Origin of the sequence: Corynebacterium sp. HMSC072D12, assembly GCF_001813925.1 — a bacterium.
Classification (GTDB): domain Bacteria; phylum Actinomycetota; class Actinomycetes; order Mycobacteriales; family Mycobacteriaceae; genus Corynebacterium; species Corynebacterium aurimucosum.
The window spans coordinates 55882-170705 of record NZ_KV814415.1 but is presented as its reverse complement, the minus strand read 5'-3'; the positions used below and the strand labels follow the sequence as shown (position 1 = coordinate 170705).

Sequence of the window (114824 nt, the reverse complement as noted above, 5' to 3'; positions counted from 1 at the left end):
GAGCGCTCCGCTAGCTCCGAAGCCCGAAGGATGGCTGCGTTGAGCAGCGAAATGTCTACCGCGGAAATACCGGGACAGAACGCATCAACGATGGAGGCGAAGCCGTCATGAGAGCGTTGCACTTCCTCGTCAGCAAAAGCTCGGGGGAAGTGTTGAGCGGCAGTCATCAAATGACCGTGAGCCCCATGAACAAAGAGCTCGAGTGTGGCGTCCACATAGGCGCGGAGGCGTTTCGTGGGTTCAGGGGGAGCCACCTTCATGGCGGCCTCGAGCTGTTCATTCCACAACTGTGTGGCCTGGATGAGAAGCTGCACCAGTAAATCGTGTTGAGAAGACACATATCGATAGACACTGGGGCGAGCAAGCCCAACCTCCGCAGCTACCTCGGCCAAGGTCGGTACCGCACCACGGTTGTTGATGATCAACCTTTCGGCAGCCTCCAACACCGCGCGGTGCTGGACGGCGCGGTGCTCGGCTACTGTCGTTTCAGTGATCTTTGGCATGCGCGTAATTCTACGTTAAGCTGCGCATTCTTTTCCTACTCTGACGCTGGGGCTGAGGCAGGCGTCAAGCGGCCGTCGACCATCTCATAGACCTTGTCGCAGTGCTCAAGGACTTCATAGTCGTGAGTGACCATAATGCCAGCGACGTTAAAGTCGTGGCATTCTTTTGCCAACAGCGCCACGATCTCTTGGGAGCGTGCGCGATCAAGGGCGGCAGTGGGTTCGTCGACAAGCAGCACTTGGGGATCGCCCACGAGCGCGCGGGCGATGCCGACACGCTGGCGCTCACCGCCGGACAAGCTTCCTGGACGGTGCTTCGACCGATGCTTCATACCGACCTTGTCGAGCAGCTCAGCACTGGAGTAGCGCCCAGTCTTGCCGATGACCTTGGCGGCCAGCTCGATTTGTCCCTCCGCGGTCAGCGCGGAGGGAAGGTTACCTGTGGACTGGAAGACGAAGCCGATGTGGTTGCGACGAATCTCGGCCAGTTGGGCGCCGCTCAGCGGCACGATATCTTCACCTGCGACTAGGACCTTGCCGGAATCGGGTGTTGTCAGCGCGCCCGCAACGGCGAGCAGTGTGGACTTTCCAGAGCCGGATGGGCCAACCACGGCTACGAATTCACCGGGATCGATGCTGAGATTGACGGAATCGAGTGCCTTAACTTGCGAGTCGCCATCGGTGTAGCTGACGGTGACGTCGTGTAGTTCTAAAGCTGGGCTCATCGGTTTTCTCCTAGGGCAGCGAGGGGGTTGGTTCGGGTAACGCGGACGACGGCGATGAAGGCACCGAGCAATCCAGCGACGAAGAGGATGAGGCCGCCACTGATGACAGAGCTGAATTCGGTGGCATAAGGCATCGCGGTCTGCTCCAAGAGGCTGCCTAAGCCGACGGCCACCAGCGCGCCCGCCAGGATGGACAAGACAAGGATGACTACAGCTTGGCCGAGGCTATCGCGCAACAGGAAGCCCTTGGTGGCGCCCATCGCGCGAAGAGTGGCGATATTGCCTGCCCGCTGGATGGTCCAGACGAGGAAGAAAGCACCAGTGACGAGCGCGGCGATGACGTAGAGGAACCACGTAATCATGGACAGGGTCATCATCTCAGCGGTGTAGCCGGGGGAGGAGTCGAAGCTTTCCTTGAGGGTGCGCACATCGAGTCCGGACTGCTCTGTGAGGGCTTCGGTGTCGGGTTTGTCTGTAGTGCGGGCGACGATAACGGAAGCCTCTTCATAGGCGTCCGGGTTGACGGCTTCACCGTGGCGCCCGCCGGCATGGATCTCCTGCCAGATATCCAAAGGCAGGTAGGCCACGTCCACGTGACCGAAGGTGCGCTGGTTATCGCTAAAGCCGATGACATTGAGAGGGATATCCAGGCGGTCAAGGGTGATCGTGTCACCGACTTCGATGCCCTCATCCTGCAGGGTGGAGGAGACGATGATGTCGTGCTTGGTGTTGCTGGGTTGGCCGTCGACCCGCGTGGTGTCGATGGCGGGGAGCCCAGCTGGAGCGAGGAAGGAATCGGGTTTTACTCCCAAGAGGGTCAAATCCACTGCCGTGCCCTCTTGGTTATGGGCATTGGCAATGGTCAGGCCCAAAGGGGCGGCCTGGTCTACGCCATCGAGGTGGGCGAAGGATTCGGCTGCGGAGGCATCAATTACGGAGCGGGTGAAGGCGGAGTCCTTTTGGGTGCCGTCGGCGAAGGCGACGACGTCGCTGTCCATGGCCTTCAGTCCGGAGACTCCGTCGTTGACCAAACCTGCGGTGAGGCCGGAGATGATGACGACGAGCATGGACATCAGGGCGAGGACAACGCCCATGAGGAGGAAGCGGGTACGCGCGAAGAGCATCTCGCGCCAAGCTAGATACATGGTGGATCTTCCTAGTGGGTGGGAATCTGTTGGAATGCCATCCCCGTCAAATGTGAGATAGCAACAATATGTTTCTAACATAGGAACGTGGCGTTTCTAAAAATGCTGTCGCGAGAAACGGCTTCCTGGGCAGTTTCCCTAAATTCCCCACTTTCCCCCACTGGCCCCGTGTAGGCCGGTGAGGCGGTGGAGTGTGAGGTGCTTGGCTGCGGGATAATGCACGTATAAACCGCAGGATCGTGTGAATGTGGGGGAGAAATCTCCCTAAAGGGGTGGAAGATGCAGGTGTGAATAAGGGTGTGAAGTGCGCACTTAGGGGGCGTGTCAAGAGTGTGCTGGGAAAACTTCCCACCGAAAAAACTCCTGTCTAGCTGCATGTTTTCTGTGACACGCGGGGAAGAGGGGAGTGAAAGGTGTGGGCGGTGGGGGAAAGTGGGGTAGAGTGGGGCGCAGCGGAGGAGAGAGTTGTTCTCTTGTCGCGAGAGGAATCCGGAGTTTTCGAGTGGCAGGAAGGTGGACCCGGGGATGTTTCTCGGTACCTACACTCCCAAGCTCGATGACAAAGGGCGGCTCACGCTTCCAGCGAAGTTTCGTGAAGAACTGGCCGGTGGCCTCATGGTTACCAAGGGTCAGGACCATTCGCTTGCGGTATACCCGCGGGAGGAATTCGCGGCACGAGCTAGGAAGGCGGCGGCTGTGTCACGCACCAACCCGGACGCGCGTGCGTTCATCCGTAACTTGGCAGCGAGTGCGGACGAGCAGCGCCCCGATGGGCACGGGCGTATCACGCTGTCAGCAGGCCACCGTGAGTACGCAAACCTGACAAAGGAATGCGTGGTCGTGGGGTCGGTCGACTTCCTCGAAATCTGGGATGCAGCCGCGTGGGCTGAATACCAGGCGCAAACTGAAGATGCTTACTCGGCGGCAGACGCCGATGACGTACTTGCTGGGCTGCTCTAAAGCTTTCCCGGCGAACCAAGAGTGCGTGTACGGACTCTGCCCGAGGAGGATGAGCTGGTGTACTTCCCCGACATCAGAACCCTTCCTCGGACAGGGCCCTATACGCACTCGCTTTTTATCGAGAACATCAGACCGCAGCATTAAGCGCCTGAACGGAAAGGGGGACAGCAACTGTGGAGCACGACGGCACCATAAACTACGACGTGAGCGAGAACCACGGCCATGTCCCCGTCATGCGTGCTCGCATGGCCCAGTTGCTTGCCCCTGCTGTCGAGGCGGCAGGGGAGAATGCCGTCATCGTTGACGGTACCTTGGGCGCGGGTGGTCACAGCGAATATTTTCTCACCGCCTTTCCCTCCGTGCGCATCATTGGCGTGGACCGTGACTCTGCTTCGTTGAGCAGTGCTTCTCGACGTCTCCGCCCCTTCGCCGACCGTTTCGTGGGCGTCAACGCGCGTTTCGATGAGGTGGGCAGTGCTATCGCGGATGGGGAAGACGAGATCTTTTCCATCGCGCGGGAGCACGGCATAGCCGGGGCGCTATTTGATCTGGGTGTGTCCTCCATGCAGCTGGATCAGGTCGATCGCGGTTTTGCGTACAAGACTGACGCCCCGCTGGATATGCGCATGGACCCTCGCCAGGGAACGACCGCCGCCGACATTCTCAATACTTATAGTCACGGCGACTTGGCTCGCATCTTAAAGACCTATGGCGATGAGCGTTTCGCCGGCAAAATCGCATCCGCGGTTCTGCGGGAAAGGGAAAAGGAGCCTTTTAGCAACTCCGCGCGCTTAGTCGACTTGTTGTACGCCACCATCCCCGCAGCAACGCGCCGCACTGGTGGCCACCCGGCGAAGCGAACCTTTCAGGCACTGCGCGTTGAGGTTAACCGTGAGCTTGAGGCTATTGAGCAGGTTATCCCTGTGATTACGGATGCCTTGTCCATTGGCGGACGTGCGGTGTTTATGAGCTACCAGTCGCTCGAAGATCGCATTGTCAAGCATGCTTTCACCAAGCTCAGCACCTCGACCACTCCAGCGGGCCTGCCCATGGATTTGCCCGGGACCGCGGCGCATTATTCCGTGGTGACGCGTGGTGCGGAGAAGGCGAGCCAGGAAGAGATTGCGGAGAACCCGCGTGCGGCATCCGTCCGTGTACGCGCGCTCGAACGCCTTGAGGGGACACCGTCTTTTCATGAACCGGGAGGTAGGCCATGACGCTGAGAGACCGTACCGCACAGGCAACGCACCGCCGCGACCACGAGAGGACCCACACCATGGGCGCAAGCCGCGATTTCACCACTGGAGCCGATGCCACGGGCCAGGGAACCGCGCTGCTTGAACGGGGGCGTCGTACCACCCCGCTGCCGAGCCGCACCCCGCACCGCGGCACCGTTCCTACTCGCCGCGTTGGCTCCGGCCTGCGGGGAAGCCGCCTTGGCTCGAAGCAGGTCGTAAGCAATCGTGGGCGTCGTGTCTCACAGCCCACGCGGGTTAACGGCCTCTTCGCGCGCCTGTCCTTCACCGCCATTGCTCTGCTGATTACGGGTGTGGCCGCAGCCATGTGGCTGTCGGGCTTGTCTACGTCCCAGACCTTCAAGATTCAGGAGCTCACCGCCCAAGAATCCACGCTGGATAACCAGCTGGAAACCCTGAACCGAGACTTGGAAAACGTTCGTTCGGCCTCGGATGTCGCTCGCCGCGCCCACGAAGCCAAGATGGGCATTCCGGTCCAGCCGGGCGTTGTGGAGGTTGGCGCAGACGGCAACATCGAGCACAAGCGCGAGGCAACCCCGGATATGGAATCAGTCATCGATGTCAACGGTGAGCCGGTCCGCCCGGGGCAGGCTTCCAGTGACCCGAATGCGACGGCCAACATGTCCGACAACCTCAACGCCCGCCCGACGCTCAGCGAGCGCAACCGCGAAGGCGGAGGTGCCGCTACCACGGACGCGCATTCGGAGGATAGCCCCGAAGGCGGCCAGCCAGGGGAGGCGAGCGTTGAGCTGCCGGATATTCCGGCCCAGGCTCCCTATGCGGCGCGGGGATAGAATCCCCCTCCCGCTTCGCGCGTGCCTGCGTGGGCAGGCGGCGATAATAGGGCACAATTCGGGATGAGACTGTCTCTACCCCGCGCCAAGCGTGGGGCAAGACATTCAGCTGTTTACTTACCTACCCTCGCTGCAGACAGAAAGGTGACGTGTGACCCCACCACACTCCGGTGGCCGGCGCCCGAGGCGGGCTCCCGCCGCCCGTGCCGCTCAGCCACGCGGCGCCTCTCACCAACCACGGCAGCGCTACGACGCCGACCGCGTCGTTCCCGCGACCCGCTCCCGGAATCCACGTACCGGCAAGCCTTTCCTGAGTCAGCAAAAGACGATGCGCCAGCGCGTTCACGTCATTGCGGCGGTGATGCTCGTCATCATGCTGGCCTGGATGGGGCGCCTCGCCTGGGTGCAGATTGTATGGGGTCCAGACCTGGCAGCGAAGGCAGCAGCGCAGCGAACCCGCGTGTACGTCGACACCGCCGGACGGGGTGAGATCCTTGCACGCGATGGCCAACGTTTGGCCTACACCATGCGTGCTCGGTCATTGACCGTCTCACCGACTCGCCTGCGCGATGAGCTTCGTGAGCAGGAAGAGCAGAAGGCCACCGGGGAGGCCGAGTTTGAGTCCTTGGCTCCCGACGCGAAGAATTCCTACCTAGACAACAAAGTGACCGAGCGGCTCACCGAAATGTCGGAGGGGATTCCGAGCAAGCTGAAGGAGGCCGGAATCGATGCCGGCGACGTGGAACCGGAGCAGATTATGGACAAGCTCCGTGCCGACACCCAGTATGAGGTCCTCGTGCGCAATGTCGACCCAGATGTCGCGGTAGCTATTTCCGAGGAATACCACGGCCTTGCCGCCGATGAGCAGCAAATCCGCCAGTACCCCAACGGTGCTATCGCGGAGAACGTTATCGGCAAGGTGTCCATGGACGGCCAAGGCCAGTTTGGTTTCGAAGCCTCCGGTGATACCACCCTCACGGGTATTGATGGCAGCTCCACCGAAGACGTTTCGGCTAATGGCCAGGTGATTCCCGGTAGCCTCCGTGATCAGGTGCCCACCACTGACGGCAAAAATGTCACGTTGACGCTGGATCTTGATTTGCAGACCTACGTGCAGCAGAAGCTGGAAAAGGCAAAGGCTAACTCGAAGGCGAAAAGCGCTGAGGCGGTCGTGCTGGATGCCGCTACCGGACAGGTCTTAGCCATGGCGAATACTGGTACGGTTGATCCGAATAAGGACATCGAAAAGCAGCTCCAGAAGGACAAAACCTTCGACAACCTGGCGGTCTCGCACCCCTTCGAGCCCGGCTCGGTGGCGAAGATTATTACTGCCGCCGCGACCATCGAGGAGGGTCTGACTGACCCGGATGAAGTTCTGCAGGTGCCCGGCTCCATCGACATGGCCGGCGTGACTGTTAATGATGCTTGGCCGCACGGCGTTGAGCCTTATACCACGACAGGCGTCTTCGGTAAGTCCTCGAACGTCGGAACGCTGATGTTGGCGGATCGACTTGGCCAAGATAAATACGCCGACTACCTGAAGAAGTTCGGACTCGGGCAGACCTCCGGAATCGAGCTGCCCAACGAGTCCCCGGGGCTGGTTCCCGATCGTTCGCAGTGGTCCGGCGGTACCTTCGCTAACCTGCCCATCGGCCAGGGCCAGTCATGGACTGCCCTGCAGCTGGCGTCTGTTTACCAGGCCCTCGCCAACGACGGCGAGCGCATCGAGCCGCGCATCATTGATTCGATCACCGCGCCGGACGGGACGAAGGAAGAGCTGGAGGAGCCCGAGACCACCCGCGTGGTCAGCGCCGAAACCGCACGCACCGTCGTCGACATGTTCCGAGCGGTCTTCCAGGATGATCCGCAGGGCCTGAACAACGGTACCGCCGGCAACGCCAACATCGAGGGCTATCAGCTCTCCGGCAAGACCGGTACCGCGCAGAAAGTCGATGAGGACACTGGGGCTTATTCCAATTCCAAATACTGGATCACGTTTGCGGGCATTGCGCCTGCCGATGATCCCCGCTTCGTCGTCGCCGTCATGCTCGATGAGCCGGAATCCGGTGTCAACGACGATGGATCCGGCGGCCAATCAGCGGCCCCTGTTTTCAGCGATATCGCATCCTGGCTCCTTGACCGCGACAATATCCCGCCCTCCCCGCCAGCACCGCAACTGACTTTGCGCGCCGAGTAGTCAGCTCTCACACCGAAAAGCACATATCGAAAACCTAGAGACAGAGAAACAGAGAAGAGGAATCACCGTGACCAGCAGCACCACCCTGAAGCGCCTAGCAGAGATTTCTGGGGGCACAGTGATCGGGGATGCCTCGACTACCGTTAGGTCCTGTGGGCTGAACTCGGCAGCACTGCCGCCCGGTGGCCTGTTCGCGGCGCTTCCGGGCACACGGGTTCACGGCGCGCGCTTTGCCGCCGATACTAAGGCCGCAGCCATTCTCACTGACGCCGAAGGCCAGCGTATCCTCGACGACGCCGGAGAGAAGCGGCCGCTTCTTGTGGTGGAGGATATCCGCGCCATCCTCGGAGCCGTGTCCGCTGAGATTTATGGTCACCCCACGCAGAAACTCACCATCCTTGGAGTGACGGGCACCTCGGGTAAAACCACCACGAGTTACCTCCTCGAAGCAGGCCTCTTGCACGCGGGCTATTCAGTGGGTCTCATTGGTACGACGGGTACCCGCATTAACCGGGAGCCGGTCCCGACTTCCTTGACCACTCCGGAGGCGCCGACCTTGCAGGAGCTTTTTGCGCGCATGGTGTCTGAGGGAGTTACGCACGTGGTGATGGAGGTCTCCTCCCACGCGCTATCGCTAGGACGAGTCCAGGGAACGCGCTTCGACGTGGGTGGCTTTACGAACCTGAGCCAGGATCACCTGGACTTCCACCCGACGATGGAAGACTACTTTGAGGCCAAGGCCCTGCTTTTCGACGGCCCCCACGCCGCCGACCGCTCCGTCATCTGCGTCGATGACGAATGGGGACAGCGTATGGCGCAGCGCGCCGCAGCACGCCCGGTGATCCGGGTATCAACGACCTCGCAAGGAAGCGATGCCGATATCACTGGCCGTCAGCTCAGCACTGAGGTCACCGGTGCACAGCAGGTGGAACTAACGCTTGCCTCCGGTGAGCATGCCGGAACGTTTGAATTCCGCCTGCCTATGCCGGGTACCTTCAACATCGCCAATGCGGCTCTCGCCACAGGGATGGCCGCCGCTATTGGAATCGAGCCGCACGTCTTCCTCGAGGGTGTAGAGAAGGTGGCAGTCCCTGGGCGCATGGAGCGTGTTGACCGCGGCCAAGACTTTGTGGCTGTGGTGGATTACGCGCACAAGCCGGCTGCAATCGCGGCCGTTCTGGAGACCCTGCGCACGCAGTTGGAAGGCAGCACGGGCCGCATCGGCATCGTCGTCGGCGCGGGAGGTGACCGCGATTCCTCCAAGCGTCCGCTCATGGGAGCGGCCGCCGCGAAGGGCGCGGACCTTGTCGTCGTCACCGATGACAACCCCCGCACCGAAGACCCAGCATCGATCCGTGCAGCCGTGCTTGCGGGCGCCCAGGAGGCAAACCCAGCGGCTGATATCCGCGAGGTAGGCTCACGCGCCAAGGCCATTGATGAAGTCGTGGCGTGGGCGCAGCCGGGTGATGCCGTCATCGTCGTTGGCAAGGGGCACGAGGTAGGCCAGCTCATTGGCGATACCGTCCATCACTTCGATGACCGCGAAGAGATGGCTCGAGCTCTTGAAGCCGTGACTACTGCGACTACCCTGAGTACCGAAGAATCCAAGGAGCAAGCATGATTGCGTTAAGCCTCGCTGAGATCGCTGAGATCACGGGCGGCCGCCTGGATAGCGTCGATGATCCAAACACCCAGGTGACTGGTTTTGTCGAATTCGATTCTCGCAAGGTCACCCCAGGCAGCCTCTTTGTAGCGCTGCCCGGAGCCCGCGTGGATGGCCATGACTACGCCACCACCGCAATTGATAAAGGCGCCGTTGCCGTTTTGGCGGCGCGGCCGGTGGGTGTTCCGGCGATAGTCGTCGAACCCCACGGGCGCGTCGAGGGTGACGGTGCCAACGCGGATATTTACGCCAACGATACAGATGGGTCTGCGGCCGCCGTTGTCGCAGCGTTGTCTGCGATTGCTCGTGCAGTAACGCAGCGCCTTGCCGCAGAGCAGGAACTCACTATTGTCGGTGTTACCGGTTCGGCCGGCAAGACGTCTACCAAGGACCTCATTGCCACCATCTTCCGCGAGGTGGGGGAGACTGTCGCTCCGCCCGGCTCCTTCAATAATGAAATCGGGTTGCCCTATACGGCTCTGCGGTGCGATGAGCACACGCGCTACCTGGTGGCGGAGATGTCGGCCCGCGGCATCGGGCACATCCGTCACCTCACCGAAATCACCGCGCCGCGCGTTGGCGTGGTCCTGAACGTTGGTAGCGCGCACCTCGGCGAATTTGGCTCGCGCGAGAATATCGCTCAGGCCAAGGGAGAGTTGGTGGAGGCGCTGCCGAACGCGGAGGCAGGCGGCGTAGCCGTCCTTAACGCCGATGATCCTTTCGTCGCTGCCATGGCTCCACGCACGGAGGCCAAAGTGGTGTACTACTCCACGGAAAATCGTCGCGGAGGTGCCCCGGCAGCACAGTACTATGCCACCGACATCGTGCTCGATGACGTTGCTCGTCCCTCCTTTACCCTGCACAGCTCGGATGCCGAACCCGTTGCTGTGAAGCTCCAAGTCTTTGGCTCCCATCAGGTGTCTAATGCACTGGCCGCGGCCGCCGCAGCCATCGAGCTGGGGGTGTCGGCAGACACGGTGGCGGCTGCCCTGTCCGGCCACCGCCTCGCTTCCGAACACCGCATGGACGTGCGCACCCGCCGCGATGGCGTCACCGTCATCGATGACTCCTATAATGCCAACCCCGATTCGATGCGAGCGGCCATTGCCGCTTTGGCTTATACCGCAGCAGCGCGCCCCGACGCCCGTTCCATCGCGGTGCTGGGGGAGATGGGAGAACTCGGCAGCGATGCAGAGCAATCGCACCGCCAGCTCGGTGAGTTTTTGGCCAAATACCACGTCGAGCACCTCATCGCGGTAGGGGAGAATCCCAACTGCCGGGCGATGGCCGAGGCCGCTGCGCAGCAAGGTATAAATACAGTGGTGTGCGCCGATGCCGCGGCCGCCGCACAGGCGGTGGACGGCATACTGCGCGTGGCCCCAGCAGGGGTCGATGATTGGGCTAGCCGTAACGTTAAAGATGTGGTCTTGATTAAGGCCTCCAATGCCCAACGTCTCTGGTTGGTCGCGGAACAGCTGAACCACAGCTAGCCGCTAGAAAGGACTTCAAGCTCGTGACTCAGATCATCATCGCTGGTGCGGTTAGCTTCCTCGTGGCGATCTTTACCACCCCGGTTCTTATCCGCTACTTCTCCGATACCGGCCGCGGACAAGAGATCCGCGAGGATGGCCCCAAGTCTCACTTGCGCAAGCGCGGTACGCCGACGATGGGTGGCCTTGCCATCCTCGCGGGCATCTTGGTGGCCTATGTTGTGGCTGGCCTCTATGGCCTGCTAACAGGGCATGAGGCCTTTACCGCCTCCGGCTTGCTGGTCCTCGGACTGACCTTAGGCTTGGGCGCGGTGGGCTTCGCGGATGACTTCATCAAACTCTTCCGCCACCGCAACCTCGGGCTCAATAAGACCGCCAAGCTAGTCAGCCAGCTCGTGCTGGCGCTGCTCTTCGGCTTCTTGGTTCTGCGTTTCCCCAACGATGCGGGGCTGACCCCAGGCTCCACCAAGCTATCCTTCATCCGCGACTTGAATACTTTCGACCTAGCTGTCGGCGGCACGGTCATCGGAACCATCGTGTTCTTGATCTTCATGTACATCCTCATTGCGGCGTGGTCGAACGCGGTGAACCTCACCGACGGCCTCGACGGCCTCGCGGCGGGTGTTACCGCGATTGTCATGGGCTCTTATTCGCTGATGACCTTCTGGCAGTTCCGCTATTCCTGCGCCACTAACTTTGCCGCCGGGTGTTACCAGGTGCGTGATCCGCTCGACCTCGCTGTGCTTGCGGCCGCAGGACTGGGCGGCTGCCTGGGCTTCCTCTGGTGGAATGCCGCGCCCGCCAAAATCTTCATGGGTGACACCGGGTCCTTGGCACTTGGTGGTTTGGTCGCGGGTATTTCCGTTACCAGCCGTACCGAGCTACTCATGATCATCATCGGTGCCCTGTTCGTCATCGAAACGGTCTCCGTTGTTATCCAAATCGTGGTCTTCCATTCCACAGGAAAGCGCTTCTTCCGTATGGCGCCGATCCACCACCACTTTGAGAACGGTGGTTGGGCGGAAACGGCCGTCGTTGTCCGCTTCTGGCTTCTGGCTGCCATGGCGGCGATGGCCGGCGTGGCAATCTTCTACGGTGATTGGCTCACCGCCTCCGGCATAGGAGTAGGGGCATGACGCGCCCAGACTTCCTCTCCGGCCGCGTCCTCATCGCCGGCGCTGGCGTCTCTGGCCGCGGGTGCGCGGCAGTCCTTTCCCGCTTGGGCGTGGACTTAACGGTGGCCGATGGCAACGCGGACTCCCGCAGCCGTATCGCTGCAGAGTTGGGCGTTGCCACCGTGGACACTTCCGCGGTGGACCTGGCTGAGTACTCGCTCGTCGTCACCTCGCCGGGGTGGCGGCCAGATTCACCGCTGCTCGCCGCTGCAGCCTCCCGCGGCCTTGAGGTGATCGGCGATGTGGAGTTGGCCTACCGCCTCGACCAAGCAGAAGTTTTTGGTGCCCCGCGCCGTTGGCTCGCGATCACCGGCACCAACGGCAAAACCACGACCACCGGCATGCTCGCTGCCATCATGGCTGCTGACGAGCAACGCTCCGGACAGCGCGCCCAAGCCGTAGGCAATATCGGCGTGTCATCTTTTGATGCCTTGGCCGCTGAGCCCCGTGTGGACATCCTCGTAGCGGAGCTTTCATCCTTCCAATTGCACTGGTCCTCCCAGCTACGCCCAGAAGTCGGAGCTCTGCTTAACCTCGCGGACGACCACCTGGATTGGCATGGCTCCTTCGAGGCCTATGCCGCAGACAAGGCCAAGATTCTGCGCGGAGAGCATGCCGTCTACGGCAAGGAAGATGAGCACGTTCGAGCGCTCGCTGCTTCTCTTCCCGGCGCAACCGCTTTCAGCCATGCCGAGCCCGCTGCAGGTGAAGTAGGCGTGAGCACCGGCAGCCTCCTCGTCAACGAGGTGGCAGGGATGAAGTCCGTCGTGGTAGACGATGCCACCACCATCCAACCCGCCGGTCTGGCCGGAGTGCTGGATGCCGCTGCCGCGTCGGCGGTCGCGGCTGTCGCCGGTGCTCAGCCGGAATCCATTGCCGAAGGACTTGGCTCCTACGTGGTGGCTGGCCACCGCGGGGAGATTGTTCACCGCCATGCTGGCGTGAGCTACATCGACAATTCCAAGGCGACGAACCCACATGCCGCGGAGGTCGCTATGCGCGGCTTGGACTCCGTGGTGTGGGTGGCCGGCGGCCAGCTAAAAGGCGCTGATGTCTCGGAACTGTTGCGCACCCATGCCGCGCGGCTGAAGGCGGCGGTTCTGGTGGGCGTCGACAAGCATGAGCTTGCCCAAGCCCTCGTGAAGGCAGCGCCACATGTGCCCGTCGTCATCGTGGATAGTCACGATCCGGAAGCCGCAATGGAACAGGCAGTGTCCGCCGCCGTGCAACACGCCGACGCCGGCGATACCGTGCTTTTAGCACCCGCTGCGGCATCGTTGGACATGTACACCGGTATGGGCCAGCGCGGCGATATCTTTGCCGCCGCTGCCCGCCGCCTCGCCCGCTAGCGCTAGGAGCACCCGTGACCGCCACCAGCACCCAGAAGCCACAACGCACGCTGGGATACCACCTGCGTGACCTCCGCGAGCGCCTCCGCGCCTACCCCGGGCTTGACTATTTAATGCTGCGCATCGCCATATTTTCGCTCATCGGCATCGGCGTGCTCATGGCCTTCTCCTCGTCGATGGCGACGTCGCTGTCGGAGACCGATAGCCCGTGGTCTGCTGCACTGCGCCAGTGCGTGCTCGTTATCGCCGGCCTCATCGTGTTTTGGATTGGCCTGCGCATGTCGCCCCGCACGCTCCGGGCACTCGTGCCGTGGTTTCTGGGGCTATCCATCCTGCTTCTTATCCTCGTCCTCGTGCCCGGCATTGGTACCGGTCGTGTGGAGGTCGGTTCACAGTCCTGGATCATGCTGCCTGGTGGCGTGGCTTTCCAGCCCTCCGAGTTCGCCCGTGTGGCCGTGGGCATGTACGGCGCTTCAGCGCTGGCGGATAAGACGCACCGTTCGATGCGCCTGACGGACCCTTTCATGATGTACTCCATCATCGCCGGCATCATGTTCGTGCTGATTGTGGCCCAAGGCGATCTCGGCATGGGTGTCTCTTTCGCCCTCATCGTCGTGTTCACTCTGGTCTTCGCCGGTGTGGACTGGCGTGTTCCGACCGTCGTCGGTGTCTTCGGCGCCATCGGCATGGTCACCGTCTTCTTGGCCGGCGGCTTCCGTTCGCACCGCTTCCACACTTATTTCGATGCGCTGCGCGGCAATATCGAGGACACACAAGGAACCGGTTTCCAGGCTTACCAGGGCTTCCTTTCGCTTGCCGACGGCGGCTTCTGGGGCGTTGGCCTCGGCCAGTCACGCGCCAAGTGGTTCTACCTCCCAGAGGCGAAGAATGACTTCGTCTTCGCCATCATTGGGGAGGAATTGGGCCTATGGGGCGGTGCCTTGGTCATCGGGCTGTTCGCCGTACTGGGCTACTTCGGGCTGCGGGCGGCAACACGCGCCCAGGACCAATTCCAGTCCCTGCTGGCCGCCACGTTGGCGGTGGGTGTTGTCGTGCAGGCATTCATTAACATTGGCTACGTGATCGGCGTGCTGCCGGTGACGGGTATTCAGCTGCCGATGATTTCTGCGGGTGGTACGGCCGCGGTGATCACGATTGGCTCGATGGGCCTGCTGTGCAATGTGGCGCGCCACGAGCCGCTGCAGGTTTCCGCCATGCAGAACTTTGGGCGCCCGCTATTCGACCGTATCTTCTTTATCCCCGAACCTACGCCGCCCAATGAGCGTCGCGGCGGGGCACACCGGGCCCCGCGTGAACGAGGGGAGGGCACGCGCGCCCAGCGCGCGCACCGCGACCGCTCCCAGCGCCATGTTGAGCGCAGCCGCGAGGAAAGATTTGGGCGTGCAGTAACGGGACGCTCGTCGCGCTCGCAGACGCCGCAGGGGGAACAACGGCGGGAGTATCGCCGGGAGCATCGGCGCGGCGAGCGACGGTAAGAAAGCGCGGCGCTGGTAGCGTGTAGTGCATGAATGACACGCCGATTTCCGTCGTCATCGCAGGTGGCGGCACCGCCGGACACATCGAACCAGCGCTCGCGGTGGGGGAGGAGCTGCGCCAGCGCCATGGCGCGCGGGTGACCGCTCTAGGAACCCCACGAGGTTTGGAAAGCGATATCGTGCCGGCGCGTGGCGTCGATTTGCGCATGATTACGCCGGTCCCAGTCCCACGCAAGATCAACGCCGATGCCGCGAAGCTGCCGTGGCGGGTCCTCAAGTCTGTCCGGGAAACCCGCGCGGTTCTGAAGGACGTCGGGGCCAATGTGGTTTTTGGTACTGGAGGATACGTCGCTGCGCCGGCCTATCTGGCGGCGAAGTCTCTGGGTATCCCGTTCTTCGTGCTCGAGACGAATGCTCTGGCTGGCATGGCCAACAAGCTGGGGGTGCGCCTCGGGGGCACGGGCATCAACGCGCAGGAAGGCTCAGGTATGCCCGGCGAGGTCCTGGGAATTCCCGTGCGGCCGGGAATGGGTGAGGATCCCGACGGCGCAAAGGCGGCGGATGCGCGCCAGAACTGGAACCTCGACGCGTATCGCCCGACAATCGTGGTGACCGGCGGTTCACAGGGAGCAGTGAGCATCAACACTGCCGTGGCCGGCGCGCTCGATGACCTGTGCCGAGACTTCCAAGTGCTGCACGCCTATGGCAAAAAGAACGAGGCACCGGCTGAGCACGAGCACTACACCGCGGTGCCCTATATCGATGACATGGCTGGCGCTCTGGCCGTTGCTGACCTCATGATCTGCCGTTCCGGAGCGATGACGGTGGCAGAGGTCTCCGCGGCCGGTCTGCCCGCACTCTATGTGCCGCTGCCGCACGGCAATGGCGAGCAGGCTCTGAACTCGCGCGCGCTGGTGGAATCCGGCGCCGCGGTCCAAGTTCCGGACGCCGAATTGACCTCGGAGCGCCTCGTTGCCGAAGTTCGCGCTATCCTTGACCACCCCGAAACTTTGACGGCCATGCGTACTGCCGCTGACGCCAGCACAGCCGGCGAGGTTGCAGCTATCATCGCTGACCGCATCGCGCAGCGTGTCGCCGCCGAGAACCGCGGCTAGACGCACAGTACAGGTTAATGAAAGAAGGATTTTTCACCATGACTGATACCCTTGCCACCACGGACCTGTCCCGCGTCCACTTCGTCGGTATCGGCGGCTCCGGCATGTCCGGTCTCGCACGCATTCTGGTTAGTCGGGGCGCGGTCGTCACCGGCTCGGACGTTAAGAAATCGACGGCTGTCGACGTCCTCCGCGCGATGGGTGCGCACATCGCCATCGGCCATGCCGCTGAAAATCTTGACCTGGCTGGTGATAAGCCAACCGTGGTCGTGACTTCCTTCGCCGCCATCCCACACGACAATCCCGAGCTCACTGCTGCGCGCGAGGCCGGAATCCCGGTCATACGCCGTTCAGATCTGCTGGCTGAGCTGATGTACGGCCACCGCCAGGTCCTGCTGGCTGGTACTCATGGAAAAACTTCGACTACCTCCATGGCGGTGTCCGCGCTGCAGCAGGCGGGCCTCGACCCCTCCTTCGCCATCGGTGGCCAGCTCAACCGTGCCGGAACCAACGCGCACGGCGGCACGGGTGATGCTTTCGTTGCAGAAGCCGATGAATCCGATGCTTCACTACTGCGCTACAGCCCCTACGTGGCGGTGATTACCAATATCGAGCCGGATCACCTGGATTATTTCGGCACCGCGGAAAGCTACTTTCAGGTCTTCGATGATTTTGCAGACCGCGTTGTTGAGGGCGGCTACTTGGTAGTTTGCCTTGAAGACGCTCAGGCGGCCGCTACCGGCGAACGCGCAGCACAGCGTGGTATTCAGGTGCTGGGTTACGGCGCACGCAGTGTGGTAGGCGAAGAGTCTTCCGTGCCCCTCGCAGCGGAGATTCTGGAGGAAACCGTCTCCGCCGCCGGCGCGCACGTCCGCGTTCGCTTGGCCCTGCCGGGGCAGGCGCCGCAGGAGTTGTCTTATGACTTGCACGTCCCCGGGCATCACATGGTGCTCAATTCGGCGGCCGCGCTGTTGGCCGGCACGCTGGCCGGCGGAGACCCAGCGGAACTGGCCGCGGGGCTGACCGACTTTACGGGCGTGCGCCGCCGCTTCGAGTACCGCGGCAGCGAGCGCGGAATCCGCGTCTTCGACGATTATGCGCACCACCCTACGGAGGTATCCGCGGTACTTAACGCGGCCCGTGCGAAGGCGGATGCGGAGGATGAGGGGGCGCGTGTTATCGCCTGCTTCCAGCCGCATCTGTACTCCCGGACAATGAAGTTCGACGCAGAGTTTGCTCAGGCCTTGGCGCTTGCCGACGCCGCCGTCGTCCTCGACATCTACGGAGCCCGCGAGCAACCGGTTGAAGGAATTACCTCCCGCATCATCACCGATAAGATGCCGGAGGACATGCCGGTCATCTTCGAACCCGATTTCTCCGAAGCCGCTGGCGATGTCATTTCCCTGGCACAGCCCGGTGATATCGTCCTCACGATTGGTGCGGGCACGGTTACCTACGTAGCCGGTGAGATTTTGTCCGAGCTGGGACGCAACGATGAGGCGGAAGAGCCGAAGGAACCGAATGTCTAAAAAGACTGGGGCGCTCGCGGTGGGCGTGGTGCTACTTGTAGCGGTCATCGCTGCAGCCGCAGTGTGGCTTTTTCCTATCCTCACGGTGAAATCCTTCGAGGTGGTGGGAAACGATCACGTTGCTGCTGAGGATGTGGAGCAAGCTAGTGGTGTCGCCAAGGGCTCGAACCTTGCGCGCTTGGATGCTCGCGAGGCCGCGCAGGGCGTGGCGTCGCTCCCGTGGGTAGAAAGCGCGACGGTATCGCGGGCATTCCCGTCGACGGTGCACATTGAGATCACCGAACATGAGGCAGTGGCCTTTGTTCGCAATGGTGGCACGACGGTGTTGGTAGATAATCACGGTAAGGAATTTGTGGAAGATGAAGCACCACCCGAGGCCGTGGAGCTGACCGGTAGCACAGACTCCGGCTCCCCAGAGATGCAGGCGGCCGTCGAGGCCGTTGCAGCCCTCCCCGCGCCGATTCGGGAGAAGGTGACGACCCTCGAGATCGCAGACAGGTATTCGCTGACTTTCCACACAAAGGATGAGAAAACCATCTTTTGGGGGGCATCCGAAGACAATAAAAACAAGGCGATTGCTTTCGAAGATGTGCTCAAGCTTGAGGGCGAATCCTGGAACATTTCTAACCCGTCGCTGGTGACTCGCCGCTAGGGGCGTCGCGAGTGGGACGGGTGGGGCGCTTGTTAAGAAAACCGCATGTCAGCAACCCTAAAGTAGAGGTTGAGGGTACCGACACGCGGCAAAATGTGCGCCGAAATTACCCCATTGTCGTTAAAGATGGATGTAACCGCCTCTCACGAAAAGAGGCGCCTCCTCGTTTACATTAAAACCTTATTCGAAAGGCAAGAGACCCTCGTATGATCTCATCTAGCAACAATCTCGCGGACATCAAGGTCGTCGGCGTCGGCGGCGGCGGTGTCAACGCTGTCAACCGCATGATCGAAGAAGGGCTCAAGGGAGTCCAGTTCGTGGCGATCAACACCGATTCCCAGGCGCTGATTTTCTCGGATGCGGATACCAAGCTCGACATCGGACGCGAAGCTACCCGCGGCCTCGGCGCCGGCGCTAACCCGGAGGTAGGAAAGACCTCCGCGGAGGATCACAAGACCGAAATCGAAGACGCCCTCCAAGGCTCCGACATGGTCTTCGTCACCGCTGGCGAGGGCGGCGGAACCGGTACCGGCGCAGCCCCTGTCGTTGCCTCCATCGCAAAGAAGATGGGCGCTCTGACCGTCGGTGTCGTTACCCGCCCGTTCAAGTTCGAGGGCGCGCGCCGCACCCGTCAGGCCATGGCCGGCATCGAAGAGCTGCGCGAGGTCTGCGATACCCTCATCGTTATTCCGAATGATCGTCTCATGCAGCTGGGCGGCGAGGAGCTGTCTATCGTCGAAGCCTTCCGCGCCGCCGACGAAGTCCTGCACAATGGTGTGCAGGGTATTACCAACCTCATCACCATCCCGGGCATGATCAACGTCGACTTTGCGGACGTTCGCTCCGTCATGTCCGACGCCGGTTCCGCCCTCATGGGCATCGGTTTTGCTCGCGGGGATAACCGCGCGCTCAACGCTGCTGAGCAGGCCATTAACTCCCCGCTGCTGGAGTCCACCATGGAGGGCGCCAAGGGCGTTCTGCTGTCTATCGCTGGTGGCTCCGACCTGGGCCTCCACGAAGTCAACGCGGCTGCCTCCATGGTGGAGGAGCGCGCCGACGAGGACGCCAACATCATCTTCGGCACCATCATCGATGACAACCTTGGAGACGAAGTTCGCGTTACCATTATCGCCACCGGCTTCGACGCGCAGGCCAATATGACCTCCCAGCCGGCGCAGTCTGGCCAGGCACAGCAGCAAGGTTCGGAGGCTACCCCGGCCGCACGCCCGGGTTCCCTCTTCGAGAACCGTGCTGAAGCACAGCCTGAGAGCCCCGCCGCGCCGCGCACCGAGGCCCCGCGCGAAGAGTACACCCGTGCCGAGCCGCAGCGAGCTGAGTCCCAGCGCATCGGCCGCGAGGAGTACACCCCGCGCCACTCCTACGAGCGCGAGCAGCCGGCTGAGCCAGCCCCGTCGAGCGGACTGTTTACCACCTCGGATCGCTTCCGTGGCGAAGAGTACCGCCGTGGTGCCGATGACGAGTACCGCCTCTCGCGCCCCGCTGAGCGCAACAGCCGTGACTTCGATGACGATGGCGACGACGATCTCGACGTGCCGTCCTTCATGCGCTAGTCCCAGCCAGCTACTCTGGAGTGCATGCCAGTAAACGAGGAAGCACACGCAGCACGACGCCCCGTCCGCATGGTGTTTACAACCCGTGCCGGCGGGGCGTCGTCGTCCCCCTATGACTCTTTCAACTTAGGCGATCACGTCGGCGATGACCCCGCCGCTGTGGCCGCCAATCGCGAGAGACTTCTCCGAGCAACGGGATTAGAGGACATCGTGTGGATGGAGCAGCTGCACACCAATACCGTGACGGTCGTGGGCGCCGAACACCGCGGCGCGAAGGAGCCCGTGCCGGCCACCGATGCGGTGGTGACCACCGAAAAACGCCTGGGGTTGGGCGTGCTCGTGGCTGATTGCACGCCGGTGCTGCTTGTCGACGTCTCCGCGGGCGTCATCGGTGCCGCCCACGCCGGGCGCCTGGGCGCGCGCAATGGAATCGTTCGGAACACGGTCAACGCGATGATTGAGCTGGGGGCTACCCCTTCGTCGATCCAGGTGCTTATGGGGCCGGCCGCTTCTGGGCGTAACTATGCGGTTCCGGAGCAGATGGCGGAGGACGTCGAGAAGCACCTGCCCGGCTCCAAGACCCGCACGGCGTCGGGTACCTGGGGCGTCGACGTGCGCGCCGGTGTGATCCGCCAGCTGATGGGCATGGGAGTCACGGCCATTGAGTCGGACCCACGCTGCACGATTGAGGACACAGATTTCTTTTCATATCGCCGCGAGGGCGTTACTGGACGCCAAGCCGGCGTGATTTGGTTGGAGGATTAATGACTAATAACAACACCGCGCGCCGCGAAGAATTGCGGGCCGGCCTGGCGCGCACCCGTTCGGATATTCACCGCTTTGCTGAGGCCGCTGGCCGCCCCGCCCCGCAGCTGCTGCCTGTGACGAAGTTTCACCCGGCCGAAGACATCGCGCTGCTAGCGGAGCTAGGGGTAACGGATGTGGCAGAAAATCGCGAGCAGGAGGCCCGCGCCAAGGCGGAGGTCTTGCCCGAGATGCGGTTCCACATGATCGGCCAAGTACAGACCAAGAAAGCGAACCACGTGGCCCGGTGGGCGCATAGTGTTCACTCGCTTGACTCAGAAAAACTCGCCAGAGCACTCGACCGCGGCGTGGCTCTTGCCCAGGAGCGCGGCCAGCGTGAGGACACGCTTCCGGTCTATATTCAGGTCTCCGCCGACGGTGATACCGCGCGTGGTGGCTGCCCGCTAGAGGGGGTATCCGCTCTGGTGGATCTGGTCGAAGATCTGGAGAACCTGCAGCTGTGTGGCTTCATGGTGGTTCCACCGCTGGAGAGCGATCCGGCGGAGGTTTTCACCCAGGTGAGGGCGCTGACGGATGAGGTGGCGGCCAAGCTTGGGCGAGACCTGAAAATGTCCGCCGGAATGAGCGCTGACATGGAGCCGGCGATTGCATCTGGAACAGATGTCGTGCGTGTCGGAACCGGAATTATGGGAGAGCGCCCGCTAGGTTAATTGTCATTGTAAAAGTGCATTACAAGACAGCAAATGAACAGCACACTAGGTCAGAGGGAGACCCAGAATGTCACTGATTGATAGGACTAAAGAGTTCTTCGGGCTAGGCCCGATGGACATGGACGCCGACGATGCTTACTACGCAGACGAGCGCGCTTATAGCGCTCCGGCGTATGCACCTTCCTACGAAAAGCAGGAAGAGGAATTTGTCCCGACTATCGTGGCGCTGTCGCTCGTTTCCTTCGACGATGCAGCGAAGGTTGGCGGCCCCTTCCGTGACGGTGACGCAGTGGTCTTCGAGCTCACTGACGCTGATCGCGGCTCCGCAAAGCGCTTCGTTGACTTCGCTGCTGGCCTCTGTTTTGCACTGGAAGGCCGCATGAAGAACCTGACGAAGGGCGTGGACACCAGCCGTAAGGTTTTCGCTATCGTGCCGAAGGGCGCCGATATCTCCACTGTTGAGCTCGAACGCGCAGCGCACCTGCGCTAAAAACTTCGCGCTTTAACCGCTTCAGCGCCTATTTTCCCCTGTGTTGGCTAAAGGGGAGGGGGCGATGGGGCGTTTGTTGGTTTTCTCGCTATTTCCCTAGCGGTCTAAGCGGAGCGGTATTCTCGGCGGCGGTGCGGCTGCCGCGGTGCCATCTCTGTTCGCCGAGGGCGAACCCTCGGGCAGGGGAGTACCGTCCGCGGGGGTGGTTCGGATAGGCTCGGGCACTGTGAATGCTTTAGGTTCAATTCTGCTCGTCGCCGTGAGTCTTTACTCGTGGATTTTGTTGGCGCGCATCGTCATCGAGATGATTCAGTCTTTCTCGCGCCAATTCAATCCGCCCCGCTGGTTCATGATGGTTGCCGAGGTGCTCTTCGTCGTCACTGACCCGCCAGTTAAGGCGCTGCGTAAGGTTATTCCGCCGCTGCAGCTAGGAGGCATTGCGCTCGACGTTTCCATCATCGTTTTGTTCCTGCTTTTGTCCATCCTTTCGCAACTTATTGGCTGGCTATTTTTCAGCCCCAATGGGCTTGCAATGTAATAAACGGGTGTATTAAACCCTCCTGTTAACGTTGAGACTCGTGCCAGCGTTAGATAATGTGTTGATTCGGATACAATGAGTTACCACAATCCGTATTATTAACCGCATATGTACCCGGCCTCTGGACCCTCTAGAGGTTTGACCGATTCGTAAGGGGAAGAGAAGTCAATGCCACTGTCACCAGCTGATGTACACAACGTCGCTTTCAGCAAGCCGCCAATTGGCAAGCGTGGCTACAACGAGGATGAGGTCGATCAGTTCCTCGACCTCGTTGAGGATGCTCTTGCTCAGCTGCAGGATGAGAACGATGATCTCCACGCCCAGGTTGAGGAACTGAAGTCTCAGGCTCCGGCTCCCGCTGCTGGCGGCGCTTCTGCCGCAAAGGTCGATGAGGCCGCCGTACGTAAGGAAGTCGAGTCCAAGCTGCGCGCCGAGTACGAAGCAAAGCTGGCTGACTCCAAGAACGAGATTGCCAAGGCCAAGGAAGAGACCAAGCGTGCGCAGGAGCAGGCGAAGGCCGCCCAGGCACAGTCCGCCCAGGCACCGGCTGCTCAGGCACAGGACAACTCCGCGGAGCTTAAGACTGCTCGCGAAGAAGCTGCTGCCGCCAAGCGCGAGCTCGAGGCCTCCAAGAAGGAGCTGGAGCGCACCAAGAAGGAGCTGGAGTCCGCAAAGAAGAACTCGGCTGCTTCCACCACTGCCTCCTCCGCCGCTGCTGTGGCTGGTGCAGGTGCCGCTCAGTCCACCGAACAGGGCCTCGCCACCCCGGATACCCACATGCAGGCCGCCCGCGTGCTGGGTCTGGCTCAGGAGATGGCGGACCGTCTTACCAGCGAGGCTAAGGCTGATTCCGAGTCCATGCTCGCTGAGGCTCGTACGGCTGCAGAGAAGCAGCTTGCCGACGCCGACTCGCACTCCAAGGCCCAGCTTGCTGACGCCCAGAAGCGCTACGATGCACAGCTGCAGGAAGCCGATACCCGCTCCAAGAAGCTGGTGGCGGATGCCGAGAACAAGGCAAAGCAGACTGAGTCTGACGCAACGTCCCGCGCCGAGGCACAGATTCGCCAGGCTGAGGAGAAGGCAGCTGCCCTGCAGGCAGATGCCGAGAAGAAGCACACCGAGGTCATGAACACGGTCAAGCAGCAGCAGACCGCTCTGGAGGCTCGCATTTCCGAGCTGCGTACCTTCGAGCGCGAGTACCGTACCCGCCTCAAGACCCTGCTGCAGTCTCAGCTTGAGGAGCTGGAGTCCCGCGGCACCGCTGCTCCCAACGGTGAAACCGGCAAGTCCAACAATTAATCAGTGAATGAACGGCGTCCCTGCGGGGGCGCCGTTATTCTTTTATGTAGGTATACGTTCGTAGGTATACATTCTTTGTAAAGCACAGAGCCCTTAATCATTGGTGGGGAAGGAGAGCACGCATGCTTATCGGCGCATTGCTGTTGGCCTTTGTCGCTTTCTTGGCCTTCGTGAACTACATCCTCACTGCCGCTGAGTGGTCTTTGTACCTACTCTTCGCTTCCGCCGGGGTGGGCATTGTTCTTTTCATCGCAGACACCGTGATTAAACTCCGCCGCAAGCACGACGAGTAGCCCGGTCCCGCAGAAAACCTGTAGCGCGCGTATCTCGGACACGACGAGTAGCCCTCGGTCCAGTGATAATTCTGGGTGGAGGGCTGCTTGTGCGAAGACTCCTAGTTGTGTAGCTCCTAGTCGTTTCTTTCCGGGGTGCCGAATAGCCCGGGAGGCGCTTGCAACGGCGTGGGCGGTGGGGGAGGGCCGTGTGTCCTTTTCGCTTTACCCCCGACCCGAGCCATGCGGCCGCGACCCGGCGGCGCATTCGGATCATCCTGGTTCACCCCGTTGTGATAGGGGCAGAGCATCACCAGGTTTTCTTGGTTGGTGTACCCGCCGTTCTTCCACGCGATGAGATGGTGAACCTGGCATTCATCGGCCGGTTTCATGCACTTATCCCACGCGCAGACTGGGAACTCGGCCATAGCCATAATGCGTTGCTTGATGCTGGCCGAGCGCTCCTCGTAGTAGAGGTTGACCGGCCCGTGATAGGGGTGGAAAAGGGTCGCGAGTGCGCCTTCTTTATCGATCTCATCGGCGATGACCTTGTTGAGGTATTCCGCGCCGGTCATCGTGGCACCGTTGGTCATGTGAAGGGTGATTTCCTCGCCGTCACCGTCGAGAATCTTTGTCATGGCCTCCAGTGGTACGAGGATATTAGTCTGCAGGCCGCGGCGCGGGGCAGCACCTTTGAAGAAGGCCTCGCGGATGGACTTGAGGGGGCGTTCGCGGTCGATGGCGTCGCTAAGCTCTGCAATCAGGTGCGAGGGACCTGTTATTGCCATCGTCCACGGTGCATTGCGGCGGCGATAAACAGTCACGCCCTCTTTCGGCGTGGGTGGTGCCGAGTGTTCCTTGAGCTTCTTTTTCGCCAGTGTTTCCATCGCGAGGGTATCGGCGCTCGTCCGGCAGAGTTCTAGACGCAGTTTCCAGCTCAACGCTTGTGTTTTGGCTTTGCGGGCATAGCGGTCGATGATCTCCAAGGTAGGCAAAGAATGCCTGCGTTGGCGCGCTGCCTTCACTGCGTCACGTTGCATCCGCGTCATGGCGGTCTTGCCAAAGAAGCTCGTATGCAGCCGTACCAACTCCGCCGCGGTTTTGTCTGGGGAACCGGCGGCGATGAGGTCTGCTTCAGACATGCCTTCGCACTCGGCGACGACATCGATGCCGGCCCCGAGTGCGTTGAGGAAAGTCTGTAGCGCGTTCATATTTGTGGAGCTTAAAACACCTTATGACCTGTGCGCATTAGAAAAAATGTTCCTGTGGAAAACCTTATCCCAGGTGCCTCTTTTATGTACTGGCGTTTCTATTTTGAGGCTTTCGGGAACCTGGGCCGGTGAAAACTTGACCGCCTCGCTATACTTTTAGGCGTATGCAGTGAGCCGGCTATCACCGGGGAGCATTCCGGAAGAACGTGCTGTGCTGTCAGCCTGTACTGTCAGCGGAGCATTATTAGAACCGGGCGGGTAGGGACCGTCATCTCCTTCACATCAACGAAGCGGGGCGCCTCGGTGCCCAAGCGGGGTGGTACCGCGAGCCGCAAGGCGCGTCCCCGCCACAGCGAACGAGTGAAGGAATTTTTAGATGAGTAATAACCCCGCGAACGTCGGCAGTGTTTATCCCAAAGTCGATATGACTGCTGGGTCTTCCCGTTTCCCCGATATGGAGCAGGAAGTCCAGAAGTACTGGAAGGGCGACGACACCTTTAAAGCCAGCCTCGAGCAAACCGAGGGCTGCCCCGAGTACGTCTTTTATGATGGCCCTCCGTTTGCCAACGGCCTGCCGCACTACGGTCACCTGTTGACCGGTTACGTCAAGGACATCGTCCCGCGCTACCGCACCATGGCCGGCAACCACGTCCCGCGCGTCTTCGGCTGGGACACCCACGGTCTGCCGGCGGAGCTGGAGGCAGAAAAACAGCTCGGCATCACCGATAAGGCCCAGATCGAGGAGATGGGCTTGGAGAAGTTCAACGAGTACTGCGCCAAGTCCGTCCTCGAGTACACCGATGAGTGGGAAGAGTACGTTAACCGCCAGGCCCGCTGGGTGGACTTCGAGAACGGTTACAAGACCATGGACTTGAACTACATGGAGTCCGTGATGTGGGCGTTTAAGGAGCTCTATGACAAGGGCCTGATCTACCAGGGCTTTAGGGTACTGCCGTACTCCTGGGCTGAGCATACTTCGCTGTCGAACCAGGAGACGCGCCTGGATGATTCCTACAAGATGCGCCAGGATCCGACCCTGACGGTGACCTTCCCGGTAGCTGGCGCTGTGGAGGGAAGCGCAGCGCAGAAGACGTTGGCGGATAACGCCGAGCTTGCCGATGCCTCCTTCCTCGCCTGGACCACCACCCCCTGGACCCTGCCGTCCAACCTGGCGCTGGCGGTCCACCCGGAGGTCGACTACGTCTTGTTCAAGGCCACCGAGGGCAACTTTGCTGGCCGCACCTTCATCATGGCCGAAGCGCTCACCGGCACCCTGGCCAAGGAGCTGGGTGAGGCGGAAGTTCTCAAGACGTTCAAGGGCGCTGAGCTAGAGGGCTTCAAGTACCAGCCCATCTTCGATTTCTTCCCGGATGTCGAGAACGCCTACCAGCTGCTGCTCGCAGATTACGTCACCACCGAGGACGGTACCGGCGTGGTTCACCAGGCTCCGGCCTTCGGCGAGGACGATATGCTCACCTGCCAGAAGTACGGCGTGGGCCTGGTCATCCCGGTGGATGAGGACGGTAAGTTCACCTCGCAGGTGCCACCCTACGAGGGCCAGCTGGTCTTCGACGCTAACAAGCCCATCATCAAGGACCTGAAGGAAGCTGGCCGCGTGGTGCGCCACGTAACCATCGAGCACTCCTACCCGCACTCCTGGCGCTCCGGCGAGCCGCTCATCTACATGGCTCTGCCAGCATGGTTCGTCAAGGTGACCGAGTTCCGTGACCGCATGGTGGAGCTCAACCACAACGAGATCGAGTGGCTGCCGGAGCACATCCGCGACGGCCAGTTCGGCAAGTGGCTGGAGGGCGCTCGTGATTGGAACATCTCCCGTACCCGCTACTGGGGCGCTCCGATCCCGGCGTGGATCTCCGATGACCCGGAGTACCCGCGCGTGGATGTCTACGGCTCTCTGGATGAGCTGGAGCGTGACTTCGGCGTGCGTCCTACCAGCCTGCACCGCCCGCACATCGATGAGCTGACCCGCCCGAACCCGGATGATCCGACGGGCAAGTCCACGATGCGCCGCGTGCCGGATGTGTTGGATTGCTGGTTTGAGTCCGGTTCCATGCCCTTCGCACAAAAGCACTATCCGTTTGAGAACAAGGAGTGGTTTGAGAGCCACTCGCCGTCGGACTTCATCGTGGAGTACTCCGGCCAGACCCGCGGCTGGTTCTACGTCATGCATGCGCTGTCCACCGCGCTCTTTGACCGCCCGGCCTACAAGAAGGTTGTGGCCCACGGCATCGTTCTGGGCAATGACGGCCTGAAGATGTCCAAGTCCAAGGGCAATTACCCGAACGTCAACGAGGTCTTTGACCGCGATGGTTCGGATGCCATGCGCTGGTTCCTCATGTCCTCGCCGATCTTGCGCGGTGGCAACCTCATCGTCACCGAGCAGGGCATCCGTGAGGGCGTGCGCCAGGCCATCCTGCCGATCTGGAATGCCTACACCTTCCTGCAGCTCTACGCTTCCCAGGACGCGACGTTCGATGTCAGCTCCACCAACGTTCTGGACCGCTACATCTTGGCCAAGACGCATGACTTGGTGAAGAACACGAATGATGCGCTGGCGAATACCGATATTGCTACGGCAACCGAGGAGGTTCGTCTCTTCGCGGATGCCTTGACCAACTGGTACGTGCGCCGCTCCCGCGACCGCTTCTGGGAGGGCGAGGAGACCCACCCGGAGGCCTTCAACACCCTGTACACGGTCCTGGAGACGGTCTCTCGCGTGGTGGCTCCGTTGCTGCCGCACGTGGCTGAGGTCATCTACCGCGGCCTGACCGGTGAGCGCTCTGTGCACTTGGCTTCCTACCCGAAGGCCGAGGACTACCCGGCTGACGCGGACCTGGTGGCCGCCATGGATGCCACCCGCGCGGTGGCTTCGGCGGCGTCGTCTGTGCGCAAGTCCAATAAGCTGCGCAACCGCCTGCCGCTGCCGAAGCTGACCGTGGCGATGCCGGATTCGGCTCGCTTGGCCGACTTTAAGGACATCATCCGCGATGAGGTCAACGTTAAGGACGTTGAGCTGACCGATGACGTCGATGAGGTTGGCACCTTCGAGGTGGTCTGCAACGCCAAGGTGGCAGGCCCGCGCTTGGGCAAGGACGTACAGCGCGCCATCAAGAACCTGAAGGCGGGCAACTACGAGCGTGACGGCGAGGAGGTTATCGTTGACGGCGATATCCGCTTGACCCCGGATGAGTACACGGAACGTCTCAAGGCTGCGAACCCGGAGTCCACGGCGCGCGTGGACGGCGTGGATGGCTTGGTGGTATTGGATACCAACGTCACCGAAGAGCTGGAGGCTGAGGGCTGGGCGGCGGATGTCATCCGTGGCCTGCAGGATGCCCGCAAGGCCGAGGACTTCGTGGTCACCGACCGCATCACCGTGGTCCTGTCTGTCCCCGCGGAGAAGGAGGAATGGGCCAACCGGCACCGCGAGCATATCGCGGCGGAGGTGCTCGCTGTCGACTTCGCTGTGACGACCGAGGCTCTCGCGCCTAGTGCTGGCCAGAACGTCCATGATGTTCTTAAGGGCGTGACCGCCACGGTGGCTAAGGCCTAAGGCGACAACAGCGACGTAAACGGTTGCAGAAAAGCTCCGCTTCCCGGATGCGGGAGGCGGAGCTTTTAGCGTCTGTGCACAGGAAGCGCAGGGCAGCCTAAGGAAGGACGCCGTGGTTACGGGATGTTCGGGAGGTTGCCCTGAGCGTAGGGGTGTCTCGGGAAGATGCAGTGATTGTGGGGGGTCTGCGCTAGCGGCGGGTGCCGGGCAGGTGCGCGCGCCAGGCAAGGATAACGTTGATGAGGCAGACCAGCGCCAAGAAGCTGCCGATACTGAACAACGCGGTGAAACCTATGTAGGGTGCAAGCGCGCTGAAGGCCATGGGGATGAAGAAGCCGGTGTAGGAAATGGAGTAGTACACGGCGGTCAGGCCGGCGAGCTCGCGCTCGCCCGCGATGCGCTGGACTTCAGACAAGCCGGCGACGAGAGCTAGGCCGTATCCCGCACCCATCGTCGCAGCGGCTGCGATGCCGAGCGGGAGGGAGAGCGAATGAGCGGCGAAGGCCCCGAGGATGGCGCCGACGGTGATGACGAACATGGCCAGCGCCGAGGCGCGTGCAGACTGATGGGTATCCACCAGACGGCCCAACATCTGGACGGCGACACCGCAGCCGAGGGTGATGACAGTCATCAGGCCGGAGAAAGCGATAGGGGCATCACCTGCCGAATCGGACAAGAGCTGTGGCAGCAGCGCATAGGCTGCTCCCGCGCAACCGAATACCCACGGGGCCACGGGGACGACGACGCGCAGGAAACGCTTGTGAGCAACGGCCGGGATATGCAGCATCTCCAGCATGTCGCGCACCCGCAGCTCCAAGACTGTGGTCTTGACGTCGCCTCGGCTGGGCTGGCGGGTCTCCGGGGTATGCAGGATCCACACGGCGGTCAGTAACGTAAGCAACATGTGGAGGATATAAGCCGTGTGGGTCGGCCATGGGCCCCACTGAGCCAGTACCGAAGCGATACCTGCGCCCACGAGGAAGCCTGCGGTCAAGCACAAGGACGCTTTGCGGGCGCCTGTCGCCGGGTCCCCGCCAGCACGCGTGATGAGCTCTGTAATCCACGTTGAGCCCACGGCCATGACCAAACCCAAAGCCATGCCGCACAGGACGCGCCCCAGCGCAATGATGAGTGGCTCGTTGGGGGCGATGGACAGCAAGAAAGAGCCTGCCAATGACAGCGGTGCCGCGGGGAGCAGCAGGGGGCGGCGGCCAAGCAGGTCGGATAGTGGGCCACCAATCAGCAGGGCGGGGATAATACCTACGACATAGGCGGCGAGAAGCCCATTGACCGTAACCTGGGAAAAATTGGAGGTCTCGCGATACATCACCAGCAGCGGGGTGAACTCGTTTCCGCCCCACGCCACGGCAATCATTGAGCCAGCGACGGGGTACCACGCACGCTTTGGTAGCGGCGCTTCGAGGGAGCGGATGGGCGACCCTGTGCAGGCAGAGCTTTCAGTGCCTTCAGAGCTTTCGGTAGTGGTGTCGGCTTCTGTACAGGCGTCGGTTTGGGTAGCGGGCGCCTCGACAGCAGAGCTCGAATGCGCGGATACAGTCACAGTTGCTTCCTTGAGGAGTTGAGGTGGGAATGGAGTTCGGTCAGGTAGGAGTCGATGTCGCCGGTGCGGAGGGCGTCGGCAAGCACTGCGTGCTGGGCCACGAAGGCGCGGGCCTTCTCAACGCTGCGGCCGATGGCGGTGGCGGTAAAACGCTGTTGGCGCTCGCGCAGCGTGTGGCCGAGGTGCGCCAGCAGGCGGTTGCCGCCGTTGTCCATGATGGTTTGGTGAAACTTAGCGTCTAGTTGGGTATAGGTGCCCAGATCGCCAGCGTCGAGGGCGGCATTTTGTTCCTCGATGGTGGCATCGAGGACATCGGCAATGAGTTCACGTTCCTCGGGGGATAGCCCGCAGATGTGGCGCGCAGAGTTCTCGTCCACGAGGAGGCGGGCCTCGTAGACTTCTCGGATCTCGCGGGGGCTAATCGGCACGACCAACGCGCCACGTTTGGGATAGAGCTTCAAAAAGCCTTCCACCTCCAAGCGGAGGAAAGCCTCGCGCACCGGGGTTCGGCTCATCCCTAGCTCGGCGGCTAGGGCGGCTTCGGAGAGCATGTCCGAGTCATCGACCTCGTCATCGATGATGCGGCGCTTGAGGTGCTCATAGGCCCTTTCAGCGGCAGGTACCTTGTCTTTTTGCATGTATACATGATGCATGCAAGCGGGGTTTGGTGTCTAGCGCCAAGCGCCAATCGTGGGGCATAGATCACTTATGCCGCGCATGAGAGCTAGTTCTCTTTGCCTGCCTAGGGCTTCCTTGTGGATGCGAATATATGTTTTAGACTTGTAGTTATGCAGCGCTGGGTTCTTCACATCGACATGGATGCGTTCTATGCCTCGGTGGAACAGCTGACTCGGCCCACCCTGCGCGGTCGTCCGGTGCTGGTGGGAGGGACGTCCGGCCGCGGGGTCGTCGCGGGTGCTTCCTATGAGGCGCGCGCTTATGGCGCGCATTCCGCCATGCCCATGTTCCGCGCGCAGCAGCTCGTGGGTTTTCGTGCCGTGGTGGTGCAACCTCGCCGAGCAGTCTATTCGGTGGCTTCGCGCCGGGTATTTGAGATCATTGCGGAGCACGCTGGGGTCATCGAGCAGCTTTCCATCGACGAGGCCTTCATGGAACCTGAGGCACTAGTCGGTGCCTCAGCCGACGAGGTTCGTGAGTGGGCAGAGAACCTGCGCCGCGTGATTCGAGCGGAGACGGGCCTTCCCAGCTCTATTGGTGCGGGTGCGGGAAAGCAGAGCGCGAAGATCGCCTCGGGGGAGGCCAAACCGGACGGCACCTTCGTTGTTCCACGAGAGCGCTTCGAGGAGCTCATTCACCCGCTGCCGGTGGGAAAGCTGTGGGGTGCGGGGCCGGTCACCCAGCAGAAGCTTGCCGCCATCGGAGTGGAGACTATCGGCCAGCTGGCCGCAATGAGCCGCAAGGAAGTCGAGATTTCGCTCGGCGGTGTGGTGGGTGTGCAGTTGTGGGAGCTTGCCCAAGGGATTGATGAGCGTCCAGTTGCCCCGCGCGCGATTGCCAAACAAATCTCCACCGAGTTCACCTATCCCACCGATCTGCGCACGGCGGCAGAGGTAGATGCGGCGCTGATTCGCGCGGCGCATGGCGCTCATTCCCGTTTGTTGAAGGATGGTCGCGGCGCGCGCACGGTGACGGTGAAGCTGCGGATGGCGGACTTTCACATCGAGTCACGCTCAGCCACCTTGCCCTATGCGACAGATGATCTGAAGGTGCTCGAAGCCAAAGCGCTGAGTTTAGCGCGCTACCCAGAAGAACTCGGTCCTATCAGGCTGGTGGGCGTGAGCTACTCAGGGTTGGAGGAGGCCCGCCAAGACGTGCTCTTTCCGGAACTAGACCGTGAGATCGTGCGCCAGGACCCAGACACGGACTATGAAACCGGGGTCAGCGATTATCTGCCGGGCAGCACGTCCACCCCAGTCGATGTCTCCTCCACTGCAGATTCCGAGGAATCGCCGAGCCGCAAATGGCGTGCTACTCAGGACGTTTATCACCCCGACTTCGGCCACGGTTGGATTCAGGGTGCGGGCCACGGAGTGGTCAGCGTGCGCTTTGAAACCCGCGCTACGGGCCCGGGGTTTGTGCGCTCCTTCGCCGCTGAGGATGAAGAGCTCCGCCCAGCCGATCCGCTGGACTCCTTGGCCTGGGAGGACGTCCTGCCGGACAATGATGCCGAGCTTGACGGTGACGTCGCCCCCGAGGGGGCGGTAGAGGCCCCACCACGCGAGGACAATTAGCCCGCGGTATAGGCCGTGCTGGTTGGTGCCTTACTAAACATCTCTGCCACCGGCGTGCCTGTAGCAAGTGCCGCAGCAAGCATAATGCGGGCCTGCCCGGCGCGGAATCCGCCGGCGGCCACCGCGCCCATCTCGCCCAAGGTGGCGCCACCGCCAGCGCCGCCATAGGCCAGCTTGGTATTCCCGTAGGGAGTTCGGGTGCTGATCACCACGGGCACGCCCGCCTGCAGCGCGCGGGTCACCCCGGCACCCATCTCCGCGCCCATGTTTCCCGAACCCATCGCCTCGATGACGAGGCCGGAGGCGTGTTTAAGGGAGGCGTCGACAAGCTCGGCTGATGCCCCTGGGTAGGCCGCGATGATCTCAACGGGGTGATTGGCCAAGGGCGCTAGGGGGAGGGGCGCTAAGGTGGAGACTCCCACCGGCAATTCCTCAAAGCCGTTGAGCTGCGAAGTATGCCACTTGCGCGCACCGCGCCCAGGGATAGTCTTGCCGCCGAACTGCACCCACACGCCCGGCTTGCCGGAGCGCAGAAGCCCATAGGCCTCGCGCAGGTTGCGCGGGCCATCACCGGCCGGGTGGTCGAAGGCGCGCTGGGCGCCGGTGAGCACGATAGGGCCATCGCCTAAGTCAAAAAGGGACAAGGCCAGCGCGGTTTCCTCCATGGAATCGGTGCCGTGCGTGATGAGGACGCCGTCGATGTCTGGGCGGGAGAGCTGTTCGCGAACGCACAACAGGAGCTCATCGAGGTCGGCCAACGTAATTGAGCTGGAATCTAGCGCGCGGAATTCCACCACCTCAATGTCGTGCGTGCCGCCGTCAGTGCCCAGAGAAGCGGCCAGTTGCTGGCCGCTAACGGTGGGGACTAGGGAACCGTCACGGACCGTCGTACAAGCGATGGTGCCACCGGTGGCGATGAGGGCAAAGGTCATGCCAGCAGGCTACTACAGCCACGCACCTGCGCGGGAAACCCAGGGCTGGGTTCACGGACGCTAAAGTAAAAAGGATAAACCACGATCCCCTACGTGAGGAGTATTTGTGAAATCCTTCAAGCTGAGCGCCGCCGTCTTGGCTCTGGGCGCCGCGACTGTCCTGTCCGCCTGCTCGTCTTCTGAGGATGCAGCGAGCGAGAGCAGCACCGCCGCCAAGCCTTCGGGCGAAACCTCCGCCTCGCAGGTTGTCTCCACCGAGATGCCCACTGTGGAGCAGCTCAACGAGATTCTGTCCAAGGCCGCGGACCCGAACCTTCCCCAGGAAGAGAAGGTGCAGCTGGTCCAGGGTAGCGAGACGGCGCCGGAGCTTTTCGACGTCATGTCGCAGTCCCAGGCCGAATCCGGTGCCACCTTCGAGGTCGTGGCCCCGGTCATTCCGGGCCTCGTGCCGGATTCCGCGCTGGCGACCGTCCACATCAATACCCCGGATGGTCAGCAGCAGACCGCCGACCAGGTGGAGTTCATCAACGAGAGTGGTACATGGAAGCTGTCTAAGACCTGGGCTTGTGTTTTGGTCACCAACATCGTCCCGCCGGAAGAGGTTCCGGAGATGTGCGCCGATTCCGTGCCGGAAGACGCAGCGGCGCCTGCCGACGCCCCCGCTGAAGGCGAGGAAGCGCCAGCCGAGCAGGCCCCTGCCGAGGTGCCTGCAGAGGACGCTGAGGCTCCCGCTGAGGCCCCAGCTCAGTAAGCTCGGCCGACAAAAACCTCAGCGCCCACCACCCACTGGCTTTTCTGCCAGTCAGGTGGTGGGCGCTGTGTTGTCTGGAAACCCGTGACGCGGCTGCCGCGTGCAGCGGCATAGGCGCTGAGCGCGCTAGCTAGTCGGTTGTGAACTCCATTTCGGTGGCGCTGGTCTGCACCACGCGAAGATCGGAGCCTTCCGCACCATAAGAAATGGCGGTGGTCACAGAGACATCGCCGGCGGTGGGAAGCGGCTTGGTCAGATCAACTGTGACCGAGCCTTCCGAGGTGGAGGTGTGATCGAGCACCTTGAGTTCTTTGCCCTGCAGTTCCTCGGGGGCGTCGGCACCGTCAAAGGACAGCGCGCCCAGGGAAGGACGCTGCTCCACCTTGACGCTGAGGGTGGCGGTATCCCCGTCCAGCTTGTCCAAGGTATATGTCGTGGTTTGCAGCAGCGTGGATTCGCCAGTGACGCGCGATTCCACCATCCATGTCGCGCCGGGGCCGATTTCCTCATCTGGGAAGACGATGGGCAGGGAGGTCAGGCTGGAGATAGCGCGCTCGACTGTGCTGCGGGCCTGATCGGTTGCTGCCTGCGGGGCCGCTAGGCGCAGAGAATTCATCTGTCCGGTATCCGTACCACGCCACCCAAACTGGAAACCCTCGGCGGAGGAGACATCCGTGCCGTCAGCCTCGGGCTTGCCCACGGTGACGAAGGCGTTGCGGCTCGCCGGAAGCTGGCCTTCGACGTTCTCGGTGGCAGCTTCCACCGAAGCCTGCAGCGGAAGAGTGACCGTATCCTCGGTCGCCGGCGAAGGGGCAGCGCTGCCATCTTTGCGCAGCTGCTGGTCGAAACCCGTGGCGACCTTGTAGGTCAGCTCCTGAGAAGCATCGAGATCCTGATAAGCCAGAACGCGGCTGGCACCGTCACCGGGCTCCAAGAGGGTGACGCGCGGGGCGTCGAGGGCCAAGCCGACCGGTTCTTCGACTGGCTTGGACGGCTGGGAATAGGAACAGCCGGCGAGCGCGCCGCTTACTCCTAGGACGGTGGCGGACAGGACTGCTAGAGCTCTCACACGAAACACGCATTCCAAATTACCGGATGAGCCTGTTTAGAATGGAACGGGTGAAAGCAAGGAGTTATATCGGAGTGATGGTTGCGGTGGTGCTCGGTGTGGCTGCCGTCGACCAAGCCGTGAAGGCGCTGATGCTGTCCATCCTCACCGAAGGGGAAGCCTTACCGGTGTTCGGTGACTGGTTCCGCTTCTACCTTTTGTTTAACCCCGGCGCGGCCTTCTCCATGGGAGGGGAGGGCTCGACGTGGCTGTTTACCACAATCCAATTGGCCTTCATCGTTGGCGTGGCCATCGCCGCTCCGCGTATCCACGACAAGTGGCAGGCCATCGGGCTGGCAATGATCGCTGGCGGCGCGCTGGGCAATTTCATCGACCGCCTGGTCCGTGAGCCAGGGTTCTGGTTCGGCCACGTCGTGGATTATATCTCCGTGGGCAGCTTCGCAGTGTTCAATATCGCGGACGCGGCAATCACCTGTGGCGTGGTGGTTTTCATCATCGCGATGTTCTACTCAGAGATGAATGAGAAGTCGGAAGAGCAGGAAGCGGGGGAGTGTAATGCGCGAAAGCCGTAGGTTGCCGGTACCCGAGGGCCTCGATGGCATGCGCGTGGACGCTGCCTTGGCCAAGCTCCTGGGTATTTCCCGCGCCCGAGTGGCCCAGTTGTGCACGGCGGGTGACGTGGAAATCGACGGCGAGGCAGTGGGCAAGTCCGAGCGCTTAAACGCCGGCGGGTGGATCGACGTCATGATGCCGGCGCCTGAGGAACCACTTGTCCCCAAGGAGGAGCTGGTGGAGGGCATGGATGTCCTCTATGTCGACGAGGACGTCATCTGTGTGTTCAAACCGGTGGGGGTGGCCGCGCACCCGACGTTGGGCTGGGATGGCCCCACCGTCATTGGCGGGCTGCGGGCGGCGGGCTATGCGCTTGCCGACGCCGGCCCTACCGAACGCAAGGGCATTGTCCACCGCCTCGACGTGGGAACCTCCGGCGTCATGGTGGTGGCCGCCAGTGAGCGTGCCTACTCCCAACTCAAGAACGCCTTCCGCGAGCGCACCGTGAAGAAGACCTATCACGCCGTGGTCCAAGGCTTGCCGGATCCCATCGTGGGGACCATTGATGCACCCATTGGCCGTCATCCTTCGGCGGGCTGGAAATTTGGGGTCGTCGATGACGGCAAACCGGCGGTGACACATTACAAGCTGCTGGAGGCCTTCCGCGAGGCTAGCCTCCTCGAAGTTCATTTGGAGACCGGCCGAACCCACCAGATCCGCGTCCACATGTCCGCCACCGGGCATCCCTGTGTGGGTGATCCGATGTATGGCTGTGACCCGAACCTGGCCAAGCGCGTGGGGCTTAACCGCCAGTGGCTGCATGCGGTAAAGCTCGGATTTACCCACCCGGGTACTGGCAGGTGGTTTGAATGCACCGCACCTTATCCCGAGGACCTGAAGCACGCCGTGGAGGTTTTGCGCGGATGAGCCCGCAGCGGAGCACGCGCCAGCGCATCTATCGGCGCCGCCGGGCCGCGGCGCTGGTGCTGTTGGCGGTGCTGGCGCTGGTGGTGGTTCTCGCTTTCGGCCTCCTTGGCACCCAGCCCCGCGCGGCGCTGCAAGGAGACCAGCTGGGGCCGGATGGAACCGAGACTGCTGCTGAATATCGCGAACGCGCGGAGGCCTCACTAGCGCAGGCGGACGAGCCAGCCTATGCCCTGGTGGGTTTTAGCGAGGCGCTGAGCGCACAGGAGGTCTCCGATGCGCTGAGACCAATCCAGCGCATGGATGCCATCGTGATCGGGCTGGCCGCCCCCATTGCAGTTCCCGAACCTGTCACTGGCGCCACGCGCGTCGACGTCCTCGATACCGTCCTGTCCCGCGTGTCCGACCATGCCCGTGACATGGGGGAGGAGGCACCATCGGAGGTCGACGCCGTCGTGGTGTATTCCGATGGGAGTCAGTTGCGCGCCCTCGCCTCCGACCCGCGGGTCGATACCGTGGAGGTCGCGCCCGAGGATGCCGCATGGGGCTCCTTCGGCGTGCGCCCGCCCGCCAACGTCGGACAGAATGAGAACCGCTAGAACAGCTACCGATAGAACAACCAAGGAGAAGACATGCGCCTATTTCCCAACACCTCCGAGTGGCCGCCGAACTACCGCTTTGCCTACCTCTTGATGTGGGCGGGCGCGTTCATCGCCTCTGGGGCCGCCATCGCGCAAGGGATCTGGGGAGCAGACAAGCTCGCCTTCGGCATTCTCATCGTGGTGGCCATCTACTGCATCGCCATGGCCATCCTCATGCCGCGGTGGGCGCTCAACGCGCGCGAGGAATCCGCCCGGCGTGCCCGGGCTCGGGAGGCGCGCGACGAGCTGAAGCGCCGCTAGTCCCGGCTGGGGGTTGTTTTCTCTGCGGGGTGGAGGCGGGCGCGGCGTCGAGAAGCGCGGCCCATGCGCACCAAGTCCGCCAGGTAAATGATGACCGCTACCCAGATGATGGCGAAGCCGATCCAGCGTTCCGTGGACATGTGTTCCTGGGTGACAAACAGCGCCCACAGCATCTGCATGATGGGGGTCATGTACTGCAGCATGCCGAGGGTAGACAGACGCAGGTGCTTAGCGCCCTGGGCGAAACACAGCAGCGGCAGGGCGGTGACGAGGCCGGAGGTAACCAGCAGTGCGATGTGCCCGGGCCCTTCGGTAGTGAAGGTGGATTCGCCCTGTGCCTGGAGGTAGCCCAGGTAGATCAGCGCGAAGGGGAGCATGACCAAGGTTTCCGCGGCCACAGAGCCCATCGAGGAAACCGTGATGCGTTTCTTGAGCAAACCATAGATTCCGAAGCTGAAGGCCAAAGCCAGCGAATAATAGGGGGCCTGACCGGTCATGAAGGTCAGCCACAACACTGCGATGAAGGCGATGCTGACCGACGCCACCTGCGCCTTCGTCAGCTTCTCCTTGAGGAAAATAATGCCGAGGGCCACGGAGACGAGAGGGTTGATGAAATAGCCCAGTGCGGCATCGGCCACGTGATCGCTGTTGATGGCGATGACATAGGTGCCCCAGTTGATGGTGATGGCCACGCCACAGGCAAACATCCACCCCCAAGTGCGCAGGCTGAACGCTTTCAGCTCGCGCCAGCCACCTGTCACCAGCAACACTGCGGTGACGAGAACGGCGGTCCACACGATGCGGTGGGCCAAAATCTCAAACGGGCTGGCGGGGCGCAGCAGCGGGAAGAACGCTGGGAAGAAACCCCACATGAGATAGGCAGCAATGGTGTAGAACATTTAAGAAAATGTACCTTAACGAGGACCTACGAGCGAAGTTTGACGTCCCCGCTAAGATGAGCCGCATGGCCAAAAACTCCTCCTTCGTCCACCTGCACAACCACACCGAGTTCTCCATGCTGGATGGCATGGCCAAGGTGGACATGTTGGCTGATGAAGTGCTACGCCAAGGCATGCCCGCGGTCGGCATGACCGACCACGGCAACATGTACGGCTCCAACGCCTTCTACCAAAGGATGACGAGCGCCGGCGTGAAGCCCATCATCGGCATCGAGGCTTACCTGGCGCCCGAGTCGCGCTTCAACAAAAAGCGCGTGTTGTGGGGAACACCGGATCAGAAGCGCGATGACGTCTCTGCCTCCGGTGCCTACCTCCACCAGACCATGCTGGCGGAGAATGAAACCGGGCTGCGCAACCTGTTCAAGCTGTCCTCTTTGGCCTCCTACGAGGGTCAGCTAGGTAAGTGGCCGCGCATGGACGCCGAGCTGATTGCCGAGCATGCTGAAGGCATCATCGCGACCACCGGGTGCCCTTCCGGCGATGTGCAGACCCGCCTGCGCTTGGGGCAGTTCAATGAGGCGCTCGAAGCTGCTGCCATGTGGCAGGACATTTATGGCAAGGACAACTTCTTCCTAGAGCTCATGGACCATGGGCTGGACATCGAAAAGCGCACGCGTGACGGTCTGCTGGAGATCGGCCGCAAGCTGGATCTGCCGCCGTTGGTGACCAATGACTGCCACTACGTGCTGGAATCCCAGGCGCCCTCCCACGAGGCCATGCTCTGCGTGCAGACGGGCAAGACGTTTATGGACCCGGACCGTTTCAAGTTCGACGGCACCGGCTACTACATTAAGACTGCTGCGCAGATGCGTGAGCTGTGGGACCACATGGTGCCGGAGGCCTGCGATAACACCCTGTGGATTGCCGAGCGCGTGCAGGACTATGGCGCGATTTGGGAGGAGCACACCCATGACCGCATGCCGATTGCCGACGTCCCCGAGGGCTACACCCCAACCTCCTGGCTAACTCACGAGGTGATGGAGGGACTGAAGGATCGCTTCAACGGTGGGGATGTGCCGCAGGAGTACATCGACCGTGCTGAGTACGAGATCAGCGTCATCGATATGAAGGGCTACCCTTCCTACTTCCTCATCGTGGCCGAGCTCATCAAGCACGCGCGCTCCATCGGCATTCGCGTTGGTCCGGGCCGTGGTTCGGCGGCCGGTGCGCTCGTGGCCTACGCGCTGACGATTACCAACATTGACCCCATCGAGCATGGCCTGCTCTTCGAGCGATTCTTGAACCCGGAGCGTCCGTCCGCACCGGATATCGATATCGACTTCGATGATCGCCGCCGCGGCGAGATGATTACCTACGCCGCCGAGCGGTGGGGCGAGGACAAGGTTGCCCAGGTGATCACCTTCGGTACCGTGAAGACCAAGCAGGCCATTAAGGACTCCGCCAAGGTGCACTTTGGCCAGCCGGGCTTCCAGATGGCGGACCGCATCAACGGCGCCCTGCCACCCGCGATCATGGCCAAGGACATCCCGCTCGCCGGCATCACGGACCCAGAGCACGAGCGCTATTCGGAGGCGGCCGAGGTCCGGCAGATGATTGAGACTGACCCGGACGTCAAGAAGATCTATGAGACCGCCCGCGGCCTCGAGGGCGTGGTCCGTCAGGCCGGCGTGCATGCCTGCGCGGTGATTATGGCCTCGGTCCGGCTCATGGACCACATCCCGATGTGGAAGCGCCCAGCCGACGGCGCCTACATCACCGGCTGGGACTACCCGGCCTGTGAGGCCATCGGCCTGCTGAAGATGGACTTCTTGGGACTGCGCAACCTCACCGTGATCGGTGACTGCCTGGAAAACATCAAGAAAAACCGCGGCGAGGAAGTCCACCTAGAAGACCTCCATGCCGACGACCCGAATGCCTCAAAGGTCTATGACCTGCTGTCGCGCGGCGATACGTTGGGCGTGTTCCAGCTCGACTCGGGCGGCATGCAGGAGCTGCTCAAGCGCATGAAGCCAACGGGCTTTAAGGACATCGTGGCGTCACTGGCGCTCTACCGCCCGGGCCCGATGGGTGTGAACGCGCACTGGGATTATGCGGACCGCAAGAACGGCCGCAAGGAAATTACCCCAATTCACCCCGAGCTGGAGGAGCCGCTCAAGGAAATCCTCGATGAGACTTACGGTCTTATCGTGTACCAAGAGCAGATCATGCGTATCTCGCAGAAAGTGGCAAACTACACCGCCGGCGAGGCAGATGGCTTCCGTAAAGCCATGGGTAAGAAGAAGCCAGAAGTGCTGGCCCAGCAGTATGACAAGTTCTGGGGCGGCATGAAGGACAATGGCTACTCCAAGGAAGCAATGGATGCTCTGTGGGGCACCATTGAGCCCTTCGCCTCCTACGCGTTCAACAAGTCCCATGCCGCGGGTTATGGTTTGGTGTCCTTCTGGACGGCCTACCTCAAGGCCTACTATGCGCCGGAATACATGGCCGCACTGTTGACCTCGGTGGGTGATAAGAAGGACAAGTCCGCTATCTACCTGGCTGACTGCCGCCACCTGGGCATCCGCGTGCTCTCACCGGACGTTAATGAGTCGGTGGAGACCTTCCAGGCTGTCGGCGAAGATATTCGTTTCGGCATGGGCGCTATCCGCAACGTCGGCGGGGAAGTGGTGGATTCCATCGTGAAGACCCGCCGGGAGAAAGGGGCTTTCACATCCTTCTCCGACTATCTGGACAAGATTGAGCTGGCGGCCTGTTCGAAGCGTGTCACCGAATCCCTCATTAAGGCTGGTGCTTTCGATTCCCTGGAACACCCACGCAAGGGCCTCATGCTTATTCATGAAGACGCCGTGGATTCGGTGCAGACGACCAAAAAGGCAGCCGACAAGGGGCAATTCGACCTCTTCGCTGGCTTCGGAGGCGGGGATGAACAGGGTGACTCTGTTTCTGCTTTTGCCATCGATATCCCGGAGGAGAACTGGGACCGTAAACACGAGCTGGCTCTGGAAAGGGAGATGCTCGGCCTGTACGTGTCTGGCCACCCGCTTGATGGTTTCGAGGAAGCACTGAATGCGCAGACGGATACCCCAATTACCAAGATCCTCAACGGCGAAGTGGGCAATGGCCAGGAGCTCGTGATTGGCGGCATTATCTCGGGCGTTGACAGGCGCTTTTCCAAGCGCGATGGCTCGCCCTGGGCCATCGTGAGCATCGAAGACCATAACGGCGCCCAGGTGGATATCCTCGTGTTCAACCAGGTGTACTCGCTGGTAGCCCCGCAGATCGCTGAAGACAACATCATCCTGGCCAAGGTCCAGGTGAAGATCCGCGATGAGCGCATGTCCCTGTTCTGCTCCGATATCCGCGTTCCCGATTTGGGGCCGGGTAACGGTGCCGGTCTGCCGCTGCGCCTGACCATGCGCACGGATCAGTGCACCATGGACAACATTGCGCGGCTGAAGCAGGTCTTGGTCAACAACAAGGGTGAGTCTGAGGTGTACCTCACGCTTGTCGACGGCGAAGAGTCCACCATGATGGTCCTCGGCGAACATCTGCGCGTGGAGCGCTCCAGCAACCTCATGGGTGATCTCAAAGCGACGATGGGCGCCGGAATTCTCGGCTGAGGTAACACCCCGCATTCGTGTGCTGAATAAAAGTACAGAATGAGGCGGGCTGTGCTTCGCCCGTGGGTTACGCTAGACAGCACAGTCTAGTTGAAAGGGAGGCCGTTTCCTCATGGTCAATAAGATCCGTACCACTCACGTCGGCTCGTTGCCGCGCACGCAGGAGCTGTTGGACGCTAACCTCGAGCGCTCCGCCGGCACCATCTCCGATGAGAAGTTCCACGAGATTCTGGAGCGCTCGGTCGCTGACGTGGTCAAGCGCCAGGTTGATCTCGGCATCGACATCATTAACGAAGGCGAATACGGCCACATCACCTCTGGCGCTGTGGACTATGGCGCCTGGTGGAACTACTCCTTTACCCGCCTGGGTGGTCTGACCATGACGGACAAGGACCGCTGGGAGATCGGTGACAAGATCCGCTCCGAACCGGGCAAGATTCGCCTCTCCTCGATGAAGGATCGCCGCGACCGCGCCCTGTTCGCGGAGGCCTATAACGACCCGGATTCCGGTATCTTTACCGGCCGCAAGAAGGTTGCAAACCCGGAGTTCACCGGGCCGGTTACCTACATCGGCCAGGAGCAGGTCGAGGCTGACGTGAAGCTGCTTGCCGATGCCCTCCCCGAAGGCACCGAAGGCTTCGTCGCCGCACTGTCCCCGGGCGCTGCGGCCCGCCTGCCCAACAAGTACTACGAGGATGAGTCCGATCTCGTGCGTGCGTGTGGCGAGGCGCTCAAGGTGGAGTACAAGGCCATCACCGATGCCGGCTTGACGGTGCAATTCGACGCCCCAGACCTGGCCGAAGCCTGGGACTCGGTGGTTCCGGAGCCGACGGTCGAGGATTTCCAGGCCTTCTTGCGCGAGCGCATTGAGATCCTCAACGAGTCCATCAAGGATATCCCGCGTGAGCAGACCCGCCTGCACATCTGCTGGGGCTCCTGGCATGGCCCGCACGTGACGGATATTCCTTTCGAGGACATCATTGAGGAGATCTTGCAAGCCAAGGTCGGCGGCTTCTCCTTCGAGGGCGCCTCGCCGCGTCACGCGCACGAGTGGCGCGTGTGGAAGGACCACAAGCTGCCGGAGGGCACTGTGATCTACCCGGGTGTGGTTTCGCACTCCACGAATGCTGTGGAGCATCCGCGCTTGGTGGCCGACCGCATCATCCAGTTTGCTGAACTGGTGGGCCCGGAAAACGTGATTGCATCGACGGACTGCGGCCTCGGCGGCCGTTTGCACCGCCAGATTGCGTGGGCCAAGCTGGAGTCCCTCGTGGAAGGTGCCCAGATTGCTACCGAGGAGCTGTTCTAAGCAAGGAGTAGCTCCCCCCCTCAGCCAGCAGCTGAATACCACGCGCGAACCCTAACAACAACGCGCGAACCGTATAGGTTCGCGCGTTTCTTTTCGTTGGGGCAGCGGCTATTTCGCAGCCGCCTTCTCGTCTTCCTTCTTCTGGGAGTTATCCCAGTAGAAGCCCTGGCTCTTCAGGAACGCACGCAGGCCGTCGAGGACGGATGGGTCGAATTGCGCGACCACGGTCAACGCATTAATCGCGACGGCGACCAGCGCGATCGTGCCGCCGACCCAGGCAAAGACCTCCTCGGCCGTGTCATTGGGGCGCGCAGACTGCACCCAGTCGGGCATCTCGTCCCATTCCTTCTCCAGCGCCGCGTCCTTTTCTGCCTGGACGCAATCTGGTTCTGCGGGCATACCGGAGGAACCATAACCGTTAAGGATGCCGAGCCCGAGCTCCTGCGGACCCATGAAGGAAGAGCCCGCGGTGCCATCAGCCACCGCCTTTTCGTGCTCCTCTTGCGCCTTGCGTACCTGGTTCGCACACTCCTCGGAAAGATCAGAGGTGTCGATGCGTCCGACGTTCATCGAGCTTCCACCGTTTGGACCCTCGGAGCTTCCGCCCGTGGAGCTTTGGCTCAGGGAGGACGAGGAGGACTGGCTGCTCTCAGCTGATTCGGCGGCTGAGGCCAGCGGGGTGACCAATGCCATCGTCGTGGCACACACTGCGATTAGTGAGGTGGAAAGGCGCATAATCAGGGGTTCTCCTTGGGAAGGGTGCGAAAGGAAGTACGAGAAAAAAGGGGGAGGGTTGTCTCAAACCCACTTCAATGTAGCAGCCTTCCCCTTAGTGAAGATAGGTTTTATAGGAACTTCTCCAGCTGCTCGCGCAGCGGTGCTGGAGCAAAGCTGAGAACTGTTTCGCGGACACCCGGGGCGTTCAGCAGGCCTACCGCGGCAGCGACAGCGGCGATGACTCCGATGAGAGACCCGACGGCGATGGTCGCGGTGGAGGAGTGGGAACTCTGGCTGCTCTTGTCTTCGTTATCGTGGTCGTCGGCATCGTCTTGGTTGTCCTCGTCGGCATTGAGCAGGTCCTCAACGTTGTAGACGGTGGTGGTTCCGGAAACCTCGTTGCCTACGATGAGCAGGTGCTCACCGTTAGGGGAGTCTGCCTTGTCGACGAAGGCAAAGCCCTCCGGGCCCAAGTCGCCGGCAGCAGCGAACTCATCAGTGGAGAAGTCGCGGTTGTTGACATAGGTGACGAAGGAAGCGGTGGCGGGGTCGGTGACGTCGTAGACGAAAATGCCGCCAACGCGCTCGGCGCCAATGAAGGCATAAGTGCGCTCCCCAACGGTGCCGATGGTCAGGGCCTCTGGTTCTGGGCCCTTGTTATCAGAGCGATCGTCGAACTCTGCCTCTTCGTTATCGGCGTTGTGGTGGAAGATACCCGGCTCGTTGAGCTCAGCGGTGATCTTTTCGAACTCGGCGCCGGAATCGAAGACAACGTTGCCCTCTGAGTCGTAGATGCTGAAGGAACGAGAACCGTAGGCATAAAGCTCATCGAAACAGCCCTTTTCTTCGTTCCAGCCGGAGGCGTTGCTCAGCTTCAGGTTGCCAGCGTGCTTTTTGCCGGCGAGTTCCTCCACGTTGACGTCGCCCAGCGCGCCCTCACATACCTTGCCATCCTCAACCAGATCCTTGAGTTCCACTTCATCGGTGTAGACGCCGGAGCCACCGTCCTTTTCCTTCACACCCCACTCGCGGGCATCGCCTTCGTTCGCAGTGGCAAAGTAGGTCTGGCCACCAGCGGTGAAGGCGCCGATGGAATCTGGCATGGACAGGCCCTTGACCGGGAGCGTGCGCAGCTCGGCCGCGTCATCCTTGTTCGAGGGGTCCAGCGGGACCTGCGAGTGATCCGCGATGTGGGCGGGCAGGATCTTCTCCACCGTGGCGGATTCAATATCGATGACGCCGATGGCGTTGGCCTCCTGCAGCGACACGAAAGCCTTGCCGTCCTGGGAGGTGATGTACTCCGGCTCAAAGTCGATGGACGGCTTAGAATCATGGCCGGAGGGGCCGAAGACTCGCACGCCCTCTGGCAGAGGCTGGTCGTCGAAAGCCGTGAATCCAGCGATGCGGGCATCCGCCTGCGTTGGCGCCTCAACAGCCTCCGGAAGCTTGATAACGGAGACGGATCCTTCCGGGTCCGTCACGTAGTCGGTGCCCTCGGCGTTGAGCTCATTGGATGGTTCGCCTTCGTTGGCCAGCAGTGCGTAGCCGCCATCTGCGGTGAGGTGGACGTTATCCGGCAATGCACCCACCATCACGCGGCCCACTTCGGCGGTATCCAGGTCCGCGGCCGCGGCGTTGAAGAACAGTGCTTCGCCGTCCTCAGTCTTGTCCGCCTGTTGGACGGCGGCCACAGCCAGGCCGTCGGGGCGCACCGCTACGGAGTTGATTTCCTTGCCTTCACCAGCAGAAATAGAGCCGATCAAGGTGGGGTTGGCTGGGGCAGAAGCGTCGAGAACATCAATCTGACCCGCGTGCGCATTGACCGTAAGGATGCGCTTGGAGTCCGGGTGGAAGGCCACGATCTCCGCAGCCGACTCCGCGTATACCCCGGACTCATAGGTGCCAACCGGGGTGAGCTTGAGACTGGCGTCTGCCGCCGAGTGTTCGATGACGTTGTTCACAATCGCGGCCGAGGAGGCCGGTGCAGCCACGCTGAGGCTGGTTGCGGTCGCCACGCAGAGCGCGAGAGAGCGGCGGGAGATAGAGCGAGACATTGAGAAAGACTCCTTGAAGCGAGACGAAAAAGATTCCGCATCACCGTACGTGCCGCCCATGACACTTTCGGGGAACAGAGCGTTGCGGCCAAGCGAGATCTAGGTAAACGTTCAGTGAATCGGTCGAATGCTAGGTAATGTGCGACGAAAGAATGGTGGGGCGCTAAAATGAGCCACCATGACAAGCACCCCGCAAGACTTCGAGCCAATCCACGCCTCTGATATTCAACTGGCCCAATCGCGAATTAGCTCGGAGATTGCCCCGACTCCGCTGCAATACTGCCCGCGACTGTCCCAGGAAACCGGCTATGAGGTGTACTTAAAGCGCGAGGACCTGCAAGACGTGCGCTCCTACAAGATCCGCGGGGCTATCTACGGCATGTCCAACCTCAGCGAAGAGCAGCGGACGCACGGCATCGTCACGGCGTCGGCGGGAAACCACGCCCAAGGAGTGGCTTATGCCTGCCGCACCATGGGAATCCACGGTAAAATCTACGTGCCGGAACCGACCCCGAAACAAAAACGCGACCGCATTTTGGTTCACGGCGGCGACCTCGTGGAACTCGTTGTCACCGGCGCCAATTTCGATGAGGCAGCAGCTGCTGCGCACACGGATGCAGCGGAGCGCGGCGCCTTCTTCATCGAGCCTTTCGATTCGCGCGATACCGTCACCGGCCAGGGAACTGTGGCTGCGGAAATCGTCTCCCAGCTGTCTTCGATCGGTAAATCCCTCGATACCGTGGTGGTCCCCGTGGGCGGTGGCGGCCTGATCTCCGGCATCACCTCCTACCTCGCTGACATGGCCCCGCGCACGGCGGTGGTGGGCATTGAGCCGGCCGGGGCGGCGTCGCTCAGCGCAGCGTTCGCTGCTGGTGAGCCGGTGACCCTGGAGACCGTTGATCCCTTCGTCGACGGTGCCGCCGTCAAGCGCATTGGTGAGCTGCCCTTCCAGATCTTGGAAGCCAACCAGGGCCGCCTGCACCATGACACCGTCTCCGAAGGCGCCGTGTGCACGGAACAGTTGGCGCTGTACCAAAACGAGGGCATTATCGCCGAACCCGCCGGCGCGCTGAGCGTGACTGGCCTGCGCACGCTCGCCCTGCAGCCAGGTTCAACGGTAGTGTGCGTGATTTCCGGTGGTAACAATGACGTGCTGCGCTATGCCGAAATCATGGAGCGCTCTTTGGTACACCGCGGACTCAAGCACTACTTCCTGGTGAATTTTCCGCAGGAGCCCGGCCAGTTGCGCCACTTCCTGCAGGACGTTCTTGGTCCAGAGGATGACATCACGCTGTTCGAGTACCTCAAGCGCAATAACCGTGAGACCGGTGCCGCGCTGGTAGGTATCGAGCTGGGGAGTGCCGCAGGTATCGACGGACTGCTGGAGCGCATGGAGGCGTCGAAGCTTAATTGCCAGCAACTAAAGCCAGGTACCCCCGAGTACGATTTTCTCGTCGCATAATGCTGGAGAGCTATCAGCGTCCCGTCGCCGGTGAGATTGTCGAGCACGAGATTGAGATCAAACGTTCGCGGTTTATCACCCTTATCGGCCGCGCCACGACGGAAGAGGAAGCACGCGCGCTTATCGACGCCGCCCGCGACCGCTTCCCCGACGCCCGCCACCACTGCTCGGCCTATATCTACCACGTGGACGGCTCGAATCCAGTGGAGCGCTCCTCCGATGATGGCGAGCCCTCCGGCACGGCGGGCAAGCCCATGCTCGATGTTTTGAAGGGCTCCGGGCTGCTCGATATCTGTGCGGTCGTTGTGCGCTACTTCGGCGGTATCAAGCTGGGCGCGGGCGGGCTCGTTCACGCCTATGGCGGTGCCGTTAGCGAGACGATGGAGCAGGTTGAGCCCGTCACGCGTGCCCTGCGCGAGCTTTATACCGTCGAGGTTTCCCACGCGGAGGCCGGTCGCTTAGAGGCAGAGTTGCGCAACCGCGGCGTGGACATGGTGGATACCGCCTATGGACAAGCGGTGACGTTCACCGTGTCTGTGGAACCCAGCGGTGAGGAGGAGCTCGCGGCGACGCTCGCCGCGCTGACGCAGGGTGGAGTAGAGCCGAAGGAAGCTGGAACTGCCTGGGTGGAGCTTTAAGTCCGCGAGAAGGCCGCGAGTTTTTGGCCATGTAGAATGAGCTTCATGACTATGCAGCGACGCCCCAACAACCCCATTGAGCAACGTAAGCAAGCCGTGCGCACCCACGCACGCAACGGCGCTATCTGCGTCGTGGGCGGCGTTGCCGGCGGAATTCTGTTGGGCTGGGCACTGACTGGTTTCTGGGTTTGGATGGCGATTGGCCTCGTTGTCGCCGTGGTGGGTGGCGCGTACAACTGGGTCAAAATCCAGAAGATCGTGAACGAGAACCACAACCTATAAAAGCCCATGGTGAATCAGCCCGACGGGCGGCCCGTACGCATTGATGCTTGGGTCTGGTCCGTGCGCATGTTCAAGACCCGCTCGGAGGCCGCCACGGCGGTGCGCGCCGGGCACGTCAAACTCAACGGCAACGCCACTAAGCCCGCGCAGCAGGTCGTTCCTGGCGACCGCGTGCGCGTGTGGCGCAACCACCACGAGCATGACCTTGAGGTGCTCGCCACCGTGTCCAAGCGCGTCGGCGCCCCGATTGCGCGCACCTGCTACATCGACCACGCCCCGCCGCCACCGCCGAAGGAATTTATGCCCTCCGTCCCGGTCCGCCCGCGCGGTGCTGGCCGCCCGACGAAGAAGGAGCGCCGGCAGATGGAGAAATTCCGCGGTGGATTCCGCTAATTATTTCGGAAGTTCTTTAAGGCCTTCAGCCGAGCATTCAAGCGGCGCTTGCGGTCTTTGCGGTCACCGGCCTCGGCCGTGGCTTCGATGTGCTGGGCACCGAATTTGTTGAGCAACAAGTCGTCGATAAGCCTGACCTGGCCCGGGCGGAAGCGGTAGCGCATGGCATCGTGTACGTGGGCGATGGCGTCATCGTCGAGCAGCTGCTTGAGCTGGCTCAAGCGTGTGATGCCGTTGTTGTCGAGCAACTCGGCAAGGAAGCGATAATGCTCCGAGCGTGAACGAGGGAAGCGGCTGCCCAGAATAATGGCGAGGACACCAGGGAGGGTCTCGGCTGTAATTTCCACGTCATCGCCTGCCTCAGAACTGGGGGCTTTGAGTGCGGCGATTTCATCGAATTGCTGGTCCGCCAGCTCAATCAGGCCCGCAGCCAGTGTGAAGAGGCGATCCACCTGCGGGGAAGGCGGGTTCGGGCCCTGCTTGTACCGGATATCGTGCTCAAATTCCGCCCAAGCGTGTTGTAGCACGGTGCGGATTTGAATCTCGAAGGTCCAGCCGATATAAGGCTCAAGTTCCTCCAGCGTGGCGGCGCTGTCCTCGGACACCGTCAGCACCAAATGGTGCGAGCCATAACCAAAACCACCAGAAATCCGCGTTTCCGCCGCCTTGTCCACCGAGCGCAGCACGGTAAAGGTTTCTCCCAAAACCTCCAGTGCTTCCGGGATAACCGTGGAGTGGAAGACGGTAATTCGCACCCCCAAAACATCGTGGATATCTTCCCACGGCTTCGGGTACATCAGCTCGCCGTTGTCGCGGCGCTTCTTCGCTTTCGCCTTGAGAGAAGGCCACAGCTTCACGCGGGTCGCTACGCGGTCAAAGATAATGCCGGCGTCGTTAAGCAAGTCCTCGATGGCATCGCGGAAATCCTGCGCCGCGGTAGGATGCGCGTGTACCCAGGAATGGTACTGGCTGCTCAGGCGGGACATGGATGATTCAGCCATCTTAAGAACGTGACTCCTTTCGGCCACGGCGGAGGAAGTATGGAGGTGTGTCTACACCTCCAGTGGAAAGCCGTTAGCTAATACTAGTGGTTGCAAGCTCAGCGGTGGTCGATGGCGCGGGCGCAATTCGGCCGCGCGGTAGGCCAGTTCCGTGGCGCGCTGCGGGGAAATGTTGAGCAGTGCGTAGAGAGTGTGCGCATCAGGCACGAGGTAGGTAATACTCCGAGCCTGGCTAAGCCGCTGCAGATGATTGTCTAGGATAACGAAGGCCTGCGGGTGAGCCAACCACGACGAGACAGCGCAGCGATGCACCCGCACCTCTAGGCCCTTTTCCGTTCTACCCAGTCCGAGTTCGGCAGGCCGGGTAAAGAAGCGCAGCCCCTGCTGCGTCAGTGCGCGGCGTTGCAGATTCAGCGCGGCAGCATCCCAAGCTTGGCGCACGGTCAACCCCATATCGTCCACAGCGCGCTGGCTCACGCGCTTGGCTTCGGCGCCTGTGCCGTGGACCAAGGACATCGATAGCGTCCGCGATAGCTGGAGGCTAGCAGGTGAATCACCGAAGCCATCATCACAGAGCTTGATTCCGTTGAGCTCCTCGCTCGGGCAGAGCGAGGGGAGCAGGTGGTCGATGCGGAGGGAGGTGGGCAGCGCGATGGTCATGGTGGATTTACTCCGAAAGGTAGGCAAGTGCAGATTCCTTGCCCTTATTGGACTGGGGTTTATGCCCACAGGTTCCCACTAGTTCGTAGAAAACCCACCACGCGCTAGAGCCTTGATGTTCTAGCGCCTCCGTGCTCAAGAGCTACGCAGGTTAGAACGGCGGAGCCTCATCAAGCTGCAGCTCCTCTAACAGCTTGTCCGTCTGCCAGATCGCGATGTCCTGGCCTTTGCCTTGCAGCTCCTCAGCGCGTTTTTCTTTAGAGGTCTTGGTAGCCCACTGGCCCACAACCAGGACGGTGGTCTTCTTCGTGACATTCTTGCCCACCTGGCCGCCGCGTTCAGCAATCTTGGACCACAAAAGGCCCTTGTCGAAAGGCTCGAAGTCACCGGTGAGAGTGACATTCTGAGCAAATAGCGCGCCTTCCGGATCCGCATCAGGATTGGGATCCGGGATGGTGTCCGGAGTGGATACGGATTGCCACGGGGCTGCACCACGGCGCTCCTTAGCGGCGGAGCCCTTCTTCTTCGAGCCCGAGGCTGTACCCGCCATGCGCGTCTTGTCGCGGAAATCCGTACCAGCGCCCAAGTCGGCAGCGGAGAGGGGAGCGGTGTTGGCGCGCAGGACCGGGATGACGGAGTCCTCGCTCAACGTGCCCAGCGCAAAATCACGGGTGGTGAACAAGTCTTCAATGCTTCCGGAGTGACCAAAGCGCTGCGCTAGGGCACTGACAATCTCGCCCGCCGCGCGGGCGTCGGCTGTGGCCTCGTGATGGCGGAAATCCTCGGCACCGAGGTAGGAGGCAACGGTGGGAAGTTTATGGTTGGCCACGTCGATGACGCCTGCACGGGAGGCGTCGCGGGCCAGTGCCAGGGAACACGCTAAGCGAAGTTCTGGCACCGGCGCGTCGGCCTTCTTGAGGCCACTGCGCAGGGCCGTGGAATCGAATTGCGCGTTGTGGGCTACTAGCGTGTCTGTGCCGAGGAACTCGAAGAGCTCGGCGGCGGCATCAGCGAAAGGTAAAGTATCAGCGACGTCCTCCGCTGTGATGCCATGGATGCTGATGTTGACCTCGTCGAAGTGCTCGAGCCCCGGTGGGGGAGTGCACAGCCACGTGCGGGACTCGGTCTCTTCGCCATCGCGGAAGCGGACCGCACCGATCTGGCAGACCGAGCCCCAGTTATCGTTGGCGGTTTCCACATCGACGGCGGTGAAGTTGAGCCCCTGCACACCACTGCTGGCAGCCGGTGCTTCGCCGCGCAGCGCTGCCTCAACCGCGCGGGCAAATGCGGCCGCGTCTTGGCCGGGGGCGAAGCGGATGATCGTGTCCCCAACGGTCCCTGCAGAATCGCTCGTGCCGCGCACTATGACCTGCCCAAACCCTGTCTCCGTTGGTTTCGTGCACTCCACGCCCGTGGCATCAGCTAAGGAGAGAGCCTCGCGGGCTGGGGCGCCAAGGGAAGCGGCTAGCTGGGAGCGTTGGACGGTGAGTGCATCGGTGGTGACATCAATGACAGCACCGTGGGCGGTATAGGACACGGTTTCCTTTCAAGGACGGGGTTAATGGTGGACAGCAGACGGTGGAGTGCAGTCTAGCTATCGGCTTTCTTCTGCCGTGGCAGCGGATTGCGCAGAGTCATCGCTGTCGTCGAAAACTGGGGGCTCAGTCTGGCGCAGGATCAGCGTTGTGCGCGGCTGTACCACGATGGAACCTTCGGCTGCGATGAGCTTCTCCTCGTCCGGATAGCCACCGGAATCAGAGGTGTCGACGATGAGCCTCCAACTAGCACCCAGGTCCTTCTTGGGCAGCGTGAACTCGATGTCTTCGTGGTGAGCGTTGAAAATCATGATGAAGGAATCATCCGTAATGCGTTCACCGCGGGCAGTGGTTTCCGTAATCGCGTTACCGTTGAGATAGACCATGAGGGCCTTGCCGAACTCAAAATCCCAGTCCTGCGGGGTCATGAGTTTGCCGGAGGGCACGAGCCAGGCAATATCGCGATCTTTCACCTCAGAGCCAAAGGGGCCACCAGCCAAGAAACGCTGGCGGCGGAACACCGGGTGGTTCTTGCGGATGTTGATCAGGCGCTTGGTAAAGCCGTGCATGGCGACGTTCTTTTCCTGCTCCAACATCGACCAATCGATCCAGGAAATCTCGTTGTCCTGGCAATACACGTTGTTATTGCCGTCTTGGGTGCGGCCCAGCTCATCACCATGGCACAGCATCGGGGTGCCCTGGGATAGCAGGAGGGTAGTGAGGAAATTGCGGACCTGGCGGCGTCGGAGCTTTTTAATCTCTTCGTCGTCAGTCGGCCCTTCCACGCCATGGTTCCACGAGCGGTTGTGGGACTCACCGTCGCGATTGTCTTCACCGTTCTCGGAATTGTGCTTTTCGTTATAGGACACCAAATCACGAAGCGTAAAGCCATCGTGCGCGGTGATGAAGTTGATAGACGCGGTGGGGCGGCGGCCGTTGTTGGCATAGAGATCGGAGGAACCAGTCAGGCGTGAGGCAAACTCACCCATTGTCGCCGGCTCCCCGCGCCAGAAATCACGGACGGTATCGCGGTACTTGCCGTTCCATTCGCTCCAGATGGGCGGGAAGTTGCCAACTTGGTAGCCGTTATGGCCCACGTCCCAGGGCTCGGCGATGAGCTTGACCTTGGAGACCACCGGGTCCTGCTGGACCAAATCGAAGAAAGTGGCGAGCTTATCCACATCATCGAGTTCGCGCGCCAGAGTGGACGCGAGGTCGAACCGGAAGCCATCCACGCGCATCTCCGTCACCCAGTAACGCAGCGAATCCATAATCAGCTGGAGGGAGTGCGGGTGACGGACATTCAGGGAGTTACCGGTACCGGTGTAGTCCATGTAGTGCTCGGGGTTGTCATCAACCAAGCGGTAGTAGGCGTGGTTATCAATGCCGCGGAAGGCGATGGTGGGGCCCATGTGGTTGCCTTCGGCGGTGTGGTTGTAGACCACATCGAGGATGATCTCGATTCCGGCCTCATGGAAGGCACGAACCATGGCCTTGAACTCAGCGACCACCTCGCCAGGCTTCTTGGCGTAGGCATAGTCAGCATGCGGGGCGAAGAACCCGAAGGTGTTATAACCCCAGTAGTTGCGCAGGCCCAGCTGGCGCAGGCGATCATCCTGTAAGAACTGGTGAACCGGCAGCAGCTCGACGGCCGTCACTCCCAAGTCCTTGAAGTAGTTAATGATCGCTGGGTGTGCCATACCGGCGTAGGTACCGCGCAGCTCCTCCGGCACATCCGGGTGCGTCATAGTCATGCCCTTGACGTGGGCTTCGTAGATAATTGTTTCGTTATCCGGGGTGTGCGGGCGGTTGTCGCCGTGCCACTCGAAGAACGGGTTGATGACCACGGAGAGCATGGTGTGGCCCAAGGAGTCATCCTGGTTGCGGCCGCTGCCGGGTTCCTCTGCGAAGATATCGTAGGAGTACAGCGAGGGATCCCCGTCAAAGTCGCCGTCGAAGGCGCGAGCATAAGGATCGACAAGAAGTTTTGAGGGATCGCAGCGCAGACCATTTTCTGGCTCATAAGGGCCGTGGATGCGGTATCCATAGCGCTGCCCGGGGCTGACGTTCGGGAGGTAGGCGTGCCAGACGTGTGCGGTGATCTCAGTTAATTCGATGCGTTCTTCGTTACCGTCCTGGTCAATGAGGCAGAGCTCAACCTTCTCGGCGATTTCGGAAAAGATAGCAAAATTAGTACCGGCTCCATCATAGGTGGAGCCGAGCGGGGAGGGGGAACCAGGCCACACCTGGCGAGATGGCGTTAGGTCAGCACGGGTCTCAGTCATGAGGCTTAGCTTAGTCAATTCTGATGCATGTGATCGCTTCGCAGTGATCTTAAGCCGGCGACCATCAGCTCCGCTGCGCGCACCGAGGTGGCGTCCACCGGCGTGGTCTCGGAAGCTGTAGACGCTGTGCTTGGCGACGTCCCGCCTGGAGTTGCCCCACTGAGCTGTTCGCGGGATTGCTCCATGAAAGTAGCGCCCAGCGTGTAGTGGATCAGAGTGCGGGCGGCGACGGCTCTATCCTCCGGCGAGGCATCGGGTGCCTCCTTCTGCAGTGCCTTGGTGAATAGCTTTTCCACGTCAGCGCTCGCTGAGGACTCAGGGAAGGATGCTCCGGCGATGGCCACTTCAGCTCCATCGCGCCAGCGTTGCAGCTCATTGTGCAGCGAGCTGACCAGCTCCGCCGTGCTTTCCCCGGTGACGGGAGCGAGTATTTCTGCGGTCATGGCGGCGATCAGTGATTGTTTGTTGGCCACGTGCCAGTACAGCGCGCCGGGTGCGACTCCGAGGTTGGTGGCGACTCGGCGCATAGTGACATCAGCAAGGCCGTATTGGGTCAAAAGCTCAAGGGCGGTGGAAACGATAGCGTCGCGAGAAAGGTGCACACGACCAACTCTACGCGGCAAGAGAATACCCTCGTGAGGCTCACAGGAAGCTTCAAGGTGTAGAATATGAATTCTTCAAACAGCGCTTGTTAAGGTTATGTGAGTTGCCCAAGAGCAAACACTGCGTCCCGCGTGGTTTAACCTATCGCTCTCTATGTACATTTAGGAGTTTTCCCTTGTCTTTTCTGACACCTGCCAAGAAGTCCCTCATTGCTGTTGCACTCGTTGCGCCGCTTTCCTTGGCTGCTTGTGGTTCCGATGATGAGAATGCAGGTGACACTGCGTCCTCTGCGGCAAAGACCACCACGACTACGAAGTCTAAGGAAAAGACGTCTGAGAAGAAGACGGAAGAGAAGACTTCTGAGGAGAAGAAGGAGGGGGAGGACAAGAAGGACGGCGAAGAGAATAAGGACGAAGCTGCCAAGCCGGAGGGGGAGAACCCCGAGGCTGCTAACCAGACTCTGGCCAACCCCTTCGAAGAAGGCGCTGATCCTTTCCAGAACATGCCCAAGGTCGAACCGGTTCAGGGTGAAGCTGCCAGCCAGGAGGATATCGACGGTATTAACACCCTAGTACGCGGTATGTATGAGCAGCAGACCATGCGTTCCTTTGTGAAGTACCTCCCGGAGCACACCTGCGCGGCTATCCGCAACGATCCGAACTCCGGCCTCGATCAGGTTGATTACAACCAGGTTCCGGATGTTCCGATGAACCAGCTCAAGGACATGATGGCGGCAGCGGGCCAGGATACCTCCCAGATGGATGGCTTTGACTGGTCCAAGACCGGTGTTGAGTCCATCAACGATGTTGTGGTTAACGGTGACGATGCTTCCGCGACTGTGAACGTTAACACCAGCCAGGGCATGGATAGCTCCACCATGCGCTTCAAGCGTGAGAACGGTAACTGGACCTTCTGCGGCTAGAGAGTATCGTGCCTGGACTGCGTGCTCCTAGCCTTCGCATACCCCGCGCCATTGGATTCGGCGCGGGGTTGCTCGCGTTAGCACTCCTTGGATTCTCTGCAGCCGGCGCCGCGTGGGGACTGTGGCGTCCAGCTCTCAAGGGGCACCGGGTTGATGATGGCGGCTACGCCTTGAGCAACGTTGCCGACGTGCAATTTGATTCCTATATCACCTTCGTACTGATCACCGGAGTTCTTAGCGCGGCCCTGGGGGCTACTGCCTACGTGCGAGGTGAGCGCTACCGTGGCGTCGGCGTACTGCTGTGGGTGGCTCTGGCTGCTCTGGCTGGCGCGGCATCGTTTTATGTCTTCGGTGGAGCCACCGCCACTTATATTCCCGAGAATCCCGGAGAGTATGTAGAGTTTGTGCCGAAATTCTCGCCGGGTAGTGCCTGGCTGGTAGGGCCGTTTATGGCCATGTTTGCCTACTGGTCCGCGCTATTCATCGATTCGCCTTGCGATGCTGTGAGCGAGAGGGTTTCGGAAGAAAATGAGGCGCCGGTCGACGGCGCGCTAGGGCCACGCGACGGGGGAGGAGCCCACCGCATCGCGTGAGATGTCATCGATGCCGTGGAGAACGTGCTTGATGCCGCGGCCGAGGGCGGTGATCAATTGGGCGTCGGAAAGCCCGGCGCCCGTCATAACCGCGTAATCGATGCGTACCTGCAACCCATCAATGTTTGAGTGGCAGAAGGCGGAGGCTGAGTGATTGGTCCGGTTCCAGTCATTGCAAATGAGGAAGATTTTGGAGAACTCGCTGCCCGGCAGGTTGGGATCCCAATGGCCTTTGATGATGAGGCTGGGGCCGGAATCGATGGCGAAAGCAAAGAGGACATCATTGATCCAGGCATAGATGGCCTCGTCAGCATCCGCCTGGAAGCGTGTAATTCCGAGGGCTGGCAAGAGTTCCCCAAGCCGAGCGGTGTCGACGTCGGCGACGGGGCCGTCGAGTTCTGTTTCTTCTTCCGGAGCCGTTGGGCGGGGAAGCGTGAGAACGGGGAAGTGATCGGCCAATTCTTCGAGGCAGGCCGCAGCGTTGTGGAGTGCTGGCAGAACCGAAGCGGAAAGCTGGGACGTTGTAGGTTTCTGGTGAACCACGAGGAAGGAATGCCCCCACACCTTTACCTCGGTAGGTGCCGAATAGTTGAGGATGAGGTGTGGCGAGAGGCAGTCATGGTTCCAGTCATTGACGAATTCACTGAGAGCAGGAATGTCGCCGAAACCTAGAACGCCGTGATGGGTGGTGTAGAAACGCAGGATTGGTTCGCCCTCGGTGTCCATGAAAGCGCGGGTTTCCCCAAGCGGTGGGTGAGGGAAGAGGAGCTCGTGTGCGGTGACCCGAATGCAATCGAAGCTTTCGCGGTTTGCGAGGTTTTCGACACGGGCAAGCAGGTCGGAAGGAGGCTGGCTGTCCAGGCCATCGGCGCCGTTGCTCATCTCGCCGCCTCCCTTCACCGATTCGGGCTCCCGGAATGTGTTACTAGTGGCACATTCTATAACCCCTACCTGCCAGCTCGCTGGCTTTTCGGTCCAGGTATAGTAATGGGAAGGTATAGAAACCGCTGCATATTATAAAAGGGGTCTGAGCATGCTACGAACCATCGACCTGCGTGGAGAGGAACTCACCACCTCCCGGCTGCGCCGAGTCCTGCCGCGAGGGGGAACGGACGTGTCCTCAGTGATGGGCACCGTCATCCCCATGGTGGAGAAAGTCCGCGAGGGTGGTGCGGCGGCGGCCCTCGATTTCGGCGAAAAATTCGACGGAGTCCGCCCCGCCGCAGTGCGAGTACCTAAGGAGGAGATGAAGAAGGCTGCCGAGGACCTGGACCCGAGTGTGCGAGCAGCCATCGAAGAATCTATCGCGCGCGTGCGCGCCGTTCACGCTGATCAGAAGCCGGCTTCGCACACGACGACACTGGCACCAGGCGCGACGGTCACCGAGGTCTTCCAGCCCATCGAGCGAGTAGGGCTCTACGTCCCGGGCGGCAAGGCGGTGTATCCGTCTTCCGTCATTATGAATGCCGTCCCCGCCCAAGAAGCGGGCGCTGCGGCGATGGTCGTGGCTTCTCCGCCGCAGAAGGAATTCGGTGGGCTGCCACACCCGACAGTGCTGGCCACGTGCCACATGCTGGGCGTGGATGATGTCTGGGCCGTCGGCGGCGGGCAAGCCATCGCGCTTCTGGCCTACGGCGATGATGAACCCGCCACGGGTGAAGAAGCTCTGGAGCCTGTCGATATCATCACCGGCCCCGGCAACGTCTTTGTTGCTGCCGCTAAGCGCGCGGTGCAGGGAGTGGTGGGAATTGATGCAGAAGCTGGTCCTACCGAGATCGCCATCCTGGCCGATGAGACCGCTAACCCCGTCTACGTGGCCTATGACCTCATTTCCCAGGCGGAGCACGATCCCATGGCTGCCTCCGTGCTCATCACCGATTCTGAGGACTTTGCCGCTGCGGTGAATGCGGAGGTAGCTCAGCGCTATACCGCCACAGCCAACGCCGAGCGCGCAGCTGAGGCATTGCGCGGAGAACAGTCCGGCATCGTCCTGGTCGACGACCTCGAGACAGGTATCGCTGTCGCGGACGCCTATGCCGCTGAGCACTTGGAGGTACACACAAAGAATGCCCGGGCAGTTGCGGAGCGTATCCGCCACGCCGGCGCGATCTTCGTTGGTGAATACTCGCCCGTACCGCTCGGTGATTATTCCGCCGGTTCCAACCACGTTTTGCCTACCTCGGGAACCGCGCGGTTTAGCGCCGGGCTGTCGACGCACACCTTCCTACGGCCGGTCAACCTCATCGAGTACGACCGCGCGGCACTCGGCGAGGTAGCTCAGAATGTCATTGCCTTCGCCACTGCAGAAGACTTGCCCGCCCATGGTGAAGCAATTGCGGCACGATTCGCTGATGACACCGATACCCAGAAAGAAGAGGCTTAAGCAATGGCTGAGTTGAAGGATCTTCCCCTTCGCGAAGAATTGCGCGGCTCCAGCGCCTATGGAGCCCCGCAGCTGACGGTGACCAACCAGCTCAACACCAACGAGAACCCCTATCCGCCCTCGGAGGCGCTGGTGAAGGACATGGTGGCGGCCGTCGAGAAGCACGCGCGTCAGCTCAACCGTTACCCAGAGCGCGATGCCGTGGAGCTGCGCACGGCACTGGCGGAGTACGTCAGTGAGCAGACCGGGGTGGCTGTCAGCGTGGAGAACGTCTGGGCAGCTAACGGCTCCAATGAGGTTCTGCAGCAGCTGCTGCAGGCCTTTGGCGGGCCGGGGCGTAGTGCGCTGGGATTTACACCGAGCTATTCGATGCACCCCATTCTATGCGCGGGCACCCAAACCGAATTCATCTCCTGCCCACGCGATGCGGATTTCCGTATTGATGAGGAGGAGGCGTTGGAGGCCGTCGCCAAGCACCGCCCCGACGTCGTTTTCATCACAACACCGAACAATCCCACCGGTGATGTCACCCCGATTGATGTGGTGGAGAAGATCGTGCAGGCCGCGCCGGGCATCGTCATCGTGGACGAGGCCTATATGGAATTCTCGCCTTCGCCTTCTGCGACCACGCTGCTGGAGAAATATCCGACCAAGCTCGTGGTCTCGCGCACGATGTCCAAGGCCTTCGACTTCGCCGGCGGACGTTTGGGCTACTTCGTGGCAGATCCGGCGTTCGTGGAAGCCGTCATGCTCGTTCGTTTGCCCTATCACCTGTCGGTTCTCTCCCAGATCGCGGCCACCGTTGCCCTTGCGCATAAGGAAGAGACCTTGGGAACTGTGGCCAAACTATCGGCGGAGCGGGACCGGGTTGTCGCACGGCTTAAGGAGCTCGGATACTACGTCGTACCCAGCGAATCCAACTTCGTCTCCTTCGGACGCTTTGCCGATCAGCACGCGGTGTGGCAAGGATTCCTGGACCGCGATGTCCTGATTCGTGATAACGGTGTACCGGGTCTCTTGCGCGCCACGATCGGTCTGCCTGAAGAGAATGATGCCTTCCTTTCGGCCGCGGCGGACTTGGCAGATACAGTAGAGATGACTAACTAAAAACGATGATGAAATGAGCCCACATTGTGGGCTCATGACTTGAAGAAGGAGCGTGGGGCAATGAGTGCTGGCGACGCTGTACGTCACAACCATGGCGGCCGCATTGGCCGCGCAGAGCGCGTCACCGGGGAGACAAAGATCTCTGTAGAAATAAACCTCGATGGCACCGGCCAGGCGGATATTTCGACGGGGCTGCCGTTCTTTGACCACATGCTTAACGCTGTGTGCACCCACGGCTCCTTCGATCTTCGCGTTCACGCTGAGGGCGATATTGACATCGATGCTCACCACACGGTCGAAGACACCGCTATCGTGCTGGGCCGTGCCTTTCTGGAGGCGGTGGGGGATAAGTCCGGGATCCGCCGTTTCGGCTCCCAGCTCCTCCCCATGGATGAAACGCTGGTGGAGGCCGTCGTCGATATCTCAGGGCGTCCCTACTTCGTGATGAATGGCGAGCCGGAGAACATGGAGTGGCAGATTATCGGTGGGCATTACGCCACGGTTATCAACCGACACTTCTTTGAAACCTTTGCCACGCACTCGGCGACGACCTTGCACGTCAACGTGCGTTACGGCCGCGATCCGCATCACATCACGGAGGCCGAGTACAAGGCAGTGGCCCGTGCTCTGCGCCAGGCTACTGAGCGGGATCCGCGCGTGACCGGAGTTCCTTCGACGAAGGGAGCACTCTAAGACTTATGAATGTAATGGTTCTCGTTCTCTTTCTGGTCGCCGGGTTGCTCGTCGGTGGTGCGTGGGCGGCATACCAGAACGGGTCGGTGCTGATGACTGTGGTCGCGGGTGCGCTCGCGGCGATCTCCGTGACTGCCGCCTTGGTCTGGTTCCTTGACATCTTTTCAGCAGGATTGGCGGCGAAGTGATAGAAAAGACCCCTCAGAGCGTATGGAAGGTTGCTGGCTTTAAGGAAACCATGATCGCGGTGGTTTCCGCTTTTGGTGCTTGGTCGGTCTTGCTGCCTGTGGTGCCGCTGGCCGTGCTGGATGCCGGCGGTTCCGCGACATTGGCTGGTGCCACGACCGGCGTGTTCATGCTGGCCACAGTGCTTACCCAAATGGCAACACCGATGCTGCTGCGCATCTTTGGCTACCGCCCGATTATGGCGGCCGCGGCGTTGTTGCTGGGGCTGCCGGCGTTGGGGCACATGCTGGGCGATGCAGCCCCGATCGCCCTAGGCTTTTCCGCTCTGCGCGGTATAGGCTTCGGTGCGCTCACAGTGGCGGAGAACGCACTCATCGCGGAAATCACGCCACGGCGCCTGCTGGGTAAGGCCACGGGAATTTTCGGCCTATTCATCGGTGCAGCCCAAATGGCCTTCTTGCCTGTGGGCCTCGCGGTGGCTTCAGCCTTTAACTACAACACGGTGTATCTTCTGGCTGCTGGTCTTGGCTTACTAGGATTCTTCACGTGCATTCTGGTGCCGCAAATCAAAGCCGCTCCAGTGGGGTCGCCGGACCCCTCAGACACCACCCCGCGCGCCCCGATGTGGAAGCTCGTGCTCGTCCCAGCACTGGCGCTGATGAGTTTTTCCGTGAGCTATGGCGTGGCATCTAACTTCATTTCTCCGGCGGTGCGTGAGTTGGATCCTGAGCGCGGCGCTGTCTTGGGCGGCCTCATGCTATCGGTGATTGGTGGTTCGGCCATGATCGCGCGCTATGTGGCCGGTGTGGTGGCGGACCGAGTAGGCCAGCCAGGCACGCTGATGATTCCCGCTCAGGCTTTTTCAGTCTTAGGCGTGGGGCTTATCGCCGCCGTGCTGTGGCAAGAATGGTCAGTATGGCTGCTCGTGTTCGGCACGGTCATCTACGGTGCGGGTTTCGGCATCGTGCAAAATGAGGCGCTGTTGTCGATGTTCGACCGTCTCCCGCGCGAGCGCCTCTCGGAGGGCTCTGCGGTGTGGAATATTTTCTACGACGGCGGCACGGGCCTTGGCTCGACGGTGCTCGGCGCCGTCGTGGCTATGTCTGGTTATTATGGCGCGTTCGCCGCTGGCGCCGCCATCATCGCGGTGGGCCTGCTCATGTCTGCGGCTGACCTCGCCTTGGGCAAGACCCGCGTGAGCGAGCTGAACGACATCCAAACCCGCCTGCGCATGATTAGAAGGCCGAGGAGACCCGGAAAGGAAGCACGATGAGCTCACACGACGTAGTAGTCCTGGATTATGGCGCTGGCAATGTCCGGTCGGCAGTGCGCGCGCTGGAGAGGGTCGGTGCCACCGTCGCGGTGACCGCGGACCCGAAACAGGCGGTAGAGGCCGATGGCCTTTTGGTCCCCGGAGTGGGGGCGTTCGCTGCCTGCATGGAGGGCCTGCGCGCCGCACAGGGGCCGCGAATCATTGGTCAGCGATTGGCTGGTGGTCGCCCCGTTTTGGGGATTTGCGTAGGCATGCAGATTCTTTTTGAGTCAGGCACTGAACACGGCGTGCACACCGAAGGTTGCGGCGAGTGGCCCGGGGAGGTTACCCGTTTGCAGGCTCCCGTCCTCCCGCACATGGGATGGAACACCGTGGAGCTTCCTAGCGGAAGCCGCATGTTTGAAGGCGTGAGCCCGGAGGATCGCTTTTATTTCGTGCATTCCTATGCCGCGCGGAACTGGGAGCTGGAGACCGAGATTACGGAGCCGCCGAAGGTGGCGTGGTCGGAGTATGGCGGTGACCGTTTTGTCGCTGCGGTAGACAATGGCGCATTGTGGGCCACCCAATTTCACCCGGAGAAATCTGGTGACGTTGGTTCGCAGCTGCTGAAGAACTGGATAGGAACGCTTTAAAGAGTCCGCGTGAAAGGTAGACTACCCACCATGAGTTTTACACTGTTGCCCGCGGTTGATGTCGTTGATGGTCAGGCAGTTCGCCTTGATCAAGGAGAGGCCGGAACCGAGAAATCCTATGGCTCGCCGCGTGAGGCTGCCCTGAAGTGGCAGGCTCAGGGTGCGCAGTGGCTGCATGCAGTCGATTTGGACGCGGCTTTTGGCCGCGGATCCAACCATGAACTGCTCGCCGAAATCACCACAAGCGTGGACCTGAACGTGGAGCTGACCGGCGGGATTCGAGATGATGAATCTCTGGCCCGAGCTCTCGCCACCGGTGCGCGCCGCGTCAATATGGGTACCGCGGCTTTGGAGAACCCTGACTGGATTGCCAAGGCTCTGGCAGAACACGGTGACCGCATCGCAGTGGACTTGGCGGTCCGCCTGGTGGATGGCGAGTGGCGGACGCGAGGTAACGGCTGGGTATCTGATGGCGGCGACCTCTGGGAGGTCCTCGAACGCCTCGATGCGGCTGGTTGCACTCGCTTCGTAGTAACGGACGTGTCCAAGGACGGTACGCTGCAGGGCCCCAACATTGAGTTGTTGCGTGAGGTCGCGGCCGCTACAGAAGCCAAGGTCACTGCTTCCGGAGGAATTTCCACCCTGGATGATCTGCGTGAATTGGCCCTCTACGAAAATGAGGGAATTGATTCCGCCATCATCGGTAAGGCTCTCTATGAGGAGCGCTTCACGCTGGAGGAAGCTCTCGCTGCCGTTGCAGAGGTTACCCCGCTGCCGGGAGAGGAATACATCGACCCGATCGAGGAGAGGTAGGCCGATGGCCCCGATGACAGGAACTTCGGAGTCGGACCCACGCGAGCTTGTTGCCTTTGCGGAGGCAGCGGTGGATCACGTTGATGATCTCTTCCGCAGGGGCCTCGGCGCAGCACCCGCGCGTTTCAAGGGCGAGGGAGACTTTGCCACCGAGGTAGATCTGGTCATTGAGCAGCAGTTGCGTCAAACGCTGAGTCAGCTCACCGGAATCCCGGTGCTCGGCGAGGAATACGGGGGAGACCTCCAAGAGACGATCTGGGTCGTGGACCCAGTGGATGGAACCGCGAACTATTCCGCGGGAAATCCGTGCTGCGGAATTCTTGTCACGCTTTTGCACGAAGCGAAGCCCGTCGTCGCAGTCGCAGATTTTCCTTTGCTAAACCGTCGCGTCGTCGCGGCACAAGGCATGCCACTGCGCACCAGCGGCGGCCCCTCGACCGGTTTCGGGGGCGGCGAGGAGGCTCAGGGCTTCGACGAGGCCCGCGGTCACGTGGGCTGTTCCTCACACCTGCCAACCGATCTGTTCAAGGACCTCCGAGAGACCGGGTTGCGTCCCCGCATGACTGGGTCGGTGGGGCTGGACAATGCCTTCGTGGCCCAAGGCGTGTTTGATGGGGCGGTGAATTTCTCGCCGCACCCATGGGACAACGCGGCGGGGGCGCTCATGATCAAGGCCGCCGGTGGCCGCGTGAGCGATCCAGAAGGAAATGAGTGGACCGCCAACTCGAAGGGCTTTGTGGGAGGAACCCCGCAGGTTCATGCCACAATTCTGGATGCCATCGCCCGAAATCCTCGTGGGGAGCGCTAGGCTCCGGCGCTAAACCCCAGCGTGGGAATTGGGCGCTGAAGCCGGACGTAGTTTTTAGTATTCGGCAGTTTCCATACGGACTGCCTCTCATCTGACCTTTAGTTTTAGGAGGATGGTCACCATGGCACTTGCCGTGCGCGTGATCCCGTGTCTTGACGTTGATAATGGCCGTGTGGTCAAAGGCGTGAACTTCGAAAACCTGCGTGATGCCGGTGACCCGGTGGAGTTGGCTGCCCGCTATGGCCACATGGGCGCTGATGAGCTGACCTTCCTCGACGTCTCCGCATCAAAGGATGGCCGCGGCACCATGCTCGATGTGGTGCGCCGTACGGCCGATCAAGTCTTCATCCCGTTGACCGTTGGCGGTGGCGTCAGGTCGGTGGACGATGTCCGCGAGCTTCTTCGTGCCGGCGCGGATAAGGTCTCTGTAAACTCCTCTGCCATCGCGCGCCCGGAGTTGCTGCGCGAACTGGCGGATGTCTTTGGTTCCCAGTGCATTGTGCTTTCGGTGGATGCTCGCCGCGCAAAAGATTTTCCCAGCGGCTTTGAGGTCACCACACATGGCGGAACGCGCTCGGCAGGCCTCGACGCCGTGGAGTGGGCCAAGCGCGGTGAGGAACTAGGGGTTGGTGAGATTCTGCTGAACTCCATGGATGGAGACGGCACCAAGGCGGGCTTCGACATCGAATTGATCGAGGCGGTGCGTGCGGCGGTGTCCGTGCCGATCATCGCCTCCGGCGGAGCGGGTAGGGCCGAGCATTTTCCACCGGCTGTTGATGCCGGGGCAGATGCCGTGCTCGCGGCCAGCATCTTCCACTTCCGCGAGGTAGAGATCTCTGAGGTTAAAGAGGCACTTGCGGCAGCAGGGAAGGAGGTCCGCCAGTGAAGGTACACAATGAAAGCAGCGGGCACAGAAGCACCGATTCGGAGGCCGTAGGGGACTACGAGCTGAGTGAAGAGATTGCTCAGCAGCTTAAGCGCAACGAAGCGGGTTTGGTTCCGGCCATTGTGCAATCGGAGCGCGGAGAAGTGCTCATGCTGGCATGGATGGATGATCATGCCTTGGCCTATACGTTGGCGACGCGTCGTGGGACCTACTATTCACGCTCGCGCCGTGAGTATTGGATTAAGGGTCTGACGTCCGGCAATACCCAAGAGGTGGTGGGTGCGCGCTTAGATTGCGATGGAGACACCGTCTTACTGACCGTTCGTCAGCACGGCGGCGCGTGCCATACCGGGGACCGGACGTGCTTCGATGCACGCGATCTCTTCGGAGAGGAGAACAATGGCTAAGCGCACTGAAGCAAAGCGCACTGAAGCAAAGTGCACTGAAGCAAAGCACAGTGGAGCTAAACGCATCGGACCCGTGCTGATGTTCGTCGGCGCCATCCTGTTGTGGCTGTCTTCCCGCATGACGTGGGTGACGGCGGCGGTCGAAGACGATAAGGCCGGTTCGAGTGTTGTGGAATTATCTGGTTCCTTGTGGTCCCTCGAGCTCATTGCACTCAGCGTCGTGGTTCTCGCTGGCGGTGTGGCAGCCTTTGCGCTGCGACGCACGGGCCGTCGAATTGTCTCTGTCCTTACCGCACTCGCCGCGGCGGCTGCCGGATGGCGCCCGGTTGCGCTGTTGACTGCCGGCCCCGAGGCGGAGCGTGCTCAAGAGCTGCTGCAGGGAGGAACGAACGATACCTCCGTGGATTCCGCAACAATTTCGGATTGGGCCACTGTTCTCACCGCTGATGCGTCGACCGCTGGCCCCGTGCTTGCTATCGCCGGTGCGGCGCTCGCCCTCTTCGGTGCGGTCATGGTGGCGAGCAATCCGGGGGCCGATAAGCCCCGCTCCGCCAAATATGAAACCCCGGCGGTACGCCAGGAACGCCTGCAGGAAGATCTCGAAACCTCTCAGGACTCCGGCCGTGTGATGTGGGATGCCCTCGATGCCGATATTGACCCCACCGATCCCCGGTCTACCTAGGCATGTCAGCGGCGTGAGCCGTAGCTGCAATTCCCGTTTCATATAGTGGTCCTAGCACGGAATCGGGTGCCCCGGATTTCTTGTTAGAGGCAAGGGCGCGCTAGCCTAAGTGTGATCTCAAACGCCCCTGTTTCTTTCTTTGAGTTTCCTTCGGGGAAGGGAGGTGCTCCATGCCTACCCCGATTGCCGTTGATCACCTTGTGGCCGGCGTACTAGCTGATGTAGCCGCACGGGAGGCGCGCGTCCCCTTCAAGGAAGTTAAAGCGCGGTCTCGAGACATGGACGCACCGCGCGATACCGCACAGGCCCTATTGCGTTCGGGGTGTTCTATCATCACCGAAATCAAGCGCGCCGTGCCTTATGGTGGAGAGATCGTCCACCTAGACGGACCGCACTCCGTCGCGGCCCTGGCACGAAAGCTGGAGGAAGCAGGCGTGCACGTCATGGCCTGCCAGACAGACAGGCGCCGCTTTCATGGCTCCCTGGAGGACATGCGCGTTGCCCGCGCTGCAATCGACATTCCTATGCTGTGCCGCGACACCATTGTTGATCCTTATCAGATTCATGAAGCGCGCTGTTATGGGGCGGATGCGATTCCTTTGCAGGTGGAGTTGCTTGATCAGGCTCGCCTCGAGTCGCTCCTCGACCGCGTGGAGTCCCTTGGAATGACAGCCATCCTTGAAGTGCGCACGTGCGCTGAGGTGGATCGCGTTATCAAAGCAGGGGGTACTGTCGTGGCCATCAATGCGTGGTCTTTGGCCTCCGATGCACTTAATCGGGAGGCCTTTTCTACTATTTCACCGGGTCTTCCTGAGAGCATCACACGTATTGCGGTGGGCGGCGTTAATAGTCCGCGTAACGTGTTGTCCTATGCCTCGCAGGGAGCCGATGCCATCCTCGTCGGTGAGTCCATTATGGCGGCCCAGGACCCGATGGCTTTGGCCCGCTCCTTAGTGGCCGCCGGCCAGCATCCGGCGTGCCCTTCGCGCAGAAGCTAAGCGCGTTGTAGTGGCCGTCTTTTTCAGGCACACTATTTCCCGTGCAGATTTACTACCTCGCCAACATTCCCTCTCCGCCACAAGGCGTGTGGCATCTCGGACCAGTCCCTATTCGTGCGTATGCCATGTGCATTATCGCCGGCATCCTCGTTGCGCTGTGGATGACTCTGCGCCGCTATACCGCCCGGGGTGGAAACCCGGATGTGGTCTGGGATGCTGCCTTGGTAGTGATCCCAGCCGGCATCATTGGCGGCCGCCTCTATCACGTGATTACGGATAATGATAAGTACTTCTGCTCCACGTGTGATCCTCTCGACGCGCTGAAAATCACCAACGGTGGACTAGGTATTTGGGGAGCGGTGGCCTTGGGCGCGGTCGCGGTGTGGCTCATGTTCAAAGTCAAGGGCATCCCTGTGGGGCCGTTTGCGGATGCCGTCGCGCCTGGACTCATATTGGCGCAGGCTATTGGCCGCCTAGGAAATTGGTTCAACCAGGAACTCTATGGTCGTGAGACCACCGTCCCGTGGGCTCTCGACATTTATTATCGTGTGAATGAAAGCGGTGAATACGCGCCGATCAGTGGGCGCTCGACCGGGGAAGTAATCGCCTCGGTGCATCCGACATTCCTCTATGAGCTGCTGTGGAACGTGGCGGTGTGCGTGTTCCTGCTGTGGGCCCACAAGGCATTCAAGCTCGGCCATGGTCGTGTGTTTGCGCTGTACGTCGCCGGATACACAGCGGGGCGCTTCGTTGTAGAAAACATGCGTGCTGACGATGCCACGCTGATCTTTGGTCTGCGTGTCAACGTCATCGTGTCAGTGGTCTGCTTTGTCGTAGCGCTCATCGTGTACTTCCGGCTGCCGCGCGGCCAGGAAACACCAGAAGAGGTGGACCCGGCCCGTGCCGCCGACGTCGGTGACAGTGCAGGAGTCGCTGACTCACAAAGGTGACAGTCGCAGCGCCTAGCGACAGATTCACGCGCTGAGACTTCGGGAAGTAGCCGGGATCACAGAATGTTTTAAGACGCCTTGACCGAGAGTCTCGAGTTTCGGGCGCATGGACACAAAATGCCCAGATGTGCCCGGTTATTCCCGGTTGTTGCTGAATCGGAAGGGGCTGCAACAGCCACCGGGGAAGCCTGATTCGAGGGTCAAAACATGGTGTGAGCTTCATTCGTGGTGGCCGAGACCAGCAAAGCGGGGTAGTTTGGGAACCGTTAGAAACTCCCGATGTGAATAAGGCACTCCATGTTGGATAGAAGAACCAAAATTGTTTGTACGTTGGGTCCTGCTGTAGCAAGCAAGGAAGGAATCCTTGGCCTCGTTGAAGCAGGCATGAACGTGGCGCGTCTAAACATGTCCCACGGCGAGCATGCGGACCACGAGGCGAACTACCGCTGGGTCCGTGAGGCTACCGATGAGACCGGCCAGGCAGTCGGCGTCCTGGCGGACCTCCAGGGACCGAAGATTCGTCTGGGTCGCTTCGTCAACGGTGAAGAGATGTGGAAGGACGGCGAAATCGTCCGCATCACCGTTGATGACGTAGAAGGTACGCACGACCGCGTGTCCACCACTTACAAGAACCTGGCGCAGGACGCGAAGCCGGGTGACCGCCTGCTGATCGACGACGGTAAGGTCGCCGTCGTCTGCAAGGAAGTCGACGGCAATGACGTTGTTTGTGAGGTCACCGAGGGCGGACCGGTCTCCAATAACAAGGGCGTGTCCCTCCCAGGCATGGACATTTCTGTGCCGGCGCTGTCGGAGAAGGACATTGCTGACCTTCGCTTCGCATTGAAGCTCGGCGTGGACATGATCGCTCTGTCCTTTGTTCGTTCCCCAGCCGATGTGGACAAGGTCCACGAAATCATGGATGAGGAAGGCCGCCGCGTTCCGGTTATTGCGAAGCTCGAGAAGCCGGAGGCGGTCGATGCCCTTGAATCCATCGTCTTGGCTTTCGATGCCATCATGATTGCGCGCGGTGACCTTGGCGTCGAGGTCCCGCTGGAGCAGGTTCCGCTGTTCCAGAAGCGCGCTATCCAGATCGCGCGTGAGAATGCCAAGCCGGTGATCGTGGCAACGCAGATGCTCGATTCCATGATCTCCAACCTGCGCCCGACTCGCGCGGAGGCCTCCGACGTGGCTAACGCAGTGCTCGATGGTGCTGATGCCGTCATGCTCTCCGGTGAGACCTCCGTCGGCATCGACCCGCACAATGTTGTGCGCACGATGTCCCGCATCGTGACGAATGCTGAGCAGGGCGGCCAGGTTCCTCCGCTGTCGCACGTTCCGCGCACCAAGCGCGGTGTTGTGTCTTACTCCGCACGCGATATTGCTGAGCGCCTGAATGCGAAGGCCATCGTCGCCTTCACCACCTCCGGTGATACCGCGAAGCGCGTGGCTCGTTTGCACTCCGCGCTGCCGCTCCTTGCCTTCACCCCGTACCCGGCGGTGCGCTCGCAGCTGGCGTTGACCTGGGGTGCAGAGACCTTCTTGAGTGATTCGGTCGAGTCCACCGATGACATGATGGCCGCCATTGATGAGGCTCTGCTGGGAATGGATAAGTACAAGGAAGGCGACATGATCGTCGTCATCGCCGGTACCCCTCCTGGAATCTCTGGTAACACCAATATGATTCAGGTGCACGAGCTGGGCCAGACTCTGCGCGATAAGTAAAACCGTCGCAGACAAACAACGCCGCCTCACCCCGCTTGCTTCCTTACCCACTAAGTGGGAAGGAGGAACGGTGGTGGGGCGGCGCTTTGTCTTTCCGGAAAGCCCCGTCTAGGGGTTAATAGGCACTAGTGCGTCTATTAACCCCTGTCTGTCTAGACGTGGGAAATGGGGGTCGGGGTCAGCTTCCACACTTCGTTGGCATAGTCAGCGATAGTGCGGTCAGAGGAGAAGCGCCCGGAGTAGCAGATGTTGAGCCAGGCCTTCTTGGCCCATGCCAGCTCGTCCGCTTCATAGTCAGCAGCCATGCGGTCACGGGTCTCGCGGTAGTCGGCGAAGTCCCCGAGGACGTAGTAGGTATCCTGAGCGTGTTCGCCGAAGCCATCGAGTAGCGAGGAGCGCAGATCACTAAACATGCCTGCATTCTCCGAACCCAGCGTGCCATCGGTGAAGGCATCGAGGACACGCGCCAGGCCCGGAACCGTGTTATAGAGCTCGCCCGGGTTGTATTCGGCGCGCAGCTGCGGGATTTCTTCGTTGCGGGCGCCGAAGATGTAGGCGTTGTCTTCGCCCACTGCCTCGACGATCTCTACGTTGGCGCCGTCCATTGTGCCCAAGGTCAGGGCACCGTTCATCATGAACTTCATGTTGGAGGTACCGGAGGCTTCCTTGCCGGCGACGGAAATTTGCTCGGAGACATCAGCGGCTGGGATGATGTGCTCGGCGGGGGAGACGTTGTAATTCTCAACGAAGACTACGTTGAGCACGTCCTTGGTAGCCGGGTCGTTGTTGACCAGGTCACCGATGGTGTTGATGAGCTTGATGATGGCTTTCGCGCGGACATAGCCCGGCGCTGCCTTCGCGCCAAAGATGAAGGTGCGCTTCGGAACGGTTTCGCCGTCGACCTTGATGCGGAAGTACAGGTCCAAGATGTAAAGCGCATTCATCAGCTGGCGCTTGTACTCGTGCAGGCGCTTGATCTGGACATCGAAAATGGAGTCCGGGTCCACGGTAGCGCCCTGGTGTGCGTCAATCCATGCGGCGAAATCCTGCTTGTTGGCGCGCTTGATGTTGATGAGTTGGCGCAGCACCTTCTCATCCTCAGCCACAGGAGCCAGCTTCGCCAGCTCGGTCAGATCGGTAACCCAGGCATCAGAACCAGCCTGCTCAGTGAGCAGGTCGGACAGGCGCGGGTTGCACATGCGCAGCCAACGACGAGGGGTCACGCCGTTGGTCTTGTTGTTGAACTTCTCCGGCCACAGCTCGTGCCACTCGGAGAGCGTGTCCGCCTTGATGATTTCGGTGTGCAGGGCGGCGACGCCATTGATGGAGTACGCGGCATAGCAAGCGATCCACGCCATGTGGACATGCCCGTCGGACACCGGAGCCATGTAGTCGATGCGCCCTTGATCCAGGCCGCGCTGGGCCATGTCTTCACGGAAGCGGCGGTCGATCTCTTCCACCAGCTCCCAAATGCGCCAGAACAGCTTCTGGAAGATGGATACTTCCCAGCTCTCCAAAGCCTCAGCCAGCACGGTGTGGTTGGTGTAGGCAAAAGTCTCGGTGACGACCTTCCAGGCCTCGTCCCAGCCCATCCCGTGTTCGTCGAGAAGCAGGCGGAGCAATTCGGGGATGGCCAGCACCGGGTGGGTGTCGTTGAGCTGGATGCAGTTGTACTCGGCGAAGCCGGTGAGGTCCTCGCCGTGGTGCTCGATGTAGTTATCGATCATCTGCTGCAGCGAGGCCGAGACGAAGAAGTACTGCTGGCGAACGCGCAGTACTTTGCCCTCGTAGGTGGTGTCGTTGGGGTAGAGCACGCGGCAGATGTCCATGACGCGCTCGCGCTCCACGATGGCTTCGGTGAAGCGCTGCGAGTTGAAGGCATCGTAATCGAATTCATCGATAGGCTCGGACTTCCACAGGCGCAGCGTACCTACGTTGTTGGTGCCGTATCCGGTAATCGGCATGTCATAGGGGATAGCGCGTACGTCCATGTCATCGAAGTGGACCAAGCGCTGTTCGGAGGCACGGCGAATGATGAAGTCGTAGCCATTTTCCATCCAGGCATCTGGTTCCTCGCGCTGGAAACCGTTGTCGAAGGACTGACGGAAGAGACCGTAGCGGTAGAGCAGGCCGTAGCCCGTGACCGGGTAGTTCTGGGTGACAGCAGAATCGAGGAAGCAGGCGGCGAGGCGGCCCAGGCCGCCGTTGCCTAGTGCAGCATCGTGCTCGGCTTCGAGAACATCGGAGAGTTCGTGACCGGCGGCCTTGGAGGCGGCGCGGGCTTCGTCGACGAGTCCGACGTTGGTGAGGTTGTTGAGCAGGGCGCGCCCCTGGAGGAACTCAGCAGAGAAATAGTGCTGCTGGCGGGCGGCGGAGTAGGCGGTGCGGGTGGCCTCCCAGTTGTCAGCAATCTGCTCCATTACTGAAGAAGACAAGCCGGACCAGAACTTGCGGTTAGTCGCGGCAGAGGGGGAGACACCAGCAGCGGCGCGGACGTGTCCGGGAACTGCGGTCTGAAAATCGGAGTGCTGGGGTTGACTCATGAGAATCCCTTCACCTTAGGCATAAAAATGCGGAAAAATACCAACACCCAAGCTTAACCAGTTCCGCATTCAGCTGCAGGAGAGAGCACTGCCAGCCAGCGTGCATTAATCATCACACACAACGAAAGCGTTGTGCCGGGAAGGTTAGCGCCCCAGAAAAGACAGGACGGCTGCAGCCCCGGCGTGGGTGGCCGAGCGCATGGTGGGTTCATAATCCGGCAGGAAAGTGGATTGGTGGTTAACCGGCGGGTTGTCCAGGAGGTGCTCCGGCGTGGAGCCGATGAACCAGAAGTTATAAGGCACGCCCCAGGCTTGTGGGAGATAGCAGAAATCCTCGGAGACGGTGGATGGGGTGGCGCTCACGGAGAGATCAGCAAAGACTGCGTCGAAGGCCGAGCGAATGGTCTCATGAGTGGAAGCGTCATTATCGGTGACTTCGCCATGGGCAAAGTACTCGAAGGTGGGCTCTGCTGGGCATCCCGAGGCTTCGCACTCGGCTCGCACCATACGCTCGAGGGAGGCATAGACGCGCTGCGCCAACTCTGGCTTGTAATAGCGGGTGTTAAGTACGAGTTCGGCGCTGCCCGGAATGATGTTGTTTTTATCGCCCGAATGCAGCTCGCCCACCGAGATGACAAAGAAATCATGGGGAGGGACTTCGCGGCCGACGATGGCCTGCAGGCGGGTGACCACCATGGCGGCCGCGTAGGAAGGATCGATGGCCTCGTGCGGCATGGAGGCGTGCGCGGAGCGCCCCGTGATGCGGATGCGGAGGGAGTCACAGCCGGCCAGGATGGGGCCGGCGGTGGACTGCACCTGGCCGGCGGGGCCCGGCATGACGTGTTGACCAAAGCACACATCCGGTGCAGGAACGCGGTCGGTGAGCCCGTCCGCAATCATGTATTTGGCGCCCATGGATGATTCCTCCGCCGGTTGGAACAGTGCTAGGAAGGTGCCGTGCCAGGCGTCGCGGTGGGCGTCGAGAATCGCGCACGCGCCGAGCAATGCCGTGGTGTGTACATCGTGCCCGCAGGCATGCATTGCGCCATTGGTGGCGGCGAAGGGGACGCCGGTTTCCTCGGCCACCGGGAGGGCATCAAAATCAGCCCGCATCAGCGCGGTTGGGCCGTCCCCGTTGCGGAAGATAGCGACGATGCCATGGCCGCCGATTCCGGTGACGAGCTCGCACTCGTACTTATCTAGTTGTTCCAGAATCCGCCCGGCGGTGCGTTCCTCTTGGTGGGACAGCTCTGGGTGGGCATGCATGTCTTCATAGAAGGCGCGTTGCCAGCTGAGATCGACTGAATCTTCGAGGAGGAGCGAGCTCAGCCGAGAAAGTGTGGGATCTGCCATAGTTACTGTCCTTCAAGTTTGGGTAGGGTTACCTACATGCCATTGATTCACTTTGATGTTCTGGTGCCGGATGCTCAAGCCGAGCGCGTGGCCGAAATCTTTAGCACTGCTACCCACAAGCTGGTGGATAACGGCTCCTTAGCTTCTGCTGAGGTTACCCGTGTGCCCGATCCTGCACTCCCGGAGGGGCTGGAAGAACAGCTGCGCCAGACCTACCGCGATGAGCATGAAGAGCGTGATTTAGAGGACGCCAATGTCTACCGCTATGCCATCGATGTCGATGGTGTGAAGGGCTCCGTCAATCAGCTGACCATGGTCCTCGCACGCTTGTTGACACCCCATTCGGTTCTACCGAAGGACCACGTGTTGCTGGAGGACGAGCTCGCCCACGAGCGACCGGCAATTTTCCCGTGGGCGGTGCAGGTGACCCCGTAGTTCTGCTGAAAGCTATAGCCTCAGAGAGCTTTAGCCTCAGAGAGTTTTAGCTCTGCAGAACGCTGCGGACGAGGCGTTCGGCCGCGTTGCTTAAGCGCTGGGCGACGTCCCCCTCTTCCTCCCCGTCGAGTTCTTCCAGCAGTGTGCCCTGTGGCGCCGATGCGGTTGCGGAGCCGGCGATGATGCCCAGGGTTGGCGGGCTAGTCATGTCCGCCAGCGTGCCCACCACCTTTCCGGTAAGCGATTGTTCGTCGAAGCGCCCCTCGCCGGTAAGGACGAGATCCGCCTCGGCGATACGCGTGGGTAGATTGAGTGCTTGGGCTACATACTGGCCGCCCGGCACGATACGGCAGTGCTCCGAGGTGCCCCAGAGCGTGCGCGAAAGCCAGCTCAGGGCGATGGGAATGCCGCCTGCGGCGCCAAAGAATTCGGCCTGTGGGTCGGTCTCCGTGACTTCGCAGAGCCGTAGCATCGCGCCCGCCAGTAGTGCTACTTGTTCGCCCTCAGCGCCTTTTTGTGGGCCGTACATCGTTGCGGCTTGGACGGGCACGGCGCGAGTATCGGTGACCAAGGTGTAGTCCAGCATGGCCGCCTTCATGTTGAGCTGCGCGGTGTCGATGTGGTCGAGGTTGACCAAAGGTGCGCCGCCCTTGGGCAGGGCGTATCCGCGGGCATCGTGGGCGGCGGCGCCGAGCGCGGCGAGGATGCCGAGACCGCCGTCGATGCTGGCGCTGCCGCCGAGGCCAAGAACGATGTGCTTGGCGCCGCGCGATTCGGCGTCGGCCACCAGCACGCCCGTTCCATAGGAATCCGCATGGAGTGGATCGAGGGCGTCGGAAACGGCAGGAAGGCCGGTGGCGGCGGCGACGTCGATGAAGGCTGTGTCACCAACGAGCTGGTAGCTGGCCTCGGTCAGGCGGCCAATGGCATCGGTGGTAGGCAGCGTAATCGTTTGCCCCGCCGTGCCGTGGCGATGAACAGCGGCGCTGGCGAGCACCTCCGCGGTGCCTTCGCCGCCATCGGCCATGGGCAGGGTCGTTACCTTCGCTGTGTCTGCGTGGGGCGAGGAGCTGAGAGCGCGCCGCGCGCCCAATGCAATGGCGGCGGCAGCTTCGGCTGCAGTAGCGGTGCCTTTAAAGGAATCGGGGGCAACAAGAATGCGCATGCCCATGAGTATATGGCAGAGATACGAGAAAAAATTTTCGCGCTCTGACCAGCCCTTAAGGCACGCCACAGTACGGCCATCTTGCAATTTAGGTCGATTGATAGAAAACTATTGCTTGTTCAATGGATGACGCACCGACCGTGAGGAACGGTGCCCAATGAAAGGATTGCCATGTCCATCGACCAGCAAATCTCCGATTACTACAGCAAGCTTCTCAAGCGTAATGCTGGCGAACCGGAATTCCATCAGGCACTCGCTGAGGTACTCGACTCACTGAAGATCGTCCTCAATAAAGACCCTCACTACGCTGATTACGGCCTGGTCGAGCGACTGTGCGAGCCCGAGCGTCAGCTCATCTTCCGCGTGCCGTGGGTGGATGACAGCGGCCAGATTCAGGTCAACCGCGGTTTCCGCGTGCAATTTAACTCCGCGCTCGGCCCCTACAAGGGCGGCCTGCGTTTCCATCCGAGCGTCAATCTGGGCATCATCAAGTTCCTCGGCTTCGAGCAGATTTTCAAGAACTCCCTGACCGGCCTGCCTATCGGCGGCGGCAAGGGCGGTTCTGACTTCGACCCGAAGGGTAAGTCAGAAGCCGAGGTCATGCGTTTCTGCCAATCCTTCATGACGGAGCTGCACAACCACATTGGTGAATACCGCGACGTCCCGGCCGGTGATATTGGCGTGGGCGGACGCGAAATCGGTTTCCTGTTCGGCCAGTATCGCCGACTGGAGGGCAAGCACGAGTCTGGCGTTCTTACCGGCAAGGGTCTGAGCTGGGGTGGCTCCCTCGTGCGTACCGAGGCTACCGGTTACGGCCTGGTGTATCTGACCTCGGAAATGATGAAGGCCCATGGTGAGTCTTTCGACGGCGCCAAGGTGATTGTCTCCGGTTCCGGAAATGTTGCCATCTACGCCGCCGAAAAGGTGCAACAGCTCGGCGGTACCGTCGTCGCGATGTCTGACTCCTCCGGCTACATCACCACCCCGAACGGTGTGGACCTAGAGCTACTCAAGGAGATTAAGGAAGTCCGCCGCGAGCGCATTTCCACCTACGCCGGCGAAGCGGGTGCGGGCGTGGAGTATCACGAGGGTGGCAACGTATGGGAGGTCAGCGCCGACGTTGCTTTGCCGTGCGCTACCCAAAACGAGCTCGACGGCGAGGACGCCAAGCTCCTGGTCAAGAATCAGGTCCGCTATGTTGCCGAAGGCGCGAACATGCCCTGTACCCCGGAGGCCGCCCACTACTTTGTGGAAAATGGCATCGCCTTCGCGCCGGGTAAGGCCGCAAATGCAGGCGGTGTGGCGACCTCTGCGCTGGAGATGCAGCAGAACGCCTCCCGTGACTCCTGGTCCTTCGAGTACACCGACCAGCGCCTCCACGAGATCATGTCCAATATCTTCCGCAATATCGATAAGACTTCTAAGGAATATGGCTTGGAGGGTGACTATGTCGCGGGGGCTAACATCGCTGGCTTCAAGAAGGTGGCTGACGCCATGCTGGCGCAGGGCGTGATCTAGCCCCAGCCGTTCTCTATTCCTCTCTATGCCTTGGTTTAACCTCCCCACTGAGTGGGGAGGTTTTCGCAGTTTCTTCCCGCGTGGGATACGTCGCGGTGCGTATGTGCTTGGTTAGGCTGGTGCCATGTACCGCGTATTTGAGTCCCTCGATGAACTTGTTCGCAACCTGGAACAGGCCTATGCCGTTCCCATGACCTCTAATTGCATGGTCCCGCGCCACGAGATGCTGGCGCTTCTCGACGATCTCCGCAACGCTCTCCCGGTCGAAATGGATGATGCCCAGGACGTCTTGGACAAGCAGGATGAGATCCTGCAGGGTGCGGAAGAACGCGCGGAGCAGATTATTTCTGAAGCCAATGCCGAGGCTGATGACACCGTGACCCGTGCGCGTGAGGATTCGGACGCCATGCTGGCCGACGCCCAACATCGCGCCACCACCCTTGTCGCCCAGGCAGAGGACGAGGCCAGCAACCTGGTGGACAACGCGCGCTCCGACGCCGAGCGCACCCGCGCCCAAGCAGATGAGGAATACCAGCGTGCCGTCGCTGCAGGCCAAGCTGAACAAGACCGCTTGGTCTCCGAATCCGAGGTCGTGCGCCGCGCCGATGATGAGGCGCACCGTATCGTGGAGACCGCGCACTCTGAGTCCAACCGTCTGCGCACCGAGTGCGATGAATTCGTTGACGCCAAGCTCGGGGAATTCGAGACCACCTTGTCTGACCTCCTGCGCACCGTGAATAACGATCGCTCCGCTCTGCGCCGAGGTGCCGGTGTGCGCTCTCGAGGGGAATCGCGCGGCGAGGGACGCGGCGCTGTGCGCGAGACCCGGGAACCGGCGCGCCGGGCGCCGCGTGCGCCCCGCGACTACTAGAGGGGACTAATGCGCGGCCGCTCCGCGCGCCAGGAGATGAGTGCAGCAAAAGCGAGAACAGCGCCGAGGACAGAATCGAGCTGTTAGGCCAAGTGCTTAAGCGCCTATGCCCCAGCATTCAGGTCTTTGCCAGTCTAGGGCGCGCGGGCCAGCACAGGGTAAGCTGGTGGGCGCTATGAAATCACCATTGAAGTTCGACGTGACGGAATTGCTCCGCAGCCAAGGAACCGACGCGCTGCCTGAGCACCGCGTGCAGACCGGACCCGCGCCAGAGCGCATCGGCGTGGAAATGATCGGCATCCCGGAAGGTACTGAGGTTAAGGTGGATGCCACCTTGACCCCGTTGGGCTCCGGTGTGTTGGTGGACGCTGATATCACCGGCACCCTCAGCGGCGAATGCGCCCGCTGCCTAGCAGAGCTGCATCCGGAACTGGACCTCCACGTATCCCAGGTGGTTTCCGCAGATGAATCCTTCGTCAGCGGGGATGAGACCGAGGAGGAGGATCGCGGTTCCGGTGATGAGGTTCCCGAGATCAAGGATGGAATCCTCGACCTCCTCCAGACCGTGATCGATGAGGCAGGTTTATCCCTTCCCTTTGCGCCAACGTGCGAGGATGGTTGCGAGGTGGATGCTCCCGATGGAGTAACCACGGGGGTCTCTGGGGAAGAAGAGCGCGTGGATCCGCGTTGGTCTGGTTTGGAGAAGTTCCTATGAGCAAGAAGAAGAAACTCACTGGTGAACAGGCACTAGCCGCGGCCTTCGCGGAGGTAGATCACGCCCCGCTGCTAAAAGCACTCGGCGTGGAGATCAGCGATGAGCTGCTGTGCTTGGCACTGACTCACCGCTCCTTCGCCAACGAGAACGGGCACCTGCCCAACAACGAGCGCCTCGAGTTCCTGGGGGATGCCGTCTTGGGCTTGTCTATCGCGGCCAAGCTCTACGACAAGTACCCCTCGCGCCCCGAGTCGGATATTTCTAAGATGCGTGCCTCCATCGTGTCGCGCTATGGCCTGTCCGATGTCGCCCGCGAAATCGGCGTGGGCGAGCACGTCCTGTTGGGCAAGGGCGAGCAATCCACCGGCGGCCGTGACAAGGACTCCATCTTGGCCGATACCACCGAGGCCATCCTGGGGGCTATCTACCGCCAGCATGGTTTTGAGGTTGCCCGCGGGGTGGTGCTGAAGCTGTTCGCCGCCAAGATTGACAACGCCGTGGTGTCCGGCCGTCATATGGACTGGAAGACCACCTTGCAGGAGCTGTGCGCGGAGCTGAAGGCCGCGATGCCGGTCTACTCAGCCACCTCGACGGGTCCTGAGCACGATCAAACCTTCAACGCCGTGGCCACCGTGGCCGGTTTGACCGTGGGTAGGGGAACAGGGCATAACAAGAAGCTCGCCGAGCAGCAGGCAGCGGAAGAAGCGTGCCAAGCATTGCGCGAGACACCCTTGCTGGTGCAGGGCACCGCCGGCAAAGAGAGCTAAGCCACGAGAATTCGATGCCAGAACTTCCCGAAGTCGAGTCTGTTCGCAGCGGACTCGAGCCCTATCTTGTGGGGCGCTCCTTTGCTGCAGTAGATGTTCTCCACCCGCGCGCCAACCGGGGCCAGGAAGCCCCGCTGTCCGCGCTGCTGGTGGGCAGGAAGATTGCCGCGGTGGCGCGCCGCGGCAAGTTCATGTGGCTGGAGTTCGCCGACGAGGATCACACCGACCCAGCTCGCGATGTGCTCTTCATCCACCTCGGCATGTCGGGGCAGGTGCGGATCGGCGAGGTGGATTCGCCGCACGTGCGCATCGCCGCCGTGCTTGATGACGCCACCCGTCTCAGCTTCGTGGACCAGCGCACCTTCGGCTATTGGCGTCTCGGGCCGTGGCTGAGGATGGCACATATCGCTCCCGATCCTCTCGAAACAGACTTCGACCTGACCGCGGCAGGGCGGCGCCTGCGCGCGAAACGCACCGCGGTCAAGGTGGCTTTGCTCGACCAAACGGTGCTCAGCGGGGTGGGCAATATCTATGCTGATGAGGCGCTGTGGGCGGCCCAGATTTCTCCGCTGAAGAAGGCTAGTGCTCTGCGGCAGCGCGATGCCGTCGCTGTGATTTCTGCGGCCGCCGACGTCATGCGCTCCGCCCTCGCCGTTGGCGGAACCAGCTTTGATGCGTTGTACGTCAACGTTAACGGCGAATCCGGATATTTTGACCGTTCCTTGCACGTATATGGGAGGGGCGGTCAGCCCTGTGATCGCTGTGGCGAAGAAATCCTGAAAACCGTGCTAGGTGGGCGTGGTACTCACTATTGCCCGTATTGCCAGAGCCGCGCCGCGGGGAGGAAGTTGGCGGCCAACTAGGACGATTCTGGTGTGAGTTATTAATGTGTAACCCATGCAAGAAATCTTCAGCACCGTGATTGGTGTCATTAACGACAGCCTGTGGTCCTATGTCCTGCCATGGCTGCTTATCGCCGCGGGCCTCTTCTTCGGCATCCGCACCGCCGTGGTGCAGGTCCGCATGGTGCCGGACATGTTCAAGGCGGTCGTCGAGAAGCCCAAGGGCGTCGGCGTCGATGAGGATGCCGACTATGGCGGAATCTCTGCCTTCAAGGCATTTACCATTTCAGCGGCCTCTCGTGTGGGCACCGGCAACGTTGCAGGCGTGGCCGTGGCTATCTCCGTGGGTGGCCCCGGCGCGGTGTTTTGGATGTGGCTCATCGCCATCCTGGGTGGTGCGACAGCATTCGTGGAGTCGACCCTGGCGCAGCTGTGGAAGGTGCGTGAGGGGGACGCCTACCGCGGTGGCCCGGCCTATTACATGTCCCGTGGCCTGGGGTGGAAGCCTTTAGCAACCATCTTCTCCGTGGCCATCGCCATTACCTTTGGCTGGTTCTACAATGCGTTCCAGACCAACGCCATTTCCGATTCTTTGGCGGCCTCTTTTGGCCAGGATTCCGCGGCCTTCAAGGCAGGCGTGGGCATCGCAGTCGTCGCCGTGTCCGGGCTCATCATCATCGGTGGCGTGCAGCGCATCGCCTCGATGACCCAGTTTATCGTGCCGTTTATGGCGGGCGCCTATCTCATCTTGGGTCTCATCGTCGTTATTGTGAACTTTGACAAGGTGCCAGACATGGTCGTCTCGATCGTGGGCTCTGCCTTTGGCTTCCGGGAAGCTGCCGGTGCCACCGTGGGCATGGCGATGCTGAAAGGTATCCAGCGTGGTTTGTTCTCCAACGAAGCGGGCGAAGGTTCGGCGCCGAACGCTGCAGCGACGGCGACGGTGTCCCACCCCGTTAAGCAGGGCCTGGTGCAGACCCTCGGCGTGTACTTCGACACCCTGGTGGTGTGTACAATTACCGCCTTCATCATTCTCTTGGGCACCGATTTCGAGCGTTTCGGCTCTGATGCGATTGAGGGCGTGACGCTGACCCAGAATGCGCTCTCCGGCGTGGTGGGTGAGTGGGGCATCCACTTCGTCACCTTCATCCTGTTCTTCCTGGCTTTCTCCTCGATTCTGGGCAACTACTACCTTGCCGAGTCCAACGTGGAGTACCTCTCCGGGAAGAAGTGGGTGCTGTGGACTTTCCGTCTCATCGTTCTGGCCTTTGTTTTCTACGGTGCGGTGGCCCCGCTAGGTACCGTGTTCGACCTGGCCGATACCGGCGCTGCCATCATGGTTCTGCTCAACGTGTGCGCCATCGTGCCGCTGTCTGGCGTGGCTATCAAGCTGCTGAAGAACTACAACGAGCAGCGCCGCAAGGGCCTGGATCCCGTCTTCCACCGTGATATGCTGCCGGAACTGCAGAACGTCGAATGCTGGGATGGTACGGATCCGGTCACGCGCCGCAGCGCGGAGGACCGTCGCCGTCTCGATCACGAATTTGACTTGAGCGACCGCACAAACTTGAGGGAGTACTAGATGGCAGACACGGCAGCAGCCTCTGCAGGCCATGAACGCCTCACAGCTTTCGTTCTTGGACACGTCCAAGGCGTGGGCTTTCGCTGGTGGACGCGTTCCCGCGCCCTCGAACTAGGGCTGGCTGGGCACGCGACGAACCTCCAGGACGGACGCGTCCAGGTGGTTGCTGAAGGCCCGCGTGCTGACTGCGAGAAGTTGCTGGCCTTGCTGCGTGAAGAACCGTCGACCACCCACCGTCCAGGCGTGGTGAACGCCGTGGTGGAGCAGTGGGCCGCCCCGCGCGGTGAGTCGGGCTTCATCGAGCGCTAAACTTATTCGAATGCACCTCAAATCGCTCACGCTCAAAGGATTCAAGTCCTTCGCGTCCGCGACGAACCTGAAATTCGAGCCCGGTATCTGCGCCGTGGTGGGCCCGAATGGCTCGGGTAAATCAAACGTCGTCGATGCGCTCGCGTGGGTCATGGGTGAAGGCAGCGCCAAGACGCTGCGCGGCGGCAAGATGCAGGACGTCATTTTTGCCGGTGCCGGGGACCGCAAGGCCCTTGGCCGCGCTGAGGTCACGCTGACGATTGACAATTCCGATGGCGCTTTGCCCATCGAGTATTCGGAGGTCTCCGTCACCCGCCGTATGTTCCGGGATGGCGCGAGCGAATATGAGATCAATGGGGCGAAGGCGCGCCTCATGGATATCCAAGAGCTGCTGTCTGATTCCGGCATTGGCCGGGAGATGCACATTATCGTGGGCCAGGGAAAGCTAGCGGAGATTTTGGAGTCCCGCCCGGAGGATCGTCGCGCCTACATTGAAGAAGCCGCAGGCGTGCTTAAGCACCGCCGCCGCAAAGAAAAGGCACAGCGCAAGCTCACAGGTATGCAGGCCAACCTGGACCGCTTGCAGGACTTGACCGATGAGCTGGGCAAGCAACTCAAACCCTTGGCCCGCCAGGCGGAGGCCGCCCAGCGCGCAGCCACCGTGCAAGCGGATTTGCGCGATGCTCGCCTGCGCCTTGCTGGTGACCGTGTGGTGCGGTTGCGCGCGACATTCGATGACGCTGAGAAACGCGCGGCGGTGCTCGCCGAGCAGGTCGAGGAAGTGACAGCCCAGCTGGAAGAGGCGACCGAGATCCAGCTTGAGGTAGAGGCCGAGTTGGGGGATGTCACGCCGCGCGCGGAGGCCGCGCAGAAGCTGTGGTTCGAGTTATCGACCCTCAGCGAGCGAATCTCTGCCACGCAGCGCATCGCGGCCGAGCGTGCCAGCAACGTTGGCTCACAGGTGGCCTACGCGGGCCAGGATCCGGAGGAGCTCGAGGCACGTGCCCAGCGAGCCGATGAGGAGCACGAAGAGTTGCTGGCCGCGGCCGAAGAGGCTGCAGAGCGCTTGGAATCTATCCGGGAGGAAGTGGCCGAGCGCCGGGAAGCCTTCGAGGCTGCTGATAAAGAACACATGGCGCAACTGCGCGCCATTGCGGATCGCCGTGAAGGCGTGGTTCGCCTCATCGCCGCCGAGGAGAACTTGGCGGGTCAGGTCAGCTCCGCGGAGTCTGAGTTAGCGCGTCAGGAAGAGACTTTAGCGAATACGAAGTCGCGCACTAGGGGAGCGCAGGCGGAAGCCGATGAGGTGGCGGACAAGCTGGAGCACTTGGCTGCCGAGCGTGAGCCGCTGGAGGAAGCGCATGTGCGCGCGGCCAGCGAATCTGCCGCGGCCGATAAACGCTTGGAGCAGCTGCGTGATGCCCAGCGGGAGCACGAGCGTACCGTCTATAGTTTGCGCGCTCGGATCGATACCCTGGGCCAGACCGTTCCGGAAGCACTCGAGCTGGGGGAGGGATTCAAACCTCTCGCAGAGTTCATTTCTACTCGCTATGAGACAGCCGTCGCGGCAGCACTCGGTTCCTTTGCGGAGGCCCAAGCCGGCGCGGTGAGCGGGGACATCGTGCGCGACCTGGCGCAGGCGAGCCGCACGCCGCTGATCGACGTCGCTGCGGAACCCACCGGTTCAGCCTGGCGCCTTGACGCGGACTTGCCCTCCGGGGCGAGCTGGCTGCTGGATCACATGGTCTTGGTCCCGGAAGTATCGGCGGCGGTGACGCGGTTGCTCTCCGACGTGGTCCTGGTTGATGACTATGGCGCGGCCCGTGAACTCATTGCGGAGGATCCGCGCTTGCGTGCTGTGACCTCTGAGGGCCTGCTCGTCGGCGAAGGCTGGGTGGAGGCAGGAACAGGCGCCGTCTCCACCGTTGAGGTAAGCGGCCAGATTGCGGAGGCCGAGCAACAACTGGAATTAGCCACTCATGAGCTGGAGGAGCTATCCGGCACGCTCGAAGGCGCGAAGCTGGCGGCGGACGATGCACGCGTAGGTGCGGCGAGTGCCAAGGCCGCACTGCGGGAGCACGATCACGAACTCGAAGCGTGGAAGCGCGATCACCAGCGCTTGCTCAAGCAGTACGAGGCAAACAAGGCTGAGCATGAAAAAGCCGCCGCCCGCGCCACGGATATCGAGGTGCAGTTAGCCCGCCTGCGCGAAGAACTGGCGGAGGCGCGTGACCGCTTGTCGCGCGTGGACGCTGAAGAGCAGGCTGATGAACCCTCCTCGGTGGAACGCGATGCTGCCTCGACGGCCCTGGAACAGGTCAAGGCCATGGAGGTAGAGGCCCAGATGGCGGCCCGCAGTGCGGAGGAAAAGGTCGGCCAAGCAGCGGGCAGGGGAGAGGCCCTGCGGCGCCAAGCCCAGCACGAACGCCAGGCCAAAGCCCGCCACGACCAGGCGATGGCCCGCCGGCAAGCACAGGCGCGGTTGGCGGGGACTGTCGACAAGCATGCCCAAGATTTGGCTGCCCGGACCGCGCAGGCACTCGAGCGGGCCGCCGAGGAACGCGATGAGCTGGTCACCCAGCGCGGCGTGCTGCAGGGGCGTGCACAATCGGCGAAGCAGGCGGTCTCCTCGACCCGCCAGCAGCTTGATCGCCTGACCGACTCCGCGCATAACTCTGAGATTGCCCGCAGCCAGGCCCAAGTGCGGGTGGATGAGGCCGAGGGCAAGATCGTGGAGCAGCTCGGCATTGCTATTCCCGACCTGCTCAAGGAGTACACACCGGGTGAGGACTTCGATCGCTCCGCCGAAACCAAGCGGTTGAAGCAAGCCGAGAAGGACCTCAACTCCTTGGGCAAGGTCAACCCGTTGGCCTTGGAGGAGTACAAGGCTCTGGAGGAGCGCTATAGTTTCCTGTCCACGCAATTAGATGACGTGATTCAGGCCCGCAAGGATCTGACTGGCGTTATCGAAGATGTGGATGCGCAAATCTTGCAGCTGTTCACGGATGCCTGGCATGACGTGGAAGCGGAGTTTCCCAAGGTCTTCCAGACGCTGTTCCCGGGCGGCGAAGGTCGTCTCATCCTCACGGAGCCGGATGACATGCTGGCCACCGGCATCGAGGTGGAGGCCCGCCCGCCGGGTAAGAAGGTGAAGCGCTTGTCACTGCTCTCGGGCGGCGAGAAGTCCTTGACGGCCCTGGCTATGCTCGTGGCGATTTTCCGTGCGCGTCCCTCACCGTTCTACGTCATGGATGAGGTGGAAGCCGCGCTTGACGACGTCAACCTGCGCCGCCTCATCGCACTTTTCGAGGAGCTGCGTAAGGATTCTCAGCTCATCGTCATTACCCACCAGAAGCCGACGATGGACGTAGCCAACGTGCTCTATGGAGTGACGATGCGCGGCGATGGCGTGACGCGCGTGATTTCGCAGCGCATGTCCCGTGCTGGTGAGGCGCCGGGCACAGCACAGGCGGCGGAGGACGCCACACGTCTCGGCGTGGATGCCCCGCGCTAGGGTGGGGCTTGCGCCCAGCACTTTTCACCCTCCTTATCGTGCCGGATGTGGACAACCCTGGCACTATGGAGGGCATGAATACTACTTTTATGTGGATTGCGATAGCAGTCATCGTCCTGATTCTGCTCGTGGTCTTGTTCGTTGTCTTGGGCAAGAAGCGCGGCGAGTCAAAGAAGGTTTCCTTCGAAAAGCCTGCGGAGGAGCCTAAGGAGCTGACCCAGCAACAGAAGTCCGGCAACTACCAAGCTAAGTCTGGTTTTAATTTTGCCCCGGCTGGCGGCGGCGCTACCAAGGAACCTGTGCCTGCGGCTAAGACTGAGGAGCCCACACCGGCCGAGCCCAAAGCTCAGCCGCAAGCGGAGAAGAAGTCTGAACAGCGTGATGCCACTGAGCTGGCGAATGCGCAGTTAGAGGGCACCGAGGAAACACCGAAGGTCACGAAGCCTAAGGCGGAGCCGGAGGCGGAGGCACAACCAACGGTAGAAGCTAAGCCCGAGGCGGAGGCTAAACCTGAGGTTAAGCCGGAACCGGCGGCAGAGGCCAAGCCAGTGAGAGAGCCGGAGCCAGCAAAGGAAGAAGAGGAAAAAGACTCGTCCGCTGGCCTAGCCGCTGCAGGAGCCGCGGGCGCCGCAGCCGCTGGTACTGCCATGACCGGTGCCGCTGCCGCTGACAAGGATGATAAGGACGCTCTAGAAGAAGGTGCGGAAGACGCTGCCGCGGCCGCCGAGCAGGAAAATACTGAGCCCGAGCCCGAAGCTACCGAGGCAGAGGCAGTGGACGAAGCCCCGAAGGCAGAAGAGGAGACTCCGGAAGAACCTGAGGTTCCGGCTGCGGAGGAGCCTTCTGCTCAGTCTGAAGCCGAAGAAGAGACAGCCGCAGAGGTAGAAGCACAGCCTGAACCAGAAGCACAGCCCGAGCCAGAGGACGCTGAAGCAGAGGAAGCCGCTGCGGCGGCGGGGGCGCAGGCGGCGTCGGCAAGCGCGGCGCTCGAGGCTGAGCCCGAGGAGCTGGAGGTTTCCGAGGATGCCGAGGTCGTTGAGGCCCCGGCAGCCCAGCCGCAGGAGGATATTGCGCCGGCTGCCGGCCGCTTGGGCAAGCTGCGCGGGCGCCTGTCGCGTTCGCAGAATGCCATCGGCCAAGGCCTCATGGGGATTCTCTCCGCAGGTGACCTGGATGATGATGCCTGGGAGGAAATCGAAGACACCCTCATCATGGCGGATTTGGGTACGAAGTCCACGATGCAGGTTACAGACTCCCTGCGCGACAAGATTGCGGAGCGCGGAGTGAGCTCCGAGGCGGAAGCCCGCGCCATGCTGCGCGAGGCCCTCATCGAGGTGGGCCACCCGGAGATGGACCGTTCCATCAAGGCCATGCCGAATGACGGCAAGCCCGCCGTCATCATGGTTGTCGGCGTCAACGGCACTGGCAAGACCACCACGACCGGCAAGCTGGCCCGCGTGCTCGTGTCGATGGGCCACAACGTCTTGCTCGGCGCGGCGGATACCTTCCGTGCAGCGGCCGCGGACCAGCTGGAGACCTGGGGCCGCCGCGTGGGCGCTACCACCGTGCGCGGCAAGGAAGGCGCGGACCCAGCCTCCGTGGCCTTCGACGCCGTTGCCGCTGGCGTGGACCAGGGCGTGGACGTGGTTCTCATCGATACCGCTGGCCGTCTGCATACCTCAGTTGACCTCATGGATCAGCTGGGCAAGGTCAAGCGTGTGGTGGAGAAGAAGACCGAGGTCGACGAGGTCCTGCTCGTGTTGGACGCGACGGTGGGGCAGAACGGCCTGACACAGGCGCGCATCTTCCGCGACGTTGTCGACATCACCGGCGTTGTCCTGACCAAGCTCGATGGCACAGCTAAGGGAGGCATCGTCTTCCAGGTACAGGAGGAACTCGGCGTGCCGGTCAAGCTCGTGGGGCTTGGCGAAGGCGCGGACGACCTCGCACCGTTTGAGGTTGAAGGCTTCGTTGATGCCTTGCTGGGGGAGAAGTAAGACCTTATAGATCTCTGGGCTAGACCTAAGTTCTTTCGAGACGCAGCGCCTCCTTTGCGGGGCGCTTTCGTCATCTTCGTCCCATTAAAGATGTGCTTTGGGGGAGGTCACAATGGTAGTCTAGGACAGTCCTGTCTATGTGAGGCTGAGTTTTCAGCCCTAACAACGGTTCGTGAGGCTACTCTTTCGTGACACTCTTGTATGTCGTCCTCCTCGCAGCTGTCGCAGTGGCGCTAGCACCAGTAGCCGTCAAGGTTGCTGATCGCGCAGCCGGCTACCCGCTAGCCGGCATTTTTATTATCGCCGCGGCACTGTTGGCTAAAGAATTTCCGGCACTGGCCCGTGGCGAAGAACTGTCCTATTCCGTGACGTGGGTGCGTGATGTCATCACGCCAGGCGTCGACGTCAACCTCGCCTTCCGCGGCGATGCGCTGGGCATCTTCTTCGCAATGCTGGCTCTCGTCATCGGCGCGGTGGTTTTTACCTATTCCGCTGCCTACCTGCCTAAAGGAAAAGGAAACGTCAGTTTTTATGTCCTGATGACCGCGTTTACACTGTCGATTCTCCTGCTCGTGCTCGCTAACGACGTCGTCGTGCTCTTCCTGGCGTGGGAGCTGGTATCGCTGGCGTCCTTCATGCTCATCGCGCGCAGCGGTAAGTCCGGCGAGGCCGGTTCGCAGCGCACGCTGATCCTCACCTTCATCGGCGGCCTTACCTTGCTCACGGGCGTGGCGATTGCCGCAACGGCTGCGGGGACGACGAACCTTGAGGGTATCTTGGCCTCTGATGTGTGGGCTGAGCGCCCGGGCTTAACCACCGGGGTTGCCATTCTCATAGCGGTCTCGGCGTTTACCAAGTCCGCGCAGTTCCCCTTCCACTTCTGGCTGCCGGAGGCCATGGCGGCTGCCACGCCGGTCTCGGCCTTCCTGCATGCGGCAGCAGTGGTTAAGGCCGGCGTTTACTTGTTGATTCGTTTCTCCACCATCTTCCATGATGTTGCGGCGTGGAACTGGCTGCTTATCGTCGCCGGTATGGGTACCGCCGTGATGTCGGCGGTCTTTGCCGTGCAGAAGACGGACCTGAAGAAGCTGACCGCTTATTCCACCGTGTCCCACCTGGGATGGATTGTGGCCACGATTGGCGTTGGCACCCCCTTCGCCATCGCGGCGGCGCTCGTGCACACGCTGGCGCACGCGCTGTTTAAGTCCTCCATCTTCATGCTCATTGGCGTCATCGACCACGAGGCCGGTTCCCGCGATATCCGCCGCCTCGGTGTGTTGTGGAACAAGATGCCGTGGACCTTTGGCTCCATGCTCATTGGTGCCGCCTCCATGGCGGCGGTCCCGCCGCTGTTCGGCTTCGTGTCGAAGGAAGGAATGCTCACCGCCTTCGAGGAAGCTCCAATCGGTTCAACTGGCCAGGTGCTGCTGCTCATCATCGCCGGTGTGGGTGCGTTCTTCACGTTTACCTACTCCGCCAAGATCGTCTTCGGTGCCTTCTTCGATGGCCCGCGCAACATGTCGCATGTTCATGAGGCGCCGGTGAGGCTGTGGCTGCCCGCGGCGCTGCCCGGTGTGATGTCGGTGCCAATTATCTTCGTCATGGGAGCGCTCGATAAGCCGCTCGATAACATCGTGGCGGCCATCGGCATGGAGGGCCATTCCCACCTCGCGCTGTGGCACGGCCTGAACGTCCCGCTGCTTATTTCTGTGGTGGTGCTTATCGCTGGCATCATCGCGTTGTTCTTCCGCGGGCCGCTGTGGACCGCGATGGAGGAGCGCCAGCTCCTACCGCGCACCGGTAACCAAATCCTGAAGTGGATTCAGGACGTGTGCGCAGCCTTCGGCCGTTTCGTTGGCCGCATGTCCGATACCCACAACCCGTCGAAGCTGATCCTGCCGATCATCCTCCTAGTCATCATCCTTGCGGGCTCCGCTCTGGTGTCCACGGGTGTCGATGGTGTGGCTCTCAACCCGCGTGTGGACGGCCTTGATAATCCGTGGGACCTGCTGCCGCTGGGTATCGTGGCGCTGTCCATGTTTGGTTTGGTGCGTACACGGAACCGCCTCACGGGTGCAGTAATGATTGGTACCGCGGGAACCGGCGTGACTTTACAGATGTTCCTTCTCGGCGCACCCGACGTGGCCCTGACCCAGTTCACGGTGGAGGCGCTGTCCGTCATCGTCATGATGATGGTCCTGCGCTACCTGCCGGAGAAATTCCACCCCGTGCAGGACACCAACCGCAAGGTGGGCTCCATCGTCGTAGCCGTGCTCGCCGGGCTCACCGCATTCCTGGGCGTGTGGGCACTGATGGGGCGCCACGAACGCTCGGACCTGGCCATGTGGTACCTCAACAACGCTCCGGATATTACTGGTGGCGACAACGTAGTGGCCACCATCATCGTGGAGTTCCGTGCACTCGATACCCTGGGCGAGCTGTCAGTGCTGGGCATGGCCGCTGTGGTTATCGCTGCGGTCACCTCGACGCTGCCGCGCTTCCCGTTCACCTCCGGCACACGCCCGGCTCCGTTCGGCCAGTCGCAGCTCAACTCGGTGCCGCTGCGCAAGGGTATTGCTGTGGCCATCCCGATCTTGGTGGTCATGTCCTTCATCGTTTTCTACCGCGGCCACCAGGCTTCCGGCGGCGGCTTCCCGGCGGCACTCATCATGGGTGCGGCCATCGGCTTGACCTACCTCTCGCGCGGTACCGATGAGATTGTCTTTGGTCGCATGACCCCGATTCACCTCACCGGCGTGGGCATCATTGTGGCGCTGGTGGCTGGCTTCATCGGCTACATCCCGACGTCGCATAGCTCCGGTGGTTTCCTCACTGCCATCCATGGCCACGCCCTGGGGCAGCACTGGACGACGTCGCTCATCTTCGACCTGGGCATCTACCTCGCGGTGCTGGGCATGCTCACCATGGCCATCAATGCTTTGGGTGGCTACCTGCGTCCAGGCACTGAGCGGGACTTCTTGCCGTGGGTCCACGATGATGATTCCGCGTTGCCGAATACCCCGCGCGTGGTGCTGGAGGATGTCGACGACCCGTACCCCGAATCCATCAACCCGTCTTCGGACCCACTGGCGCTGCTCAATGACTCCGAGGCACGCCGCCGCGCGTCCTCGCCTCACTACACTCCGGCTAAAGAGGAGAAGAACTCATGATCCTCGCACTGACCATTGCTTTGCTCATCGGTAGCGCCGTCTACCTCATCCAGCAGCGCGGCCTCGTGCACATCGTGCTGGGCATGATGGCCTTCGGCCACGGAGCTAACCTCATGCTCTTGGCCACCGGCGTGTACTCCTATCGCGGAGAGTCCTTTCCATCGCAGGTGGGCATGGACCAGATGGCGGACCCGCTGCCGCAGGCCTTTGTGCTGACCGCCGTGGTGATTTCCATGGCTACTTCGACCATTCTGCTGACCATGGCGGCGATGGGCGCGAACGACGACACGGACGTCGTTGAGCCGGTGGATGACAACACCATTGACCACGCTTTCTCCACGCTGGGACGAGACACCCAGAACCGGGAGATTCTGGAGCGCTCGGCCAACAAGATGGACCGTTTGAAAGAACTCGAACAAGAGGAGGACAACTAGATGTATGACACCGTAAGCGCCCTCCTCCCGCTCTTCCCGGCGGTTCCCCTCGTATCGGCGGCGCTGGCGCTTCTTGCGCCATGGCACCGCGTGCGCGATGCCATCATGCTCATCGTTCCGGGCGTGGGTATCTTCGCTTCCTTTGCACTGTTGCTTTACACCATGAACAACGGTGTGGTGGCGCACAGCGTGGGCAACTACGTGGGCAACGCAGGTATTGCCTTCGCGGCCGATACCTTCTCAGCACTGATGCTCATCACGACGATGATCGTGGCCTTCGGCGCCAACTGGTTCGCCATCGTGGGCGGTGAGACCAAGTCGCGCTACTACCCATCGCTGACGCTTATCTTGATCACCGGCGTGTGCGGCGCCCTGCTCACCGCTGATCTCTTTAACTTCTTCGTGTTCATCGAGGTCATGCTGCTGCCCTCCTATGGCCTCATCACCATGTCCGGTACCTGGTCACGCTTGGCTGCCGGCCGCGCCTTCGTGTTGGTGAACTTGTTCGCCTCCACGCTTTTGGTGGTTGGCGTGGGCTATATCTACTCGGTGGCTGGCGTAGTTAACCTCGCGGCGCTGACAGGTGCTGCCGCCGGTAACGGTCCGGTGACGGTAGCTTCCGGCATCATCGTTATCGCCATCGCCGCGAAGGCTGGCGTGTTCCCCGTGCAATCCTGGCTGCCGCGTACCTACCCGGGCACGTCGGCTGCCGTCATGGGCTTGTTCTCCGGCCTGCACACCAAGGTGGCGGTGTACATGCTCTACCGCCTGTGGGTGCAGCTGTTCGATATGGACCAGCGCTGGGGAACGCTCATCATCGTCATCATGATCATCTCCATGGTGGTGGGCTCCTTCGGTGGTTTGGCTGAGAACTCCATCCGCCGCGTGCTGGGCTACCAGATGCTCAACGGTATGCCCTTCATCCTGGTGATGATGGCCTTCACCACCCACGATGCCCAGCGCGCGCTGGCCGCCGGAATCCTGTACACGATTCACCACATGCTCACGGTAGGCTCCCTCATCTTGGCTTCTGGTGCTATCGAGGAGACGTACGGTACGGGCAGGCTCAACAAGCTTTCTGGCTTGGCGCGCCGTGATCCCATCATCGCGTGGATCTTCGCCGCAGGTGCCTTCTCCGTCGTGGGCTTCCCGCCCTTCTCCGGCATGTGGGGCAAAGTTCTCATCGTCGCGGAAGTCGCGCGCACCGGCGGGGCATGGGCATGGACCGTCATCGCGGTGATTATCATCGCCTCCTTCGCCGCGTTCCTGGCCATGCTGCGCGTGTGGCGCCGCGTTTTCTGGGGCAAGGATTTGCCCAAGGAGAAGGTGCCCGATGAGCTGGTGATCCGTAAGAAGCTGATGGCGCCCTCGGCAGCGTTGATCCTGGGTTCGCTGACCATGTTCATTCTCTCCGGTCCGGTCATCAGCGTCACGATGGAAGCCTCAGCGGACTTGTTGGATACGGAGGCTTATGCAGACGCAGTGCTTGGCGACGACCCCGTAGCCTTACCCGACATCGACTCCCTTCAGGAGGGCCGTTAAATGAAGACTGCAGTGCATGCCGTTGTCTACGCGCTATGGCTGATCAAGGAAATCTTTGTCGCGGGTTTCTCGCTCGCCGCAGAATCCTTCAAGCCGCAGAATAGCTACCGCCCGGTAGTGGTGCGGTACCCCTTGCGCGTGACCGGCGCGTGGGAGATCTTCTGGTTCACCTCGTCCATTACCGCAACCCCAGGTACCTTGTCCTTGGGCTTGCGCGAGCCGATTGCAGAAGGCCTGCCGCGTATCGTGCTGGTTCAAGCGGTCATGGGGGATGACCCAGCCAGCATTATGGAAGATCTGGCGGATATGGAGGAGCGCCTCGCGCCACGGGTGAAAGGCATTGACTATGGCGTTCCTGGGCAGGGTCCCACCAAGGAGCTCGCCTCTACGTTCTACGAGTATCCGCTGGATACACTGGGCCGCCATATGCGCGCACCCGATATCGCGAAGGCGGACGATACCCCGCTTGCCGCGCACGATGTGGAGAAGTATTCCGTGTGGCCCCTGCGCCAGGTTGCGCAGAACAAGGATGCCCGAAAGGATGATAAGAAATGATTGATTTTTCCTCGATGAGCGCCTTTCAATGGGTAGTCTTTGTCTGTATTTTCCTCATCGGCGCATCGGTGTGCGCGGCGTTGGTTTTGGCCTTGCGCTCCCGTGATGAGCTCACCCGCACCGTGATGAGTGACATGGTCTTCTACGGCATGTTGTGCATGTATATTTCGTGGTCCATGACTAATCACGCGTCCATCGTCTATGACATCGCCATGCTCGCGGCTATTGCGGCCGGCGTGCTGCCGACGTTGTCGATGGCCCGCATCATCTCGAAGGGCAGGAGGTAAGACCATGACTATCCCGGAGATTATCGCCTCGATTCTGTTGGTCGTGGCCACGGTCTTGGTCATTGCGACCGCTATTGCCTTGTGGCGTGCGCCTGATGCATTGACCCGCGTTAACCTGTTGGGGCCGACGGTCGGCTTGGCCGTCCCGCTGCTGCTTGTGGCGAAGGTAGTCGTGGATTTTGCCGAGAACGGGTTTTCCCTGTGGTCGCTGATCAAGGTCATGATCGCGTGTTTCGGCGTGTGGATCATCGCCTCGGTGGGCTCCTTCTACATGGGACGCTCCATCTACGGTGTGACCGTCACTGATGTGAAGTACGCCAAGCGTATGCGCAAGAGTGCACAGACCGTTGAGGCCTCTGAGGAGGAGGTTTAGCGCGAACTTTGGAAGTTCGTCTATGGCGCATGGGGCTTCGCACCGCCGCCACACCCACGACGCTAGGATGAATCCTGCACCAACCGTCCAGCCGCGGGTCGACACCGCCGGAGCTAAGGAGTAACAGATGAAGCTCATCACTGCCATCGTCAAACCGTTCACGCTGCCGGACATCCGTGAGGCCTTGGAGCAGCACGACGTGCACGGCCTGACCGTGACCGAGACCCAGGGTTTCGGCCAGCAGCGCGGCCACAGCGAGGTCTACCGTGGCGCCGAGTATGCCACCGACTTCGTGCCCAAGGTCAAGCTGGAGGTAGTCACTTCCGACGAGCAGGTGGAGGATATCCTTTCTGCCATCGTTGACGCCGCCTATACCGGAAAGATCGGTGACGGCAAGATCTGGATTACTCCTGTTGAGGATGTCATCCGCGTGCGCACCGGCGAGCGCGGCGAGGCAGCCCTGTAGAAGTGTCTACGGCCGCTCAACTGCGTGAGGACGCCTATACCTCGGCGATAGAGCTCACGCAGTCTCTGCAGCTTCCGTCCGGCTGTGCGCTTGCCGCTACGGGTTCTTTCGCCCGCCGGGCGATGACCCCTTTTTCGGATCTTGACCTCATCCTCCTTCACCCGGATGATACGGAGCTGCCCGAAGATGTGGTCGCTGAAATCTGGTACCCCATCTGGGATGCCAAATACCGGCTCGATTATGCGGTGCGGACCCCCAGCGAATTTGGCGCTATCGCTGGTTCCGATCCCGCCGCCGGCTTCGCGCAGCTGGATCTGGCCTTCGTTGCCGGCGACAAGCAGCTCGTGGACTCCACCCGCGCCCAGGTCTATGCCTCGTGGCGCCGCCTACTGCAGAGCAACTTCGACGCTTTCGTCGACCTCGCCATTACTCGCTGGCGCCGTTCTGGCACCCTGGCCACGATGACCCATCCGGATATTAAAAATGGGCGCGGCGGCCTGCGCGATATCCAATTCCTGCGGGCGCTCGCCCTTGGCAACCTCGCGGATGCCCCAGCACTTGAGGAGGAGCAGGCCTTGCTTCTCGACGTCCGCACGCTCCTTCACGTCACCGCCCGGCGGCACCGCGATGTTCTCGACCCTGAGTTCGCCGCGGAGATCGCCCACGAGCTTGGTTTCGCCGACCGCTATGACTTGTCCGCGGCCGTGGTCACCGCGGCTACCGCGGTAGATAGAGCCGTGGAGAGGGCATTGGCGACTGCCCGGGGAGTCGTATCCAAACGCAGCCACAACCGCACACGTAAGCCCCTCGATATTGGGGTGGTTGATGCCGGAGGCGAGATCCGTCTCGCTCGTACCGCGGACTTGGATGAGCCGTGGCTGCTCTTGCGCGTGGCCGCCGCCGCAGCACGCTCGGGCAGAAGCGTTCCGCCCCATGTCTGGGAGCAGCTGCGCGAGTTACCGGAGCTGCCCGAACGCTGGCCCGCCGCTGTGACGGATGCATTCTTTAGTTTATTGTCCTCGCCGCTCAATACCCCGCGCCTCATTCAGGAGATGGATGCTCACGGCTTGTGGGAGCGGCTCGTCCCAGAGTGGGAACACATCCGAGGGCTGCTGCCGCGCGAGCGCACGCACGCTCATACCGTGGACTACCATTCCATCCTTACCGTCGCGCGCTGTGCAGAAGCACGCACTTCCGTAGCGAGGCCCGATCTGCTGCTCTTGGTGGGGCTCTACCACGATATCGGGAAAGGATATGGTCGCCCGCACGAGCTGGTGGGGGCGGAGATGGTGGCGCGTGCCGCGGCCAAGCTTGGCCTCGACCTGGCGGATCGCTCCCGCGTGCAAACCGTGGTCGCTGAGCACACCACTCTGGCGCGCATCGTCTCCCGTACCGATCCTGTATCCGATGAAGCCCGTGACGAGCTCCTCGAAGCCGTGCGCTATGACTACCTGACTCTAGCGCTCCTCGTCGTACTCGCCCGCACCGATGCTGAATCCACCGGTCCCGGCGTGTGGAACCGCAGGCTGGAGAAAGGAATCGATGCGGTCAGCGGCCGCGCTTTTGCACAGCTAGAAGCTCTGCATCCAGTTCGGCCTCTGGTGGCTGCCGACCGCGACATTGGACTGCGCCACAACCCCGAGGATGACAGCTTTACCGTCCTGTGGCGCGGCAGCTATCAGAGGGAGGCCGTGCGTGCGTTGGCACTTATCGCCGCGTTGGGCTGGAACATCCTCTCCTCGCGCCTCGTGCGCACTGAGGAGGGCTACGCCGGTGAGTTTGATATTCGCGCTCTTCACGGTGCCATTGACCTCGCGACGGTAGAGGAGCGCCTCGTGCAGTCCTATAAATCAGGGACCTATACCGTGCTGCCTGATTTCGTACCGGGACCGGCGACGGCGATGTGGACTGGGGGAGTCTTCGAGGTTCGCATCGATGACTACCCAGGTACCCTCGGCCACGTGCTCGCGCTGCTTCCGGAGTGCGAGTGGCTATCCACCACCACGCCGGGTGCCACGATGGTGCTTCACGCTGTGCCGCTTGGCGACATCCCCCGCGCTACGCTAGTCCGGAATGTGACCCAAGCACTGGTCAACGGCTAAGCTGGGGAAGTTATAAATTTATCCACGATAGTTGAGGGAGCACTTTTAACGTGTTTGAGTCTTTGTCTGACCGCTTGCAATCAGCCCTGTCCGGCCTGCGCGGCAAGGGCAAGCTGACCGAGGCGGACATCAATGCCACAGCACGCGAAATCCGTCTGGCGTTGCTGGAGGCGGACGTCTCGCTCAACGTCGTGCGCGGCTTTATTAAGCGCATTAAGGAACGCGCGGCAGGCGCCGAGGTTTCCGAGGCACTGAACCCGGCGCAGCAGGTAGTCAAGATCGTCAACGAGGAGCTCATCGAGATTCTCGGCGGCGAGACCCGCCGCCTAAACCTGGCGAAGAACCCGCCGACGGTCATCATGCTCGCCGGCCTCCAGGGTGCTGGTAAGACCACCTTGGCAGGCAAGCTTTCTAAGCATCTGGCCTCCAAGGGACACACCCCGATGCTGGTGGCCTGTGACCTTCAGCGCCCGGGCGCGGTGCAGCAGCTGCAGATCGTTGGCGAGCGCGCGGGAGTCGATGTCTACGCTCCGGATCCGGGTACCTCCCTGGATTCCCACGAGCATGAGATGGGAACCTCCCATGGGGATCCGGTGGACGTCGCCAAGCGCGGTATCGAAGAGGCCAAGCGCACCCAGCACGATATCGTCATCATCGATACCGCCGGCCGTCTCGGCATCGATGAGACCCTGATGACGCAGGCGCGCAACATCCGCGATGCCGTCAATCCGGACGAAGTCCTCTTCGTCATTGACTCGATGATCGGTCAAGACGCCGTGCAGACCGCCGAGGCCTTCCGCGATGGCGTGGACTTCACCGGTGTCGTCCTGACCAAGCTGGACGGTGACGCCCGCGGTGGTGCGGCACTGTCCATTCGTGAGGTCACGGGCAAGCCCATCATGTTCGCCTCCACCGGTGAGAAACTCGAGGATTTCGATGTCTTCCACCCGGAGCGCATGTCCTCGCGCATTCTGGGCATGGGTGACCTGCTGACACTTATTGAGCAGGCGGAATCCAAGCTGGATCAGTCTAAGGCGGAGGAAGCCGCCAAGAAGATGGGCTCCGGCGAGATGACGCTCAATGACTTCTTGGACATGATGCTCATGGTGCGCAACCTGGGCCCGATGGGCAACCTGCTCAAGATGATGCCCGGCGGCAACAAGATGAACCAGATCGCCGATATGGTCGACGAAAAGCAGCTTGACCGCATCCAAGCCATTATCCGCGGTATGACGCCGGAGGAGCGGGAAAACCCGAAGATTCTCAACGCTTCACGTCGTAAGCGCATTGCCCTCGGTTCTGGCGTGAGCGTGTCTGACGTCAACCAGCTCATTGAGCGCTTCACCGAAGCCAAGAAGATGATGTCGCAGATGGCCGGCCGTTTTGGCATGCCAGGCATGGGCGGTGGGCGTTCCGCTACCAAGAAGAAGCCGAAGGGCCGCAAGGGCAAGAACGGCAAGCGCAAGCCGCCGAAGCGTCGTGGTGGCGGCGGTATGCCGGGGATGGGCGGCGGAATGCCGTCGATGCAAGAACTGCAGAAGATGCAGGAACAGCTCGGCGGCGGCATGCCCGGGCTGGGAGATATCAAGATGCCGAAGGGCATGGAGAATATCGATCTCAACAACCTGGACTTTGGGCAGGGCAAAAAGAAATAACGAAGAATGCAGCAGCATTCTTCGTTAATAAGGGCCGGCGCTAAAAAGCGCCGGCCTTTGTCGTTTTAAATGGCTTTATCTGCCGGATATGCAGGATAGGGGATAGGATCCGCGGGTGTGGTCGGAGGCGTCTCAGCGGACTGAGGCACTATGGGGCTGTCCGTCGGGATCTGCGGGGGCTGCTGCTGCACCGTCTCGCCCTTGAGGAAGGGGGTGATGGCTTCACGGATGAGCGGGACGGCCGAATCCGCGAAGGCCTTGGTGAAGTGGTGCATATCGCGGTACACCATGATATTGCCGATGATGACCGGGCAATCGCCGTTGGCATCGCAGAACCACGTCGAGGTGTCCACGGCCAGCATGTTCTTGTACTGGGAGAGGACTTCGGCGCCGGGGTCATAGGGAGCGTAGACCTCTTCGAAGCGCATGCCGCAGCCGAGAGAATCCTGGGTGGCTACGTAGCACTCATCAAACTGGAGGCCATTGCCGTGCTCATCGAATCCCCACGGGTTATCACGGAAACCCAAGAAGGGAATATCGTGCTTGGCCAACTCGTCCCAGAAGGCCTTATAGCCAGGTGGGACGGCGTCTGGGCCGTGACCCAAGGGTTGGCCGGGGCGCGTTGAATTAGAGACCACGAGGGCCGGGTCCGCATCGATAATGCGCTTGACCACTTCCTTGCTCCACTCGGCACAGGAAGGCTTCACACTCAGCTCATCGCCGAGCTCGATGGGGCAACCCACGCGGGTGAGCGGAACCAGCTTGAAACCCATCTCGCGGCCCAAGTGATCCAAGGCCGAAGAATACTGCTCCGCGTGCGAACCGCCCACCAGGTAGACCTCGACATCGGAGTTGACATCACCGAAGATGCACGGCGTCACGCCGTCCTTCTGGGTCTCGATGAAGTAGTCCGTTGGCTCTTGCTCCGGGATGAAGCACCAGTTGTCGGCGACTGGCGGCTGAATGCCGCGCGCGAGAATCGGGTCAGGCTTGATCTCTACGTTCTCAGGCGGCGTGATGTTCTCGACGAAGGTCGTCGCTCCTGGGTAGAGCTTCGGGTCGAGCATTTCGTGGTTCGCTTCCTGCAGGCTGCGCAGCCACAGCGGTTGAACGGCCACGAGCGCAACGGTGCAGGCGGCAACGAGGACTCCGCCAACGCCCCGCAGAGCGCCGGTGCGAGTGCGAAGGTCGGCGAGGCCGCGGTGGACGGGGAGGTCGTCGGCAAGCGGGCGTTTGCGGTGCTGGCGCAGGGGCTTCTCGACGAAACGATGCGTCAGGTCCGCCAAGCCCAGCGACACCACGATGATGATGGCCCCGAGCCACCACGGAGGGGTGTCAAGGCCGAGGGCGGCGATGGAAATGATGAGCAGCGGCCAATGCCACAGGTAGAGCGGGTAGGCGATATCACCGAGCCAGCGAGAAACCCGGGTGGTGAGCACCCGTGAGAAAGACCCGCCGGAACCAATGATGATGAGTACTGCACCGCCGATGGGCAGAAGAGACAGCGGCCCAGGGAAGGCCAAGCTATCGGAAATAAGCAGGCCGGTACCAGCCAGAGCCGCCAAGCCGAGAGCCGTGGCGAGGTTGGACAGGCGCTGCGGCATGCGCAGGTGCGAACCATAGATGACGAGCACCGCGCCCAAAGTTAGCTCCCAGGCGCGCGACCATGTGGAATAGTAGTTTTCCGGGGTGCCAAAGAGGCCGTCGCGGGATGCATAGGCAAAAGAAACGACGGTGACTACGAGGAGGATCGGGCCCGCGATGGAATTAATGGAAGAGAAACGCTGTTCTCGTAGGCCCGTGTTCTTGGGGCGCAGGCGCATGAAAGCGGCCAGGCCGAGAGCGAAGAAGATACCCAGCAGGTAGAACTGGCCCTGCACAGCCATGGACCACATGTGCTGCAGTGGTGACGTAGTTGCTGAAGCGGCGGCGTAGTCAGCGTTCTGCCGTGCTAATTCCCAGTTCTGGTAGTAGAAGACCGTCGCAGTGATCTGCTTGGTGAGCTCCGTGTTTAAAAGCTTCGGGGCGAAGAGCCGGACAAGCACATAGCTCACGCCGATGACGAGCACGAGGGAAGGCACCAGCCGGCGGAGCGTGCGCCAGATGGGCCACCACGGGTTCAAGGAGGCATTCGGCCGTGCGGCATAGCGCAGCTGCGAGCCTAAGAAGAAGTATCCGGAAAGCAGGAGGAAGACATCGACGCCACCTGAGACACGACCAACGAAGACGTGGTACAGAACAACCAAGGCGATCGCGATGCCGCGGAGGCCGTCAAGGTCGTAACGGTAGCGGAATGTAGAGGGGGCTTGTTTATTCATAAAAAGAGGAGTGTGTGGCGTCGAAATAACCGCATTACAGACTACCCCCTTCGCGGGGTAAGGCCTAACTCTGCAAGAGCTAAGGGGGATTTCCTATCTTGTGTGGGTTCCGCTAAAGTTGGTGGGGTTGTTCACGCACAGCGTGGAGGACACATAAAACTTCATCTCTGCGTAACGCCGGTACCGCCTACGGACGGCCGGCACGTCACGCGCAGGATAAATCCAAGGGTTGAACCGGCGCGCCACCAAGCGGCGCGTGTCTGAACTGCCCGGTGACTAGAAAAGGAGCCAATCATGGCCGTTAAGATCAAGCTGCAGCGTATGGGCAAGATCCGCAACGCTGAGTACCGCGTTATCGTCGCTGATGCACGCACCCGTCGCTCCGGCAAGGCTATCGAAAACATCGGTATCTACCAGCCGAAGCAGGAGCCGTCCCTGATCCAGATCGATTCCGAGCGCGCTCAGTACTGGCTGGGTGTCGGCGCGCAGCCGACCGAGCCGGTTCTCGCACTGCTCAAGGTGACCGGTGACTGGCAGAAGTTCAAGGGTCTGCCGGGCGCAGAGGGTACCCTGAAGGTTGCTGAGGAGAAGCCGTCCAAGCTGGACCTCTTCAACGCTGCTCTGGCTGAGGCCAACAACGGCCCGACCATCGAGGCCATCACCGAGAAGAAGCGCAAGGCCAAGGAAGAGGCTGAGGCTAAGGCTGCCGCCGAGAAGGCTGCTGAGGAAGCCGCTGCCGCTGAGGCTGCTAAGGCCGAGGAAGAGGCCGCTAAGGCTGAAGAGGCCGACTCCGCTGAGGCTGAGGAGTCCGCAGAGTAATTTCTACTCGGCTAAAAGATTATCCCCGCTGACCTGTCGGTCGCGGGGATTTTTAGTGCTTAGGATCGCCCGGGGTGGTGCGCTTCCAGGGGATTGTCGAAGTCCAAGCCGCGGACAGCGGAGGCTATGACCGATTGCGCCAAGGTTTCCACCTTTTCCTCCGGTAGCGACCTCAAATGACCGCTGAGGCACAAGACTGTGAAACCGTGCACAGTGGACCAGCCGGCCAGGCAATTCTGCATCATGTGTTGCTTACTGGGTTCCTGTCCGATGGAGCGCGCATACTGCTCCATGTAGCCGTAGAAATTGAATGTGGCCTGCACGCGTAGGTCCTCGCCGGGGCCCTCGGCCGCGGCCGCGAGTCCAGCTGGAATATCAAAACCGCTCGTGGCCATCATGCACTCGAAGAAGTTCTGCTCCTCCAAGGCGTAGTGGTAGTAGGCAAAACCAGCCGCCATCATCTTGTCGACGATGGTGCCTTCCGTCTCTTCGAAGGCCTCGCTGAGCTTGGTAATGAGTTCGTAGGTGGCGACGTCCGCGACGGCATCGAGAAGCGCGGCTTGATCCTTGAAGTGGCGGTAGGCGGCAGTAGGGGAGACACCGACCGCGCGCGTTGCGGCGCGAATCGTCACCGACTCCGGTCCTCCCTCCCGGCCAAGCTTGATGGCCTCCTGGAGGATCTCTTCATGCAAATTTCCATGGTGATACGGCTTCGAACTACTCACACTATAAGAATAGTACTAAAAGTCTATACATTCGCGCTAGTGTGTGGTGTCAACATGGTGAGCAGCATGAGTGCAGGTTCCTCGCTACATGTCACCGCATGCGGCACGTACGCCGGAAGGTGCACTATGCGTCCGGGAGCGAGCACCTCATCCTGTTCCTCGCAACTAAAAATCACCGATCCCCGGAGCACCTGCACGGTGATGGGGTGTGCGGCCTTGTGATCAGGTAGGTCTTGTCCCGGCAGGAATGAAAAGAGGATGAGGTTTGCGCCGTCGGCACTGAGGACCCTCTTAACGGCTGGTCTGGGGCGTGTGGGGTGCGGCTCGGGGGCCTCATCGAGCAGATTCAGCGTTGCGAGGGCGGCGCTGTTGTGGGAGGCGTCGCCAAAGGTGGTTGCATCATTGATGGGAAGCTCAGTCATGCCGCCCCAGCGTAGCCCGTTAAGCTAGCAGGCATGGAACTACTCATTGGTCGCGTGGTGAAATCCCACGGCATTAAAGGCGAGGTCTCCGTCGAGGTGACCACCGATTCCCCTGAGACCCGATTCGCCGTCGGCGAGGTCCTTCACGGTAAGCAAGGTAAGAAGGAACATGAGCTCACCATTGCAGCGGTGCGATCCCATAAGGGCCGTCTGCTCATCACGTTTAAGGAAATCCCGGACCGCACGGCCGCGGATTCCCTGCGTGGCACCCAGTTCTTCGCCGAACCTCTGGATGACCCAGAAGACGACGGCTTCTATGACCACGAGTTGGAAGGCCTGCGCGTCCTCCTTGATGGCAAAGACGTGGGCGAGGTGACCGGCGTGACGCACGGACCGACGCAGTCCCTCCTGGAAGTCACGCTCACCGAAGGCAAAGAAGCGCTCGTGCCCTTCGTGGAGGAGATCGTGCCGGAGATCGATCTGGAGGCGGGGACCTGCACCATCACCCCGCCGGAAGGGTTGCTCGACCTATGAGGATTGACGTTCTCACCATTTTTCCGGAGTATCTCGACCCGCTGCGCCATGCATTGCTGGGCAAGGCCATCGAGCAGGGCAAGCTCGCGGTGGGCGTGCATGACCTGCGCCAGTGGGCCACCGACGTGCATAAATCCGTTGACGATTCCCCTTATGGGGGCGGCCCCGGCATGGTGATGAAGCCTGAGGTGTGGGGGCCCGCGCTTGACGCCGTCTCCTCCGGCACCGCCTCCACCCAGGACCTCCAAAGCGCGCTGCCGCACCTGAGCAAGCCGCGCCACGACGATATCCATGGCGTCGAGGCGCGCTCCTATGGTGAAAGCGAGGGTTCGGATAAGCCGCTGCTCATCGTGCCGACACCTGCCGGAACGCCCTTTACTCAGGCCGACGCGCAAGCCTGGTCTAACGAGGAACACATTGTCTTTGCGTGTGGGCGCTACGAGGGCATCGATCAGCGCGTCGTCGAGGATGCCGCGCAGCGCTACCGCGTGCGCGAGGTGTCCATCGGCGATTACGTGCTCATCGGCGGCGAGGTAGCCGTGCTGGTCATTGCTGAAGCTGTGGTACGCCTTATCCCCGGGGTGTTGGGGAACCGGCGCTCGCACGAGGAGGACTCCTTCTCCGATGGCCTGCTGGAGGGGCCCAGCTACACCAAGCCGCGCGAGTGGCGCGGCCTTCAGGTTCCGGACGTGCTGACCTCCGGTGACCACGCCCGTGTGGACCGGTGGCGCCGCGAGCAGTCGCTGGCGCGGACGTGGCAGCGCCGCCCAGAGTTGCTGGATGCAGCGGAGCTAAGTGACGCCGATCGCGCCTACCTGGAAACCTTAAAGGAGGATTGAGATGGACGTGAGCACTGACTTGTCAATACTTATGACCGAAGCTGAATGGAACAAGGTCCTCGAAAATATGCCGCAGCGTTTGCGTGAAGGCGGAGTCGAGCCACAGGACATCAACGCCGAGGTCGTGTCATTTACCTGCGAACCCGACAACATTCTGGTCAACGAGTACATGGATAAGCACGGTCAGCCACCGGTGGGTGAGCACGTGTGGAGGGTCATCGTCAACGGCTCTTCAGATTTACCGCTGACGAAGGTCACCGCGGCCGTCGCGGAGTGTTTGCCGCCGCACACATTGTGGTACGGGACCTCAGAGATTGGTCACACCGAGTTTGGGCTGGGCACTTCCTGCGCGTGGCAGGGCGGGGTATAGGGTGAGAAGGTCTTAAGTCCCCGACCCATAAAGAGGTTTTGTGAATATCGCAGCCACCATCGCTGGAGAGCTGGGCGTCAAAGAGCAGTTTGTCGAAGCCGCCCTCAAGCTCATGGCGGAGGGTAACACCGTTCCGTTCATCGCCCGTTACCGCAAGGAAGCCACCGGCGGGCTGGATGACTCGCAGCTGCGTATCATCGAGGAACGCTCGACCTACCTGCGGGAACTGGAGGAGCGCAAGGAAACGGTGCTCGCCGCGATTGAGGAGCAAGGCAAGCTGACCGACGAGTTGCGTGCCCTCATTCAAGGCTGCGAAACCAAGGCGCGCCTAGAGGATCTGTACCTGCCGTATAAGAAGCGCCGCAAGACCAAGGCGGATACCGCGCGCGAGGCAGGACTTGAGCCGCTGACGGACAAACTCATTGAGAATCCTTCGGCGGATCCGGCCGAGCTGGCAGGGGAGTACCTCACTGAAGGCTTCGAGGAAGCGAAGAAAGCCCTCGAGGGTGCTCGCGCTATCTTGGTGGACCGTTTTGCACTGGACGCGGACCTCGTCGGCGAAGTGCGCGAGCGCATGTACACCAGCGGTTCCATGAATGCCGGTGTGGTGGAAGGCAAGGAAACCGAGGGCGCGAAGTTCAAGGACTACTTCGAGTTCTCTGAGCCTTTCGACAAGCTTCCCTCGCACCGCATCCTGGCGCTGTTGCGTGGTGAGAACGAAGGCGTGCTGCAGCTCAACCTCGATGCCGGCGATGACGCCATGTATGAGGGCATGATTGCGGAGCGCTTCGACTTGGACGTTGCCACCTCACGCTGGCTTGCCGACGCCGTCCACTGGGGCTGGCGCACCAAACTCTCCATCTCCTCGGGCCTCGACGTGCGCATGCGTCTCAAGGAGAAGGCCGAGGAAGGAGCGCTCAAGGTCTTCGCTACCAACTTGCGCGATGTTCTGCTGGCCGCCCCGGCGGGCCAGCGCGCGACGCTGGGCTTGGACCCGGGTTACCGTAATGGCGTCAAGTGCGCGGTCGTCGACCCGACGGGCAAGGTCCTTGCCACCACCATCGTCTACCCGCACCAGCCGCAGCAGAAGTGGGCTGAGGCGGTGAGGGAGTTGGCGTCGTTAAGCGCGGCTCATTCGGTGGACCTCATGGCGATTGGTAATGGCACCGCTTCGCGTGAGACGGAGAAGCTCGCCGGTGAAGTCGCGGACCTCATCGCGCAGGCGGGTGGGAAGCGGCCGAACCCGGTCGTGGTCTCGGAAGCCGGTGCATCGGTGTATTCGGCTTCGCAGCTGGCGGCCGATGAATTCCCCGACATGGACGTCTCCCTGCGCGGCGCGGTGTCCATCGCGCGCCGCCTGCAGGACCCGCTGGCGGAGCTGGTGAAGATTGACCCGAAGGCCATCGGCGTGGGGCAGTATCAGCACGATGTCAACCAGGTCGCGCTCGCCCGCACCCTCGATGGTGTGGTGGAGGATGCCGTGAATGGCGTCGGCGTGGACCTTAATACCGCCTCGGCTCCGTTGCTGGAGCGCGTGGCCGGAGTGAACTCCACGATTGCGGCCAACATCGTGGCCTATCGCGATGAGAATGGCACGTTTGCTTCACGCAAGGAGCTGAAGAAGGTGCCGCGCTTGGGGCCGAAGGCCTTCGAACAGGCGGCTGGCTTCTTGCGCATCAATGGAGGTAAGGACCCGCTCGATGCCTCGGCCGTGCACCCGGAGGCTTACCCGGTGGTGGCGCGCATCGCGGAGAAGACCGGGCTGGGGGTTTCGGAGCTCATCGGCAATTCGCGCGTGTTGACGAAGCTGTCGCCGGCGGACTTTGCTGACGATACCTTCGGTGTGCCGACGGTGACGGATATCATTGCGGAGCTGGACAAACCTGGCCGCGACCCGCGCCCAGAATTCAAGACGGCTACCTTCAAGGAAGGCGTAGACAAGGTCTCGGACTTGAAACCGGGCATGATTCTGGAGGGCACCGTGACCAACGTTGCGGCCTTTGGTGCCTTCATCGACGTTGGCGTGCACCAGGACGGGCTTGTGCATGTGTCCGCGATGAGCCACAAGTTCGTCTCTGACCCGCATGATGTGGTCCGTTCGGGCCAAGTGGTGAAGGTCAAGGTCATGGAGGTCGACGTGGAGCGCCAGCGCATTGGTTTGTCGCTGCGGCTTGACGACGAACCCGGCCAGCCCGCCCCCAAGCGCCGCAACGGCGGCGGGCGTTCCGAGGGGCGAGGCGGCCGTTCCGACCGGCGCAACGGAGGGCGTGGCCGCGCGGACCGCGGCGGCGGTGGCTCGATGGCCGATGCCCTCAAGAAAGCTGGCTTTTAAAGCTCATCTAGTCACGCGCCACAAACCCCTGACCGTTCAAACGGTTGGGAGTTTGTGAGTTTTTCGGCGGGCTGTTCTGCACGGACGGTGCATTGGACACGCCCGTGGGATGGAGCGATCGCCAAAGACTCGGAAGGCCTCAAGAAAGCTGAGGTTTCCGCGTGGCGCAGGGCTGAGTCCGCCGTGTTAAGAGGACATTCCGTGCTGGTGGGGAGCCGGTTCGGGGTGTGGACGTGTGCGGCTAAGCTGCCGCGAAGACTATCCGGGCGGTGACACAGTGCTGGGTGGTGATGGGTGTGGGTCCGGCGGATCGGGTGGTTGGCCTGGAGGAGTGCGCGTCGGGCTCGTGGCCTGCCGGTTTATGGCTTCTTGGTAGGCCGGCTGCCCGGTAATCGGTGTTCCCCAGGGCGGGATATAGTCAACGGGTCCTCTCAGCCGAAAGACATAGCCTCGGCCGGTTGGGCTGGTGGGGTCATCGTCGTTAATACCGTTGTGATAAGCGCACAACATGGTCAGGTTGGGCGGGTTGGTTTCTCCGCCCGCCTGCCAAGGGATGATGTGGTGGACCTGGCAGTAGTCCGCCGGTTTATTGCAGTCTTCGATCGCGCAGGTGGGGTGCTCCGCGCTGGCCATGATGCGTTGCTCGACGCTGGCAAAGCGCGAAAGACGGTGCAGCCACACCGGGCCGATAGTGGGGTGGACCAGTGTGGCGTAGCCAGTTTCGGCGAACTTGTAGGTGAGAAACTCCGCGCCGCTCATGCGCCCGCCGTTGGTGAGCTCGAGTTCGATGTCATCGCCGTCATGACGGACGATTTTGTCGAGCTCATCGAGTGTTATCACGACGTTCGTTCCCACCGCCGGCCGAGAGCCCACACCTTCTTTAAAGAAGACTTGACGGGTGGCGTCCAGGAGGTCAGTGGGGTTAATGGACTCCAGCGTGCTGCGCATGGTGGAGATGTTCAGCGCGGAGTCGGTAACCGTGAGTGAGTGCGGGCCGTTCTTGCGGTAGGTAAGGCGCACCCCAGGCGACGGCACGCGTTTCGGTTTGAGTTCTTTCAAACGTTCCGCCGCCACTGAAGGAATCCGTTCTGAAGGCGTGGATGCAAGTGTTACGCGCACATTCCAGACGTCGAGTTGCTTCTTCAGTTTGGCGGCGTAGGACTCAATGAGGCTTAGTGTGGCCAGGTCGTGGCCTTGGCGTCGGGCTGCTTGGCGGGCGGTGCGCTGCTTGCCGGTGAAGCGGGTATCGCCGAAATAGATGGCATGAAGTGACGCCAGCTCTGCCGCATCGCCGCGTGAGGCGCTCAGCGCGCGCAAGCTTTCGGGTGTGCTGGTTGCTGCTTCCACCAGCGCAATCCCCGAGTTACGAAGGCGGATGTAGGTCTCAATATCCCCCATGGGCACAGAGCCTAAAACAGGCCTTAAGGCCTCGCAACCGGAGGGGGAAACGCCCTGTTCATGTGCCTTGTAACTCGGAGCTCACACGGGAGTAACTAGCACCCACACGGCCAAACGCAGTCACCAGGTCGTGATTCGGAGCTCGCACGGGAGTAACGGCATGGGGTGCAATGACACGAATAGCCATAAGTTTACAGAGTCAACATATTAGGTGGTATGTTTGGTGAAACAAATGAACTAGTGGTCCCGCTTATCGTTGTACTTCCTCTGAAAGTCCTGGGCAGAAGGCTATAAGCGGGCCAGAGCTAAAACCATGAGGAGGCGGGAATGCGCCGTGAGACGGAAGAAAGCCGGAAGAATGCTTCTTCGCCTGGCAAGGCAGCTAAGGGGAGCGCAGCAGGCCACGACAGTGAGGCGATGGGGTGGCACCGCGTCCTCGATTGGCGCCCCACGAGTACCTTGTCGCGCGTGCTCATCGTTTTCCTTCTCGTAGCACCCATCGTCATCGCGGGCACCATGATGTGGGCCATGTGGGACCCCTCTAAGTACATGCGCAACATTGATTTGGCGGTGGTGAATGAGGACGCGGGCGTCGAGAAGCAGGGCACCTACACTAACTACGGCGATCAGGTCGTGGAAGGCCTAATGGAGACGCAGTACCTGAACTTTGCCGAAGTCAGCAAGGGCGACGGGGATGAGGGGCTGCTCAAGGGCACATACCTCATGGTCGTGACCATCCCGAAGAACTTCTCCGAGCAGGCCGTCACCATCATCAGCGATAAACCGGTCAAGCCGGAGATTCACTTCGCCACTAATGACTACTACGGCACGAATGGCTCGGTGATTTCTTCCAGCCTCATCCCGCAGGTGCAGACCAGCGTGGAGAATGCGATTTCCAAGAAATACGCCGACCAGGTTATTGAGGGGCTGAATAAACTCAGCGATGGTCTGGGAACCGCGGCCGAGGGCGCCGGCCGTCTCGATGAGGGTGCAGGCAAATTGCAGGAAGGCGGCGGGCGCGCGGTCGAGGGAATCGCCAAGTTGGACGCCGGCGCGGGCGATCTCAACAACGGTACGGGCCAGCTGCTGGACGGCACGAACCGCCTGAATGACGGAGTAGGGCGCCTCAGCGATGGTGCCGCGCAGCTCGATGATGGCGCCGCGCAGCTTGCCAACGGCTCCGCCAAACTGCTCGCCGGAACCGGCCGCCTAGCGGATGGCGCGGGCCAGATCGATGGCGGCGTCAACCAACTGACGGGCATGCTCATCCCGGTGCTCAAGCAGGCGCAGGCCGTAGCCCCGGCGCTGCTGCAGCTTGTCGACGTCCTCCGGGGCCTCGGCATGCACCAGCAAGCCGACCAACTCTATTCCCTGGTGTCCAAGCTCGACCCGGCCGCCAGTGGAAACATGGTGGCGCAACTGGAAAAGCTCTCTGACGGCACCGGTCAGCTCTACTACAACCTGTCCGATCCCAACTCGGAGTACCTCGGCGGCATGATGGCCCTCAATGACGGTGCGCACCGCTTGTCCGATGGCTCGCAGCAGTTGCGCGCGGGTGTTGGCGAGCTGGGCGACGGTGCCGCCCAGCTGCAGGACGGTGCTTCCCGCTTGCATGAGGGCACCGGCACGTTGAAGGACGGCACGAGCCAGCTGGCAGCCGGTGGTACGGAGCTGAAGGATGGCATGGACCAGCTCAAGGCGGGCTCCAATGAGTTGGCTACCAAGCTTGCCGACGGTGCCGCCAAAGCCCCCTCCATTAGCCAGCCGGATACGTCCGCACAGAACATGGCCGTGCCCATCAACTTCACCTCCTCCAACCTTCACCCCGTACAGACGGTGGTCAGCCCGGTTGACCCGACCGAGAAGAACATTACGGGCGGCGCCTCTTTGCTCTTCGTTCTGGTCTTCGGCTTCCTTGTGATGCTGCTTCTGGCGATGACGCTGCCGTATTACCTGGGCCGTCGCGGTGAGTCAGTCACGAGCCCGGTACGTGGCATTCTGGCGGCCTTCGGCGTGGTGGCGGGGCTGAACTTCTTGATCTTGACCTTTATGGGTTTGATGTCCTCCACCATGGGCTGGAGTCCTGCCAGCTGGCCGATGATGTTGTTAGTCATCGCCGCCATCGCGGCCGTGGGTGCGGCGGCCTACCAGTTCTTCCTCGTAACCTTCGGCCGCAAGATTGGTGCCGTCTTCGCAGTCGGTGCCTTTGCCCTAGGCGTCATGGTCTTCGGCGGTGTGTGGCCGGTGGCGGCCATTCCGCGCCCGCTGAGTTTGCTGCATCCTTTCCACCCGATGTCTTATGCGAAAAACGCCTTTACCCGCGCTACCGACGGCATCCACGATGGGACGTTCTGGGCCGGTATCGCGGTGCTGTTCATCGTGACCGCTCTGGCACTGGTGGCTTCCTGCGTGATTTTCCGGGCTCGTCACCACGGCACGGCGCGCATCCTCGACGAGCATCTCTTCCGCACGCCGGCGGTGGCTGGCGCCTAGAAATCTTGTGCTGCGAGCCCACCGGGCAGGTTGCGCAACTCGATGCCCATGCCCGCGGCGAGATCGGCGTAGCGCAGGACAAAGCCAGCGCTGCGCCCACCGGAGGCGCAGGCCACGTAGACTAGTTCGGATGCGCAGGCGGATAGTGCTCGGCGCACGGAATCATCATCGGTGACGGTATGCCAGGGCAGTGTCACCGCGGCATAAGGAAAGTTGGGCTCCTCGGAGATATCGAGGAGGGCAGCGCGGCCGGTGACAAGCTCCGGCGGCGGGGTGTGCCGGCCAGGTAGGGCAGTAACGAGGGGGCGGTCGGGATCGGCGCCCACCCGCAGTGTGCGGAAGCTACCGGGGAGCGCGTCGTAGGAGGTTACGCGCCCGACCATGTCCCGATGATCTGGGAGTGCGCCGAGTATGGCGACCGCCGCGGTGGCCATGAGCCCCGCGATGACCGATGTCGTAGCCCCCAGGACTCCCGCTGTGGAGCACTCGAGAGCCTCGCCACTAGGCGGGGCGGGGAAGAGATCGCGAAAGCCCACCCCGCGCCCGTCAGCACATGCATTCCCGGAGTGCCACAGCGCGGCTTGCCCGCCGTAGCGCAGCACGGTTCCCCAGGCCAGTGGGGTAGAGGTGAGCTCGCAGGCATCAGCGACGAGATACTTCGTATCGAAGGTATCTGAGCCGTCGAGGACGAGGTCGGCCTCGGAACACAGGTCGAGGACGGTGGAGGAGCCGAGGCGTTCTTTAAGCGCGGTGATGGTGAGCTCGGGGGCAAGCTCGCGGGCGCGCGCGGCGGCTACCTCGGCCTTGGGCTTGCCGAGGTCCCCTACACCAAACAGCACCTGCCTGTGCAGGTTGCTGATATCGACGGTATCGGAATCAATAATCGTGATTCGCCCGATGCCAGCCGCCGCCAGCTGCTGGAGGGCCGGGCAGCCCAGCCCACCGGCGCCCACGACGAGCACGTGCGCGGCATTGAGGCGCTCCTGGGCCGCGTCACCGAATCCGGGGAGAAGGCGTTGGCGCGCGGTGCGGGCGAGTTCATCTTTGCTGAGCATAGGTCCCTTGTGCGGCGGCGATCAATGCCACAGGTCTAGAGAACGTGGTCGGCCCAGGAGGCTAGGCCCTCGAAGGTGGAGGATGCCTGGGCGTGCTCGCGCTGCGGGATGCGCCCTGCACTCCGGGCTAGGCGGCCGGCTTCGACGGCGTGGCGCATGGCGGTGGCCATGGCCTCGGGATCCTGGCAGCGGTTGACCGCGCTGGCGAGAAGCACGCCGGAGCAGCCCAGCTCCATGGCGAGGGTGGCGTCGGAGGCGGTGCCGATGCCGGCGTCGACAAGCACGGGCACCGAGGCACGTGAGCAGATGAGCTCGAGGTTGTGGGGATTGAGGATTCCCAGACCAGTGCCGATGGGGGCTCCGAGAGGCATGACGGCTGCCGCTCCGGCGTCTTCGAGGCGCTGGGCGGCTACGGGATCGTCGCTGGTGTAGGCCAGGACGGTGAACCCTTCGGCGCTCAGCAGCTCGGTGGCGTCGAGGGTTTCCACGACATCGGGCAGCAGCGTATGTTCGTCGGCGATGACCTCGACCTTGACCCAGGAGGTCCCCAGCGCCTCGCGGGCCATGCGGGCGGTGAGCACGGCCTCGCGCGCGGTGCGACACCCGGCGGTGTTGGGGAGTGGGGCGATGTCCAACCGGCGCAGCAGATCGAAGACACTCTCACCATCACGGGTACCAGCGTGGCGGCGCATGGCCACGGTAGTCAGCTCGGTTCCGGAGGCGACGAGCGCGCGCTCCAGGGCGTCGTGGCTCGTGGCCCCACCGGTGCCCATGATGAGGTGGGAAGAAAAGGTGGTCTCGGCGATGGTGAGCATTTAACCTCCTTGGACTGCGGTGAGGATTTCCACGGCCGCGCCTTCGGTGAGTGAGGTGGACTCCCACTGCGAGCGAGGAACGACTTGTTCGGACACGGCCACGGCGGTGCCGTCGGCTGCGATGTTCTGCTCGTCCAACAATTCGGTGATGGTCGTCGCTGAGGTGTCAGTGGGCTGGCCGTTAAGGATGAGGATCATGGCTGCTCCTTGAGGTGACGTAGAGGATCACAAGCGGTGAGATCGATGCTGGATTCGGTGCCTTCGATGAGCTCGCGTGTACAGCGCGCGGCCAGGGCCGTGAGCAGAATGCCGTGGCGGAAATAGCCGGTGGAGATGACGAGCTTGTCGCTGACGCGGCCGAGGTACGGCAGGTCATCCGGGGTTCCGGGGCGGGCACCCGCGCTGGCCTCGAGGAATTCGCACTCTTCGACGGCGGGCAGCACACGGATGGCGTCGCGAAGCAGCGCGTAGACACCGCCGGCCTGGGCCGTAGCAAGAGTGTCCTCGCGGGTTGTAGCGCCAACCGCCAAGGTGCCGTCGCCGCGGGGGATGAGGTAGATGGGGCGGTCCTCCACGAAGCCGCGCACCACGCGGGTGAGCAGAGGCTGGAGCTCGTCCGGTACGCGCAGGCGCAGGATATCGCCGTATACCGGGCGCAGGTGTAGCGGAGATTCTTCGAGCCCGGCTGATGCAGCCCACTCGATGTCGCGTGCTCCCAGGCCTGCAGCGAGTAACACCTGTTCAGCTTCGAACTCGCCGACGGCCGTGGTGACCATGCCCGTGTCAGCATTGATCGACTGTGCTGCCGTGCGGAAGAAACGCACACCGAGTGCTTGGGCTGCGCTGAGCAGTGCAGCTGTCCACTGGCGGGGGAAAACCTGCGTGTCACCCGGAATACTCACCGCAGCAGCCAGACGTGGCGAGAGCAAAGGTTCGGCGCGCCGGGCTTCGCGCACGGTGATGCGCTCGACCTCCATGCCGTGGAGGGATTGATAGTCAGCCAGCTCGGTGAGGTGCTGAGCATCCGCACGGTCAGCGGCGACGACGAGGGTACCTTCGGCGCGGTAGCCAGTTGGGACCTCGGTGTGCTGAGCCACGAGATCGATAAGCTTCGGGTACCACGCGCCGGAGGCACGCATCAGCGGGAAGAGTGGATCCTGTTGGTAGACCACCTCCGCGGCGGGGGCGAGCATGCCCCCGGCATAGTGCGAAGCCCCAGAGGCCGGTGCCGGGTCCAAGATAGTGACCTTAAAGCCCCGCGCGGCCAACTCCACGGCGGTGGCCAGACCGATGACGCCCGCGCCGACGACGATGACTGAAGAATCAGAGCTAGTACTCATCGCGCACCTTCGTCAAAACCGGACAGCAGCGCGCGGCAATAAGCTTCTGGGTCCTCGGCATTCATGATGCCGCGCACGACGGCTAGTCCGGCCACACCAGTTGCCGCAAGATCGGCTGCATCCTCAGCGGTGACATCCCCGATGGCTACGAGTGGCACGCGGGAGAGCTTCACCAATTCCGGGTAGGCGTGAAGTCCTAAAGGCGTGCGGCCGGAGTCCTTCGTCGGAGTCGCGCGGAACGGGCCGCAACCGATGTAGTCAATGACATCTGCGACGTCATTGGCGGCCTCGACCAATTCGCGGGTGCCGGTGGTCAGACCGATAATCGCGCCCGGACCCAACAACGCGCGGGCAGCGGCGACGGGTAGATCATCTTGGCCGACATGCACGCCATGCACCGGCTCGCCGGCGTGGCGTAGGGCGGCGGCGACGTCTACGCGGTCGTCGATAAGCACGCGTGTTTCTGGGTTAGCCTTCGCCACCGCGCGGGCCACGTCGCGGCCTAAATAGAAAAGGTCGCGGGCAGAAATTGGCTTGGAGCGCACCTGCACGACCCCGGCACCGCCTCGCGCTGCTGCCGCAGCGATGCGCACGATCTCCGCAGGCGTGCCCGCGCCCGTGACGAAGTAGCAGCGAAGATCAGGCATGCGCGGTTTCTTCCTCCTGATAGAGCTGCGAACCTTGGGCCTTGAACTCTTCCGACATCTGTTTCTCACCGGCACGGGCAGCTGCCACGACCTCCGGATCAACGGCGTCCTTACCCGGAAAACTTGGCATACCAAGGGAGTCGGAGAAGGTATCCCGGATGTCCTGGCTGATGCGCATAGAGCAGAACTTCGGGCCGCACATGGAACAGAAGTGGGCGGTCTTCGCCGGCTCCGCAGGCAGGGTCTCATCGTGGTAGGCCTGCGCGGTGTCTGGGTCGAGGGAGAGCGCGAACTGGTCGTGCCAGCGGAATTCGAAGCGGGCCTTACTCATCGCATCATCCCAAGCGCGCGCACCTGGGTGGCCCTTGGCCACGTCGGCTGCATGGGCCGCAAGCTTGTAGGTAATCACGCCGGTCTTCACATCATCGCGGTTGGGAAGCCCCAAGTGTTCCTTCGGTGTGACGTAGCACAGCATGGCCGTACCACCCATGGCGATGTGTGCCGCACCAATGGCGGAGGTGATGTGGTCATAGCCCGGTGCGATATCCGTAACCAGCGGGCCCAGC

Annotated in this window: 103 protein-coding genes (2 of these 103 only partly in view); 73 read left to right on the top strand and 30 right to left on the bottom strand. The window is 61.5% G+C overall.

The genetic code is table 11. The features are described 5' to 3' along the window. The 3 genes in view from HMPREF2943_RS09930 to HMPREF2943_RS09920 are tightly spaced (at most 35 nt apart) and all read right to left on the bottom strand, a layout consistent with a single transcriptional unit that may run on beyond the window. Window positions 1-503, bottom strand: partial view of a TetR/AcrR family transcriptional regulator gene (locus tag HMPREF2943_RS09930; protein WP_070445258.1) — the 5' portion only. 100 nt of this gene lie to the left of the window's left edge; the window shows 503 of its 603 coding nt (coding positions 1-503); the start codon lies at window positions 501-503; its stop codon lies beyond the left edge, outside the window. Between the two features lie 35 nt (window positions 504-538). Beyond that, window positions 539-1228: an ABC transporter ATP-binding protein gene (locus tag HMPREF2943_RS09925; protein WP_070643688.1), complete on the bottom strand. Its 690-nt coding sequence runs from the start codon at window positions 1226-1228 to the stop codon at window positions 539-541. Further along, window positions 1225-2373, bottom strand: coding sequence for an ABC transporter permease (locus tag HMPREF2943_RS09920; protein WP_070711465.1), 1149 nt, complete (start codon window positions 2371-2373; stop codon window positions 1225-1227). The genes HMPREF2943_RS09925 and HMPREF2943_RS09920 overlap by 4 nt, the downstream gene beginning before the upstream one ends. A 525-nt stretch (window positions 2374-2898) precedes the next feature. Between HMPREF2943_RS09920 and mraZ the strand changes: the two genes are divergently transcribed. The 19 genes from mraZ to HMPREF2943_RS12530 all read left to right on the top strand — a co-directional run bounded on the left by mraZ (window position 2899) and on the right by HMPREF2943_RS12530 (window position 23715). Then, entirely contained in the window at window positions 2899-3333 is a 435-nt protein-coding gene (mraZ, locus tag HMPREF2943_RS09915) for a division/cell wall cluster transcriptional repressor MraZ (RefSeq protein WP_010190539.1), read from the top strand. A gap of 173 nt (window positions 3334-3506) precedes the next feature. Further along, on the top strand, window positions 3507-4550 hold the full coding sequence (gene rsmH / locus HMPREF2943_RS09910) for a 16S rRNA (cytosine(1402)-N(4))-methyltransferase RsmH (protein WP_070445266.1): 1044 nt from the start codon (window positions 3507-3509) through the stop codon (window positions 4548-4550). Beyond that, window positions 4547-5383, top strand: coding sequence for a cell division protein FtsL (locus HMPREF2943_RS09905; RefSeq protein WP_070711464.1), 837 nt, complete (start codon window positions 4547-4549; stop codon window positions 5381-5383). The genes rsmH and HMPREF2943_RS09905 overlap by 4 nt, the downstream gene beginning before the upstream one ends. Before the next feature lie 328 nt (window positions 5384-5711). Then, window positions 5712-7580, top strand: coding sequence for a peptidoglycan D,D-transpeptidase FtsI family protein (locus HMPREF2943_RS09900; protein WP_070445273.1), 1869 nt, complete (start codon window positions 5712-5714; stop codon window positions 7578-7580). A gap of 67 nt (window positions 7581-7647) precedes the next feature. Then, on the top strand, window positions 7648-9201 hold the full coding sequence (locus HMPREF2943_RS09895) for a UDP-N-acetylmuramoyl-L-alanyl-D-glutamate--2,6-diaminopimelate ligase (RefSeq protein ID WP_070445276.1): 1554 nt from the start codon (window positions 7648-7650) through the stop codon (window positions 9199-9201). After that, window positions 9198-10733: a UDP-N-acetylmuramoyl-tripeptide--D-alanyl-D-alanine ligase gene (gene murF / locus HMPREF2943_RS09890; protein ID WP_070711463.1), complete on the top strand. Its 1536-nt coding sequence runs from the start codon at window positions 9198-9200 to the stop codon at window positions 10731-10733. The genes HMPREF2943_RS09895 and murF overlap by 4 nt, the downstream gene beginning before the upstream one ends. 23 nt (window positions 10734-10756) lie before the next feature. Next, complete coding sequence (gene mraY / locus HMPREF2943_RS09885; protein WP_070445282.1) at window positions 10757-11869, top strand: phospho-N-acetylmuramoyl-pentapeptide-transferase; 1113 nt, start codon at window positions 10757-10759, stop codon at window positions 11867-11869. Further along, window positions 11866-13257 carry a UDP-N-acetylmuramoyl-L-alanine--D-glutamate ligase gene (gene murD / locus HMPREF2943_RS09880; protein ID WP_070643696.1) on the top strand — a complete coding sequence of 464 codons (1392 nt, stop codon included), beginning with the start codon at window positions 11866-11868 and terminating at the stop codon, window positions 13255-13257. Before mraY ends, murD begins: the two co-directional genes overlap by 4 nt. A gap of 14 nt (window positions 13258-13271) precedes the next feature. Further along, window positions 13272-14753, top strand: coding sequence for an FtsW/RodA/SpoVE family cell cycle protein (locus HMPREF2943_RS09875; protein ID WP_070711462.1), 1482 nt, complete (start codon window positions 13272-13274; stop codon window positions 14751-14753). A gap of 29 nt (window positions 14754-14782) precedes the next feature. Beyond that, window positions 14783-15868, top strand: a complete 1086-nt coding sequence (gene murG / locus HMPREF2943_RS09870; protein ID WP_070445291.1) for an undecaprenyldiphospho-muramoylpentapeptide beta-N-acetylglucosaminyltransferase — start codon at window positions 14783-14785, stop codon at window positions 15866-15868. A gap of 38 nt (window positions 15869-15906) precedes the next feature. After that, window positions 15907-17397, top strand: coding sequence for a UDP-N-acetylmuramate--L-alanine ligase (gene murC, locus HMPREF2943_RS09865; RefSeq protein ID WP_070711461.1), 1491 nt, complete (start codon window positions 15907-15909; stop codon window positions 17395-17397). Continuing rightward, on the top strand, window positions 17390-18049 hold the full coding sequence (locus HMPREF2943_RS09860) for a cell division protein FtsQ/DivIB (RefSeq protein WP_083276441.1): 660 nt from the start codon (window positions 17390-17392) through the stop codon (window positions 18047-18049). The genes murC and HMPREF2943_RS09860 overlap by 8 nt, the downstream gene beginning before the upstream one ends. A 206-nt stretch (window positions 18050-18255) precedes the next feature. Further along, entirely contained in the window at window positions 18256-19620 is a 1365-nt protein-coding gene (gene ftsZ / locus HMPREF2943_RS09855; protein ID WP_070445299.1) for a cell division protein FtsZ, read from the top strand. 24 nt (window positions 19621-19644) lie between these two features. Beyond that, window positions 19645-20385 carry a peptidoglycan editing factor PgeF gene (pgeF, locus tag HMPREF2943_RS09850; protein ID WP_070643702.1) on the top strand — a complete coding sequence of 247 codons (741 nt, stop codon included), beginning with the start codon at window positions 19645-19647 and terminating at the stop codon, window positions 20383-20385. Next, window positions 20385-21095, top strand: a complete 711-nt coding sequence (locus HMPREF2943_RS09845) for a YggS family pyridoxal phosphate-dependent enzyme (RefSeq protein WP_070643704.1) — start codon at window positions 20385-20387, stop codon at window positions 21093-21095. Before pgeF ends, HMPREF2943_RS09845 begins: the two co-directional genes overlap by 1 nt. Window positions 21096-21162: 67 nt before the next feature. Continuing rightward, on the top strand, window positions 21163-21585 hold the full coding sequence (locus tag HMPREF2943_RS09840) for a cell division protein SepF (protein ID WP_012715146.1): 423 nt from the start codon (window positions 21163-21165) through the stop codon (window positions 21583-21585). 226 nt (window positions 21586-21811) lie between these two features. Then, window positions 21812-22123: a YggT family protein gene (locus HMPREF2943_RS09835; RefSeq protein WP_070643706.1), complete on the top strand. Its 312-nt coding sequence runs from the start codon at window positions 21812-21814 to the stop codon at window positions 22121-22123. A gap of 168 nt (window positions 22124-22291) precedes the next feature. Continuing rightward, entirely contained in the window at window positions 22292-23422 is a 1131-nt protein-coding gene (locus HMPREF2943_RS09830; RefSeq protein ID WP_070711460.1) for a DivIVA domain-containing protein, read from the top strand. 122 nt (window positions 23423-23544) lie between these two features. Continuing rightward, a complete protein-coding gene (locus HMPREF2943_RS12530; RefSeq protein WP_167595650.1) occupies window positions 23545-23715 on the top strand; it encodes a hypothetical protein in 171 nt (56 codons plus the stop codon). Between the two features lie 116 nt (window positions 23716-23831). Here HMPREF2943_RS12530 and HMPREF2943_RS09825 read toward each other — a convergent pair whose 3' ends face one another. Beyond that, complete coding sequence (locus tag HMPREF2943_RS09825) at window positions 23832-24905, bottom strand: HNH endonuclease signature motif containing protein (protein WP_070643711.1); 1074 nt, start codon at window positions 24903-24905, stop codon at window positions 23832-23834. A gap of 376 nt (window positions 24906-25281) precedes the next feature. On the opposite strand from HMPREF2943_RS09825, the gene ileS reads away from it, so the two are divergent. Beyond that, on the top strand, window positions 25282-28479 hold the full coding sequence (gene ileS / locus HMPREF2943_RS09820; protein WP_070711459.1) for an isoleucine--tRNA ligase: 3198 nt from the start codon (window positions 25282-25284) through the stop codon (window positions 28477-28479). A gap of 190 nt (window positions 28480-28669) precedes the next feature. Here the strand turns inward: ileS and HMPREF2943_RS09815 are convergent, their stop codons facing one another. Then, window positions 28670-29854, bottom strand: a complete 1185-nt coding sequence (locus HMPREF2943_RS09815) for an MFS transporter (RefSeq protein WP_343884000.1) — start codon at window positions 29852-29854, stop codon at window positions 28670-28672. Between the two features lie 182 nt (window positions 29855-30036). Continuing rightward, window positions 30037-30678 (bottom strand): GntR family transcriptional regulator, encoded by a 642-nt coding sequence (locus HMPREF2943_RS09810; RefSeq protein ID WP_070643720.1) that lies wholly within the window; start codon window positions 30676-30678, stop codon window positions 30037-30039. 150 nt (window positions 30679-30828) lie between these two features. Between HMPREF2943_RS09810 and HMPREF2943_RS09805 the strand changes: the two genes are divergently transcribed. Next, window positions 30829-32292: a DNA polymerase IV gene (locus tag HMPREF2943_RS09805; protein ID WP_070711457.1), complete on the top strand. Its 1464-nt coding sequence runs from the start codon at window positions 30829-30831 to the stop codon at window positions 32290-32292. On the opposite strand, the gene HMPREF2943_RS09800 is transcribed toward HMPREF2943_RS09805, so the two are convergent. Next, on the bottom strand, window positions 32289-33224 hold the full coding sequence (locus HMPREF2943_RS09800; protein ID WP_070445339.1) for an asparaginase: 936 nt from the start codon (window positions 33222-33224) through the stop codon (window positions 32289-32291). The two genes, HMPREF2943_RS09805 and HMPREF2943_RS09800, sit on opposite strands and share 4 nt — an antisense overlap. Before the next feature lie 106 nt (window positions 33225-33330). On the opposite strand from HMPREF2943_RS09800, the gene HMPREF2943_RS09795 reads away from it, so the two are divergent. Continuing rightward, entirely contained in the window at window positions 33331-33975 is a 645-nt protein-coding gene (locus HMPREF2943_RS09795; RefSeq protein WP_070643729.1) for a WKL family lipoprotein, read from the top strand. Between the two features lie 130 nt (window positions 33976-34105). On the opposite strand, the gene HMPREF2943_RS09790 is transcribed toward HMPREF2943_RS09795, so the two are convergent. Next, on the bottom strand, window positions 34106-35053 hold the full coding sequence (locus HMPREF2943_RS09790; RefSeq protein ID WP_070643732.1) for a DUF6263 family protein: 948 nt from the start codon (window positions 35051-35053) through the stop codon (window positions 34106-34108). A gap of 32 nt (window positions 35054-35085) precedes the next feature. Here HMPREF2943_RS09790 and lspA point away from each other — a divergent pair, with 32 nt between their 5' ends. The 4 genes from lspA to HMPREF2943_RS09770 are packed head-to-tail and all read left to right on the top strand — an operon-like array spanning window position 35086 to window position 37422. Beyond that, on the top strand, window positions 35086-35616 hold the full coding sequence (gene lspA / locus HMPREF2943_RS09785; RefSeq protein ID WP_070711456.1) for a signal peptidase II: 531 nt from the start codon (window positions 35086-35088) through the stop codon (window positions 35614-35616). Continuing rightward, window positions 35600-36523 (top strand): RluA family pseudouridine synthase, encoded by a 924-nt coding sequence (locus HMPREF2943_RS09780; RefSeq protein ID WP_070445351.1) that lies wholly within the window; start codon window positions 35600-35602, stop codon window positions 36521-36523. Before lspA ends, HMPREF2943_RS09780 begins: the two co-directional genes overlap by 17 nt. Beyond that, a complete protein-coding gene (locus tag HMPREF2943_RS09775; protein WP_070643737.1) occupies window positions 36520-37119 on the top strand; it encodes a hypothetical protein in 600 nt (199 codons plus the stop codon). Before HMPREF2943_RS09780 ends, HMPREF2943_RS09775 begins: the two co-directional genes overlap by 4 nt. A 33-nt stretch (window positions 37120-37152) precedes the next feature. Continuing rightward, a complete protein-coding gene (locus tag HMPREF2943_RS09770; RefSeq protein ID WP_070711455.1) occupies window positions 37153-37422 on the top strand; it encodes a permease in 270 nt (89 codons plus the stop codon). Here HMPREF2943_RS09770 and rarD read toward each other — a convergent pair. Continuing rightward, on the bottom strand, window positions 37419-38321 hold the full coding sequence (gene rarD / locus HMPREF2943_RS09765; protein WP_070711454.1) for an EamA family transporter RarD: 903 nt from the start codon (window positions 38319-38321) through the stop codon (window positions 37419-37421). The two genes, HMPREF2943_RS09770 and rarD, sit on opposite strands and share 4 nt — an antisense overlap. Before the next feature lie 65 nt (window positions 38322-38386). Here rarD and dnaE point away from each other — a divergent pair, with 65 nt between their 5' ends. Both dnaE and HMPREF2943_RS09755 read left to right on the top strand, forming a co-directional pair. Then, window positions 38387-41962, top strand: coding sequence for a DNA polymerase III subunit alpha (gene dnaE, locus HMPREF2943_RS09760; RefSeq protein ID WP_070711522.1), 3576 nt, complete (start codon window positions 38387-38389; stop codon window positions 41960-41962). A gap of 112 nt (window positions 41963-42074) precedes the next feature. Then, on the top strand, window positions 42075-43271 hold the full coding sequence (locus HMPREF2943_RS09755) for a cobalamin-independent methionine synthase II family protein (protein ID WP_070445363.1): 1197 nt from the start codon (window positions 42075-42077) through the stop codon (window positions 43269-43271). A gap of 108 nt (window positions 43272-43379) precedes the next feature. Here the strand turns inward: HMPREF2943_RS09755 and HMPREF2943_RS09750 are convergent, their stop codons facing one another. Together HMPREF2943_RS09750 and HMPREF2943_RS09745 are read right to left on the bottom strand one after the other, a co-directional pair. Then, the gene (locus HMPREF2943_RS09750; protein ID WP_070445366.1) at window positions 43380-44006 is read right to left on the bottom strand and encodes a hypothetical protein; all 627 of its coding nucleotides are present in this window, start codon (window positions 44004-44006) and stop codon (window positions 43380-43382) included. Between the two features lie 110 nt (window positions 44007-44116). Next, window positions 44117-46042 carry a choice-of-anchor I family protein gene (locus HMPREF2943_RS09745; protein WP_083315671.1) on the bottom strand — a complete coding sequence of 642 codons (1926 nt, stop codon included), beginning with the start codon at window positions 46040-46042 and terminating at the stop codon, window positions 44117-44119. A gap of 178 nt (window positions 46043-46220) precedes the next feature. On the opposite strand from HMPREF2943_RS09745, the gene ilvA reads away from it, so the two are divergent. Genes ilvA through HMPREF2943_RS09725 form a run of 4 tightly spaced genes read left to right on the top strand, consistent with a single transcriptional unit; the run spans window position 46221 to window position 48817 of the window. Next, a complete protein-coding gene (ilvA, locus tag HMPREF2943_RS09740) occupies window positions 46221-47504 on the top strand; it encodes a threonine ammonia-lyase IlvA (RefSeq protein ID WP_070711453.1) in 1284 nt (427 codons plus the stop codon). Continuing rightward, window positions 47504-48142 (top strand): YigZ family protein, encoded by a 639-nt coding sequence (locus tag HMPREF2943_RS09735; RefSeq protein WP_070711452.1) that lies wholly within the window; start codon window positions 47504-47506, stop codon window positions 48140-48142. The genes ilvA and HMPREF2943_RS09735 overlap by 1 nt, the downstream gene beginning before the upstream one ends. Before the next feature lie 45 nt (window positions 48143-48187). Further along, on the top strand, window positions 48188-48424 hold the full coding sequence (locus HMPREF2943_RS09730; protein WP_070711451.1) for a hypothetical protein: 237 nt from the start codon (window positions 48188-48190) through the stop codon (window positions 48422-48424). A 6-nt stretch (window positions 48425-48430) separates the two neighbouring features. Further along, window positions 48431-48817: an RNA-binding S4 domain-containing protein gene (locus tag HMPREF2943_RS09725; RefSeq protein WP_010190494.1), complete on the top strand. Its 387-nt coding sequence runs from the start codon at window positions 48431-48433 to the stop codon at window positions 48815-48817. Here the strand turns inward: HMPREF2943_RS09725 and HMPREF2943_RS09720 are convergent. From HMPREF2943_RS09720 to HMPREF2943_RS09700, 5 genes are all read right to left on the bottom strand, one after another. After that, window positions 48814-49818, bottom strand: coding sequence for a GTP pyrophosphokinase (locus tag HMPREF2943_RS09720; protein WP_070711450.1), 1005 nt, complete (start codon window positions 49816-49818; stop codon window positions 48814-48816). The two genes, HMPREF2943_RS09725 and HMPREF2943_RS09720, sit on opposite strands and share 4 nt — an antisense overlap. A gap of 51 nt (window positions 49819-49869) precedes the next feature. Beyond that, window positions 49870-50505, bottom strand: a complete 636-nt coding sequence (locus tag HMPREF2943_RS09715; protein WP_246815729.1) for a hypothetical protein — start codon at window positions 50503-50505, stop codon at window positions 49870-49872. Between the two features lie 124 nt (window positions 50506-50629). After that, complete coding sequence (locus HMPREF2943_RS09710) at window positions 50630-52015, bottom strand: 3'-5' exonuclease (RefSeq protein ID WP_070711449.1); 1386 nt, start codon at window positions 52013-52015, stop codon at window positions 50630-50632. Window positions 52016-52072: 57 nt separating this feature from the next. After that, the gene (glgX, locus tag HMPREF2943_RS09705) at window positions 52073-54298 is read right to left on the bottom strand and encodes a glycogen debranching protein GlgX (RefSeq protein WP_070711448.1); all 2226 of its coding nucleotides are present in this window, start codon (window positions 54296-54298) and stop codon (window positions 52073-52075) included. A gap of 14 nt (window positions 54299-54312) precedes the next feature. Then, window positions 54313-54900 carry a TetR family transcriptional regulator gene (locus HMPREF2943_RS09700; protein ID WP_070711447.1) on the bottom strand — a complete coding sequence of 196 codons (588 nt, stop codon included), beginning with the start codon at window positions 54898-54900 and terminating at the stop codon, window positions 54313-54315. 176 nt (window positions 54901-55076) lie between these two features. Here HMPREF2943_RS09700 and HMPREF2943_RS09695 point away from each other — a divergent pair, with 176 nt between their 5' ends. Further along, entirely contained in the window at window positions 55077-55823 is a 747-nt protein-coding gene (locus HMPREF2943_RS09695; protein ID WP_070643759.1) for a hypothetical protein, read from the top strand. 8 nt (window positions 55824-55831) lie between these two features. After that, on the top strand, window positions 55832-56416 hold the full coding sequence (locus tag HMPREF2943_RS09690) for a hypothetical protein (RefSeq protein WP_246817304.1): 585 nt from the start codon (window positions 55832-55834) through the stop codon (window positions 56414-56416). Here HMPREF2943_RS09690 and HMPREF2943_RS09685 read toward each other — a convergent pair. Continuing rightward, window positions 56375-57298, bottom strand: a complete 924-nt coding sequence (locus HMPREF2943_RS09685) for a YbjN domain-containing protein (protein ID WP_070711446.1) — start codon at window positions 57296-57298, stop codon at window positions 56375-56377. The genes HMPREF2943_RS09690 and HMPREF2943_RS09685 overlap by 42 nt on opposite strands. Before the next feature lie 151 nt (window positions 57299-57449). On the opposite strand from HMPREF2943_RS09685, the gene hisD reads away from it, so the two are divergent. The 14 genes from hisD to pyk all read left to right on the top strand — a co-directional run bounded on the left by hisD (window position 57450) and on the right by pyk (window position 69956). Then, window positions 57450-58799, top strand: a complete 1350-nt coding sequence (gene hisD / locus HMPREF2943_RS09680) for a histidinol dehydrogenase (protein ID WP_070711445.1) — start codon at window positions 57450-57452, stop codon at window positions 58797-58799. A gap of 3 nt (window positions 58800-58802) precedes the next feature. Continuing rightward, on the top strand, window positions 58803-59906 hold the full coding sequence (locus tag HMPREF2943_RS09675) for a histidinol-phosphate transaminase (RefSeq protein ID WP_070711444.1): 1104 nt from the start codon (window positions 58803-58805) through the stop codon (window positions 59904-59906). A 60-nt stretch (window positions 59907-59966) separates the two neighbouring features. Continuing rightward, the gene (hisB, locus tag HMPREF2943_RS09670) at window positions 59967-60599 is read left to right on the top strand and encodes an imidazoleglycerol-phosphate dehydratase HisB (RefSeq protein WP_070711443.1); all 633 of its coding nucleotides are present in this window, start codon (window positions 59967-59969) and stop codon (window positions 60597-60599) included. Window positions 60600-60604: 5 nt separating this feature from the next. Next, the gene (locus tag HMPREF2943_RS09665; protein ID WP_070445412.1) at window positions 60605-60787 is read left to right on the top strand and encodes a hypothetical protein; all 183 of its coding nucleotides are present in this window, start codon (window positions 60605-60607) and stop codon (window positions 60785-60787) included. 50 nt (window positions 60788-60837) lie between these two features. Next, window positions 60838-62058 (top strand): MFS transporter, encoded by a 1221-nt coding sequence (locus tag HMPREF2943_RS09660; protein ID WP_070445416.1) that lies wholly within the window; start codon window positions 60838-60840, stop codon window positions 62056-62058. Further along, window positions 62055-62690, top strand: a complete 636-nt coding sequence (gene hisH, locus HMPREF2943_RS09655) for an imidazole glycerol phosphate synthase subunit HisH (RefSeq protein WP_070711442.1) — start codon at window positions 62055-62057, stop codon at window positions 62688-62690. Before HMPREF2943_RS09660 ends, hisH begins: the two co-directional genes overlap by 4 nt. 30 nt (window positions 62691-62720) lie before the next feature. After that, window positions 62721-63503 carry a bifunctional 1-(5-phosphoribosyl)-5-((5-phosphoribosylamino)methylideneamino)imidazole-4-carboxamide isomerase/phosphoribosylanthranilate isomerase PriA gene (gene priA / locus HMPREF2943_RS09650; RefSeq protein WP_070711441.1) on the top strand — a complete coding sequence of 261 codons (783 nt, stop codon included), beginning with the start codon at window positions 62721-62723 and terminating at the stop codon, window positions 63501-63503. A gap of 4 nt (window positions 63504-63507) precedes the next feature. Next, window positions 63508-64311: an inositol monophosphatase family protein gene (locus HMPREF2943_RS09645; RefSeq protein WP_070643780.1), complete on the top strand. Its 804-nt coding sequence runs from the start codon at window positions 63508-63510 to the stop codon at window positions 64309-64311. A gap of 121 nt (window positions 64312-64432) precedes the next feature. After that, a complete protein-coding gene (hisF, locus tag HMPREF2943_RS09640) occupies window positions 64433-65197 on the top strand; it encodes an imidazole glycerol phosphate synthase subunit HisF (RefSeq protein ID WP_070445717.1) in 765 nt (254 codons plus the stop codon). Continuing rightward, window positions 65194-65604: a phosphoribosyl-AMP cyclohydrolase gene (hisI, locus tag HMPREF2943_RS09635; protein ID WP_070445428.1), complete on the top strand. Its 411-nt coding sequence runs from the start codon at window positions 65194-65196 to the stop codon at window positions 65602-65604. The genes hisF and hisI overlap by 4 nt, the downstream gene beginning before the upstream one ends. A gap of 79 nt (window positions 65605-65683) precedes the next feature. Next, the gene (locus HMPREF2943_RS09630; protein ID WP_070711519.1) at window positions 65684-66286 is read left to right on the top strand and encodes a TIGR02234 family membrane protein; all 603 of its coding nucleotides are present in this window, start codon (window positions 65684-65686) and stop codon (window positions 66284-66286) included. Window positions 66287-66456: 170 nt separating this feature from the next. Next, window positions 66457-67284, top strand: a complete 828-nt coding sequence (locus tag HMPREF2943_RS09625; RefSeq protein WP_070445431.1) for an indole-3-glycerol phosphate synthase TrpC — start codon at window positions 66457-66459, stop codon at window positions 67282-67284. Between the two features lie 41 nt (window positions 67285-67325). Beyond that, window positions 67326-68234, top strand: coding sequence for a prolipoprotein diacylglyceryl transferase (lgt, locus tag HMPREF2943_RS09620; RefSeq protein WP_070445434.1), 909 nt, complete (start codon window positions 67326-67328; stop codon window positions 68232-68234). A gap of 300 nt (window positions 68235-68534) precedes the next feature. Beyond that, window positions 68535-69956 (top strand): pyruvate kinase, encoded by a 1422-nt coding sequence (gene pyk, locus HMPREF2943_RS09615; RefSeq protein WP_070445728.1) that lies wholly within the window; start codon window positions 68535-68537, stop codon window positions 69954-69956. A gap of 152 nt (window positions 69957-70108) precedes the next feature. Here pyk and HMPREF2943_RS09610 read toward each other — a convergent pair whose 3' ends face one another. Continuing rightward, a complete protein-coding gene (locus HMPREF2943_RS09610; protein WP_070711440.1) occupies window positions 70109-72499 on the bottom strand; it encodes a glycogen/starch/alpha-glucan phosphorylase in 2391 nt (796 codons plus the stop codon). Window positions 72500-72643: 144 nt separating this feature from the next. Beyond that, the gene (locus HMPREF2943_RS09605) at window positions 72644-73852 is read right to left on the bottom strand and encodes an amidohydrolase (protein ID WP_070711439.1); all 1209 of its coding nucleotides are present in this window, start codon (window positions 73850-73852) and stop codon (window positions 72644-72646) included. A gap of 36 nt (window positions 73853-73888) precedes the next feature. Between HMPREF2943_RS09605 and HMPREF2943_RS09600 the strand changes: the two genes are divergently transcribed. Further along, a complete protein-coding gene (locus tag HMPREF2943_RS09600) occupies window positions 73889-74287 on the top strand; it encodes a hypothetical protein (RefSeq protein WP_070445443.1) in 399 nt (132 codons plus the stop codon). 46 nt (window positions 74288-74333) lie between these two features. Here HMPREF2943_RS09600 and HMPREF2943_RS09595 read toward each other — a convergent pair whose 3' ends face one another. Then, window positions 74334-75452, bottom strand: a complete 1119-nt coding sequence (locus HMPREF2943_RS09595) for a glycerate kinase (protein ID WP_070445731.1) — start codon at window positions 75450-75452, stop codon at window positions 74334-74336. Window positions 75453-75623: 171 nt separating this feature from the next. Between HMPREF2943_RS09595 and gdhA the strand changes: the two genes are divergently transcribed. From gdhA to ffh, 18 genes are all read left to right on the top strand, one after another. Next, window positions 75624-76970 carry an NADP-specific glutamate dehydrogenase gene (gene gdhA / locus HMPREF2943_RS09590; RefSeq protein ID WP_070711438.1) on the top strand — a complete coding sequence of 449 codons (1347 nt, stop codon included), beginning with the start codon at window positions 75624-75626 and terminating at the stop codon, window positions 76968-76970. A 124-nt stretch (window positions 76971-77094) separates the two neighbouring features. Then, window positions 77095-77841 carry a DivIVA domain-containing protein gene (locus tag HMPREF2943_RS09585; RefSeq protein WP_070711437.1) on the top strand — a complete coding sequence of 249 codons (747 nt, stop codon included), beginning with the start codon at window positions 77095-77097 and terminating at the stop codon, window positions 77839-77841. Between the two features lie 175 nt (window positions 77842-78016). Beyond that, a complete protein-coding gene (locus HMPREF2943_RS09580; protein ID WP_070711436.1) occupies window positions 78017-78556 on the top strand; it encodes a YceD family protein in 540 nt (179 codons plus the stop codon). After that, entirely contained in the window at window positions 78553-79323 is a 771-nt protein-coding gene (rnc, locus tag HMPREF2943_RS09575) for a ribonuclease III (RefSeq protein ID WP_070445456.1), read from the top strand. Before HMPREF2943_RS09580 ends, rnc begins: the two co-directional genes overlap by 4 nt. Window positions 79324-79337: 14 nt before the next feature. Beyond that, the gene (mutM, locus tag HMPREF2943_RS09570) at window positions 79338-80186 is read left to right on the top strand and encodes a bifunctional DNA-formamidopyrimidine glycosylase/DNA-(apurinic or apyrimidinic site) lyase (RefSeq protein WP_070562751.1); all 849 of its coding nucleotides are present in this window, start codon (window positions 79338-79340) and stop codon (window positions 80184-80186) included. A gap of 34 nt (window positions 80187-80220) precedes the next feature. Next, the gene (locus tag HMPREF2943_RS09565; RefSeq protein ID WP_070445463.1) at window positions 80221-81747 is read left to right on the top strand and encodes an alanine/glycine:cation symporter family protein; all 1527 of its coding nucleotides are present in this window, start codon (window positions 80221-80223) and stop codon (window positions 81745-81747) included. Beyond that, window positions 81748-82056 carry an acylphosphatase gene (locus HMPREF2943_RS09560; RefSeq protein WP_070445466.1) on the top strand — a complete coding sequence of 103 codons (309 nt, stop codon included), beginning with the start codon at window positions 81748-81750 and terminating at the stop codon, window positions 82054-82056. It begins immediately after the preceding gene. 10 nt (window positions 82057-82066) lie between these two features. Further along, entirely contained in the window at window positions 82067-85570 is a 3504-nt protein-coding gene (gene smc / locus HMPREF2943_RS09555) for a chromosome segregation protein SMC (RefSeq protein WP_070711435.1), read from the top strand. Between the two features lie 74 nt (window positions 85571-85644). After that, window positions 85645-87567 (top strand): signal recognition particle-docking protein FtsY, encoded by a 1923-nt coding sequence (gene ftsY, locus HMPREF2943_RS09550; RefSeq protein WP_070711518.1) that lies wholly within the window; start codon window positions 85645-85647, stop codon window positions 87565-87567. 188 nt (window positions 87568-87755) lie between these two features. Beyond that, window positions 87756-90737 carry a DUF4040 family protein gene (locus HMPREF2943_RS09545; protein ID WP_070711434.1) on the top strand — a complete coding sequence of 994 codons (2982 nt, stop codon included), beginning with the start codon at window positions 87756-87758 and terminating at the stop codon, window positions 90735-90737. Then, on the top strand, window positions 90734-91171 hold the full coding sequence (locus tag HMPREF2943_RS09540; protein WP_010190439.1) for a cation:proton antiporter subunit C: 438 nt from the start codon (window positions 90734-90736) through the stop codon (window positions 91169-91171). The genes HMPREF2943_RS09545 and HMPREF2943_RS09540 overlap by 4 nt, the downstream gene beginning before the upstream one ends. Then, entirely contained in the window at window positions 91172-92713 is a 1542-nt protein-coding gene (locus tag HMPREF2943_RS09535) for a monovalent cation/H+ antiporter subunit D family protein (RefSeq protein WP_070711433.1), read from the top strand. Continuing rightward, the gene (locus HMPREF2943_RS09530) at window positions 92714-93268 is read left to right on the top strand and encodes a monovalent cation/H+ antiporter subunit E (protein ID WP_070445479.1); all 555 of its coding nucleotides are present in this window, start codon (window positions 92714-92716) and stop codon (window positions 93266-93268) included. Beyond that, window positions 93265-93555: a cation:proton antiporter gene (locus HMPREF2943_RS09525; RefSeq protein WP_070445483.1), complete on the top strand. Its 291-nt coding sequence runs from the start codon at window positions 93265-93267 to the stop codon at window positions 93553-93555. The genes HMPREF2943_RS09530 and HMPREF2943_RS09525 overlap by 4 nt, the downstream gene beginning before the upstream one ends. A gap of 4 nt (window positions 93556-93559) precedes the next feature. Then, window positions 93560-93928 carry a Na+/H+ antiporter subunit G gene (locus HMPREF2943_RS09520; RefSeq protein WP_070445486.1) on the top strand — a complete coding sequence of 123 codons (369 nt, stop codon included), beginning with the start codon at window positions 93560-93562 and terminating at the stop codon, window positions 93926-93928. Between the two features lie 127 nt (window positions 93929-94055). Continuing rightward, window positions 94056-94394 carry a P-II family nitrogen regulator gene (locus HMPREF2943_RS09515; RefSeq protein ID WP_070445489.1) on the top strand — a complete coding sequence of 113 codons (339 nt, stop codon included), beginning with the start codon at window positions 94056-94058 and terminating at the stop codon, window positions 94392-94394. A 2-nt stretch (window positions 94395-94396) separates the two neighbouring features. After that, a complete protein-coding gene (locus HMPREF2943_RS09510; protein ID WP_070711432.1) occupies window positions 94397-96496 on the top strand; it encodes a [protein-PII] uridylyltransferase in 2100 nt (699 codons plus the stop codon). Between the two features lie 50 nt (window positions 96497-96546). Then, the gene (gene ffh, locus HMPREF2943_RS09505) at window positions 96547-98151 is read left to right on the top strand and encodes a signal recognition particle protein (RefSeq protein WP_070445495.1); all 1605 of its coding nucleotides are present in this window, start codon (window positions 96547-96549) and stop codon (window positions 98149-98151) included. A gap of 65 nt (window positions 98152-98216) precedes the next feature. On the opposite strand, the gene HMPREF2943_RS09500 is transcribed toward ffh, so the two are convergent. Beyond that, window positions 98217-100469, bottom strand: a complete 2253-nt coding sequence (locus tag HMPREF2943_RS09500; RefSeq protein ID WP_070711431.1) for an acyltransferase family protein — start codon at window positions 100467-100469, stop codon at window positions 98217-98219. A 294-nt stretch (window positions 100470-100763) separates the two neighbouring features. Here HMPREF2943_RS09500 and rpsP point away from each other — a divergent pair, with 294 nt between their 5' ends. Beyond that, entirely contained in the window at window positions 100764-101288 is a 525-nt protein-coding gene (rpsP, locus tag HMPREF2943_RS09495) for a 30S ribosomal protein S16 (protein ID WP_070445501.1), read from the top strand. 59 nt (window positions 101289-101347) lie between these two features. Here rpsP and HMPREF2943_RS09490 read toward each other — a convergent pair whose 3' ends face one another. Together HMPREF2943_RS09490 and HMPREF2943_RS09485 are read right to left on the bottom strand one after the other, a co-directional pair. Next, complete coding sequence (locus HMPREF2943_RS09490; RefSeq protein WP_070711430.1) at window positions 101348-102013, bottom strand: TetR/AcrR family transcriptional regulator; 666 nt, start codon at window positions 102011-102013, stop codon at window positions 101348-101350. Window positions 102014-102036: 23 nt separating this feature from the next. Next, complete coding sequence (locus HMPREF2943_RS09485; RefSeq protein WP_070445506.1) at window positions 102037-102435, bottom strand: cupin domain-containing protein; 399 nt, start codon at window positions 102433-102435, stop codon at window positions 102037-102039. A gap of 33 nt (window positions 102436-102468) precedes the next feature. Here HMPREF2943_RS09485 and rimM point away from each other — a divergent pair, with 33 nt between their 5' ends. Genes rimM through HMPREF2943_RS09465 form a run of 4 tightly spaced genes read left to right on the top strand, consistent with a single transcriptional unit; the run spans window position 102469 to window position 106510 of the window. Continuing rightward, window positions 102469-102969, top strand: coding sequence for a ribosome maturation factor RimM (rimM, locus tag HMPREF2943_RS09480; protein ID WP_070711429.1), 501 nt, complete (start codon window positions 102469-102471; stop codon window positions 102967-102969). Continuing rightward, complete coding sequence (gene trmD / locus HMPREF2943_RS09475; protein WP_070711428.1) at window positions 102966-103808, top strand: tRNA (guanosine(37)-N1)-methyltransferase TrmD; 843 nt, start codon at window positions 102966-102968, stop codon at window positions 103806-103808. The genes rimM and trmD overlap by 4 nt, the downstream gene beginning before the upstream one ends. 1 nt (window position 103809) lies before the next feature. Continuing rightward, entirely contained in the window at window positions 103810-104178 is a 369-nt protein-coding gene (locus tag HMPREF2943_RS09470; protein WP_070711427.1) for a hypothetical protein, read from the top strand. A 40-nt stretch (window positions 104179-104218) separates the two neighbouring features. Beyond that, a complete protein-coding gene (locus tag HMPREF2943_RS09465; RefSeq protein ID WP_070711426.1) occupies window positions 104219-106510 on the top strand; it encodes a Tex family protein in 2292 nt (763 codons plus the stop codon). A 258-nt stretch (window positions 106511-106768) separates the two neighbouring features. Here the strand turns inward: HMPREF2943_RS09465 and HMPREF2943_RS09460 are convergent, their stop codons facing one another. Next, window positions 106769-107908, bottom strand: a complete 1140-nt coding sequence (locus HMPREF2943_RS09460; protein ID WP_070711425.1) for an HNH endonuclease signature motif containing protein — start codon at window positions 107906-107908, stop codon at window positions 106769-106771. A gap of 327 nt (window positions 107909-108235) precedes the next feature. Here HMPREF2943_RS09460 and HMPREF2943_RS09455 point away from each other — a divergent pair, with 327 nt between their 5' ends. Next, window positions 108236-110401: a YhgE/Pip domain-containing protein gene (locus tag HMPREF2943_RS09455; protein WP_070711424.1), complete on the top strand. Its 2166-nt coding sequence runs from the start codon at window positions 108236-108238 to the stop codon at window positions 110399-110401. Here the strand turns inward: HMPREF2943_RS09455 and HMPREF2943_RS09450 are convergent. The 6 genes in view from HMPREF2943_RS09450 to thiC are tightly spaced (at most 35 nt apart) and all read right to left on the bottom strand, a layout consistent with a single transcriptional unit that may run on beyond the window. After that, entirely contained in the window at window positions 110398-111456 is a 1059-nt protein-coding gene (locus HMPREF2943_RS09450; RefSeq protein WP_070711423.1) for a ThiF family adenylyltransferase, read from the bottom strand. The genes HMPREF2943_RS09455 and HMPREF2943_RS09450 overlap by 4 nt on opposite strands. A 35-nt stretch (window positions 111457-111491) precedes the next feature. Next, on the bottom strand, window positions 111492-112271 hold the full coding sequence (locus tag HMPREF2943_RS09445) for a thiazole synthase (protein WP_070643818.1): 780 nt from the start codon (window positions 112269-112271) through the stop codon (window positions 111492-111494). Continuing rightward, on the bottom strand, window positions 112272-112469 hold the full coding sequence (gene thiS, locus HMPREF2943_RS09440) for a sulfur carrier protein ThiS (RefSeq protein WP_070711422.1): 198 nt from the start codon (window positions 112467-112469) through the stop codon (window positions 112272-112274). It lies immediately after the preceding gene. Continuing rightward, complete coding sequence (thiO, locus tag HMPREF2943_RS09435) at window positions 112466-113611, bottom strand: glycine oxidase ThiO (RefSeq protein ID WP_070711421.1); 1146 nt, start codon at window positions 113609-113611, stop codon at window positions 112466-112468. The genes thiS and thiO overlap by 4 nt, the downstream gene beginning before the upstream one ends. Then, on the bottom strand, window positions 113608-114258 hold the full coding sequence (locus HMPREF2943_RS09430) for a thiamine phosphate synthase (protein ID WP_070520040.1): 651 nt from the start codon (window positions 114256-114258) through the stop codon (window positions 113608-113610). The genes thiO and HMPREF2943_RS09430 overlap by 4 nt, the downstream gene beginning before the upstream one ends. Continuing rightward, a protein-coding gene (thiC, locus tag HMPREF2943_RS09425) for a phosphomethylpyrimidine synthase ThiC (RefSeq protein WP_070445541.1) crosses the window boundary here: on the bottom strand, window positions 114251-114824 show its final stretch. 1229 nt of this gene lie beyond the right edge of the window; only the last 574 of its 1803 coding nucleotides appear in the window; its start codon lies off the right edge, out of view — the gene reads right to left on this strand; its stop codon occupies window positions 114251-114253. The genes HMPREF2943_RS09430 and thiC overlap by 8 nt, the downstream gene beginning before the upstream one ends.

What these genes read in the sequence shown, in the direction of transcription:
- HMPREF2943_RS09720 (WP_070711450.1), bottom strand. Translation starts at nt 49,818, where the DNA reads ATGGCTGAATCATCCATGTCCCGCCTGAGCAGCCAGTACCATTCCTGG.
- HMPREF2943_RS09585 (WP_070711437.1), top strand. Translation starts at nt 77,095, where the DNA reads ATGTACCGCGTATTTGAGTCCCTCGATGAACTTGTTCGCAACCTGGAA.
- hisF (WP_070445717.1), top strand. Translation starts at nt 64,433, where the DNA reads ATGGCACTTGCCGTGCGCGTGATCCCGTGTCTTGACGTTGATAATGGC.
- HMPREF2943_RS09530 (WP_070445479.1), top strand. Translation starts at nt 92,714, where the DNA reads ATGAAGACTGCAGTGCATGCCGTTGTCTACGCGCTATGGCTGATCAAG.
- HMPREF2943_RS09745 (WP_083315671.1), bottom strand. Translation starts at nt 46,042, where the DNA reads ATGTCTCGCTCTATCTCCCGCCGCTCTCTCGCGCTCTGCGTGGCGACC.
- HMPREF2943_RS09525 (WP_070445483.1), top strand. Translation starts at nt 93,265, where the DNA reads ATGATTGATTTTTCCTCGATGAGCGCCTTTCAATGGGTAGTCTTTGTC.
- HMPREF2943_RS09665 (WP_070445412.1), top strand. Translation starts at nt 60,605, where the DNA reads ATGAATGTAATGGTTCTCGTTCTCTTTCTGGTCGCCGGGTTGCTCGTC.
- HMPREF2943_RS09660 (WP_070445416.1), top strand. Translation starts at nt 60,838, where the DNA reads ATGATCGCGGTGGTTTCCGCTTTTGGTGCTTGGTCGGTCTTGCTGCCT.
- ileS (WP_070711459.1), top strand. Translation starts at nt 25,282, where the DNA reads ATGAGTAATAACCCCGCGAACGTCGGCAGTGTTTATCCCAAAGTCGAT.
- HMPREF2943_RS09500 (WP_070711431.1), bottom strand. Translation starts at nt 100,469, where the DNA reads ATGAATAAACAAGCCCCCTCTACATTCCGCTACCGTTACGACCTTGAC.
- rpsP (WP_070445501.1), top strand. Translation starts at nt 100,764, where the DNA reads ATGGCCGTTAAGATCAAGCTGCAGCGTATGGGCAAGATCCGCAACGCT.
- HMPREF2943_RS09775 (WP_070643737.1), top strand. Translation starts at nt 36,520, where the DNA reads ATGAGCCCGCAGCGGAGCACGCGCCAGCGCATCTATCGGCGCCGCCGG.
- HMPREF2943_RS09860 (WP_083276441.1), top strand. Translation starts at nt 17,390, where the DNA reads ATGTCTAAAAAGACTGGGGCGCTCGCGGTGGGCGTGGTGCTACTTGTA.
- rnc (WP_070445456.1), top strand. Translation starts at nt 78,553, where the DNA reads ATGAGCAAGAAGAAGAAACTCACTGGTGAACAGGCACTAGCCGCGGCC.
- HMPREF2943_RS09845 (WP_070643704.1), top strand. Translation starts at nt 20,385, where the DNA reads ATGACTAATAACAACACCGCGCGCCGCGAAGAATTGCGGGCCGGCCTG.
- HMPREF2943_RS09830 (WP_070711460.1), top strand. Translation starts at nt 22,292, where the DNA reads ATGCCACTGTCACCAGCTGATGTACACAACGTCGCTTTCAGCAAGCCG.
- murG (WP_070445291.1), top strand. Translation starts at nt 14,783, where the DNA reads ATGAATGACACGCCGATTTCCGTCGTCATCGCAGGTGGCGGCACCGCC.
- smc (WP_070711435.1), top strand. Translation starts at nt 82,067, where the DNA reads ATGCACCTCAAATCGCTCACGCTCAAAGGATTCAAGTCCTTCGCGTCC.
- HMPREF2943_RS09840 (WP_012715146.1), top strand. Translation starts at nt 21,163, where the DNA reads ATGTCACTGATTGATAGGACTAAAGAGTTCTTCGGGCTAGGCCCGATG.
- HMPREF2943_RS09900 (WP_070445273.1), top strand. Translation starts at nt 5,712, where the DNA reads ATGCGCCAGCGCGTTCACGTCATTGCGGCGGTGATGCTCGTCATCATG.
- HMPREF2943_RS09725 (WP_010190494.1), top strand. Translation starts at nt 48,431, where the DNA reads ATGGTGAATCAGCCCGACGGGCGGCCCGTACGCATTGATGCTTGGGTC.
- HMPREF2943_RS09735 (WP_070711452.1), top strand. Translation starts at nt 47,504, where the DNA reads ATGCTGGAGAGCTATCAGCGTCCCGTCGCCGGTGAGATTGTCGAGCAC.
- thiO (WP_070711421.1), bottom strand. Translation starts at nt 113,611, where the DNA reads ATGAGTACTAGCTCTGATTCTTCAGTCATCGTCGTCGGCGCGGGCGTC.
- hisB (WP_070711443.1), top strand. Translation starts at nt 59,967, where the DNA reads ATGAGTGCTGGCGACGCTGTACGTCACAACCATGGCGGCCGCATTGGC.
- HMPREF2943_RS09560 (WP_070445466.1), top strand. Translation starts at nt 81,748, where the DNA reads ATGGCAGACACGGCAGCAGCCTCTGCAGGCCATGAACGCCTCACAGCT.
- ftsZ (WP_070445299.1), top strand. Translation starts at nt 18,256, where the DNA reads ATGATCTCATCTAGCAACAATCTCGCGGACATCAAGGTCGTCGGCGTC.
- HMPREF2943_RS09595 (WP_070445731.1), bottom strand. Translation starts at nt 75,452, where the DNA reads ATGCGCATTCTTGTTGCCCCCGATTCCTTTAAAGGCACCGCTACTGCA.
- rimM (WP_070711429.1), top strand. Translation starts at nt 102,469, where the DNA reads ATGGAACTACTCATTGGTCGCGTGGTGAAATCCCACGGCATTAAAGGC.
- HMPREF2943_RS09810 (WP_070643720.1), bottom strand. Translation starts at nt 30,678, where the DNA reads ATGCAAAAAGACAAGGTACCTGCCGCTGAAAGGGCCTATGAGCACCTC.
- HMPREF2943_RS09770 (WP_070711455.1), top strand. Translation starts at nt 37,153, where the DNA reads ATGCGCCTATTTCCCAACACCTCCGAGTGGCCGCCGAACTACCGCTTT.
- HMPREF2943_RS09455 (WP_070711424.1), top strand. Translation starts at nt 108,236, where the DNA reads ATGCGCCGTGAGACGGAAGAAAGCCGGAAGAATGCTTCTTCGCCTGGC.
- thiS (WP_070711422.1), bottom strand. Translation starts at nt 112,469, where the DNA reads ATGATCCTCATCCTTAACGGCCAGCCCACTGACACCTCAGCGACGACC.
- trmD (WP_070711428.1), top strand. Translation starts at nt 102,966, where the DNA reads ATGAGGATTGACGTTCTCACCATTTTTCCGGAGTATCTCGACCCGCTG.
- HMPREF2943_RS09535 (WP_070711433.1), top strand. Translation starts at nt 91,172, where the DNA reads ATGTATGACACCGTAAGCGCCCTCCTCCCGCTCTTCCCGGCGGTTCCC.
- HMPREF2943_RS09675 (WP_070711444.1), top strand. Translation starts at nt 58,803, where the DNA reads ATGGCTGAGTTGAAGGATCTTCCCCTTCGCGAAGAATTGCGCGGCTCC.
- HMPREF2943_RS09825 (WP_070643711.1), bottom strand. Translation starts at nt 24,905, where the DNA reads ATGAACGCGCTACAGACTTTCCTCAACGCACTCGGGGCCGGCATCGAT.
- HMPREF2943_RS09605 (WP_070711439.1), bottom strand. Translation starts at nt 73,852, where the DNA reads ATGGCAGATCCCACACTTTCTCGGCTGAGCTCGCTCCTCCTCGAAGAT.
- HMPREF2943_RS09730 (WP_070711451.1), top strand. Translation starts at nt 48,188, where the DNA reads ATGACTATGCAGCGACGCCCCAACAACCCCATTGAGCAACGTAAGCAA.
- hisD (WP_070711445.1), top strand. Translation starts at nt 57,450, where the DNA reads ATGCTACGAACCATCGACCTGCGTGGAGAGGAACTCACCACCTCCCGG.
- HMPREF2943_RS09485 (WP_070445506.1), bottom strand. Translation starts at nt 102,435, where the DNA reads ATGACTGAGCTTCCCATCAATGATGCAACCACCTTTGGCGACGCCTCC.
- ftsY (WP_070711518.1), top strand. Translation starts at nt 85,645, where the DNA reads ATGAATACTACTTTTATGTGGATTGCGATAGCAGTCATCGTCCTGATT.
- HMPREF2943_RS09755 (WP_070445363.1), top strand. Translation starts at nt 42,075, where the DNA reads ATGGTCAATAAGATCCGTACCACTCACGTCGGCTCGTTGCCGCGCACG.
- HMPREF2943_RS09625 (WP_070445431.1), top strand. Translation starts at nt 66,457, where the DNA reads ATGCCTACCCCGATTGCCGTTGATCACCTTGTGGCCGGCGTACTAGCT.
- HMPREF2943_RS09750 (WP_070445366.1), bottom strand. Translation starts at nt 44,006, where the DNA reads ATGCGCCTTTCCACCTCACTAATCGCAGTGTGTGCCACGACGATGGCA.
- HMPREF2943_RS12530 (WP_167595650.1), top strand. Translation starts at nt 23,545, where the DNA reads ATGCTTATCGGCGCATTGCTGTTGGCCTTTGTCGCTTTCTTGGCCTTC.
- mutM (WP_070562751.1), top strand. Translation starts at nt 79,338, where the DNA reads ATGCCAGAACTTCCCGAAGTCGAGTCTGTTCGCAGCGGACTCGAGCCC.
- rarD (WP_070711454.1), bottom strand. Translation starts at nt 38,321, where the DNA reads ATGTTCTACACCATTGCTGCCTATCTCATGTGGGGTTTCTTCCCAGCG.
- dnaE (WP_070711522.1), top strand. Translation starts at nt 38,387, where the DNA reads ATGGCCAAAAACTCCTCCTTCGTCCACCTGCACAACCACACCGAGTTC.
- murD (WP_070643696.1), top strand. Translation starts at nt 11,866, where the DNA reads ATGACGCGCCCAGACTTCCTCTCCGGCCGCGTCCTCATCGCCGGCGCT.
- HMPREF2943_RS09565 (WP_070445463.1), top strand. Translation starts at nt 80,221, where the DNA reads ATGCAAGAAATCTTCAGCACCGTGATTGGTGTCATTAACGACAGCCTG.
- HMPREF2943_RS09430 (WP_070520040.1), bottom strand. Translation starts at nt 114,258, where the DNA reads ATGCCTGATCTTCGCTGCTACTTCGTCACGGGCGCGGGCACGCCTGCG.
- glgX (WP_070711448.1), bottom strand. Translation starts at nt 54,298, where the DNA reads ATGACTGAGACCCGTGCTGACCTAACGCCATCTCGCCAGGTGTGGCCT.
- priA (WP_070711441.1), top strand. Translation starts at nt 62,721, where the DNA reads ATGAGTTTTACACTGTTGCCCGCGGTTGATGTCGTTGATGGTCAGGCA.
- HMPREF2943_RS09805 (WP_070711457.1), top strand. Translation starts at nt 30,829, where the DNA reads ATGCAGCGCTGGGTTCTTCACATCGACATGGATGCGTTCTATGCCTCG.
- HMPREF2943_RS09515 (WP_070445489.1), top strand. Translation starts at nt 94,056, where the DNA reads ATGAAGCTCATCACTGCCATCGTCAAACCGTTCACGCTGCCGGACATC.
- HMPREF2943_RS09780 (WP_070445351.1), top strand. Translation starts at nt 35,600, where the DNA reads ATGCGCGAAAGCCGTAGGTTGCCGGTACCCGAGGGCCTCGATGGCATG.
- hisH (WP_070711442.1), top strand. Translation starts at nt 62,055, where the DNA reads ATGAGCTCACACGACGTAGTAGTCCTGGATTATGGCGCTGGCAATGTC.
- murC (WP_070711461.1), top strand. Translation starts at nt 15,907, where the DNA reads ATGACTGATACCCTTGCCACCACGGACCTGTCCCGCGTCCACTTCGTC.
- pgeF (WP_070643702.1), top strand. Translation starts at nt 19,645, where the DNA reads ATGCCAGTAAACGAGGAAGCACACGCAGCACGACGCCCCGTCCGCATG.
- HMPREF2943_RS09600 (WP_070445443.1), top strand. Translation starts at nt 73,889, where the DNA reads ATGCCATTGATTCACTTTGATGTTCTGGTGCCGGATGCTCAAGCCGAG.
- gdhA (WP_070711438.1), top strand. Translation starts at nt 75,624, where the DNA reads ATGTCCATCGACCAGCAAATCTCCGATTACTACAGCAAGCTTCTCAAG.
- HMPREF2943_RS09540 (WP_010190439.1), top strand. Translation starts at nt 90,734, where the DNA reads ATGATCCTCGCACTGACCATTGCTTTGCTCATCGGTAGCGCCGTCTAC.
- HMPREF2943_RS09685 (WP_070711446.1), bottom strand. Translation starts at nt 57,298, where the DNA reads ATGAGCAACGGCGCCGATGGCCTGGACAGCCAGCCTCCTTCCGACCTG.
- HMPREF2943_RS09630 (WP_070711519.1), top strand. Translation starts at nt 65,684, where the DNA reads ATGTTCGTCGGCGCCATCCTGTTGTGGCTGTCTTCCCGCATGACGTGG.
- HMPREF2943_RS09815 (WP_343884000.1), bottom strand. Translation starts at nt 29,854, where the DNA reads ATGATTGCCGTGGCGTGGGGCGGAAACGAGTTCACCCCGCTGCTGGTG.
- lspA (WP_070711456.1), top strand. Translation starts at nt 35,086, where the DNA reads ATGGAACGGGTGAAAGCAAGGAGTTATATCGGAGTGATGGTTGCGGTG.
- HMPREF2943_RS09450 (WP_070711423.1), bottom strand. Translation starts at nt 111,456, where the DNA reads ATGCTCAGCAAAGATGAACTCGCCCGCACCGCGCGCCAACGCCTTCTC.
- HMPREF2943_RS09460 (WP_070711425.1), bottom strand. Translation starts at nt 107,908, where the DNA reads ATGGGGGATATTGAGACCTACATCCGCCTTCGTAACTCGGGGATTGCG.
- HMPREF2943_RS09925 (WP_070643688.1), bottom strand. Translation starts at nt 1,228, where the DNA reads ATGAGCCCAGCTTTAGAACTACACGACGTCACCGTCAGCTACACCGAT.
- HMPREF2943_RS09470 (WP_070711427.1), top strand. Translation starts at nt 103,810, where the DNA reads ATGGACGTGAGCACTGACTTGTCAATACTTATGACCGAAGCTGAATGG.
- HMPREF2943_RS09920 (WP_070711465.1), bottom strand. Translation starts at nt 2,373, where the DNA reads ATGTATCTAGCTTGGCGCGAGATGCTCTTCGCGCGTACCCGCTTCCTC.
- murF (WP_070711463.1), top strand. Translation starts at nt 9,198, where the DNA reads ATGATTGCGTTAAGCCTCGCTGAGATCGCTGAGATCACGGGCGGCCGC.
- HMPREF2943_RS09445 (WP_070643818.1), bottom strand. Translation starts at nt 112,271, where the DNA reads ATGCTCACCATCGCCGAGACCACCTTTTCTTCCCACCTCATCATGGGC.
- HMPREF2943_RS09800 (WP_070445339.1), bottom strand. Translation starts at nt 33,224, where the DNA reads ATGACCTTTGCCCTCATCGCCACCGGTGGCACCATCGCTTGTACGACG.
- ilvA (WP_070711453.1), top strand. Translation starts at nt 46,221, where the DNA reads ATGACAAGCACCCCGCAAGACTTCGAGCCAATCCACGCCTCTGATATT.
- HMPREF2943_RS09520 (WP_070445486.1), top strand. Translation starts at nt 93,560, where the DNA reads ATGACTATCCCGGAGATTATCGCCTCGATTCTGTTGGTCGTGGCCACG.
- HMPREF2943_RS09645 (WP_070643780.1), top strand. Translation starts at nt 63,508, where the DNA reads ATGGCCCCGATGACAGGAACTTCGGAGTCGGACCCACGCGAGCTTGTT.
- mraZ (WP_010190539.1), top strand. Translation starts at nt 2,899, where the DNA reads ATGTTTCTCGGTACCTACACTCCCAAGCTCGATGACAAAGGGCGGCTC.
- HMPREF2943_RS09610 (WP_070711440.1), bottom strand. Translation starts at nt 72,499, where the DNA reads ATGAGTCAACCCCAGCACTCCGATTTTCAGACCGCAGTTCCCGGACAC.
- HMPREF2943_RS09580 (WP_070711436.1), top strand. Translation starts at nt 78,017, where the DNA reads ATGAAATCACCATTGAAGTTCGACGTGACGGAATTGCTCCGCAGCCAA.
- HMPREF2943_RS09905 (WP_070711464.1), top strand. Translation starts at nt 4,547, where the DNA reads ATGACGCTGAGAGACCGTACCGCACAGGCAACGCACCGCCGCGACCAC.